This window comes from Escherichia sp. E.sYA108, from assembly GCF_011754335.1.
Taxonomy (GTDB): Bacteria; Pseudomonadota; Gammaproteobacteria; order Enterobacterales; family Enterobacteriaceae; genus Escherichia; species Escherichia coli.
Genome location: NZ_JAAQVZ010000001.1, coordinates 4,251,351 through 4,366,693 on the forward strand (window position 1 = coordinate 4,251,351; position 115,343 = coordinate 4,366,693).

A 115,343-nucleotide genomic window follows, 5' to 3' on the forward strand; every position below is an offset into this window, starting at 1 on the left:
GTCGGTCAGTGTTTGCGCTGGCGCTACAGTAATAGAGTCACCGGTGTGGATACCCATCGCGTCGAAGTTTTCGATAGAGCAAACGATGATGCAGTTGTCGTTTTTATCACGCACCACTTCCATCTCGTACTCTTTCCAGCCGATCAGCGACTCATCAATCAGCAGCTCTTTGGTCGGGGAGAGATCCAAACCGCGGGCGCAAATTTCTTCAAATTCTTCACGGTTATAAGCGATACCGCCACCGCTACCGCCCATGGTAAAGGATGGGCGAATAATGCACGGGAAGCCAACTTCAGCGGCAACCGCCAGCGCTTCTTCCATTGAATGAGCGATACCGGAACGCGCAGTTTCCAGACCGATTTTCTTCATCGCTACGTCGAAACGGCGGCGGTCTTCGGCTTTATCAATCGCATCGGCAGTGGCACCAATCATGGTGACGCCGAACTCTTCCAGCACGCCCTGACGCTCAAGCTCCAGCGCACAGTTCAGCGCCGTCTGCCCCCCCATGGTTGGCAGCACCGCGTCCGGGCGCTCTTTTTCAATAATCTTGCGTACCACTTCCCAGTGAATCGGCTCGATGTAGGTTGCATCAGCCATTTCCGGGTCGGTCATGATAGTCGCCGGGTTGGAGTTCACGAGAATGACGCGGTAACCCTCTTCACGCAGGGCTTTACACGCTTGCGCGCCAGAGTAGTCAAACTCACACGCCTGACCGATAACAATCGGGCCCGCACCCAGAATCAGGATACTTTTTATATCTGTACGTTTTGGCATGGCTCTTTTACTCCTGATTACTTAGCGGTTTTACGGTACTGCTCAATTAACGCGATAAAGTGGTCAAACAACGGCGCGGCGTCGTGTGGACCAGGGCTGGCTTCCGGGTGTCCCTGGAAGCTGAACGCCGGTTTATCGGTACGATGAATGCCCTGTAACGTACCGTCGAACAGGGATTTATGTGTGACACGCAGGTTTGCAGGTAATGTTGCTTCATCCACCGCAAAACCGTGGTTCTGGGCGGTGATCATCACCACATTTTTCTCAACATCTTTAACCGGATGGTTGCCGCCGTGGTGACCAAATTTCATTTTGACAGTCTTCGCACCGCTCGCCAGCGCCAGCAGCTGATGGCCGAGGCAGATGCCGAATACCGGAATATCGGTTTCGAGGAATTTCTGGATGGCGGTAATGGCGTAATCGCACGGGGCCGGGTCGCCAGGACCGTTGGAGAGGAAGATGCCGTCTGGATTCATTTTCAGCACATCTTCCGCAGAAGTTTGCGCCGGAACGATGGTCAGGCGACAGCCTCTATCCACCAGCATACGCAGGATGTTGCGCTTGGCACCGAAATCGTAGGCCACGACGTGGTACGGCAGCTCGTCTTCTTTTTTCGCTTCTGGCAGGCCGCCGGTCAGTGTCCAGCTCCCTTGTGTCCAGCTATAGGGTTCTGCGGTGGTTACTTCTTTTGCCAGATCCATGCCGTTCAGACCTGGGAACGCGCGGGCTTTTTCTAATGCCAGCGCCGCATCCGGGTTATCGCCTGCGATAATGCAGCCATTCTGAGCACCTTTCTCACGCAGTAAACGCGTCAGCTTACGGGTATCGATATCGGCAATCGCCACGATGTTATGGCGCTTCAGGTAAGAAGAGAGGTCTTCGGTATTACGGAAGTTGCTGGCAATCAGCGGCAGGTCGCGAATCACCAGACCTTGGGCATGAACCTGAGAAGATTCTTCATCGGCGTCATTAGTGCCGACATTGCCAATATGGGGATAAGTAAGAGTAACGATTTGACGAGAATAGGAAGGATCAGTGAGGATTTCTTGATAACCGGTCATTGAAGTATTGAAAACGACTTCCCCAACCGCCGAACCTGTTGCCCCTATGGCCCGACCGTGAAACTGGGTTCCGTCTTCCAGAACCAATAGCGCTGACTTAATCAAAACACCCTCCAGAGAATATTCACTCACTTTATTTGCATATTAATTCACAATGATGACGTAAATCAATGCAAATCTGCTTACCGACGAATTTCTGGCAAACGGCGGCATTCTGGAGATATGGGAGCTAAAAGTCAACTTAATGGCGGGATTTTTTATATTATTTTGTGGCTCATGCATGTTTTAAAGGCATTAAGCGACAAAAAGATCATATAACATGTTCTGGAAAACGCTTGCGCAGCAAGAAGATTGCATGAAATCAAAATGAGCAGAAAAAAGTGGACCAAATGGTCAAAATTTACATTAAAACAACAAAAACAGAATACAAAATATGTAATTTTCAGCATTTGCATTAAATTTAAAAGCATAACACTAAAAATAAAAGGGCCAAAAATTAAAGCCCTTTATATTCAATGAATTAAATGTGTTATTTTTGCATCACAATAAATATCTTATGGTTACAGATTATTGAGATCAAGCACATCTCGCATATCAAAAAGACCACTTTCCTTACCACTCAACCACAAAGCCGATCTTACCGCACCGTTAGCAAATGTCATGCGGCTGGATGCCTTATGGGTGATCTCCAGACGCTCGCCAATATCGGCAAACATCGCGGTATGTTCGCCAACGATGTCACCTGCACGCACGGTGGCAAAACCAATGGTGCCAGGCACACGTTCACCGGTATGGCCTTCACGACTGTAGACCGCGCAATCTTTCAGATCTTTATCAAGAGCGTGGGCGATCGCCTCTCCCATTGCCAGTGCGGTGCCTGACGGCGCATCAACTTTATGTCTATGATGTGCTTCAATAATTTCGATATCGGTGTAGTCCCCCATCACTTTGGCTGCTTTCTCCAGCAGTTTAAGCATGACGTTAACGCCAACGCTAAAATTGGCGGCAAAGACAATCGCAATATCGGCGGCGGCGTCACGAATCGCCTGTTTACCGGCTTCGTCAAACCCCGTAGTGCCGATCACCATCCCTTTGCCATGCTGGCGACAAAAAGCGAGATGGTTCAGCGTACCTTCCGGACGGGTAAAATCGATAAACACATCAAAATCATCTTTTATCGCATCAAGACTACTTTGCACAGTAACGCCTGTTTTCCCGGCTCCGGCCAGTTCGCCCGCATCGCTGCCCAGTAAAGAAGATCCTTCGCGCTCCAGCGCCGCGCCCAGCTGCACGCCTTCTAATGCCAGCGCCGCCTGAATCAACTGGCGGCCCATACGGCCCCCGGCTCCCGCGATGGCAACGCGGATGTTTGCATCATGCATAGCTATTCTCTTTTGTTAATTTGCATAGACCGTTTTCAGAGTAACCAGCGCATCGCTACGCCGCCAGCCAAAAACGCTGATAATTAGAAATTAATGATAAACAGGGAGGGATATCAGTGAAAGGCATGACGCAGAAAGTGATGCGTCATACCCTCTGGCATTATGCCTGGTCTTGTGACTTTGACGGCAGGCAGCACAGTATAAGCAGAATTACGCCCGTAACAGGGATCAACACGGCAATGGTAACCCACCACCCTGAATATCCGATATCGTGCATCCTTCTGACGGCTAACGCTATCGCCGGTACGGCAAAAATCAACGTTAAAATAAATGACACGGGCAGCGCAAAAAAAATGAAAACACCATAGTCATTGTTAATTGTTACCGCTAACCACCAACATAAAAGCGGAAGCAGACAGATAACGCCACTACCAATCATAAACGACCAGAACTCGAAGCGATTGGAAACACCTTCATAATTAAAGATGTTTTTCCACCCTTCCAGATACGCTTCTCCATACGTCATAGAACACTTCCTTGTTTTATTATTAGAGCGCCAGGGCCAGCACCTCAGCCACCCACTGCTGGAAGCCTTTCACATCCAGATCCAGCGCCACCTGTACATTGGCTGGTTTGCCCAGGCAACCGTCGATATCAACAACCGTCGTGCCTGAGGTAAATTCACCCTGAGTTTCTACCGCGACAAAACACGGTTTGAGAGTGAACAATTCCGGGCGCACCAGCCAGGCGATAGCGCAAAGATCGTGCATACGTAGTCCACTTTGCATACTGCCGCTACGGTAGTGGCTAAACAGGGCGTGTAGCATTTTTCCGGTGCGATTCAATTCCGGCAAAGTAGCGAGATAGTCAGGGGTTAATATTGCCTGATTGGTGACATCCAGACCGCACATGACGATTTCGATGCCGCTACGGAAGACACAGGCTGCCGCTTCTGGATCGGCAGCGATATTAAACTCGGCGTTTGGTGTGCAGTTGCCGCGACCAGCAGAACCGCCCATGATCACCAGACGGCGAATATACGGCTTACATTCCGGGCATTGTGAAAGTAACAGCGCAATATTGGTTAACGGGCCGATGGCTACCAGGGTAACAGGCTCTGGTGCACGCATCAGGGCATCCCGAATCGCCAGAAACGCCGGTACCTCGAGCGGCTTTCGGTTGTGCTCAACAAAGTCGTAGCCAGCCATTCCCGATTTGCCGTGCACAGATGCCGCATCACGCGGTGCGCGTACCAGCGGCACAGCGGCTCCCTGGGCGAGCGGAATCTCCGCATTCCAGAAATGCAGCAGTTGCAGGGCGTTGCGGGTGGTTTTCTCTACCGAGACATTACCCGCGACGGTAGTCATCAGTTGCAGGTCGAGTTCGGGAGCAAAAATCGCGGCTGCAATGGCGACGGCATCGTCAATGCCGGGGTCTGTATCGAGGAAGATAGGTAAACGCATGTTTTCTCCATAAAAAATGCCGGTAACAAGACCGGCATTTTCGCATAACTTAGGCTGCTAATGACTTAATCGACTTCACGAATATCGACACGCAGCTCTTTCGGCACTTCGAAAACAATGTTTTCTTCACGGCCTTCCAGCGGAATGGCTTCACCACCGCCCAGCTGCTGCAAACGTGCCACCACATTCTGCACCAGAATATCCGGAGCCGATGCGCCCGCAGTCACGCCGACGCATTTAACCTCTTTCACCCACTCTTCCTGGATATCTTTCGCATCGTCAATCAAAAACGCGCGTTTGCCCATGCGCTGGGCCAGTTCCGCCAGACGGTTGGAGTTGGAGGAGTTTTTCGAACCGACCACCAGCACCACTTCCGCCTGCTCTGCCAGGGCACGTACCGCTTCCTGACGGTTAGTCGTGGCGTAGCAGATGTCATCTTTGCGCGGACCGACAATTTTCGGGAAGCGTTTACGCAGCGCGTCGATCACATCAGACGTGTCATCCACCGACAGCGTGGTCTGGGTCATAAAGGAGAGCTTCTCTTCGTTTTTGACCGTCAGTTTCCACACATCGTCTGGCGATTCGACCAGATACATTCCCCCTTCCGGGTTGCTGTACTGGCCCATCGTCCCTTCCACTTCCGGGTGCCCGGCGTGACCGATGAGAATAGATTCTTCACCACGACGGCTGGCGCGGGCGACTTCCATATGCACTTTGGTCACCAGCGGACAGGTGGCATCAAACACCGTCAAATCGCGGCTTTTTGCTTCGTTACGTACCGCCTGAGAAACACCGTGTGCGGAGAAAATCAGGATCGCGCCGTCCGGTACTTCGCTAATCTGCTCAATAAAGATAGCCCCACGCTCACGCAAGCTATCGACCACATAGCGGTTATGTACCACTTCGTGACGGACATATATCGGTGCGCCGTAAATGGCCAGCGCGTTTTCAACAATGCTGATAGCGCGGTCTACCCCGGCACAAAAACCACGCGGGTTGGCCAACAGGATCTGCATGTTACGCCTCCAGTGCCGGATCGATTTCCAGCACTTCAATATCAAAATGAACGGTCTGCCCGGCCAGCGGATGGTTGAAATCAACGGTAATGGAGTCGCCGTTAATTTCGCGGATCACGCCAGGCATCTCACTGCCATCCATTGCGGTAAAAAGCATGATTGCGCCAATTTCTGGCTCGCCTGCATCCATAAATTCACGGCGGGAGAAGTACTGAATCAGGTCCGGTGACGGCACGCCAAACGCCGCATCTGGCTCCAACGAGAAGGTGGTTTTATCGCCCACTTTCAGCCCCAACAGGTGTTGCTCCAGCCCTTCAGAAAGAGAAGCATCACCCAGGCGGAACAGCGCCGGTTTACCGTTGTTGCGGGTAGACTCGGCGGTGGTGCCATCGTCGAGTTTTAGCGTGAAGTGCACCAGGACGGCGCTATTGCTCTGTACAGATTCAGACATGCAGGTTTGCTCTTATATTTGAGGATTTTTGCCGGATGCGGCGTAAACGCCTTATCCGGCCTACGATTTCGCAGCAATCTGTAGGCCGGATAAGATGCGTCAGCATCGCATCCGGCAGGGTTTATTATTGTTTTTTCGCTTTAGAAGGTAAAAACCCTTCCAGCACGATCAACGCCGCACCGACACAAATGGCAGTATCGGCAAGGTTGAAGGTGGCGAAGTGCCAGTCGCCGACGTAGAAGTCGATCATATCGACAACGAAGCCGTGCCACAGGCGGTCGAACAGGTTGCCCAGCGCGCCGCCAATAATCAGCGCATAAGCGATATTGTTTAGCTTCTGCGTGGCCTTCGAGCGATACATCATCACTGCCAGGATCACGCTAATACCAATCGCAATACCGGCAAAGAACCAACGCTGCCAGCCGCCGCTATCGGCAAGGAAACTAAACGCTGCGCCATAGTTACGCGCATAATGCAGATTAAGCGACGGGAACAGCGGGACCGTATCCCCCAGAGCAAAGTTCTGGAGGATCAGGTATTTGCTGCCCAGATCGATAATCAGCACGACTACCACCAGCCACAGCCAGCGTAGCCCTGTTGAACAGATCGATTGACTCATCAGGCAAACTTACGTTTTTCACCGTCACCGGCGACGTTGCTGACACAGCGGCCGCAGATTTCTGCGTGTTCCGCCACCTTGCCGACATCCTGGGTGTAGTGCCAGCAGCGAGGGCACTTCTCACCTTCGGCTTTACTCAACGCGACTTTCAGCCCTTTGAGGACTTCGCTCTGCTGGGCGTCAGCAGGTGCGTCGTTATAGTCTGCAACGGTAGCGCCGGAGGTCAACAGGACAAATCGTAATTCATCGCCCAGCGCGGTCAGTTTCGCCGCCAGTTCCGGTTCTGCATACAAGGTTACTGCCGCTTCCAGCGAGCCGCCCACTTTCTTATCGGCACGCGCTTGCTCAATGACTTTGTTCACTTCGCCACGCACTTTCAACAGCTCGTCCCAGAACGCATCGTTCATTGCTTCACTGTCTGCCAGACCAAACAGGCCTTCGTACCACTCGCCGGTGAAGACGTATTTTTCACGTTCGCCCGGCAGGTAACCCCACACTTCATCAGCGGTGAAGGAGAGGATTGGTGCCATCCAGCGAACCAGCGCTTCTGCGATGTGATACAGCGCAGTCTGGCAGCTACGACGCGCCACGCTGTCCGCTTTGGCGGTATACTGACGGTCTTTGATGATGTCGAGGTAGAAGGAACCCATCTCAACGGAGCAGAAGCGCATCAGACGCTGTACCACTTCGTGGAAATCGTATGCTTCGTACGCCTTGAGGATGTCTTCCTGTGCCGCTTTCGCACAACCTACGGCCCAGCGATCCAGTACCACCATCTCTTCCGGTTTCACCATATCTTTTGCCGGATCAAAACCGTTCAGGTTTGCCAGCAGGAAGCGCGCGGTGTTACGGATACGACGATAGCTGTCGGCAGCACGTTTCAGGATCTCGTCAGAAACGGCCATTTCACCGGTGTAGTCAGTTGATGCCACCCACAGACGCAGAATATCCGCGCCCAGTTTGTTCATCACATCCTGCGGCGAAACGGTGTTGCCGATGGATTTAGACATCTTGCGGCCCTGACCATCCACGGTAAAGCCGTGGGTCAGTACCTGACGATACGGTGCTTTGCCCTTCATCGCGGTAGAGATCATCAGAGAGGACATGAACCAGCCACGGTGCTGGTCAGAACCTTCCAGATACATGTCCGCTGCGTGACCGGCAAATTCCGGACGCACGTCAACAACGGAAGAGTGGGTAGATCCGGAGTCAAACCATACATCCAGCGTATCCGGCACTTTCACGTACTGATCAGCTTCGTCGCCGAGGATCTCTTTCGCATCGAGATCCCACCACGCCTGAATGCCGTCAACTTCAACGCGTTTTGCCACTTCTTCCATCAGTTCGAGAGTACGCGGATGCAGTTCTTCTGTGTCTTTGTGCACGAACAGTGACATCGGCACGCCCCAGGTACGCTGACGAGAGATACACCAGTCAGGACGGTTAGCAACCATCGACTCGATACGCGCCTGGCCCCAGTCAGGGATCCACTGCACGCCTTTGATCTCTTTCAGTGACTGCGCACGCAGACCTTTCTGATCCATGCTGACGAACCACTGCGGCGTCGCGCGGAAGATGATCGGCGTTTTATGACGCCAGCAGCACGGATAGCTGTGTTGCATTTTCTCAACGTGCAACAGTGCGCCTTTTTCCTGCAACAACGCAATGACAATATCGTTCGCTTTGAAGACGTTAACGCCATCCAGAGTCGGGTAAGTACCCGGCAGATAAGTGCCGTCCGGGCCAACCGGGTTAGCGGTTTCCAGACCATATTTTTGACCGATCACATAGTCGTCCGGACCGTGGCCTGGCGCGGTATGAACGGCACCGGTACCGGCATCCAGCGTAACGTGGTCGCCGAGAATTGCCGGAACATCGAAGTCCATAAACGGATGGGTAAAGCGCAACAGTTCCAGCTCGGCACCTTTCACCGTGCCAAGAATGGTGTAATCGCTAACGCCGATACGCTGCATTACGCTTTCAACCAGATCTTTCGCGAGGATCACGGCCTGACCGTCGATTTGCACCAGCGCATAATCAAAATCAGGTGCAATGGAGATTGCGCGGTTAGCAGGCAGCGTCCACGGCGTGGTGGTCCAGATAACCAGCGAAATTGGGCCGTTAACATTGCTTACGCCAAATTTCGTTTTCAGCGCATCCTGATCGACCGCCTGGAAAGCGACGTCGATGGACGGAGAAGTTTTGTCGTAATACTCAACTTCCGCTTCTGCCAGTGCAGAACGGCAGTCAACGCACCAGTGCACCGGCTTCGCGCCTTTGTGCAGGTGACCGTTGCCGATGATTTTGCCCAGCGCGCGGATGATGTTGGCTTCAGTTTTGAAGTCCATGGTCAGGTACGGGTGCGACCAGTCGCCCAGCACGCCCAGACGGATAAAGTCTTTGCGCTGACCGTCAACCTGGGTCGCAGCGTATTCGCGGCACTTGGCGCGGAACTCAGCGGCGGTGAATTTCTCCCCCGGCTTACCGTATTCTTGCTCTACTTTCAGTTCGATTGGCAGACCATGACAGTCCCAGCCAGGCACATACGGCGAGTCATATCCAGAAAGCCCTTTGGACTTAATGATAATGTCTTTCAGAATCTTGTTAACCGAGTGACCAATATGAATGCTGCCATTCGCATAAGGAGGGCCATCATGCAGAATGAAGGTTTTTTTGCCTTTTTTAGCTGCACGAATGATGCCGTACAGATCATCATCAGTCCAACGCGCCAGCATTCCCGGTTCGCGCTTGGCGAGATCGCCACGCATCGGGAACCCTGTTTCCGGCAAATTCAGGGTTGATTTATAGTCACTCATCAGATTCTCGGTTCCGTATTTCGGTTTGATTACATAACAGGCTTAAGCCGGTTTTGTTAGCCCAAAAAATTCGCGGGCGGTTAATTCATCACGCGCAATCTGCGCTTTCAGTTCGTCCAGCGATGCAAATCGCTGCTCATTGCGTATTTTTTTACGCAGCACTACTTGTATATGGCGACCATAAAGGTCCATTGCAACATCTAACAAATGCACTTCCAGTTGCTGGCGAATACCGGCAACCGTTGGGCGTGTTCCGATGTTTGCAACGCCGGGTAACGGCTTTTCGCCAAGGCCCAACACTTCTACCGCATAAACCCCTTTCACCGGGGAAACCTGACGGCGTAGCGGTACATTCGCCGTCGGGAAACCTATAGTGCGCCCTAATTCATCACCGTGGACTACACGCCCGGAGATAGCAAACGGGTGCCCCAGTAAACTTTCTGCCAGAGCCAGATTGTCATCCGCAAGCGCCTGACGCACGGCGGTGCTGCTGATACGCACGCCACCTTCGCAAAAAGTTTGCGTGCTGGTGATATCGAAGCCGTATTCCATGCCCGCTTTCTGTAATAACAAGAAATCGCCTTCACGACCAGCGCCAAAGCGGAAATCGTCACCTACGGCAAGAAATTTTACCCGCAAGTGCTTCACCAGAAGATCACTGATGAAGTTTTGCGCGGTTAACGCCGCAAAACGCCTGTCAAAACGCACGCACAGCACGTAATCAACGCCACACTCTGCAAGATAACGCAGTTTTTCCCGCAGCCGGGTGAGCCGTGCCGGGGCTTTATCAGTAGCAAACAGTTCCAGTGGTTGAGGTTCAAAAAGCATCACCATCACCGGTAAGTTGCGCTTGCGCCCTTCTTCCTGCAAGCCCTGTAACAGCGCGCGATGACCGCGATGCACGCCGTCGAAATTACCAATAGTCAGCACACACCCTTCTTGCGGGGCCTGGCTGAGATTATGTATGCCGCGTATCAGCTTCATGTCTGGCTCAAAACAGTGAAAATCGTCCGAGTATACCTTGTACAGCGGTTAAGGTTAACCGGCGATTGAGTACCGGAATCAGAAAGAAGTGGCTTTTCATTGCCATGGCGCAAATCATGGGAAGAAACTGACCGCCTGCTGCAATTTTTCTCGCGGAAAAGCTGTATTCACACCCCGCAAGCTGGTAGAATCCTGCGCCATCACTACGTAACGAGTGCCGGCACATTAACGGCGCTTATTTGCACAAATCCATTGACAAAAGAAGGCTAAAAGGGCATATTCCTCGGCCTTTGAATTGTCCATATAGAACACATTTGGGAGTTGGACCTTGGCTAATATCAAATCAGCTAAGAAGCGCGCCATTCAGTCTGAAAAGGCTCGTAAGCACAACGCAAGCCGTCGCTCTATGATGCGTACTTTCATCAAGAAAGTATACGCAGCTATCGAAGCTGGCGACAAAGCTGCTGCACAGAAAGCATTTAACGAAATGCAACCAATCGTGGACCGTCAGGCTGCTAAAGGTCTGATCCACAAAAACAAAGCTGCACGTCATAAGGCTAACCTGACTGCACAGATCAACAAACTGGCTTAATTGCCTGTTGTTGTCAGCTTTGTAAAAAAACCCGCTCTGGCGGGTTTTTTTATATCCATCTGCAGGCCAAAATTCGGCCTGCAAAGTACAAATGTTTATTTTGAAGCTGGAGTAAACAGCGCAGAATAGTCTGTATTGCAGATACGCTGTACTGCAGGGTGCTGAATCATCCTTTCGGCAAAAATCGCGTGGTACTCTTCCATCACGTTCTCAACACGGCCTATCTCCACAACCGAGTCATCGTTATAGAAATCATTAGCGTAAAGCGAAGGTGCAACGAAAATAGCGTTATGCGTCGCCCCAAAGGCTTTCATCAACGCAGCATCATCAAACTCACCCAAAATTTCGACGTTCAAGCCCTGGGAGTTAAACCAGTTTAATAGCTTACGCCCCAACATTGAGCGACGCCCCGGAATAAGTAAACGACGCTCTTCAAGACAGGCAGGAAACGGCTTTTCTGGTAGTGGGTTAGTGCACCAGAAACTGACACCACATTCGCCAATTTTCATGGAAAACAGCCCTTCCTGCTGAGTGGAATCGATCGGACAGTCAGAGATGATCATATCCAGTTTATGCTGACTCAACTGCTCTAAAAGCATCTCGTGCGTCGATTCGAAACAGCGTAGATGGATCTGCTCGTCTTCCACAACTGCGGCATCCAGAACACTGCTGACCAGACGTTTGGAAAGTGCATCTGCCACACCAACATCAAACAATAAGTTGGACTCTTTGCGATAGTTGACGATATCCAGCATTTCCTGGCTTAAGGTGAACATTTTATCGGCATAGCGATAGACCAGTTCCCCCAGTTCGCTGGGTTCCAGACCACGTCCTTTACGCTTAAATAGTTTCCCTTGCAGGCGCTCTTCCAGCGCCCGGATCTGCCCGGTAATGGTTTGTGGTGTTAAATAAAGCGCCTCCGCTGCGCCAACCACAGAACCTTCTTTGTAGACATGCCAGAAGTAATACAAGTGGTTGTAATTGATATGAGACATGCTCATTTCTCTCCCTGATAACAATGAAAAGGGAGCCGTTTATGGCTCCCCAGTACATCGTCCTGTCAAACTGATGGACGTAAACGAACGCGTAACCAGCTATATCCAATTACCGCCGAAGAAATTGAACCGACAAGGATACCTAATTTTGCCCAGTTAATCAGTTCTGGATCTACGCTACCAAATGCCAGGCTGGCAATAAAGATAGACATAGTAAAACCGATACCGCACAGGATACCAACCGCCATAATTTGCTGGTAAGTCGTTCCCTCTGGCAGATGTGCCAATTTCAAACGCAGCGCCAACCAGCAGAACAGACTAATACCCAGTGGCTTGCCAATCAGCAAACCAGCGATGATCCCTAATGGCAGGATGGAGGTCAAACCTTCCAGCGTGACACCTTGCAGTGAAACGCCAGCATTAGCAAATGCAAACAGCGGCAAAATCAGATACGCCACCCATGGATGCAAAACATGCTCCAGACGTTTAGCCGGAGAGCGCCCATGCTTCTCTTTCAAAGGAATAAAGAAGCCGACAATGACGCCAGCCAGGGTTGCGTGAACCCCCGATTTCAACACCGCTGTCCACAGCACCACGCCAACCAGAATATAAACGCCCGTGCGGCGTACACCACACAGATTCAATACCACGAGTACCGCAATTGCTACAGCCGCGACGCCAAGAGAGGCCATCGATAAGTCATTAGTGTAGAACAATGCGATGATAATGATGGCCCCAAGATCGTCGATAATAGCCAGAGCCATCAAAAAGATCTTCAGCGCTAACGGAACACGACTTCCCAACAGCGCCAACACACCAAGTGCAAAGGCAATGTCAGTCGCCGCCGGGATTGCCCAGCCTTCGCGGGTAATCGGATCGGCATAGTTAAAAGCCAGATAGAGCAATGCCGGGACAATCATCCCGCCGATTGCGGCAATAACAGGAAATGCCGCCTGGCGCAGACTGGCCAGCGAACCTTGCATCAGCTCGCGTTTAACTTCCAGACCAACCAACAGGAAAAATACCGCCATCAGAGCGTCATTGATCCATAGCAGCATGTTCTTGTTGATCTCAAGTGTCCCAACCCGGAGCTGAACCGGCGTCTCAAGAAAGTCGTGATACCATCCACTGGTTGCACCGCTGTTGGCCATAATCATCGCTAATACAGCGGCAATAATGAGAATAATGCCTCCCGAGGCATCACTGCTAAAGAATCGATGCAGATGTTTCACTTTTTATTTCTCTTCAGGTGAATAGATCGTTTTCACGATTTTACCCCGCACGAATCATCGTTAAAATCAGATTATAGTGTAGGAATAGCTCGCTTTTTACGATCTATTAAAAGAATTGCGCCATCAGCGAGAGATGAGTTTTTGATGCCCGAAAGCGGCGGCTGATGACCTTAAACCCCATTAATCATAGTCTAATGTCAAGATTTCTGAAGAAATTATTCGGAAAAGTAATAATTAAATTGTTCCATGCTCTAGTTTTTTATTCCACAGATGTTTGAGGATATCTAATGTAGAAACGACATTCGCAGGAGACATTCGGTTCAATGATATAAGGAAAGGATGGTTCTCCACAAAGTGGATAAAACGCGTCGCACTGTTCAATGTTGCATGCCGCATCTCGCGGACTTTCTTACTGCCAGTGAGATTGCATACAGCCATTGAATAATTGCGGTTAGAAAATGCACGCCAGACATTATTTCGTACCCCACCACTAAGGAATAATCGCGGTGGAAAATCAATGGTGGCGGGTGCCACACCGCGCTCTTTGACAAAGGAAATATGGCAGCGACCTTGATGAATATGCTGCAAATTAGCCATCAGGCAGCCGCCCAATATAAAGCATTCGTGATCAAGGTAATGCTGAACGTTGTTGGAATGCTCATCGGTCAGTATTCTGACCAGTTCAAAATGACGATATGCCGGAAGAACCGGTTTTACCAACATTCCCGGATCGTTTTGATGTAAAACTGCCGGGCCGTAATCAATATCAAACAAGGTATCCCGCCGCATAGTAAGTAACTCTTTGCGCTGGACATGATGTGCCAGCGTCCCTGGAGACATACGCTCTTCATAGTTCGATGTGTATTGATAATGTTGCTCTACGGCAGATGGGGAGTAATTGGTTGAGATAGCAACCACCCTGCCGCTTTGTTCTTCTGCGGTAACAAGAGCATAAAGAGAGTTATTGCTACCATTATACTTGACGCGAAAAGCGCGGGTACTCAGGGTAATATCAGAAGCTGGGAAACACTGTCGACTTTCTTTATAGTTTGCTTCACGCGCTAATTTTAACAGTTCACGGCTAAGTCCAGTGCTGTTAAGAAGTAATGACTTTCTGATATCCGCAAGTGCCTCCCCTTGCTCAATCATCAATGCTAACTGGGCTCCTCGTGGTGTGGTAATTACGTGTTCCAGAGTGATAAATGTTTTCTCACAATGATGGCAATACATTCTTCTCTGGCCTTGTGCAGAATATCCATATTTTTTGAGGGACGTGCCTCCGCAAGTTGAACATTGGCAAATCAAACCTCTCCAGGAGTGATTCACAATATTACGATAAATATTAAGCGACTGTTCAGATATCACTGGAAACAAGTAACCACATTCACGGCATAAAATATTTTTACCCTGTGCGACATAATCCTGGCTATTCAGCAACCCCAAGTTTTTACATCCTGGTGTTTTGCAACAATCAACATTTACGTTGGTAAACATATCCACTCCCTGCGAATAGCCGTATCTTGATATTGTTCAACGCGAAAAGAACCTGATTCAATGCGTAGCACTGAATCAGGCGGGCATAGCCCTAAATGGCATACATTACATTTATTATGATTATCAGGTTAGCCCCAGGTCACCGCTTCTGGTTTATCACCTCTGGCTTTCATTAGAGAATCATTATCAATATCAGTTTTATATTTTAAAAACTTACCATACATCTGTTTTTCAATATCTGGTTTTTTACCGATCAGATTAAGTGTTTCATAACGATCAGATTTCAGATTGTAGAGATATTTCGGTTTATTATTGCGATCGATAATCATCTTCCAGTCACCATCACGGATCGCCCATTCATCGGTTGGATCATCCTGGAATGGCATATCAATCCCGAAAATTAATGGCTTTTCGCGTTTCAATGCTTTTTGCTCAAGAACAGGAACCAGCGATTCACCATCGAAAGTACGGTCTGTAGGTAATTTGAAGTTCATCATTTTCGCTAAAGTAGGCATCCAGTCCAGACCATAAACGGGTGTATCTGAAACCATTCCCTGTGGTAGATGTTTACCATATTTAATAATGGCTGGAACACGAATTCCGCCTTCCCAAAGGTTATCCTTGCGACCGCGTAATCCATCCGTTTCCCCTGCCAAATTCAGCTCATACACTTTGCGCGCTTCACGCGTTACCGGACCGTTATCACTGGTAAAAATAACGATTGTGTTATCTTCTTCACCCATCGCTTTGATTTTATCCAGCACTTTTCCAACCTGTGCATCCAGATAGCTGATATTGGCATAATATTCCCCCACACCACGCCAGGGTTTGTCTGCCCAGTCGCCATAAAATAAATCAGGATGCTGCTTCTGATACGCGCTCATATATTGTGAGTACATGTCGAGGTATTTTTTGGGCGAAGCCAGGGGGCTATGCACTTCGGTAAAAGCAACATAGAGGAAGAAAGGCTTGCTGTCCTTTTTGTTATCCAGCCAGTTGACGACTTCCGAACTGACATACTCACCGCTCATTTTATCGGCTCGTGGAGTGGGTTGCCCATTACGTAGCCAGCCTGTCGGGTAAACCATGCCATAACGCGGGCGTTCTTTAGCGTTATCCAGCGTGGCGTCGGTAACAAAGCCCGCCGTATTAGCCAGTGAGTAATCAAAGCCCATATCTTGTGCTTGTGGCTGATCGGTGCGATCGCCGCCTGCATTCAGATGCAGCTTACCCATCATTGCCGTGTCGTACCCTTGCGCTTTGAGTAGATTAGCAATCGTGAGTTCGTTACGCCCTAAGGCAACATCTTTGCCTGAAGGAATCCATGAGCGAATTCCAGTACGAAATGGCATCCGGCCGGTTAATAGCCCTGCGCGTGAAGGTGAACTTAAAGGAGCGGGGGCATAGTAGTCAGTAAATTTGACCCCTTCCTGGGCAAGCCTGTCGATATTAGGTGTTTTAACGATCTGATGACCATATGTTGCTAAATCGCCATAACCTAAATCATCCGCCATAATAATGACTAAATTAGGTTGTTTAGCCTCTGCGGCTAAGGCAGGACTAAAAGCATTCCCTGTGCAAACTGCAAGGCCGATCAAACTGGCCATTAACGTTTTCTGCATAATTATTCCCTGATAAAAATTAGAAATCATAACCAAGCATATAAATCATTTGATCGCCAAAGCCATCGTAGCCCAGCTTATTATCGAAATAACGCCACGTCACACTTGCTTTCCAGCGAGGATAGAACTTCCAGGCAATAGTTAAACCGCCATTTAACCCGTTCCGGCCAAATTGCTGCTCCGTGTAAGCATCGTTCCTGTCCAGTTCTATTTCATTCCAGTTAGATAAAACAAATTTTTCGTCAAATAACGTAAATGGTAATACTGCTGTCCAGCCAACAACATAACCATTCCAACCATTCGTTTGACCATATTTAGCTGATACGTAGTCACCAGATTGATTATGCAATCCAATATACGGTTTAAAAAAGCCCCACTCGCCGTTCCAGCCGAGGTAACCGAATCCATAAAACATGTCCAGATCGTCACCCCATGAGTTATCCCATTGGCCATAAATTTTGCCAAAGAATGTCATATCAGAGTCAAAGAGTCTGACATGCGTCATTGCTGAAACCGTATGATTTCTCCCTGCTACAGCATGATTGAGTACATTACTTTCATAAAATGAGTAAAATTCTGCTTCTTTAAAATTTACCCCAAAATCCGCAGTCACTTTCCATACTTCACCACGGTGAGTGTTTACAAATCCACTGTTCCAGTCTGCATAACCCGCATTTATTGAACCAAAGGTTCCTTTATATTCTAATGAAGAATATGCAGGAAAATGATAGATAGCTGTTATCAAGGTACACGCAATAAGAAGTCGTCTTTTGGCAGACATATAATATGTTCTCCATTCATTGTTTTTATGATTCCATAGGAATTAATACACCAGACAATTCATTTTTATTAAGAATGACCAGGCCAGTATATTTAAAGATGACTATCGAAGCGTGATGAAGATCGCAGATTACTTTTGCGAACGGGCGGAGGGATATCGTGTTTCAGAAAATGTGTCTGTTTTAAACATCACCCTTTGATTTATAGGCATTTTTCATGATGAACTTAGCATTAGCTGCTGAACGTATTTCTTTGTCTCTCTATAGTATTACAGTAACCTTTAATAATTAATTTCCTTTAGCCATTCACTTTTGATAGAGGAAAACACCTTTTTTTGTGAATCCCTGGATATATTTAAGTTAAATAAATTGATGTATTGAAATATTATTCCGCAAAAATGCGAGGCGTCTTCAGAAAAAGAATTGATAAAACAGAAGTGAATTAAAAGCGCAGTATAATAGCGGCGGGTGCTTGAGGCTGTCTGTCTCAGGCATTGGCTGAACGGCAGATAGAGAAAAGCCCCGAGTGATATTTTACCATCAACCCGAGGCCCCCTATATGCAGAACACATGTAGAGTGCCTCTTACTGACCGAAAGGTCAAGGAGAAGAGAGCAATGAAGCAGCATAAGGCGATGATTGTCGCCCTGATCGTCATCTGTATCACCGCCGTAGTGGCGGCGCTGGTAACGAGAAAAGACCTCTGTGAGGTTCACATCCGAACTGGCCAGACGGAGGTTGCTGTTTTCACGGCTTACGAATCCGAGTAAGAGCAACGGCGGGGAGTGATCCCCGCCACTTTACAGGTGCTCGCATATCTTCAACGCACCCTGGTTTTTACCCTGGCCTGCCCACGGGCAGGCTTTTGGGGAGGTTAGCGAGTCAGGTCGTCAAAAAACTTCTTCACGCCATCAAAGAAGCTCTTTGAACGCGGGCTGTTGTGCTCGCCGGTTGGGCCACCAAAGCTTTCTTGCAGCTCTTGCAGCAGCTGTTTCTGCTTCTCGTTCAAACCTACCGGTGTTTCGACAACAACGCGGCATAGCAAATCACCCTGTGCGCCACCGCGGACATACTTGACGCCTTTACCGCGCATACGGAACAGCTTACCGGTCTGGGTTTCGCCAGGCACTTTCAGTTTGACGCGACCATCAAGGGTCGGTACTTCGATTTCACCACCCAGCGCCGCCATAGCGAAGTTGATCGGGACTTCGCAATACAGGTTGTTGCCTTCACGCTCGAAAATCGGGTGCTGTTTAACCTGAACCTGAACGTACAGATCGCCTGCCGGTGCGCCGTGTTCACCCGCTTCACCTTCGCCCGCAAGACGGATGCGGTCTCCAGTGTCCACCCCTGCCGGGATTTTAACGGACAGCGTTTTGCTGCGCTCAACACGACCATGACCATGACATTTGTTGCACGGATCTTTGATCAGCGTACCGCGGCCCTGACAGTGTGGACAGGTCTGCTGCACGGCAAAGAAACCCTGGCGCATCTGCACCTGGCCAGAACCATGACAGGTCGGACAGGTCTGCGGCTGTGTACCTGGTTTTGCACCGCTACCGTGGCAAACGTCACACTCTTCCAGAGTCGGAATGCGGATCTCTTTGGTCACGCCACGTACAGCTTCTTCGAGGGTGAGCTCCATGTTATAGCGTAAATCAGCACCGCGCGCCGCACGTTGACGACCACGTCCGCCGCCAAAAATATCGCCGAAAACGTCACCAAAAATATCGCTGAAGTCTGCGCCGCCGCCAAAACCGCCGCCGCCCATGCCGCCTTGCTCAAACGCAGCATGACCATACTGATCGTATGCCGCACGTTTTTGCGAGTCGGTCAGAACTTCATAAGCTTCCTTGATCTCTTTAAATTTCGCCTCGGCCTCTTTGTCACCCTGGTTACGGTCCGGGTGGTATTTCATGGCCAGGCGTTTGTAGGCCTTTTTGATTTCACGCTCTTCCGCTGTTTTGGAAACGCCTAAAATCTCGTAATAATCTTGCTTAGCCATCTTTTTTGATTTGCCCCTAGATGAATGCACGGGCGGAGAGGAAATTCCCCTTCGCCCGTGTCAGTATAATTACCCGTTTATAGGGCGATTATTTTTTGTCTTTGACTTCTTCAAATTCAGCGTCGACAACATCGTCATCTTTCGCGTTGTTTGCAGAAGCATCAGCACCGGCAGTCTGCTGCTGGGCATGTTGCTGCTGGGCGATTTCCATCAGTTTCTGGGAAACCTGTGCCAGTTCCTGCATTTTCGCTTCGATAGCGGCTTTGTCTTCACCTTTCAGAGCAGTTTCCAGTGCAGTCAGCGCAGACTCGATAGCAGTTTTGTCGTCAGCCGGCAGTTTGTCGCCTGCTTCTTCAACCTGCTTACGGGTGCTGTGCAGCAGATGGTCGCCCTGGTTGCGAGTCTGTACCAGCTCTTCAAACTTACGGTCAGCTTCGGCGTTAGCTTCTGCGTCGCGTACCATTTTCTGGATTTCATCTTCGTTCAGACCAGAAGAAGCCTTGATAGTGATCTTCTGCTCTTTACCGCTGTTTTTGTCTTTCGCGGAAACGTGCAGGATACCGTCAGCATCGATATCGAAGGTAACTTCGATCTGCGGCATGCCGCGCGGTGCCGGGTTGATACCATCCAGGTTGAACTGACCCAGAGATTTGTTATCAGCCGCACGTTTACGTTCACCCTGCAGCACATGGATGGTTACCGCAGACTGGTTGTCTTCAGCGGTAGAGAACACCTGGCTGTGCTTGGTCGGGATAGTGGTGTTTTTCGCGATCAGCGTGGTCATCACACCGCCCATGGTTTCGATACCCAGAGACAGCGGGGTAACGTCCAGCAGCAGTACGTCTTTTACGTCACCAGTCAGAACACCACCCTGAACAGCAGCACCGATGGCTACAGCTTCGTCCGGGTTAACATCTTTACGCGGCTCTTTACCAAAGAATTCAGCAACTTTCTTCTGAACCATTGGCATACGAGTCTGACCACCAACGAGGATAACGTCGTCGATATCAGATACGGACAGGCCAGCGTCCTGCAGTGCAACTTTCAGCGGCTCAATGGAACGGTTTACCAGATCTTCAACCAGGCTTTCCAGTTTCGCACGAGTCACTTTGATGTTCATGTGTTTCGGACCGGTCGCGTCTGCAGTGATGTACGGCAGGTTAACGTCGGTCTGCTGAGCGGAAGACAGTTCGATTTTCGCTTTTTCTGCCGCTTCTTTCAGGCGCTGCATTGCCAGCGGATCGTTGCGCAGGTCAATGCCCTGATCTTTCTTGAATTCTTCAACCAGATAGTTGATCAGACGACTGTCGAAGTCTTCACCACCCAGGTGGGTATCACCGTTGGTTGCCAGAACTTCGAAGGTTTTTTCGCCGTCAACTTCGTCGATTTCGATAATGGAAATATCGAAAGTACCACCACCCAGGTCATAAACCGCGATAGTACGGTTGCCAGTACCTTTGTCCAGACCGTAAGCCAGCGCAGCTGCGGTCGGTTCGTTGATGATACGTTTTACTTCCAGACCAGCGATACGGCCTGCGTCTTTGGTTGCCTGACGCTGAGCATCGTTAAAGTATGCCGGTACGGTAATAACAGCTTCAGTTACCGGTTCACCCAGGTAATCTTCAGCGGTTTTCTTCATTTTTTTCAGCACTTCTGCAGAGATCTGCGGCGGTGCCATTTTCTGGCCTTTAACTTCGACCCATGCGTCGCCGTTATCAGCAGCAATAATTTTGAACGGCATGATGGAAACATCACGCTGTACTTCTTCGTCCTGGAAGCGGCGGCCAATCAGGCGTTTAATCGCAAACAGGGTGTTTTGCGGGTTCGTCACTGCCTGACGTTTAGCCGGCTGACCAACCAGAGTTTCACCATCCTGGGTATAGGCAATGATAGAAGGCGTGGTGCGATCGCCTTCGGCGTTCTCCAGTACACGAGGAGTGGTGCCATCCATAATCGCTACACAAGAGTTGGTAGTACCCAGGTCGATACCAATTATTTTACCCATCTAAACGTCTCCACTATATATTCGGTCATCATGTGGTTGTGAGTCTGTAATAGGGGCGAAACGTCTGGTTTCAACTGCCCAATTTCATTTTTTTGCAGACTCACTCACTGCGGTTGACTACTAAATGGGGTCGTAACCCACGTCATCAAGGGGGAGATGCAAAAATTTTTTGTGCTTTTGCGCAGAAATTTCGCGATATGGCAGGACAAGACGTGAAACTGACAACAATTTTATTCATATAAAGAATGAATCGCAGCCAAGGCATTCATCAAAAAATTGTAATAAAAAGAAAATATTACGTACCTGAAACTTCTCTTTATCAGCAGTAAACTAGTTTCATCCCCTTACCCCTCCCCACCAAGAGAATCCTTATGAAATCCGTTATTACGATTTCCGCCAGCCTGGCGATTAGCCTGATGCTGTGCTGCACGGCGCAGGCAAACGACCATAAAATCCTCGGCGTCATTGCAATGCCGCGAAACGAAACCAACGATCTGGCGCTGAAACTTCCTGTTTGTCGCATTGTTAAACGCATACAACTCTCAGCCGACCATGGCGATTTGCAGTTAAGCGGTGCATCGATTTATTTCAAAGCCACCCGAAGCGCCAGTCAGACCCTGAATATTCCTTCAGAAATAAAAGAAGAGCAAACCACTGACTGGATCAACATTAACAGCGATAACGACAACAAACGCTGCGTCTCAAAAATCACCTTTTCCGGTCATACAGTGAACTCATCGGATATGGCCACGCTGAAAATTATCGGCGACGACTAACGCCAGAATATAGAAACCACAAAAAATGAATGTTAATTACCTGAATGATTCAGATCTGGATTTTCTCCAGCATTGTAGTGAGGAACAGTTGGCAAATTTCGCCCGGCTGCTCACCCATAATGAAAAAGGCAAAACTCGCCTCTCCAGCGTACTGATGCGCAACGAACTGTTTAAATCGATGGAAGGACATCCCGAGCGACACCGCCGCAACTGGCAGCTGATTGCCGGAGAATTTCAGCATTTTGGTGGCGATAGTATCGCCAACAAACTGCGCGGACACGGTAAATTGTATCGCGCCATTTTGCTCGATGTTTCAAAGCGATTGAAGCTGAAAGCCGACAAAGAGATGTCTACGTTTGAAATTGAGCAACAGTTACTGGAACAATTTCTGCGTAATACCTGGAAGAAAATGGACGAGGAACATAAGCAGGAGTTTCTGCACGCGGTCGATGCCAGGGTGAATGAGCTGGAAGAGCTGCTGCCGCTGCTGATGAAAGACAAATTATTGGCAAAAGGTGTGTCGCATTTGCTTTCCAGCCAATTGACCCGCATTTTACGCACCCACGCAGCAATGAGCGTGCTTGGGCATGGTTTGCTGCGCGGCGCGGGTCTGGGAGGCCCTGTGGGCGCAGCATTAAATGGGGTTAAAGCGGTCAGCGGCAGTGCCTATCGCGTGACAATTCCAGCCGTACTGCAAATCGCCTGCCTGCGCCGGATGGTTAGCGCCACTCAGGTCTGATACCGGAAACCGGGGAAAATTTTCATTTTCCCCTCAAAAGATCGTAGACACTGCCCCACTGGCTGATTATTATGCCGCGCCCTGAAAACACTACAGTTATTCAGGGAAATTATTTCACCATTCATTCGATGATGATTTTTGAGGAATTATGGGCAACACTAAGTTGGCTAATCCGGCACCGCTGGGCCTGATGGGCTTCGGCATGACCACCATTCTGCTTAACCTGCACAACGTGGGTTATTTTGCTCTGGACGGTATTATTCTTGCCATGGGCATTTTCTACGGCGGCATCGCGCAAATTTTTGCCGGTCTGCTGGAGTACAAAAAAGGCAACACTTTCGGTTTAACCGCATTCACCTCTTACGGTTCTTTCTGGCTGACGCTGGTTGCAATTCTGCTGATGCCGAAACTGGGGCTGACCGATGCGCCAAATGCACAGTTCCTTGGTGTCTACCTGGGTCTGTGGGGCATATTTACGCTGTTTATGTTCTTCGGCACGCTGAAAGGCGCACGCGTTCTGCAATTCGTTTTCTTTAGCCTGACCGTGCTGTTTGCCCTGCTGGCGATCGGTAACATTGCCGGTAACGCCGCGATCATCCACTTTGCCGGCTGGATTGGTCTTATCTGCGGTGCCAGTGCAATCTATCTGGCGATGGGTGAAGTGCTGAACGAGCAGTTTGGTCGCACCGTTCTGCCGATTGGTGAGTCTCACTAATTATTAAGCTCCCCCCGCTCGAAGGGATAAGATTGTTAACAACGTGCGCTTTGTTTATGCCGGATGCGGCGTGAACGCCTTATCCGGCCTACAAAATCGTGCAAATTCAATATATTGCAAGAAGATCGTAGGCCTGATAAGCGTAGCGCATCAGGCAGTTTTGCGTTTGTCATCAGTCTGATCCCCCCGCTTGGGGGGATTTTTTTATTCGCTAACTTCGCGTCTTGCACTCTTCGGTCTGAATGCTGCAACCACTTCCGGTGCCGTTTCAACGTATGGCCCTTCCAGCAACTGAATGCAGTACGGTACGCTGGCAAAAATACCGTGCACCACAACGTTACCCTCAGCGTCCTTCACACCTTCCAGCGTCTCTTTAATAGACTTCGGTTGACCGGGTAAGTTAAGGATCAGCGCCTGTTTGCGAATCACCCCCACCTGACGCGAAAGGATCGCAGTTGGTACAAAATGCAGGCTGATCTGGCGCATCTGTTCACCAAAGCCTGGCATCTCGCGGTCCGCTACTGCCAGCGTCGCATCGGGCGTTACGTCACGACGCGCCGGGCCAGTTCCGCCCGTGGTGAGCACCAGATGGCAACTCATTTCATCCACCAGCTCACACAACGTTTGCTCGATGATCGCCTGCTCATCGGGGATTAAGCGGGTTTCCAGTTCAAACGGCGTGGTTAGCGCCGATGTCAGCCATTCTTCCAGCGCAGGGATGCCTTTATCCTGATAAACGCCGCTGGATGCGCGATCAGAGATGGAAACTAAGCCAATACGTAAAGTATTCATCAAGATTTTTCCGTTTAAACAGTCTCGTTAAACAGAATGATACACTGCGAAGGGAGTGACAGACAGGTTTCAGAAGAGGTAGCGTGACCGACTTCCCGGTCACGCTAAGTATGATTACAGCAGATCGCCGATCATTTTTTCCAGTTTTTCCTGGTCAACAGCAAACTTACGGATACCTTCCGCCAGTTTATCTACTGCCATTGGATCCTGGTTGTGCTGCCACAGGAACTCGGACTCAGTGATACGCGCCGGACGCGCTTTCACTTCACCAGTGTAAGACAGTTTACGTTCGATAGCCCCTTCGCTCTCCGCCAGCTCTTTCAGCAGTGCCGGTGCGATGGTCAGACGGTCGCAGCCTGCCAGTTCCAGAATTTCGCCGATGTTACGGAAGCTTGCGCCCATAACCACGGTTTCATAACCATGCTCTTTGTAGTACTGGTAGATTTCAGATACAGAAACCACGCCCGGATCTTCTGCCGGAGCGTACTCTTTCTTATCGGTATTCGCTTTGTACCAGTCAAGAATACGGCCAACAAACGGCGAGATCAGGAACACGCCCGCTTCCGCACAAGCACGAGCCTGAGCGAAGGAGAACAGCAGGGTCAGGTTACAGTTGATGCCTTCTTTTTCCAGCTGTTCCGCAGCACGGATACCCTGCCAGGTAGAAGCCAGTTTGATCAGAATACGATCGTTGCTAATACCTGCATCGTTGTAGAGTTTGATCAGGCGTTTTGCTTTCGCAATTGACGCTTCGGTGTCATAGGAAAGACGCGCATCAACTTCAGTTGAGATACGGCCCGGAACCAGTTTCAGGATTTCCAGACCAATATTTACGGCCAGTTTGTCGGTCGCGTCCACGATCTGCTGCGCGCGATCGTTGCTCTGCTGTTTCGCCCAGGCGACAGCATCATCAATCAACTTACGGTATTCCGGAATCTGCGCTGCGTTAAGAATGAGAGAAGGGTTGGTTGTGGCATCCTGCGGTTGATACAGCTTCATTGCCGCGATGTCCCCAGTGTCGGCCACTACGGTGGTGTACTGACGAAGGGAGGTCAATTTGTCCGTCATGATAGTATTTCTCTTTAAACAGCTTGTTAGGGGGATGTAACCGGTCTGCCCTGATGATATCACGACGCAACGTCAGCGCAACCGCCGACAAGACGGTTATCGCCAGGCGAGACTGTTTCGGATTTCTGACACTGCGTTGATATCGCCCGCCATTTTTATACAAAACCTCATGTATGCTACGCAGAAGTTATCAAGTACCTCGTAGCGTATATACTTCTTAAACAATTGGTAACGTTTACACAGGAAAGTCATCGCGACCGGCAATAAGAGGGATATGCATGCCAGATTTTTTCTCCTTTATTAACAGCGTCCTTTGGGGATCGGTAATGATTTACCTGCTCTTCGGCGCAGGTTGTTGGTTCACTTTTCGCACCGGATTTGTGCAGTTTCGCTACATCCGCCAGTTTGGCAAAAGTCTTAAAAATAGCATTCATCCACAGCCAGGCGGTTTAACCTCATTTCAGTCATTGTGTACCAGTCTTGCAGCGCGCGTGGGTAGCGGCAACCTGGCCGGCGTTGCGCTGGCAATTACCGCCGGTGGACCTGGAGCCGTCTTCTGGATGTGGGTTGCCGCATTTATCGGCATGGCGACCTCGTTTGCCGAATGTTCCCTCGCACAGCTTTATAAAGAACGTGATGCCAATGGGCAGTTTCGTGGCGGACCGGCATGGTATATGGCGCGCGGGCTGGGGATGCGCTGGATGGGCGTTCTGTTCGCCGTCTTTTTGCTCATCGCCTACGCCATAATTTTCAGCGGAGTTCAGGCGAACGCCGTTGCGCGAGCCCTGAGTTTTTCTTTTGATTTTCCCCCGCTGGTGACAGGTATTATTCTCGCTGTCTTTGCTATGCTGGCGATCACTCGCGGTCTTCATGGCGTCGCCCGGCTCATGCAGGGGTTTGTCCCGTTGATGGCGATAATCTGGGTACTGACCTGCCTGGTGATTTGCGTAATGAATATCGGGCAACTTCCCCACGTCATTTGGTCTATTTTTGAGAGTGCTTTTGGCTGGCAGGAAGCTGCAGGCGGCGCGGCGGGATATACCTTAAGCCAGGCGATTACTAACGGTTTTCAGCGCAGTATGTTTTCCAATGAGGCGGGAATGGGGTCGACGCCAAACGCGGCAGCGGCAGCTGCGTCCTGGCCTCCGCATCCGGCAGCGCAAGGAATTGTCCAGATGATTGGCATTTTTATCGACACCCTGGTCATCTGCACGGCAAGCGCCATGCTGATATTACTGGCGGGTAACGGCACAACCTACATGCCGCTGGAAGGTATTCAGCTTATCCAGAAGGCGATGCGGGTGCTAATGGGTTCCTGGGGTGCGGAGTTTGTTACCCTCGTGGTTATTCTGTTTGCCTTCAGCTCCATCGTTGCCAACTACATTTATGCCGAAAACAATTTCTTCTTTTTACGCCTGAACAACCCTAAAGCGATCTGGTGTCTGCGGATCTGCACCTTCGCAACGGTCATCGGCGGCACCTTGCTAAGTTTTCCGCTGATGTGGCAACTGGCAGATATCATTATGGCCTGCATGGCTATTACCAATTTGACCGCCATATTACTGCTCTCGCCTGTGGTTCATACCATTGCCAGTGATTATCTACGCCAGCGTAAACTCGGCGTGCGCCCGGTGTTTGATCCGTTGCGTTATCCGGAGATCGGTCGCCAGCTTTCTCCAGACGCGTGGGATGATGTTTCGCAGGAGTAATCACAACTATCGATCAACTCATTCTCTTTTTTTGCTAAAGTCGGCATAAATTTCCTGCAAGGACTGGATATGCTGATTCTTATTTCACCTGCGAAAACGCTTGATTACCAAAGCCCGTTGACCACCACGCGCTATACGCTGCCGGAGCTGTTAGACAACTCCCAGCAGCTGATCCATGAAGCGCGGAAACTGACGCCCCCGCAGATTAGCTCCCTGATGCGCATCAGCGACAAACTGGCGGGTATCAACGCCGCTCGCTTTCATGACTGGCAGCCAGATTTCACACCGGAGAATGCCCGCCAGGCAATTCTGGCGTTTAAAGGTGATGTCTACACTGGCTTGCAGGCCGAAACCTTCAGCGAAGACGATTTCGATTTTGCCCAACAGCATTTGCGAATGCTTTCCGGCTTGTATGGCGTACTGCGCCCGCTCGATTTAATGCAGCCTTATCGTCTGGAAATGGGGATACGTCTTGAGAATGCCCGAGGGAAAGATCTGTATCAATTCTGGGGAGATATCATCACCAACAAGCTGAACGAGGCGCTCGCAGCACAAGGCGATAATGTAGTGATAAATCTGGCGTCAGATGAGTATTTTAAATCGGTGAAGCCGAAGAAATTGAATGCCGAGATTATCAAACCAGTGTTCCTCGATGAGAAGAACGGCAAATTTAAGATAATCAGCTTCTACGCTAAGAAAGCACGCGGTCTGATGAGTCGTTTCATTATTGAAAATCGGCTGACCAAACCAGAGCAACTGACTGGTTTTAATAGCGAAGGTTACTTCTTTGATGAAGCTTCCTCCAGCAATGGCGAACTGGTGTTTAAACGCTACGAACAACGTTAAGTTTGTAGTCAATGCCGGATAATGCCGGATAATGCCGGATGGCAATCCGGCATTGATATTTAGCGATGATGTTTGTCAGGCCCCGGACGATGATCGCCACGATGATCATTGTGCTTGTTATGGCGCGGCGATGGCGGCGGTCCATATGGGTGCCAGCGATTGCCTCGCCATTCATAATGTTGTTTCCACCAGCCGTGGTCGCGCCAGTGACCGCCATCCCAGTAATAGCCACGATTATCACGATCGCCTATCTGTAATTTTACTGACGGGACTAGCGTAATTTCCGCAGCCTGCGCTGCCATGGGAGCGACCAGAACCAGGGAAAGTGCGAGTACGATAGATTGCATCTTTTTCACAGGTTACTCCTTTTATCATTGCCCGTTATGGGTCGATATCCGGAGATTACGCGATGAGAACGGCAGTTGTTATTCTCCGCAATCCTAATCTCTAAATTACCGCATTTATTGAGAATTTCTCCTTTTTCCCTGTCATTTTTCTCCATATTTTCTTCATAAAAAAGCCGGGCTGCATAAAAGCAAACCCGGCCTGATTGAGATAATGAATAGATGTTACTGATGATTCATCATCAATTTACGCAACGCAGCAAAATCGGCGGGCAGGTTATGCGAAAGCAAGGGTAAATCAGCACGTTCTGCCAGCTCTTTTGGCAGATCCAACGTTTCACCGAGAATCGCTTCCACGCTCTCTTTAAATTTCGCCGGATGCGCGGTGCCGAGGAACAAGCCATATTCGCCTGGATTCAACTGGTCACGCAGCGCACGATAAGCTACGGCAGCGTGCGGCTCCGAGGTATAGCCCAGTTCTTTTAACTCACGCATTGTCTGTTGCGTGGTTTCATCATCCACGGCTGCATACCCCAGCTCTTTCAGTTGCCAGATTTTGCGGCGGAACAACTCTTCCACACGCGGCCAGTTGTTTGGCTGGCTAACATCCATCGCATTGGATAACGTCGCCTGAGTCGCTTTGGGTGACCACTGACCGTCGTGCAGGAAACGTGGCACGGTATCGTTCACGTTGGTCGCAGCAATAAAACGTTTCACCGGCAGACCGAGTGACTTCGCCAGCAGACCCGCCGTCAAATCGCCGAAGTTTCCGCTTGGCACCGAGACAACCAGCTGGTTGCGCGCTTCCTGCGGCAGCTGCGCAACAGCTTCAAAGTAGTAGCAAATCTGCGCCAGCAAACGGCTGATGTTAATGGAGTTAGCAGAGTTTAGCCCCAGCGCCACTTTCAGTTCTTCATCATCAAACGCCTGCTTCACCAGCGCCTGACAGGCATCGAAATCGCCGTCGATGGCAACAGTTTCGATATTGCCGCCCAATGTACAGAACAGTTTTTCTTGCAGTGGACTGATTTTGCCTCGTGGATAGAGGATAACCACTTTCACATTCGGTAAACCGTAGAAAGCATGAGCCACTGCCGCTCCAGTATCACCGGATGTCGCGGTCAGAATGGTCACTGGCTTATCGCCCGCAATATGGGTCAGTATTTGTGCCATAAAGCGACCGCCGAAATCTTTAAATGCCAGCGTTGGCCCGTGGAACAATTCCAGACAACCGACATCGCTTTCAACATTGGCGACCGGAGCCGGGAAGGCAAACGCCGCGCGTACGCGCTCTTCCAGGATTTCCTGCGGGATTTCATCACCAATAAACGCCGAGAGGATCTTCGCACTGCGGGTGACAAAATCCAGCTTCAGCATCTCATCAATTTCAGTCAGGCTGAATTCCGGCAGGTCGTGCGGGAAAAACAGCCCCTGATTTTTGCCCAACCCCTGGGTTACGGCTTGCGCAAAGCTGACCTGCTCATTGTGATCTTTCAAATTGTAGAGTTTCATTTAGTTTTCCAGTACTCGTGCGCCCGCCGTATCCAGCCGGCAAATATGAACAAAACCTTCCTGATTTTGCAGGTAGTTCTTACCCAACCAGTCGGCAACGCGCTGGGCGGTATCCGGCTTGTCACACAGAGCGAACAAAGTCGGGCCGGAGCCGGAGATACCGCTCGCTACCGCGCCGATTTCCGCGACCGCCTGCCGCGCCTGCCGGAAACCAGGCAGTAACCGTTCACGGTAGGGTTCAGCGATAACATCTTTCATCAGATTCGCGGCAAGCTCAGGCTGACGGGAATAGCAGGCGTGAATGAAGCCTGCCAAATGTCGCCCGTGCGCAATGCAATCCTGGCGGCGATACTGCGCCGGTAAAATAGCCCTGGCTTCTGCCGTCGAGACTTTAATCCCCGGATACGCCAGCACCCACAGCCACTCATCAAACCCAGGCACTTGCTGGCTGATGATGTCGTTTTCTTCGATCATCAACTGCATACCACCAAGAAAACACGGTGCCACGTTGTCGTAATGAATGCTGCCGGAGATTCGTCCTTCCAGCTCGCCCATCAAAGCCAGCAAACGAGTGTCATTAAGCGGCTTGCCACAGTGTTCATTCATCGCCATCAGCGCCGCGACCACCGAACAGGCACTGGAGCCTAAGCCCGAGCCGATTGGCATATTCTTTTCCAGAGTCATCGCCACTGGAATTTGCTTACCCAGCTCCTGGCAAAAACGCTCCCAGCACTGATAAACGATATTTTCCCGAGGTTCTGACGGCAGCTTATCGGCAAAGCGTCCGAGGTTGTTGAGACTGAATGTCTCTGCCGCCTCAACCGTGACTACATCTCCGAGCAATGCACCATCAACAGGTGTCACCGCCGCCCCGAGCACATCAAACCCGACGCTCATATTGGCACTGGAAGCCGGGGCATAAACTTTAACCATGTCAGACTCCTAACTTCCATGAGAGGGTACGTAGCAGATCAGCAAAGACACCGGCAGCTGTAACGTCATTGCCCGCACCATATCCGCGCAGTACCAACGGCAGCGGCTGATAATAGTGGCTATAGAAGGCCAGGGCGTTTTCGCCATTTTTCACTTTGAACAGCGGATCATTACTATCCACTTCGGCAATCTTCACGCGGCAGACGCCATCTTCATCAATATTGCCAACATAGCGCAAAACTTTTCCTTCATCACGGGCCTTCGCCACACGCGCGGCAAAGAGATTGTCGAGCTGTGACAGATTCGCCATAAAAGCGGCGACATCACCCTCGGCGTTAAACTCTGCGGGCAGCACAGGTTCAATTTCAATATCCGCCAGCTCCAGTTCACGTCCCGTTTCACGAGCGAGAATCAATAGCTTACGCGCCACATCCATACCAGAAAGATCATCTCGCGGGTCCGGTTCGGTATAACCCATTTCCCGCGCCAGTGTGGTCGCCTCGGAGAAACTCATGCCTTCGTCTAACTTGCCGAAGATATAAGAAAGCGAACCTGAAAGAATGCCGGAGAACTTCATCAATTCATCACCAGCATTGAGCAGATTTTGCAGGTTCTCGATAACCGGTAATCCAGCCCCAACGTTGGTGTCATAGAGGAATTTACGCCGCGATTTTTCCGCCGCATAACGCAACTGATGGTAGTAATCCATCGACGAGGTGTTGGCCTTTTTGTTCGGCGTAACAACGTGGAAACCTTCGCGCAGGAAGTCGGCATATTGATCCGCCACTGCCTGGCTGGAAGTACAGTCAACAATGACCGGGTTCAGCAGATGATATTCTTTCACGAGGCGAATTAAGCGCCCGAGATTAAACGGCTCTTTGGCTTGCGCCAGTTCTTCCTGCCAGTTTTCCAGATTAAGGCCATGTACATTGGTGAGGAGTGCCTTCGAGTTAGCAACACCGCAGACACGTAAGTCGATATGTTTATTCTTCAACCAGCTTTGCTGACGCTTCAGTTGCTCCAGCAGCGCACCGCCAACGCCACCGACGCCAATCACAAACACTTCGATAACCTGATCGGTATTGAACAGCATCTGATGAGTAACGCGCACGCCAGTGGTCGCATCATCGTTATTGACCACGACAGAGATTGAGCGTTCAGAAGATCCCTGAGCAATGGCGACAATGTTGATATTGGCGCGGGCCAGCGCGGCAAAGAATTTCGCCGAGATCCCACGTAAGGTGCGCATACCATCACCTACCACCGAGATAATGGCCAGCCGTTCCGTCACCGCCAACGGCTCCAGTAAACCTTCTTTCAGTTCCAGGTAGAACTCTTCCTGCATTGCCCGTTCAGCTCGCACACAGTCGCTTTGCGGAACGCAGAAACTGATACTGTATTCGGAAGATGATTGCGTAATCAGCACCACGGAAATACGGGCGCGTGACATCGCTGCAAAGACGCGCGCCGCCATGCCAACCATCCCTTTCATCCCCGGGCCGGAAACGCTGAACATTGCCATGTTATTCAGATTGGAAATGCCCTTGACCGGTAATTCGTCTTCATCACGGCTGGCACCAATGAGCGTACCTGGTGCTTGAGGATTTCCGGTATTTTTAATCAGGCAAGGGATCTGAAACTGGGCGATGGGGGTGATGGTGCGGGGGTGAAGAACTTTAGCGCCGAAGTAAGAAAGCTCCATCGCTTCCTGATAGGACATCGACTTCAACAACCTCGCATCGGGCACCTGACGCGGATCGCAGGTATAAACACCGTCAACATCCGTCCAGATCTCGCAACAATCGGCGCGTAAACAGGCCGCCAGCACCGCAGCGGAGTAGTCGGAACCGTTGCGTCCCAGAACCACCAGCTCGCCTTTTTCATTACCGGCAGTGAAACCAGCCATCAGCACCATGTGGTCAGCCGGAATGCGGCTTGCCGCAATACGGCGGGTGGATTCAGCAATATCAACGGTAGATTCGAGGTAATGACCCACTGCCAGCAGTTTTTCGACCGGATCGATAACGGTAACGTTGTGACCACGCGCTTCTAACACGCCGGCCATAATGGCGATCGACATTTTCTCGCCACGGCAAATCAGCGCAGCGTTGATGCTATCCGGGCACTGCCCCAACAAACTGATGCCATGCAGGACATGTTTTATTTGGGCAAATTCCTGGTCGACGAAAGTTTTCAATTGTGCCAGCGGAAATCCCGGCTGGGCGGCGGCGAGTCCCGTCAGAAGTTCGGCAAAAATACGTTCGGCATCGCTGATATTGGGTAAAGCATCCTGGCCGCTAATGGTTTTTTCAATCATCGCTACCAGATGGTTGGTGATTTTGGCGGGGGCAGAGAGGACGGTGGCCACCTGCCCCTGCCTGGCATTGCTTTCCAGAATATCGGCAACCCGCAGAAAACGTTCTGCATTTGCCACTGATGTACCGCCGAACTTCAACACTCGCATGGTTGTTACCTCGTTACCTTTGGTCGAAAAAAAAGCCCGCACTGTCAGGTGCGGGCTTTTTTCTGTGTTTCCTGTACGCGTCAGCCCGCACCGTTACCTGTGGTAATGGTGATGGTGGTGGTAATGGTGGTGCTAATGCGTTTCATGGATGTTGTGTACTCTGTAATTTTTATCTGTCTGTGCGCTATGCCTATATTGGTTAAAGTATTTAGTGACCTAAGTCAATAAAATTTTAATTTACTCACGGCAGGTAACCAGTTCAGAAGCTGCTATCAGACACTCTTTTTTTAATCCACACAGAGACATATTGCCCGTTGCAGTCAGAATGAAAAGCTGAAAATCACTTACTAAGGCGTTTTTTATTTGGTGATATTTTTTTCAATATCATGCAGCAAACGGTGCAACATTGCCGTGTCTCGTTGCTCTAAAAGCCCCAGGCGTTGTTGTAACCAGTCGACCAGTTTTATGTCATCTGCCACTGCCAGAGTCGTCAGCAATGTCATGGCTCGTTCGCGTAAAGCTTGCAGTTGATGTTGGTCTGCCGTTGTGTCACTTTTCGCCGGTTGTTGTATTAATGTTGCTAATTGATAGCAATAGACCATCACTGCCTGCCCCAGATTGAGCGAAGGATAATCCGCCACCATCGGCACACCAGTAAGAACGTCAGCCAACGCTAACTCTTCGTTAGTCAGCCCGGAATCTTCGCGACCAAACACCAGAGCGGCATGGCTCATCCATGAAGATTTTTCCTCTAACAGCGGCACCAGTTCTACTGGCGTAGCGTAGTAATGATATTTCGCCCGACTGCGCGCAGTGGTGGCAACAGTGAAATCGACATCGTGTAACGATTCAGCTAGTGTCTTGAAAACTTTAATATTATCAATAATATCACCAGATCCATGTGCGACCCAACGGGCGGCTGGCTCCAGGTGTGCCTGACTATCAACAATCCGCAGTTCGCTAAAACCCATCGTTTTCATTGCCCGCGCCGCTGCCCCAATATTTTCTGCTCTGGCGGGTGCAACCAGAATAATCGTTATACGCATATTGCCACTCTTCTTGACCAAATAACCGCGAACAGGGTGATCATTGTCAACTTATTACGCGTTGCGAATTTACAAATTCTTAACGTAAGTCGCAGGAAAAGCCCTTTGCTTAGCTTAAAAAAGGCTAAACTATTTCCTGACTGTACTAACGATTGAATTGTTAAAAAATGCTACATATCCTTCTGTTTACTTAGGATAATTTTATAAAAAATAAATCTCGATAATTGGATTCACCAGGTTTATTAGTTGTATGATGCAACTAGTTGGATTATTAAAATAATGTGACGAAAGCTAGCATTTAGATACGATCATTTCATCAAACTGTTAACGTGCTACAATTGAACTTGATATATGTCAACGAAGCGTAGTTTTATTGGGTGTCCTGCCCCTCTTAGCCTGTTATATTGCTGTTAAAATGGTTAGGATGACAGCCGTTTTTGACACTGTCGGGTCCTGAGGGAAAGTACCCACGACCAAGCTAATGATGTTGTTGACGTTGATGGAAAGTGCATCAAGAACGCAATTACGTACTTTAGTCATGTTACGCCGATCATGTTAATTTGCAGCATGCATCAGGCAGGTCAGGGACTTTTGTACTTCCTGTTTCGATTTAGTTGGCAATTTAGGTAGCAAACATGCAGACCCCGCACATTCTTATCGTTGAAGACGAGTTGGTAACACGCAACACGTTGAAAAGTATTTTCGAAGCGGAAGGCTATGATGTTTTCGAAGCGACAGATGGCGCGGAAATGCATCAGATCCTCTCTGAATATGACATCAACCTGGTGATCATGGATATCAATCTGCCGGGTAAAAACGGTCTTCTGTTAGCGCGTGAACTGCGCGAGCAGGCGAATGTTGCGTTGATGTTCCTGACTGGCCGTGACAACGAAGTCGATAAAATTCTCGGCCTCGAAATCGGTGCAGATGACTACATCACCAAACCGTTCAACCCGCGTGAACTGACTATTCGTGCACGCAACCTGCTGTCCCGTACCATGAATCTGGGTACTGTCAGCGAAGAACGTCGTAGCGTTGAAAGCTACAAGTTCAATGGTTGGGAACTGGACATCAACAGCCGTTCGTTGATTGGCCCTGATGGCGAGCAGTACAAGCTGCCGCGCAGCGAGTTCCGCGCCATGCTTCACTTCTGTGAAAACCCAGGCAAAATTCAGTCCCGTGCTGAACTGCTGAAGAAAATGACTGGCCGTGAGCTGAAACCGCACGACCGTACTGTAGACGTGACGATCCGCCGTATTCGTAAACATTTCGAATCTACGCCGGATACGCCGGAAATCATCGCCACCATTCACGGTGAAGGTTATCGCTTCTGCGGTGATCTGGAAGATTAATCGGCTTTACCACCGTCAATAAAAACGGCGCTTTTTAGCGCCGTTTTTATTTTTCTATCTTATTTCCAGATACGTAATTCATCGTCCGTTGTAACTTCTTTACTGGCTTTCATTTTCGGCAGTGAAAACGCATACCAGTCGATATTACGGGTCACAAACATCATGCCGGCCAGCGCCACCACCAGTACACTGGTTCCCAACAACAGCGCGCTATCGGCAGAGTTGAGCAGTCCCCACATCACACCATCCAGCAACAACAGCGCGAGGGTAAACAACATGCTATTACGCCAGCCTTTCAATACCGCCTGCAAATAAATACCGTTCATTAACGCCCCAATCAGACTGGCGATTATCCATGCCACAGTAAAACCGGTATGTTCAGAAAGCGCCAGCAAGAGCAAATAAAACATCACCAATGACAGCCCCACCAGCAAATATTGCATTGGGTGTAAACGTTGCGCGGTGAGCGTTTCAAAAACAAAGAATGCCATAAAAGTCAGCGCAATCAGCAGAATGGCGTACTTAGTCGCCCGGTCCGTTAATTGGTATTGATCGGCTGGCGTCGTCACTGCGACGCTAAACGCGGGGAAGTTTTCCCAGCCGGTATCATTGCCTGAAGCAAAACGCTCACCGAGATTATTAGCAAACCAGCTACTTTGCCATTGCGCCTGAAAACCTGACTCGCTAACTTCCCGTTTGGCTGGTAGAAAATCACCTAAAAAACTGGGATGCGGCCAGTTGCTGGTTAAGGTCATTTCGCTATAACGCCCGCCAGGCACCACAGAAAGATCGCCGGTACCGCTTAAATTCAGCGCCACATTCAGCTTCAGGTTCTGCTTGCGCCAGTCCCCTTCGGGTAAAGGGATATGCACGCCCTGCCCGCCTTGCTCTAACCCGGTGCCGGGTTCAATGGTCAGCGCCGTACCGTTAACTTCAGGCGCTTTCACCACACCAATACCACGCGCATCCCCGACGCTAATCACAATAAATGGCTTGCCTAAGGTGATATTTGGCGCGTCGAGTTCGCTAAGACGCGAAACATCGAAATCGGCTTTTAGCGTTAAATCACTGTGCCAGACCTGACCGGTATAGATGCCTATCTTGCGTTCTTCCACGTTCTGATTGCCATCAACCATCAATGACTCAGGTAACCAAAAATGAATAAAACTTCTTTTCCGCTCCACGGTTTTATCGTCTTCCTGCACCGTATAAAGCTCGGTCACAGGAATAGCGATGAGCGGCCCAACGAGTTTTTGCGGCCCGCTGGTACTTTGGCGAATCACATCTTCCACATCGCTACGGTAATCGGCACGTTCGACAATCACCTGCCGAATCAGCATTATCGGAATCAACAACAGCAATACTGCACCAAACAAGGTGGTCATTTTCCAGAACAGGGGGGATTTCAACATAGTCTTCTCCTTTGCAATGGCAGCAGGATACGAAGGCTATGTGGGAAGAATTTGAAGCTATGTGAAGTGACGGTGAAGTCGAAGCGAGGCCAGCACGCCACCTTCCTGCACGTTGCGCAGCGTGACTTCGCCGTTAAACAAACGGGCGACCTCACTGACAAACGCCAACCCCAGACCGCTGCTTTTTTGCCCATTTGCACGCGGCAAAGAGTAAAAGCGTTCAAAAATACGTGACAGCGCGTAGTCAGGAATCCCACTACCGGTATCCAGCACCTTAAGGGTGACGTATTCCTGATCCACTTCGGCGCTTAGCGTTATGCAACCGCTCTCGGGAGTAAAATCGATGGCGTTATCCAGTAAATTCCCCAGCGCCTGCTCCAGTAACGCCGGTTCAGAAGCAACGTTAACCTCAGTAGGCATAACATGCAAAGTGATGTTTTTTTCTGCCAACTGCACGGTGCGCGCTTCGCTGACGCGGCGAAATAATGCCGCCACATCAACAGCAGTCAGAACGACTTCCTGACGATTCTCCAGTCTTGCCTGGCGTAGTAACGTTTCCACCAGTGCCTGCATTCGCGCATTTTGCGTCAGAATGTTGTCGGTAAAACGAGCCACCACTTCCGGCGGCGGACCTTCGCGTAAAATTTCCGCCGCGCCACGAATCGCCGCCAGTGGGCTTTTTAGCTCATGAGTTAACGCATAAACATACTGCTCAATATAGTTTTTCCCTTCCAGCTTCACGCGCATACTTTCCAGCGCCTGCGCGAGTTTACGCAACTCGCTACTACCGAGATCGGGGAGAGGAACGGGCTTATTGTCAGTGACGGAATCAGCATAGCGAGTGAGCCTGGCAATAGAGCGGTTGATCCACCAAACCATGCCTGCGCCAATCACCAGTGCAATCCCCAACAAAATGGCGCTGGCCCATAAAATTCGCCGCTCGCTACGCTTAATGACCGGAGCCATCGCTGCGTTCGGTTTGCCTACGCTCAAAACGCCAATAAGCCGCGAGCCGTCCATAATCGGTGCGGCAACATACATCACCGAACTTTCGGGATCGGCAGGATTTTGCAACGTGCTGCGCGCACCATACTGACCACGCAACGTTAGCCAGACGTCATTCCAGCGCGAATAATCCTGTCCAACGGCTTTATTTGCCGAATCGAACAATACTTTGCCCTGCGCATCGGTCATATAGACATGATATTCATTGCGCACTTTGTTAATGCCACCGATATTGGCGCGAAACGGGCGATGTTGTAGCTGATTAAACGCCTGCGCCAGTTGCCCATGCGTTGTGTCCCCAGAGAGCAAATCGGGACGCGCCAGCTCCGCCAGCAACGTTGCGGTGTCGATCAACGTCCCCTCCGTTGCTCTTCGCACGCCCGGTTTAACTTCTTTGACAAAAATAGCCAGTACGAACCAGGCCGCCACCGCCACCAGTAAAAAATAGCCCAGCAGCAACCGCATGCCGATACGCATTACAGGCCCCTCAGGCTATATCCCATGCCGCGATGAGTATTAATCGGTGAAAGATCGGGGTTGATGGTGCGCAGCTTGGCACGCAACGTTTTAATGTGGGTATCGACGGTGCGATCGTAGGTGTCCTGCGCATCTTCCCACACGCTATCCATCAGTTGCTGGCGGGACCAGACGCGGCCTGGCGACTTGAGTAACGTCTTCAGCAATAAAAACTCATACCGCGTCAGCGTTAATGGCGTGTCAAACCAGCTGATCTGCGCCGCGGGTTCATTCAATTCAAAATGACCAATACGGATGACGGGAGACGGCGTCGAGAACTTCTTCACCCGACGCAGTAAGGTGCGCACCCTGGCGCACACTTCGCGGGGTGAAAACGGTTTAGCCACATAGTCGTCAGCGCCAATTTCCAGCCCAAGCAGGCGATCGACCTCTTCACTTCGGGCCGTCAGGAACAGTACAGGTAACGCCGGATGGAGCGCCAGTAACTGGCGGCACAATTCAAAGCCGCTGATATCAGGCAAACCAACATCGAGAATCATGACGTCGGGAACCTGCTGGCGAGCTTTATCCAGCACCGGCAAGCCTCGCTCAAAGACCTCGACGGCAAAACCTTCCTGCTGCAACATGTAGACCAGCGTGTCGGCTATCCCTTGCTCATCTTCCACTAACCAGACCGTTTCCCGTTGCATAAATCGCCTCTGTTATTGCCGCCACGGCATGACAGGAACCGCGCTAATCGCGTTTTTCGGCGAACCTTCTACAACTTTGTCGGAGTAAGCCAGATAAGCGAGCGCGTTGCGTTTGGCGTCATAAAAGCGCACGACCTGTAACGACTTAAAGACCAGGGACGTGCGTTTTTTGAATACTACCTCGCCCTGAGCTTTGCCGTTTTTAATACGATCCGACAGTTCAATCGGCCCGACTTGCTGACAAGAAATGGCCGCATCGGAGGTATCTTCTGCCAGGCCCAATCCCCCTTTAATACCACCGGTTTTCGCCCGGCTCACATAACAGGTGACATTTTTCACATCGGGATCGTCAAAGGCTTCCACAACAATTTTGTGATCCGGGCCGATCATTTTAAATACGGTGTCGACCGAACCAATCTCCTCTGCATGAGCCAATGGCCCCAGCATTATCAGGCTTAAAGACAGGATCAAATGCTTGTATTTCATATTGTTACCATTTTTATCTATTACACGAGCAATTAGTTCGTCACGGTAAATAACATATTGATTAAGAACAAAATCTCAATACTTTTATTTCCGTCAAGCCCTAAAACATACTCTACTAAGAAAAAAACACTGAATGCTAAAACAGCAAAAAATGCTATTATCCAATTACCTGATGTCAGGTGCTCGTTGTTGAAAGGATGAGGATATTTTATGGATCAGGCCGGCATTATTCGCGACCTTTTAATCTGGCTGGAAGGTCATCTGGATCAGCCCCTGTCGCTCGACAATGTAGCGGCGAAAGCAGGTTATTCCAAGTGGCACTTACAGAGAATGTTTAAAGATGTCACTGGCCATGCTATTGGCGCGTATATTCGTGCTCGTCGTTTGTCGAAATCGGCGGTCGCACTACGCCTGACTGCGCGTCCGATTCTGGACATCGCGCTGCAATACCGCTTCGACTCTCAACAGACATTTACCCGCGCATTCAAGAAGCAGTTTGCCCAGACTCCTGCACTTTACCGCCGTTCTCCTGAATGGAGCGCCTTTGGTATTCGCCCGCCGCTACGTCTGGGTGAATTCACTATGCCAGAGCACAAATTTGTCACCCTGGAAGATACGCCGCTGATTGGTGTTACCCAGAGCTACTCCTGTTCGCTGGAGCAAATCTCTGATTTCCGCCATGAAATGCGTTATCAGTTCTGGCACGATTTTCTCGGCAACGCGCCGACCATTCCGCCGGTGCTCTACGGCCTGAATGAAACGCGTCCGAGTCAGGATAAAGACGACGAACAAGAAGTATTCTATACCACCGCGTTAGCCCAGGATCAGGCAGATGGCTATGTACTGACGGGGCATCCGGTGATGCTGCAGGGCGGCGAATATGTGATGTTTACCTATGAAGGTCTGGGAACCGGCGTGCAGGAGTTTATCCTGACGGTATATGGAACATGCATGCCAATGCTTAACCTGACGCGCCGTAAAGGTCAGGATATTGAGCGATACTACCCGGCAGAAGATGCCAAAGCAGGAGATCGCCCAATTAATCTGCGCTGTGAACTGCTGATTCCGATCCGTCGTTAACGCTGCAACTCATCTAATGCAGGGGCGTCCAGATGCGAGATGTCCCCTGCGGTTTCAACAACCCAGCCAGACGCCAGCCACAGGCTTTCCTGATAATCCACGCGCGAAATAGAACAGTTACGCAGACGTAAGCGGCGCTCTGCCCATGCTGGTAATCCGAGAATCGTACTCACCAGGCATCCCAGTGCAATACCATGACTCACCAGCAGCGGTCGGCTTCCCTGCGGTAAGTCCCGGCAAGATTCCAGTGCCGCATTGACGCGATCGCTGAGCTCCTGCATTGACTCGCCTTCAGGAATACGCCCGTCAACGGTGCCATTGACCAGCTGCCGACGCCAGTTCTCTTCTTCTTCGGTCAGAGAATCGATATGTCTTTTTTCCAGCACACCCATGTTTAATTCACGCAGGCGAGAATCAAAGATGATGTCACAGCCGCAGGCCTGGGCGATGATTTCCGCCGTACGCCGGGTGCGTCCTAAATCGCTACTGATGATATGCGTAATGCCAAGCTCTTTGGCACGGGTTGCCACCTGCATCGCCTGTTGCTCACCTTTGGCGGTCAGCGGGCTGTCAGACTGGCCCTGAATACGTCGCTCGGCGTTCCACTGCGTTTCACCGTGGCGGACTAGGTATACCTGTAACATGCTTTTTTTCCGTATACTGCTGTAACGTTAATTTTCTGAGTAATGCTGATTATGCACCAAGTTGTCTGTGCGACCACCAATCCCGCTAAAATTCAGGCCATTCTGCAGGCATTTCACGAGATCTTCGGCGAAGGATCCTGCCATATTGCATCCGTTGCCGTCGAGAGCGGTGTACCGGAACAACCCTTTGGCAGTGAGGAAACGCGCGCTGGCGCACGAAATCGGGTAGCAAATGCCCGCCGTTTACTTCCAGAGGCTGATTTTTGGGTGGCGATTGAAGCTGGCATCGATGGTGACAGCACTTTCAGTTGGGTGGTGATTGAAAACGCCAGCCAGCGCGGCGAGGCGCGTTCGGCTACTTTGCCGTTGCCTGCGGTGATTCTGGAAAAAGTGCGTGAAGGCGAGGCGCTCGGCCCCGTGATGTCGCGTTATACCGGTATTGATGAGATTGGTCGTAAGGAAGGGGCGATCGGCGTGTTTACCGCCGGGAAACTCACCCGCGCCAGCGTCTATCACCAGGCGGTGATCCTGGCGCTGAGTCCGTTTCATAATGCCGTGTATCAGGCATTGTAGGACGGATAAGGCGTTCACGCCGCATCCGGCATTCGGTGCACGATGCCTGATGCGACGCTGCCGCGTCTTATCAGGCCTACAAAATCAATCGCTTTTCAGCAACACCTCTTCCAGCCACTGGCGCAGCTCAACGGGCGCGGCTTTCAGGCTGTTAGATCCACGCGTAATCGTCGCGATGCCCGCGCCGAGTTCATTTTTTAACTCACGCTGGCTCATTTCGCCGCGCAACAGCTCTTCGACAATACGCACGCGAGTCCCCAACGCTTCGCGCTCATCTGGCGTCAGCATCAGGTTTAACAACGGTAAATGGAGATCGTTTTGGTAGGCATTCTTAAGCAGGTCGACAAAACGTAACCACTCCTGGTGACGCTGTTCTGCCATCGCTGCTGAATAGGGTGATTGTTGGGCCATAATATGTCGCCATTGTTAGCGGGGGAAGCAAAATGCCTCCCCCGGTTGTACTCGCTAAAGAGTACGATAGCATATCATAAACGTGCGGATCAGTAACGACGTCCCCATTCCGTGGCGCTCATCAACGTCGGTTTATCCCCCATGAAATAGCGGTAGTAAGCGTCATAAGCCAGCACGTTCTTCACATAACCGCGCGTCTCGGAGAACGGAATACTCTCGACAAATGCCACAGCGTCGATACGCCCGGCGCTGTTGCCAAGCCAGGTTCGCACCCGTCCAGGTCCGGCGTTATAAGCTGCTGAGGAGAAAATACGGTTATTGCCAAACTGCTGATAAACATATTGCAGGTAACTGGTGCCAATGTTGATATTCGTTTCCGGATCCAGCAATTGCCCAGGGCTGCTATAACCAGGAATAGAGAACATCTTCACCGTATGGGTCGCTGTACCAGGCATAATCTGCATCAGGCCGCTGGCCCCTACCGGTGATTTCACTTTCGGATTCCAGGCGCTCTCCTGACGGGCAATCGCCATCGCATAGCTTTGCGGGATCTCTTTCCCACTGGTGTAACGTTTGAAAAGATCGTTGTAAGCCAGCGGGAATCGCTCTTCCAGATGATCCCAAAGCTTCCCGGCGATCGTTGCCTGAACGCTAAGATCCCACCATTGGTTATTGAAAGCATACCGAGCCAGTTGAGCCTGCTCTGTTTTTGACTTGCTCTTCACCAGATTGGCCCACTCGCTACGCGCGGTGTTATCGAGATTCCAGTACATCAACTCGCGCACGCGCGCCATCTCCGGCCCCTGAGTCAGGGCGCTGTCAACATTCTGCGGCGCTTTATCAATCTTCAGCTCATACTCTTCTCCGATGCGTTGTGCTGCAACCATCGGGTAGAAACCACGCTGTTGCATGAGTTGATGCAAAATCTCTTTCGCTTCAGCTTCACGTCCGCGTTCCAGCAATAAATCCGCCTGCCAGTAACGCCATTCATCTTTCTCTTTTGCTTCCATCGGCAGACGCGCCAGCCAGGTATTCAGGCCGCGACGATCGCCGGTGCCAAGTGCCATTCGCACACGGCGTTCAATCAACGACGTGGATTGCGAGCGCATAATGGCGTCATCGCGCCATTTCGCCTGCTCGTCGGTGACATCGTTGCCCATCAAACGCCAGGCGACGATATCGCGCAGCTCCTGAATATGATCTTCATTAAGCTGCTGCGCCTGGGCAAGCGACGGGATCATCAGCCGTGCATTTTCAGCATCCTGCCGCGCCACACTGGCAAACGCCACCGCCGCCATTTGACGGGTAAAATCGGTCGCTCCGGTTGTACGCGCGAAGGTCAGTACCGTATTAGGGTTGTTCGCCAGTGAAATGATTGCCGAGGCGATAGTCTGGTAATCGGCAGGCATCTGCCCTGCCAGCACTGTTACCAGGCCAGTGTTACCCGCTTTCATCGCCAGACGGATACGCTCTAAATAAGCCAGCGGATCTTGTTTACCTGACGCACGCCAGACGCTAAATAACTTGTCACAGGCGTTAGGCTGGCTCTTGCCGGTTAGCCACAGCTCTTTCGCCCCTTGCCAGGCTTCTTCACTCTGCCCGGTGTTCCATTTCGCATAGTAGTAATTACATTGCGCTTCGGTAGTTCCGGGCTTTTCCGGGCTAAAGGCTAACAAGCCACGCCAGTCTTCACGCCGCGCCAGTTCATTGACGAAACGAGATTGCAGCGTGCGAGCGGGAGGAAGCGTGGGGTTAGCGCGAACAAAGTTAGTGACCGTCACCGCCGGTTGATTCATCAGATCATCGGTGATCTGGCGGTATTCCAGGTAGGGATAAAGCGGATAATCCTTCAGTCCAGGCATCATTTGTTCGACCACATCCATTTGTCGATTATCCCAGGCCTGCTTGATTTGCGCGTAACGGCTACGCTGCTCATCCAGTGAGTCGGCTCGCGCCACGCTGCTGACCGTCAGCAGACAGACACCGGCAGCCAACAGCCGCCAGGTAACTTGTTTGGCTTTTTCCACAAGCGCATCCTCTAAGTGTAAATACATCAATGCAGCGTCATGCCGCGTAATAGATTTATGCTAACCAGTCATTGCCGTTTACGCCACGTTACGGACACTTTTTTACTTTTACTGCGAAGGTGATCGACCAACTGGGATTAGGCGGGGAAAAAGGCTACACTTCGCCTTTGAAAACTCATCATCACGATAAACATAGAGGCGAAGTCCAACGTGGCTCAATTCGTTTATACCATGCATCGTGTCGGCAAAGTTGTTCCGCCGAAACGTCATATTTTGAAAAACATCTCTCTGAGTTTCTTCCCTGGGGCAAAAATTGGTGTCCTGGGTCTGAACGGCGCGGGTAAGTCTACCCTGCTGCGCATTATGGCGGGCATTGATAAAGACATCGAAGGTGAAGCGCGTCCGCAGCCAGACATCAAGATTGGTTACCTGCCGCAGGAACCGCAGCTGAACCCGGAACACACCGTGCGTGAGTCCATTGAAGAAGCGGTTTCTGAAGTGGTTAACGCCCTGAAACGCCTGGATGAAGTGTATGCGCTGTACGCCGATCCGGATGCCGATTTTGACAAGCTGGCCGCTGAACAAGGCCGTCTGGAAGAGATCATTCAGGCTCACGACGGTCATAACCTGAACGTACAGCTGGAGCGTGCGGCGGATGCGCTACGTCTGCCGGACTGGGACGCGAAAATCGCTAACCTCTCCGGTGGTGAGCGTCGTCGCGTAGCGTTGTGCCGCCTGCTGCTGGAAAAACCAGACATGCTGCTGCTCGACGAACCGACCAACCACCTGGATGCCGAATCCGTGGCCTGGCTGGAACGCTTCCTGCACGACTTCGAGGGCACCGTGGTGGCGATTACCCACGACCGTTACTTCCTCGATAACGTTGCAGGCTGGATCCTCGAACTTGACCGCGGTGAAGGTATTCCGTGGGAAGGCAACTACTCCTCCTGGCTGGAGCAGAAAGATCAGCGCCTGGCGCAGGAAGCTTCACAAGAAGCGGCGCGTCGTAAGTCGATCGAGAAAGAGCTGGAGTGGGTACGTCAGGGAACTAAAGGCCGCCAGTCGAAAGGTAAAGCACGTCTGGCACGCTTTGAAGAGCTGAACAGCACCGAATATCAGAAACGTAACGAAACCAACGAACTGTTTATTCCACCTGGACCGCGTCTGGGCGATAAAGTGCTGGAAGTCAGCAACCTGCGTAAATCCTACGGTGATCGCCTGCTGATTGATGACCTGAGCTTCTCGATCCCGAAAGGGGCAATCGTCGGGATCATCGGTCCGAACGGCGCGGGTAAATCGACCCTGTTCCGTATGATCTCTGGTCAGGAACAGCCGGACAGCGGCACCATCACTTTAGGTGAAACGGTGAAACTGGCATCGGTTGATCAGTTCCGTGACTCAATGGATAACAGCAAAACCGTTTGGGAAGAAGTTTCCGGCGGGCTGGATATTATGAAGATCGGCAACACCGAGATGCCAAGCCGCGCCTACGTTGGCCGCTTTAACTTTAAAGGGGTTGATCAGGGTAAACGCGTTGGTGAACTTTCCGGTGGTGAGCGCGGTCGTCTGCATCTGGCGAAGCTGCTGCAGGTTGGCGGCAACATGCTGCTGCTCGACGAACCAACCAACGACCTGGATATCGAAACCCTGCGCGCGCTGGAAAACGCCCTGCTGGAGTTCCCGGGCTGTGCGATGGTTATCTCGCACGACCGTTGGTTCCTCGACCGTATCGCCACGCACATCCTGGACTACCAGGATGAAGGTAAAGTTGAGTTCTTCGAAGGTAACTTTACTGAGTACGAAGAGTACAAGAAACGCACGCTGGGCGCAGACGCACTGGAGCCGAAGCGTATCAAGTACAAGCGTATTGCGAAGTAATGCGTAAAATGCCGGATGCGGCGTGAACGCCTTATCCGGCCTACAAACCAAGAAATTTCAATACGTTGTGAATCTCCAGGCCTGATAAGACGCGGTAAGCGTCGCATCAGGCATTGAGCACCGAATGCCGGATACGGCGTGAACGCCTTTTCCGGCCTACAACAGCCTTAGTATCCGCAATTTCGTAGCGGGTCACCCGTGCAGGTTTTTTCAAACCTTGTTTAATCTCGACAGCCTCTTCCAGAAAGGTTTTCAACTCATCAAAAAACTTATTTTATACCTCGCCTTTGAGCCGTTTCATCGCGGTTATCTCTGCTCCCCCATCATCTCCCGCACCAGCTCCACGCAGCGCAGGAAACGGCTGTCATAATCGTCCTCTTCAACCCGCACGAATTCGATATTGTTCTCTTCCAGCATCTCCACCAGCAAGTTCTGGAACTCTTTGCGATCCACCGAACTGCCGAGGCTGCGTAAACCATCCGCCACCCACGGCGTGTTGTTCTCCAGCAGGATCACCAGATCGAAACGGTATTCATCAATCAACGCCTGCACGAACGGATGCTCACGCCCTTCGTACTTTTTGCAGAACGCCTGGGTAGTGACAAAATCAGTGTCAATAAACGCCACTTTATTGGCGTATTTCACTGCAAAATCAATGTATTGTGCGTGGCCCAGCGCGATTTTATCGTAGTCGGAATACTGCAATGCGATCTCATCACCGCCGAGGTGTGAAAAGACATAATCGCGACCATATTCCCACGCACTGGTGGTATTGAAGATATTGGCAAGTTTGTTTACCAGGGTGGATTTACCGCTCGACTCGCCGCCAAGGATCGCCACGGTACGCACAAAGAACGGCTTCACTTCCGTAGGAATATATTCCCAGTAGCGGAACGGGTTTTCGCGGATCTGCGCACCGCTGATACTCATAAAGGTACGTTTCGGATCGACCAGTACCGTCTCGATCCCCAGATGTTCCATATACTGTGGCGCATCGGCTTCTTCCGAGGTGTAGATCAGGTCCGGCTGGATCCCCTTTTCAGCCATAAACTTTTTGATGCCGTTGCTCCACACATCCCAGCCATGCGGATACGGCTCCATGCCCTCTTCGTTGAAAGCATGAATGCGAATATTTTTCTGATATTTAAAAGTTTGCAATAACCAGCGCAGACGATCCGGCACCGTGGGCTGCTGCGACATGGCGCTGTCTTCAAACAACGCGCGGTCGCGGGTATCGTCAAAACCCATAATGATATGCAGCTCGTCAACCTGGCTACAGGCGCGCTGGATAAGGTAGATATGTCCGGTATGCAGCGGGTAGAACTTACCGAATACGACACCAATGGTTTTCTTCTGCCGGGGAAATTCAAGCCCCAAAAAACGGTGCAACGCCTCCAGCTTTTGCGCGCTGGGGCTTTTAATTTTGGCATTCAGTAACTGGCTTAAATACCCTTTGGTCATACCGCTGGCATCAGCTACCTGCTGTAACGTGCAGCCCTGTTGCTTGATGGCAGTTTTCAGGTAATCAAATGACGACATATCTCCCTCCGTATCTCTCATTATAAGTCGTCGAACACGCTAAGCGCGTCGGAGAGTTTTTTAACGCCAAAAATCTGCATCCCTTCCGGCGCTTTTTTCGGCACGTTAGCCGCCGGAACAATCGCCCGGCGAAAACCGTGTTTCGCCGCTTCAGAGATTCGCTCCTGACCGCTGGGCACCGGGCGGATCTCCCCTGCCAGCCCGACTTCACCAAACACCACCAGATCCTGCGGTAGCGGTCTGTCACGCAGGCTGGAAACCATCGCCAGCAGTAACGCTAAGTCGGCACTGGTTTCGGTTACCTTCACACCACCGACCACGTTCACAAATACATCCTGATCGGCCATTTGCAGACCACCGTGACGGTGCAAGACAGCCAGCAGGATTGCCAGACGGTTTTGCTCCAGACCTACCGCCACGCGGCGCGGATTCGCCATCATCGAGTGATCGACCAGCGCCTGAATCTCCACCAGCAACGGACGCGTTCCTTCCCACACCACCATCACGGAGCTGCCGGAGGTCACTTCATCTCCGCGACTTAAGAAAATTGCCGAAGGGTTGCTGACTTCACGCAGCCCCTGTTCGGTCATCGCGAAGACGCCCAGCTCATTCACCGCGCCGAAGCGGTTTTTATGGCTGCGCAAGGTGCGAAAACGGGAGTCGGCATCGCCATCCAAAAGCACCGAACAGTCGATACAGTGTTCCAGCACTTTAGGGCCCGCCAGCGAGCCATCTTTGGTTACGTGTCCAACCATGACAATCGCCACACCGCGCGTTTTGGCGAAGCGTGTCAAATAAGCCGCCGTTTCACGCACCTGCGCCACGCTACCAGGCGATGACTGTACATCCGCCATATGCATCACCTGGATGGAGTCAATTACCATCAGCTTCGGTTGCTCTTCTTCAGCAATCAGGCAGATCTGCTCGATGCTGGTTTCCGACAACATATTGAGATTGTCAGTCGGCAGGCCAAGGCGATGAGCGCGCATTGCCACCTGTTGCAGCGACTCTTCGCCGGTGACATACAGCGTTTTCATCTGCTGGGCCAGTTTGCACAGCGTTTGCAGCAACAGCGTGGATTTCCCCGCGCCTGGGTTACCGCCAATCAGAATGGCACTTCCCGGTACCACGCCGCCGCCTAATACGCGGTCGAACTCTTTAAATCCGGTGGAAAAACGCGGCAGCTCTTCAAGGCTGATGTCGGAGAGTTTCTGGACTTTTGCCACCCCGGCGCTACCGGCATAGCCACTGAGACGCTCGTTACGCGCCACCGTTGGCGACGCAGCAAGACGCACCTCGGTGATGGTGTTCCAGGCATGACAGGCACTGCACTGCCCCTGCCAGCGCGGATAATCGGCCCCGCATTCATTACAAACAAAGGCGCGTTTTGGAGCTTTTGCCACGGTGTACCTCGTTAATGCTGTGCCGCCCGCAGGATGACGGGCAGGCAATTACTTCTGATTCAGGCTGCCAGAGAGGATGCAGAATACCCCCATCAGGTCAGCGTGACGGATGGTGACTTCCGTCTTTTCATTCACTTTTGGCTTGGCATGGTAGGCAATCCCCAGCCCTGCCGCTTTGATCATCGGCAGGTCATTGGCTCCATCGCCAATCGCCACGGTCTGCGCCAGCGGGATTTCATACTCCTGCGCGAGGCGGGTCAGAGTTTTCGCTTTGTACTGCGCGTCAACGATGTCGCCGATCACATTGCCGGTAAATTTACCGTCCATGATCTCCAGTTCATTGGCTACCACGGCGGTCAGGCGCAGCTTGTCGCGCAGGTATTCAGCAAAGAAAGTAAAGCCGCCGGAGGCAATCGCCACTTTCCAGCCCAGCGTTTCCAGCTTGAGCACCAGCTGCGTTAAGCCTGGCATCAGCGGCAGATTTTCACGCACCTGTTGCAGAATATTGGCATCAGCGCCTTTCAGCGTCGCCACGCGGCTGCGCAGGCTGGCGGTAAAATCGAGTTCGCCGCGCATCGCCCGTTCGGTTACCTCCGCCACCATCTCGCCCGTTCCGGCCAGTTTGGCAATTTCATCAATACATTCAATCTGGATGGCGGTGGAATCCATGTCCATCACCAGCAAACCCGGCGTGCGCAGGTGCGGGATTTTCCCCAGCGGCGCGACATCCAGTTGCGCTTCATGGGCCAGGCGCGTAGCGCGCGCGGTGAGTGAACCTGCCAGACGAATCACCTGATAATCTTCCACGCACCAGGCGGCAACAATCACCATCGCCGCGCCCAGTTTGCTCTGGTATTGGGTCAGGCGTTGTTTATCCAGCCCACGACCATACAGCAGCCAGCCGCTACGACCTGCGTGGTAATCCAGTGGCATCACTTCATCACCACTTAATGAAAGAGGCAGACCCGGCCATAAAGAGACATCTTCAGGCAGGTCGCACCAGGTAATGTTAGGCATTAAGGCTCCTGTAAAATCGTTCGAAGCAGGGAAAATAACGCATGAGGCTACCTTGTATCCATTGCTTCTGGCAACATTAAGTCTCAAATTTTCAAAGGGTGGAAGATGGCTCGCACAAAACTGAAATTCCGGCTGCATCGGGCAGTGATTGTCCTGTTCTGTCTTGCCTTGTTAGTGGCGCTGATGCAGGGAGCGTCATGGTTTAGTCAAAACCACCAGCGACAACGTAATCCACAGCTGGAAGAACTGGCCCGCACCCTGGCGCGTCAGGTAACGCTGAACGTTGCACCGCTGATGCGTACCGACTCACCAGATGAAAAACGCATTCAGGCGATCCTCGATCAGTTAACGGATGAAAGCCGCATCCTCGACGCGGGTGTGTATGACGAACAAGGCGATCTTATCGCCCGTTCAGGCGAAAGCGTCGAAGTGCGCGACCGGCTGGCGCTCGACGGTAAAAAAGCAGGCGGCTATTTTAACCAGCAGATTGTCGAGCCAATTGCGGGTAAAAACGGACCGCTCGGCTATCTGCGCCTGACACTCGACACCCATACGCTCGCCACCGAAGCCCAACAGGTGGATAACACCACTAACATTTTACGCCTGATGTTGCTGCTCTCACTGGCAATCGGCGTAGTGCTGACCCGCACGCTGCTACAGGGTAAACGCACCCGCTGGCAGCAATCGCCCTTCCTGTTAACCGCCAGCAAACCGGTGCCGGAAGAGGAAGAAAGCGAGAAAAAAGAGTGACCCATTACTACAAGAAAGGAAATCGTTATGTCCACATTACGCCTGCTCATCTCTGACTCTTACGACCCGTGGTTTAACCTGGCGGTGGAAGAGTGTATTTTTCGCCAAATGCCCGCCACGCAGCGCGTTCTGTTTCTCTGGCGCAATGCCGACACGGTAGTGATTGGTCGCGCGCAGAACCCGTGGAAAGAGTGTAATACCCGGCGGATGGAAGAAGATAACGTCCGCCTGGCGCGGCGCAGTAGCGGTGGCGGCGCGGTGTTCCACGATCTCGGCAATACCTGCTTTACCTTTATGGCTGGCAAGCCGGAGTACGATAAAACCATCTCTACGTCGATTGTGCTCAATGCGCTGAACGCGCTCGGCGTCAGCGCCGAAGCGTCCGGGCGTAACGATCTGGTGGTGAAAACAGTCGAAGGCGACCGCAAAGTCTCAGGCTCGGCCTATCGCGAAACCAAAGATCGTGGCTTCCACCACGGCACTTTGCTGCTCAATGCCGACCTTAGCCGCCTGGCAAACTATCTCAATCCGGATAAAAAGAAACTGGCGGCGAAAGGCATTACCTCAGTGCGTTCCCGCGTGACCAACCTCACCGAGCTGCTGCCGGGGATCACCCATGAGCAGGTTTGCGAGGTCATAACCAAGGCCTTTTTCGCCCATTATGGCGAGCGTGTAGAAGCGGAAATCATCTCCCCGGACAAAACGCCAGACTTGCCAAACTTCGCCGAAACCTTTGCCCGTCAGAGTAGCTGGGAATGGAACTTCGGTCAGGCTCCGGCATTCTCGCATCTGCTGGATGAACGCTTTAGCTGGGGCGGCGTGGAACTGCATTTCGACGTTGAAAAAGGCCATATCACCCGCGCCCAGGTGTTTACCGACAGCCTCAACCCCGCGCCGCTGGAAGCCCTCGCCGGGCGACTGCAAGGCTGCCTGTACCGCGCGGATATGCTGCAACAAGAGTGCGAAGCGCTGTTGGTTGACTTCCCGGACCAGGAAAAAGAGCTACGGGAGTTGTCGACGTGGATAGCGGGGGCGGTAAGGTAACTCGCTGATTAAAATACCAAAGGAAGGGAATATGATCGATCTGGAAAACCAGGAGCGGGAGATTATCAATTTAATGTTAAGCCAGCGTATTTCCTGGCTAGCCGCCGTGCGTATCAGGCATAAATTATCGCTTGCTGAAGTAAGTAAAATGTTAGGTATCTCGATTAATTCTCTAAAACAGATCGAAAAGACGGAACGGCTTAGCTCAAACATCAAAAGCAAAATGGCAGAAATTTATGGTTGTCCACCAGAGTTGCTGATATGCCCTTCCTGGATGACGGCTGAACATAAATGAATAGATTCGTGAATAGATACTTGAATGGATTTTATTTTCTATCCATATGAAAAATAATAGTAAATCTATAAATCAGTTGCTATTGATGAATAGATACTAAAAAGCCGGAGCAGTCTCCTGCTCCGGCTTAACACGACGTTCGCCTTTCAGCGAAACACAATTACTCTTTATCGCCCAGCAGAACGGATTCCAGTGCGATTTTGATCATGTCGTTGAAGGTGGTCTGACGCTCAGCGGCAGTGGTCTGCTCGTGAGTGCGGATGTGGTCAGACACGGTGCAGATGGTCAGGGCTTTCGCGCCAAATTCTGCAGCGACGCCGTAGATACCAGCCGCTTCCATTTCCACGCCGAGGATGCCGTATTTTTCCATCACGTCGAACATTTCGCCGTCCGGAGAGTAGAACAGGTCAGCGGAGAACAGGTTACCCACGCGAGCATCAACGCCCAGTGCTTTAGCCGCGTCTACCGCGTTACGCACCATGTCAAAGTCAGCGATAGCGGCAAAGTCATGGTCTTTAAAACGGATGCGGTTAACTTTGGAATCGGTGCAGGCACCCATACCGATAACGACGTCGCGTAGTTTTACGTGCGGCAGAACTGCGCCACAGGAACCCACGCGGATAATTTTCTTCACGCCGAAATCGGTGATCAGTTCTTTGGTGTAGATGGAGCAGGACGGGATACCCATACCGTGACCCATTACGGAAATTTTGCGGCCTTTGTAAGTACCGGTGAAGCCCAGCATACCGCGAACGTTGTTCACTTCACGGGCATCTTCAAGGAAAGTTTCAGCAATATACTTCGCACGCAGCGGGTCGCCTGGCATCAAAACTACGTCAGCGAAATCGCCCATTTCTGCATTAATGTGTGGGGTAGCCATTGTTTTATCCTTTTTGTGACATAACAAAGGCGGAGTCAACGCTCCGCCCAAATCCATCAGAACATGGCTTTGCCATATTCCATATCAGAAGTACCAAAATATTTTGCCAGAGTCTGGCCGATATCCGCGAAGGTTTCACGGTGACCCAGTGAACCCGGTTTTACTTTCGGGCCGTAAACCAGTACCGGAATGTGTTCACGCGTGTGGTCAGTACCGGTCCAGGTCGGATCACAACCGTGGTCAGCAGTGAGGATCAGGATGTCGTCATCGCGCAGCAAAGACATCAGCTCCGGCAGACGGCGGTCGAACAGCTCCAGACCCGCAGCATAACCGGCGACGTCGCGACGGTGGCCCCAGGAAGAGTCGAAGTCAACGAAGTTGGTGAAGACGATGGTGTTATCACCCGCTTCTTTCATCTCTTTGATGGTGGCGTCAAACAGCGCGTCCAGGCCAGTTGCTTTCACTTTCTTGGTGATACCGCAGTTGGCGTAGATGTCTGCAATTTTACCGACAGAAACCACCTGACCGTGTTTTTCATCAACCAGTTTCTGCAGCACGGTCGGTGCTGGCGGCTCAACAGCCAGGTCGTGACGGTTACCGGTACGCTGGAAGTTACCGGCTTTGTCACCGATAAACGGACGAGCGATAACACGACCGATGTTGTAGCCGCCGTTGGTCAGCTCTTCACGGGCGATTTCGCACAGTTCGTAGAGTTTATCCAGGCCAAAGGTTTCTTCGTGGCAGGCAATCTGGAACACAGAGTCAGCGGAGGTATAGAAAATCGGCTTGCCGGTTTTCATGTGCTCTTCGCCCAGCTGATCCAGAATGACCGTACCGGAAGAGTGGCAGTTACCGAGGTAACCCGGCAGATTAGCGCGTTCAACCAGTTTATCCAGCAGCTCTTGCGGGAAGCTGTTTTCGTGATCGGAGAAATATCCCCACTCAAACAGAACCGGGACACCGGCGATTTCCCAGTGACCAGACGGGGTATCTTTACCGGATGACATTTCGTGCGCCCATGCGTACGCGCCGATAACTTCAGCGTTGCCGTCCATTCCCGCCGGAATGAAACCGGTAGAACCTTCGTGTGCTTTCGCCAGCCCCAGACGGGTCAGATTTGGCAGATTGAGCGGGCCTTTACGACCGTTATCAGCTTCGCCTTTGGCACAGGCTTCTGCGATATGACCCAGGGTGTCAGCCCCGACGTCACCAAAGCGTTCTGCATCTTCTGTAGCGCCGATGCCGAATGAGTCCAGCACCATAATAAATGCACGTTTCATATGTTCTCCGTACTCAGTGCTTCAAATTTAAATGATCAGATCAGTATACCGTTATTCGCTGATACGGCGATAGACAGTTGGTGTGCTTTCCGGTGCTTTATCGGCAAGTTTAATTGCCGCTTTCACCGCTTTCGCCGCTTCCTGCCAGCTGTTTTCGTCTTTCGCGTGGATAACCGCCAGCGGACGCTGACCGTCTACCTGGTCGCCCAAACGCGCCATATCAGTAAAGCCGACGCTGTAATCAATGGTGTCAGATGCCTGACGACGACCGCCGCCCATTGCAACCACTGCCATCCCCAGCGCGCGGGTATCCATTTCACTGACAAAACCTTCGGTATCAGCATAGACTGCTTTCGTCAGCATCGCTGTCGGCAGATACTTCGCGTAGTTCTCAACGAAGTCGGTCGGGCCTTTTTGTGCCGCTACCATACGACCAAAGACTTCTGCCGCTTTACCGTTGTCCAGCACCGCCTGCAATTTCGCGCGCGCTTCGGCGTCATCTTTCGCCAGTTTGCCGGAGATCAGCATCTCCACGCACAGCGCCATCGTGACATCAAACAGACGCGGGTTACGATATTCACCCGTCAGGAACTGCACCGCTTCACGAACTTCAACCGCGTTACCTGCACTGGAGGCCAGTACCTGATTCATGTCGGTGAGCAGCGCGGTGGTGCGCACGCCAGCGCCGTTAGCCACGCCAACAATCGCTTCGGCAAGGGCTTCAGAGAGTTCGTAGGTCGGCATAAACGCGCCGCTACCCACTTTCACGTCCATCACCAGCGCATCCAGACCTTCCGCCAGTTTCTTCGCCAGGATCGAGGCAGTGATCAGCGGGATGGAGTCCACGGTTGCGGTAATATCGCGGGTCGCGTAGAAACGTTTATCTGCCGGAGCCAGTGAGCTGGTCTGGCCGATAATCGCCACGCCGACGTCTTTAATAATTTCGCGGAAACGGTTGTCATCCGGGAAAATGTCGAAGCCAGGGATGGATTCCAGTTTGTCGAGCGTACCGCCAGTATGACCGAGGCCGCGACCAGAGATCATCGGAATATAGCCGCCGCAGGCTGCGACCATCGGCCCCAACATCAGCGAAGTCACATCGCCGACGCCGCCGGTGGAGTGTTTATCAACAATCGGGCCATTCAGATGCAGGCTTTTCCAGTCGAGAACGGTTCCTGAATCTCGCATCGCCATGGTCAGCGAGACACGCTCAGGCATTGTCATATCGTGGAAGAAAATGGTCATCGCGAGGGCGGCAATCTGCCCTTCGGAGATAGTGTTGTCGCGAATACCGTTGATAAAGAAACGAATTTCTTCATCGCTTAGCGCATGACCATCACGTTTTTTACGAATAATTTCTTGTGCGAGAAACAAGGTAACCTCCCGAGGAAAAGAGTATGAGGCGGCTTTTGCCGGATGCGTCTACGCCTTATCCGGCCTACGGGTAGATACGTCTCGTAGGCCTGATAAGCGCAGCGCATCAGGCGTAAAGCATCTTACTTAGTAGCTGCTGGCGCTCTTACCGTCGCCGTGGCCCAGCGCTTTCAGCAGGCTTGCCAGCAGGCTGGAAGCACCAAAGCGGTAGTGACGCGCATCAGCCCAGTCAGCACCGAACAGTTCATCTGCGATGGCGAGATATTTCTGCGCATCTTCCGCAGTACGCACGCCGCCCGCCGGTTTGAAACCAACGGTTTTTTCTACGCCCATATCACGGATCACTTCCATCATGATGCGCGCGCTTTCCGGCGTCGCGTTCACAGCCACTTTACCGGTAGAGGTTTTGATGAAGTCCGCACCCGCTTTGATGGAGATTTCAGACGCTTTACGGATCAGCGCTTCGTCTTTCAGTTCGCCGGTTTCGATGATCACTTTCAGCAGTACATTCGCTGCCGCGCAAGCCTCTTTACAGGCTTTCACCAGGTCAAAACCAACCTGCTCGTTACCCGCCATCAGCGCGCGGTACGGGAACACAACGTCAACTTCATCTGCACCGTAGGCGATTGCCGCACGGGTTTCTGCCAGCGCGATTTCGATGTCATCGTTACCGTGTGGGAAGTTGGTTACCGTAGCGATTCGGATTTCCGGGGTGCCCTGCTCTTTCAGCGTTTTGCGAGCAATCGGGATAAAGCGAGGATAGATACAGATAGCGGCGGTATTGCCGACCGGGGTTTTGGCCTGATGACACAGAGCAATTACTTTCTCGTCGGTGTCGTCGTCATTCAGGGTGGTCAGGTCCATCAATTTCAGTGCACGCAGGCTGCTTGCTTTCAGATCAGTCATTTCATTCTCCTGGCTTGTCGCCAATAAAATTCACCTTGCGAGTTTGTTAGTATTCTAACATCTACTCCGCAACACACTTCGATATACATCACAATTAAGGAAATCTACTTACAAGTTTGCATCACTGTAATGCGATCTGGTTCAAATAATTCACTTTCAAATGAATGCGTCAGTGGTGGCAAACGCATCAGGATCAAAGTGAACATCACGAAACTTCTTACAATGGCGCATCACCTTCGGCATAAAAGGAAAAGAAGATGCCCACTTCTGATGAAAATGCACTGCAACAACGTTGCCAGCAAATTGTCACCAGCCCAGTGCTTAGCCCGGAGCAGAAGCGCCATTTTCTGGCACTGGAAGCAGAAAACAATCTGCCTTATCCGCAGCTGCCTGCCGAGGCCCGCCGCGCGCTGGATGAGGGTGTAATCTGCGATATGTTTGAAGGTCATGCGCCGTACAAACCGCGCTATGTCTTACCCGATTACGCCCGTTTTCTGGCGAACGGTTCCGAATGGCTGGAGCTGGAAGGCGCGAAAGATCTTGATGACGCACTCTCTCTGCTGACCATTCTTTACCACCACGTACCGTCGGTCACATCGATGCCGGTCTACCTGGGGCAACTGGATGCGTTGTTGCAACCGTATGTTAGAATTCTAACACAAGACGAGATCGATATTCGAATAAAACGTTTCTGGCGTTACCTCGACAGAACCCTGCCAGACGCCTTTATGCACGCCAATATCGGCCCGTCTGATTCGCCCATCACCCGTGCGATATTACGTGCAGATGCAGAGTTGAAGCAGGTTTCACCGAACCTGACCTTTATCTACGATCCAGAAATCACCCCTGATGACCTGCTGCTGGAAGTGGCGAAGAACATCTGTGAATGTAGCAAACCGCACATCGCCAACGGTCCGGTGCATGATAAAATTTTCACAAAAGGGGGCTACGGGATTGTGAGCTGTTACAACTCACTGCCGCTGGCGGGTGGTGGCAGCACGCTGGTACGCCTTAACCTGAAAGCCATTGCCGAGCGCAGCGAATCGCTGGATGACTTCTTTACGCGCACTCTACCGCACTACTGCCAGCAGCAGATCGCCATCATCGATGCGCGGTGTGAATTCCTCTATCAACAATCACACTTCTTTGAGAATAGCTTCCTGGTGAAAGAAGGGCTGATTAACCCTGAACGTTTTGTGCCAATGTTTGGCATGTATGGGCTGGCGGAAGCGGTTAACTTGCTGTGTGAGAAAGAAGGGATTGCCGCGCGCTACGGTAAAGAAGCCGCCGCAAATGAAGTGGGTTATCGCATCAGCGCGCAACTGGCGGAGTTTGTCGCCAATACCCCCGTGAAATATGGCTGGCAAAAACGCGCCATGTTACACGCACAGTCGGGGATCAGTTCCGATATCGGCACCACGCCGGGCGCGCGTTTGCCGTATGGCGATGAGCCAGATCCGATCACCCATCTGCAAACTGTCGCCCCGCATCATGCTTATTATTATTCCGGCATCAGCGACATTCTGACCCTCGACGAAACCATCAAACGTAACCCGCAGGCACTGGTACAGCTTTGCCTCGGTGCCTTTAAAGCCGGAATGCGTGAATTTACCGCCAATGTCAGCGGTAACGATCTGGTTCGCGTTACCGGTTATATGGTGCGTTTGTCGGATTTAGAAAAATATCGCGCCGAAGGTTCACGCACCAACACCACCTGGCTGGGCGAAGAAGCCGCACGCAACACTCGTATTCTGGAACGCCAGCCGCGCGTGATAAGCCATGAACAGCAGATGCGCTTTAGTCAGTAAGATTATCCCCTTCTCCTGCGTTGACGGGCCAGGCAGTCGTCTGGCTCTGTTTTTGCAGGGCTGCAATCTGCGCTGCAAAAACTGTCACAATCCGTGGACGATGGGACGCTGCAATGATTGCGGAGAGTGCGTGCCACAGTGTCCGCATCAGGCGTTGCAGATTGTTGACGGCAAAGTGCTGTGGAACGCTGTGGTCTGCGAGCAGTGTGATACCTGCCTGAAGATGTGTCCGCAACATGCCACGCCAATGGCGCAATCCATGAGCGTGGATGAGGTGCTTAGCCATATCCGCAAAGCGGTGCTGTTTATCGAAGGGATAACGGTAAGCGGCGGCGAAGCCACGACCCAGCTGCCGTTTGTGGTGGCGCTGTTTACAGCCATCAAAAACGATCCGCAACTGCGCCACCTCACCTGCCTCGTGGACAGTAACGGTATGTTGAGCGAAACCGGCTGGGAAAAATTACTCCCGGTGTGTGACGGCGCAATGCTCGATCTCAAAGCGTGGGGGAGCGAATGTCATCAACAATTAACCGGACGCGATAATCAGCAGATTAAGCGCAGCATCTGTTTGCTGGCAGAGCGCGGTAAGCTGGCGGAACTGCGTTTGCTGGTAATCCCTGGCCAGGTGGATTATTTGCAACACATCGAAGAACTGGCGGTGTTTATCAAGGGACTTGGCGATGTTCCGGTACGCCTGAACGCGTTTCATGCCCACGGCGTGTATGGCGAGGCGCAAAGCTGGGCGAGCGCCACGCCGGAAGACGTTGAGCCGTTGGCTGATGCGTTAAAGGTGCGCGGGGTGAGCCGGTTGATATTTCCGGCGCTCTATTTGTGACATGCCGGATACGGCCTACGGTTCGGCACAGACTTGTAGGCATGATAAGACGCGACAAGCGTCGCATCAGGCATTATGCGCCGACTGCCGGATGCTGCCTACGAAGGGTAAACTACCCACTAACGCTAAACAACGCATACGTATTATTAAGCAACACTTCGGCAATCTCATCTTCTGGTTCCGGGCGCAACTCGCAAAGCACGTCAAACACCCGCACAGCCTGTTCCGGTCGGTTAGGCTGCCCCTGAAAGCCGTTGAGCGGCATATCCGGCGCGTCGGTTTCCAGCAACAACGATGCCAGCGGTAATTTTGCGATGACATCGCGGGTTTTACTGGCGCGTGGATAGGTGATAGTACCGCCTACGCCGATTTTGTAGCCCAGCTGTACAAACCGCTCGGCCTGTTGCAGGCTGCCGGAAAAACCGTGAACCACGCCAGTGCACGGTAAATCGTGACGTTTAAGATGCATCGCCAGTTTGTCGTGTGTACGCCGGGAATGAAGGATCACCGGCAGATCGTAGCGTTTCGCCAGTTTCAGCTGTTCGTCGAGTAACCACTGCTGCCTCTCAAATTGCGGATCGTCGCCGAAGAGATCCAGACCGATCTCCCCCACCGCCACCACCTTCGCCGGACGCCTTTCCAGCGCCTGCTGTAGCTGATCAAGAGACACATCGCTATGTTTTTCCAACATCCCCGGATGCAACCCCAATGCGGCATACAGCGGTTGATATTTTTCCGCTAACGCCTGCACGCGGGCAAAATTTTCCGCCTCTGTCGCCGGAACAATGATCTTGCCTACGCCCGCTTGTGCCGCGCGTTGCAGGCTGGCCTCTTCATCGCCACTAAACGGCGGGAAATCAAAATGGCAGTGGGTATCGATAAAACGGCAAATCAAGCCAGATCCTCATTGTTAAATGTCGGGTCGTTCGCCTGCGGAGCATCGCTCACTTCGGCAACCAGCGTATCGTTGGCGACTGGCGCAGGCGGAATAACGATCGATTCCGGCGTCACCACTGGCACCAGATGGCGGGTAAGCGGCGCTTTTTCAGTTAATAGCTTGCCAACCGTGGCGAGGAAATAACGACCGCATAAACGCCCAAGTTTATAGTCTTCACGCAGCGCCGGAATCCGACTGCCAAGCGCGATACTATGTAATGGTTTCGGTGGATAAATTTCGAATATCCGCAGCTTGCCCGGTGGTTTCTCAATAAATTGCTGAATGTCACGATAGCTGGTTTCATGATGCTGCACCAGATTGACCAGCGGCTGCAGGCTACTGTCACCCAGCCAGCGTTCCATGCGTTTGAACCACTGCGGCGTGTAGTACATTTGTGACGGCACAGTGCGGATGACGACCAACGTTTTAGCGCCCTGCCTTGCCGCCTCTTTAACCGGAATCGCATCACTGATCCCGCCATCCAGGTAGTTAATGCCTTCCAGCGACACTCCGCTACGATAAAAGCCAGGTATCGCACTGGAGGCGCGAATCACATCCAGCCAGTTTTGTTTGGTTGGTAAAAAGTAATTAGGCGCGTAGTCATCCTGACGACAGGCGCACATATAAAACGATTTGCCGCTGTCAAACAACCGCGCGGCGGTATCCATTTGCAACGGCATCTGGCTTGCGGTGGCCTCCACCAGCCAGTCGAGATCGATAAGATTTCCTCCACGGACAAAGCGCAATGGATCGAAAAATTCGCGTTTTGTGGTATAGCGCATGATGACTTTGCGCGCGTAACCGGGCTGATTGCAGATAAACGCCGAGAGGTTCTGCGCCCCGGCAGATGTGCCGAGATAAAGATCGAAAGGATTAAACTGCGCGCGCATAAACTCATCCAGCACGCCAGCCGTGAAAATTCCACGCTGTCCGCCGCCTTCGCACACCAGAGCTATTCGTCCAGGCTGGAACGGCCTTAGCGACAACGGCGCAATATTACCAAGCGTTACAGGTATTCGCTGCCCCACCTCTGCCTTCCTGTTTTTGTTGTGAAAGAATGACAAAGTAACGCAATTTATTATTCGCTAAAACCGCAAAAGCCAGTCCGCTGGACTGGCTTTGGATAAAATTTTCTTAATGGTCTGAAATCTAGGGTCGTTTTCGGCCCATGAACAAACTCACCAGGAACAGAATAATCCCGACGACAAAGACAATTTTAGCTGCGCCTGCAGCGGTACCGGCCAGACCACCAAACCCAAGTGCGGCGGCGATTAACGCGATAACCAGAAATATGATGCCCCAACGAAACATAAGCGTCTCCTTTACCATAGTTAATGTCACCGCTTGATATGAGCGTGAAAATCACTCAATGCGATATTTTTAGTGTGGTGCACATCGCGCCTCCCGACAAAGTTCGGGAGGACGAATTACGACGAATTACTTAGTTTTCAGATCATTTTTAACGCTTTTCACACCATCTACCGCTTTGGCGATACTTTCAGCACGGTCGCTCTGTGCCTGGGAATCGACGGTACCGGAGAGCTGAACCACGCCGTCGGTGGTTTCAACTTTCACATGACGGGAAGGGACGATATCGTCCGCCAGCAGTTTGGCTTTGATTTCACTGGTGGTGGCGGTGTCACCCGCGTAGCCCTTCACAGAGCCTTCTTTAGCGTCGCGAACGTGCAGTTTGTCGCTGACAGAGGTCACCCCTTCAACGCCTTTCGCCACTTTCACTGCCTCTTCGGCCTGAGCCTGGCTTTCAACGAAACCGCTCAGGGTCACGACTTTTTGATCGGTTTTGACAGAGATATCGGTGCTCTTGATGTTGTCATGATCCACCAGGGCCGCCTTCACTTTCGCGGTGATGGCGCTGTCATCCATGAAATTACCGACTTTATTCATAGAGCTATCGACTTTTTGCCCTGCGCTTTCATTGGTAGTCTGCGCGTTGTTTTCCGCGTAGGCAGAGCCTGTCGCGACGGCAGAGGTCAACATTACAGCCAGCAGAGTTTTCGAAATCTTCAGTCTTGTCATAGTCATCGATTTATTCCTGTAAGTTTGCTCGTAATTTGAGCCTGGCAACACGAGGTTGCATTGCTGAATAGGGAGAGACTTCACCCTCTACAGAAGTCAATGGTCGCCATCACAAAAGCGATGGGTGATGAATAACGACCATTACAGCCTCTGAATCAGTTATTAATATCGGTAGAATGACAATCTACGGCTTTAGATACTGATATCTACGCATTGAACGGTATTTAACGCCGTCAGAAATGTCATTACTTTGTTAAATATAGATCACAATTTTGAAACCGCTCGGAATATCATCGAAAACATAAGCAAAAGTGAATGTTTTAAGAACATTCCGTAAGCGGCTAATAAGGAAGGGAAATTGACAGGGCGCAGCGGCTACCGCGCCCTGGAGGCAAGAATTAATGCTCGCGGGTCTGGTGGAACTGAACGTCCGGATAACGTTCCTGCGCCAGGCGCAGGTTGACCATGCTGGTAGCGATGTAAGCGAGGTTATCGCCGCCATCAAGCGCCAGTTGGCTTTCGTTCTTACGCTTGAACTCTTCGAATTTCTTCGCGTCTGCACATTCTACCCAGCGGGCGGTGGCAACGTTGACTGATTCATATACTGCTTCAACGTTGTATTCGCTCTTCAGGCGCGATACCACCACATCAAACTGCAGCACACCAACCGCACCAACGATCAGATCGTTGTTGGAGATTGGACGGAACACCTGCACCGCGCCCTCTTCGGAAAGCTGTACCAGCCCTTTGAGCAGCTGTTTTTGCTTCAGCGGATCTTTCAGGCGGATGCGACGGAACAGTTCTGGCGCGAAGTTCGGAATACCGGTGAACTTCATCATCTCACCCTGGGTAAAGGTGTCGCCAATCTGAATGGTGCCGTGGTTGTGCAGGCCGAGGATATCGCCCGGATATGCTTCTTCAACGTGCGAACGGTCACCTGCCATAAAGGTCAGCGCGTCGGAGATCACCACATCTTTCGCAGTGCGCACCTGGCGCAGCTTCATGCCTTTTTCATATTTACCGGATACCACGCGCATAAACGCCACGCGGTCGCGGTGTTTCGGGTCCATGTTGGCCTGAATTTTAAATACGAAGCCGGTAAATTTGTCTTCGCTCGCCTCTACGGTACGGGTATCAGTCTGACGCGGCATCGGCGCAGGAGCCCACTCCACCAGGCCATCCAGCATATGATCGACACCGAAGTTACCCAGCGCAGTACCGAAGAATACCGGAGTGATTTCGCCCGCAAGGAACAGCTCTTTGTCGAACTCATTAGACGCGCCTTTCACCAGTTCCAGTTCGTCACGCAGCTGCTGTGCCAGATCTTCACCGACCGCTGCATCGAGATCCGGGTTATTCAGCCCTTTAACAATGCGGACTTCCTGAATGGTGTGGCCTTTACCGCTCTGATAGAGATAGGTTTCGTCTTTATAAAGGTGGTAAACGCCTTTAAACAGCTTGCCGCAGCCGATCGGCCAGGTGATCGGTGCGCAGCCGATTTTCAGCTCGTTCTCAACTTCATCGAGCAGTTCCATCGGGTCGCGGATATCACGGTCAAGTTTGTTCATAAAGGTGAGGATCGGCGTGTCGCGCAGACGGGTAACTTCCATCAGCTTGCGGGTACGATCTTCAACACCTTTTGCGGCGTCGATAACCATCAGACAGCAGTCCACCGCCGTCAGGGTACGATAGGTATCTTCCGAGAAGTCTTCGTGCCCCGGGGTGTCGAGCAGGTTAACCAGGCAATCGTGATACGGAAACTGCATCACAGACGTAGTAATGGAGATCCCACGCTGCTTTTCCATCTCCATCCAGTCCGACTTAGCGTGCTGGTTGGAACCACGGCCTTTTACTGTACCGGCGGTCTGAATGGCCTGTCCGAACAGCAGCACCTTCTCGGTGATGGTAGTCTTACCGGCGTCCGGGTGAGAAATAATGGCAAAAGTGCGGCGCTTCGCCACCTCTTGCAAATAAGGAGACAACGTCATAATTCTTTCTTCTTGAGTAAGCGGCATCGCGCCGCGCTTGTTGAAAACGAAAAATTGCGGCTATTTTACCCATCAACGGGGGGGAGGCAATCAGTGTTTACACAGGAGCTGCTCCAGTTCGTGCAACGAAGAAACGGTCCAGGTGGGCGCGATGCCTTCTGGTTGCTCGCGATGGTGCGCATTCAGCCAGCAGGTCGCAAGCCCGGCGTTGATGCCACCGAGAATATCGGACTCGGCAGTGTCGCCAACCATCAGCACGCGTGAACGGTCAGGATTGCCCGCCTGTTCCAGCGCATAATCGAAAATTTTCTTATTCGGTTTGGCAACGCCAACTTCTTCGGAAATCACCAGCAAATCGAAGTAATCACGCAGGCCCGTGCGTTCCAGACGCACTTGCTGCAAGGCGCTAAAGCCGTTGGTGATGATGCCGATTTTAGCGTTGCCACGAATGGCGTTAAGCAGGGAAACCGCCCCCGGAAGCGGCGTGCAGATTTCCGCCATCGCATTAATAAAGGCATCGTTAAGCAAGCCTGCTTCAACTTTCAGCCGTTCGGCCCAGCTCTCAAAACGCCCGTGCTGAAGCTGTAATGAAGTGATCGCGCCGTTTTGATAATCCACCCACAGTGGCTTGTTAACGGCCTGATAGTCCTGAAAATCTTCAGCGGTAAAGGTGACGCTGTAATCAAGAAACATCCGCTGCAGGCCGGTGAATGAGTCAAATGTAAACAGCGTTTCATCGGCATCAAAGAAAATCCAGTCCCACTTCATTATTCCACCTTGTCTTACATACTGATTGGCAACGCCATGATGATGGCGTCTTCGCGACCGTCCGTGGTGGGGTAGTAATTGCGGCGAATCGTCGCCTCGTTAAAGCCTAAACTTTCGTACAGGGCAATGGCGGCAGCGTTTGAAGCACGGACTTCCAGCCATAGTGTCGCCACGCCGCGTTTTTCCAGTTCGTCGATCAGATGTTCCAGCAGCGCCCTTCCCAATCCCTGACGCTGATAGTCAGGATCGACCGCAATATTGAACAATGTAGCTTCATCCAGCACCACTTGCGTAATCGCAAACGCCGCCATTTTGCCGTTTTGCGTTAACTGAAAGTTGAGATAACGCTCGCCCTGGTTGCTGGCAAAGGTTTTTTCACTCCACGGAAAGGCGTGGGCGCGTTGTTCAATGTGGTAAGCCGCTGGTAAATCAGTCGTTTCGAGGGAAGAAATCGTGTTCATATGTGCAAATTTGTTGCCATAACGCGGCGCGTGCCGTTGGGTTTGCCCGTAATTCGGTGAGCGCCGGTGATGCCACCTGAGCGCCTTCCAGTGATAGCGGTTCGTCAGTACCCAACCGCCAGCTGTTGCAGCGACTGCCTTGCGGCAGCATCGCGATTTTTTCTGGCGTCAGTTGCAGCACTTGATCGGGGCTGACGGTTAATGCGCGCAGAACATCGCTCACTAAAGGATCAGTCAGGGCGGGAAGATCGTTTGCCACCATCACCAGACGGACGTGTGCCGGGATCGCAATGGCAATCTCCCCCTGCAACGCGCCAGGGCGACGCAGCGACCACTGGGTAATGCCCAGTTGCTGTAACTGCCAGTCTCGTCGGGATGTCATAGCGAATCGCTCCTGTTGTCAGGGGCGCAAATATAGCAAATTCGTCGATACCGCGCCAACATATGGCTATAATCGCCGCCAGTATCAATTGAGGAGCATTCCATGTCTGCATTTACCCCGGCAAGTGAAGTCTTGCTGCGTCACAGTGATGATTTCGAACAAAGCCGTATTCTGTTTGCCGGAGACTTACAGGATGACCTGCCCGCGCGTTTAGATACCGCGGCCAGCCGTGCTCATACCCAGCAATTCCACCACTGGCAGGTATTAAGCCGCCAGATGGGGGATAACGCCCGTTTCAGTCTGGTCGCCACGGCGGATGACGTCGCAGATTGCGATACGCTGATTTACTACTGGCCGAAGAACAAACCGGAAGCCCAGTTCCAGTTGATGAATTTACTTTCTCTGCTGCCGGTGGGGACGGATATTTTTGTCGTTGGCGAGAACCGCAGCGGCGTGCGCAGCGCCGAGCAGATGCTGGCAGATTATGCGCCGTTGAATAAAGTCGACAGCGCTCGTCGCTGTGGCCTCTATTTTGGTCGTCTGGAAAAACAGCCGGTATTTGATGCCGATAAATTCTGGGGCGAATACAGCGTCGATGGCCTGACGGTCAAAACGCTGCCTGGCGTGTTTAGCCGCGACGGTCTGGATGTCGGTAGCCAGTTGCTACTCTCGACGTTAACCCCGCACACGAAAGGTAAAGTGCTGGATGTCGGCTGTGGCGCGGGTGTGCTTTCAGTTGCCTTTGCGCGCCATTCACCGAAAATTCGTCTCACCTTGTGCGATGTCTCTGCCCCGGCGGTAGAAGCCAGCCGTGCGACGCTTGCGGCCAACGGTGTTGAAGGTGAAGTCTTTGCCAGCAACGTCTTTTCCGAGGTGAAAGGTCGTTTTGATATGATCATCTCCAACCCGCCGTTCCACGATGGGATGCAAACCAGCCTGGATGCGGCGCAAACGCTGATTCGCGGCGCGGTGCGTCATCTTAATAGCGGCGGCGAGCTGCGAATTGTAGCGAACGCCTTCCTGCCTTACCCGGACGTGCTGGATGAGACATTTGGCTTCCATGAAGTTATCGCGCAAACCGGGCGCTTCAAGGTGTATCGCGCCATTATGACCCGCCAGGCGAAGAAAGGTTGAGTATCCCGCCGCAAGCCTTGTCGGATGCGGCGTGCTCGCCTTATACAACTGCACATTAATCCTTCGTAGGCCAGATAAGACGCGCCAGCGTGGCATCTGGCATCTGCCCCCGAATACCGTGTCGGATGCGGCGTGAACGCCTTATCCGACCTACAAAACCTGCTCGTTAGTCTCCTGATGGACATTTTTCCAGCAATTACACATCTGCCGATAATTAACTATTGACGAAAAGCTGAAAACCACTAGAATGCGCCTCCGTGGTAGCAATTCTTTTTAAGAATTGATGGTATGCGAAGGTGGCGGAATTGGTAGACGCGCTAGCTTCAGGTGTTAGTGTCCTTACGGACGTGGGGGTTCAAGTCCCCCCCCTCGCACCAAAAACCACGTTGATATTGCTCGCACTGGGCGAAGGTGGCGGAATTGGTAGACGCGCTAGCTTCAGGTGTTAGTGTTCTTACGGACGTGGGGGTTCAAGTCCCCCCCCTCGCACCAAACGAGGCGATATCAAAAAAAGTAAGATGACTGTGCGAAGGTGGCGGAATTGGTAGACGCGCTAGCTTCAGGTGTTAGTGTTCTTACGGACGTGGGGGTTCAAGTCCCCCCCCTCGCACCAATTATCTTTACTTCCTTTCTTGTTTCTTCCTTGATTTTTCATCCCTGATTCAAATTCATTATCATCAGCATGATGCCAGCAATAAGCGCCAGGCACGATGGTAGCAAAACGTAATGCCGTAACTGTTTGTGATACAGCATCACCGGCGTCAATACTAATCCCATCAGAATGACAATCCGCCATTGATCAGGCGATAAATCCGCATACATCAGCCCTGCAATCAGCAATCCTGGCAGCAACACTCCCCAGCCACTGCCCAGCGTACGTTGCAACATGGTTTCATCTCTTTCATTGATAATGATAACCAATATCATATGATAATTTTTATCATTTGCAAGCCAGAGAAATCCCTTGCTATCGGATAAACCTATCGCTAGGATTAGCAATCATTATCATTTAGATTACTATCCCGATTATGGCCTATCGTTCCGCACCGCTCTATGAAGATGTTATCTGGCGAACGCATCTCCAGCCACAGGATGCTGGGCTTGCACAAGCCGTACGTGCGACGATCGCCAAACATCGTGAACATTTGCTCGAGTTTATCCGCCTGGATGAACCCGCTCCGCTTAACGCCATGACGCTGGCGCAATGGTCATCACCGAATGCGCTAAGTTCTCTACTCGCGGTCTATTCCGATCATATCTATCGCAACCAACCAACGATGATCCGCGAGAACAAACCGCTGATCTCACTATGGGCACAATGGTATATCGGCCTGATGGTGCCACCATTAATGCTGGCGCTACTGACGCAGGAAAAAGCATTAGATGTGTCGCCGGAACATTTCCATGCTGAGTTTCACGAAACCGGCCGTGCCGCCTGTTTCTGGGTCGATGTGTGTGACGATAAAAACGCAACACCACATTCGCCGCAGCAGCGAATGGAAACGTTAATCAGCCAGGCGCTGGTTCCGGTTGTGCAGGCACTAGAAGCGACCGGAGAGATCAACGGCAAACTTATCTGGAGTAATACCGGTTATTTGATCAACTGGTATCTCACTGAGATGAAGCAACTGCTCGGCGAGGCGACGGTTGAATCGCTGCGCCATGCCATCTTTTTTGAGAAAACGCTCACGAACGGTGAAGATAATCCACTCTGGCGTACCGTGGTACTGCGCGACGGCCTGCTGGTGCGCCGCACTTGCTGCCAGCGTTATCGCTTACCGGATGTGCAGCAATGTGGCGATTGTACGCTGAAATGAAAGCACTGCCGGGGAAGTAAACCCGGCATCATGCGGATTAATAGGGATGCAACACATTACTTGCTTCGCAATGCCGCATACATAACAGAATATCTGCGGCCTCCAACAATCCTGCATCAGAACTGACGCCCAGTTTCGACATCACATTAAATTTATGCGCGCGGATCGTTTTGATATTGCGTTTAAGCTGCTCGGCAATTTGTGTCATTGAGTAGCCACGCGACATAAAGCGCAATATTTCTCTCTCCGTCGGGCTTAGCGTCCGGCTTTGGTTAATGTACCACTGATTGTTCAGTCGGTCGGTCGCCTGACGTACACCATTTAATGACAAAAAGAGTTCCTGATGAAAAATCTCCAGCGTTGACGCTTTACTTAATACACCGTCCAGCGGTGATGGCGACAATGAACCAATCAGCTGAGCTTCAATATCATCATCCGCAATAACTAAACGCCGGGTACGCGGAAACTTAATCGCCAGTTCAGTCAGGCAAGATAATCCCTCTCTGCGCTCACTTCTCATGGCAGAAAAAGAAAAAATGACCGCCGCAAACGAGATCCGCGACATGGCATCCTGAAATGACTCCTGACTGGTATAGGTATGGAGCTTATAAGGGTTGCCCGCAAACTTTCTGAATAAACTCTCAATACCGATACTACTCATGACGCATTTTTCTATGAGTGCGACATTTCTCTTCTTAATTCGGCTGTGTTCCATTCTGCGGCATCTCCATAAACAGAAGGCAAGTTAAGTTCTCTTGCACCCTGCGCGCTATTTATCCATGCATACATTTCAGCGTTGCTGTGAATTGCCAGTCGACGCATCGCACTGTTTTTTTGGGCGCTGATAGTTTTATTACTTTTCTTAAGCAATGAAGCTATCTGGTTGATGCCCCATCCTTTACCTAATAGCCGCAGTACCTTGCGCTCTGAAAGAGTGAGAATGACGGAGCGATAGCTAAAATCATGAGTTTCAGTCATTGCCGGAGAGGTCAGCATGGCGCTGATACGCTCTGCGTGCGTATTGCCGGAACGTACGGTCTTGACCAGATTCTCAATGGGTTCAACATCAGACAATAACGTCGCCGTAGGGCACATGAGCAGTTCTACTGCCTGGGAATACCAGGAGCGTGACACCATGAAAACCCAGTGAATTTCCCGATATTGTGAGATTAAAGAATAATAATGTTCACAAACAGAACGTGGATCTTCACTTTCACCGGCTAAATCAGCAATGACTAATCCGGAACGACGTAATTGTAATAAGGTAAGGTCCTCCGCAGAGGCGCTGGATATTATTTCATATTCAGGGAAGTGAGTCCTCATGACCTCTTTTAACCCTGCTTGCATAACAGGTATTTTACTGATAACAATTCCATTTTTGCAGCATCCTGGCAACATATTTCCTCCACATCCACTGTCTAAAAATTATGATGGTTTATTCAGGATATTCATTCCTTAAATGTTTCCAGCAAATTAATAGATTAAGCGAATAAATTATCCTTAGCATTCACTTTCATATCAGCATACTCCTGCTGCACAACAACTCCACTGCATGTGTCAGAAGGTTAGCATCAAATGATAACCTGGTGAAATAGCCTGGAGACATTTAAAATATCTACATTAAGTTGTTAGGAATACTTAATGAAAAACAGAAATCACATTCATTTAATTATAAATTAAATGATATCCCTTCCCGCAGAATGCGGGAATCACACAATCAATATTTATTCAATAAAATCTGATGATTTTAACTTGTTAACACTAAAAAACGCGCCCAGCTATCTATTATCCTGACCCGTAAAGGCTAAAACAATAAATTCATTATAGTGATAATATTCATGTGATAGTTTGTTTGCGGCGAGAGATAATTCGCTTTTTATCACCGAGCTTGTCCCGATAACCAGGATTAATCAGCGCAATTTTGATCTTAACCTACCTCAAAACAACCGTGCTTCATGATACAAATGGATTCTCATTATCTGAACAATACGCAGCACGTCTATGACAAAGGGCGAGTTATGCAAACTGAGCAACAGCGAGCCGTAACGCGGCTTTGTATCCAGTGTGGATTATTTCTTTTGCAACATGGTGCGGAAAGCGCGTTGGTTGATGAGCTTTCCTCACGACTGGGTCGGGCGTTGGGAATGGACAGCGTCGAAAGTTCTATCTCTTCGAACGCCATAGTGCTGACAACTATTAAAGATGGGCAATGCCTGACATCGACACGAAAAAATCACGATCGCGGCATTAATATGCATGTGGTGACTGAAGTCCAGCACATTGTGATTCTTGCGGAGCATCATCTGCTGGATTACAAAGGCGTAGAGAAACGATTTAGCCAAATTCAGCCATTACGTTACCCAAGATGGCTGGTAGCCTTAATGGTTGGCCTTTCTTGCGCCTGTTTCTGTAAACTCAATAACGGTGGCTGGGATGGTGCCGTCATCACCTTCTTTGCCAGTACGACCGCGATGTATATCCGCCAGCTGCTGGCACAACGTCATCTTCATCCACAGATCAACTTTTGCCTTACCGCTTTCGCCGCCACCACCATTTCCGGATTGCTTTTGCAACTCCCCACTTTCAGCGATACACCCACCATTGCGATGGCCGCCAGCGTTCTGCTGCTGGTGCCGGGCTTTCCGTTGATTAATGCCGTCGCCGATATGTTTAAAGGCCACATCAATACCGGACTGGCACGCTGGGCGATCGCCAGTCTGCTGACGCTGGCTACCTGCGTCGGCGTGGTGATGGCACTGACGATTTGGGGGCTACGCGGATGGGTGTGATCGAGTTTCTGTTTGCATTGGCGCAGGATATGATCCTCGCCGCCATTCCAGCGGTCGGCTTTGCGATGGTGTTCAACGTTCCCGTGCGGGCGTTACGCTGGTGTGCGCTGCTTGGCGCGATTGGCCATGGTTCACGAATGATCTTAATGACCAGCGGGCTGAATATTGAGTGGTCAACTTTTATGGCTTCTATGCTGGTCGGCACCATTGGTATTCAATGGTCGCGCTGGTATCTGGCGCATCCGAAAGTGTTTACCGTGGCGGCCGTTATCCCTATGTTCCCGGGCATATCGGCTTATACCGCAATGATTTCGGCGGTAAAAATCAGCCAGTTAGGTTACAGCGAACCGTTGATGATTACCCTGTTAACCAACTTTCTTACAGCTTCATCGATTGTTGGTGCGTTATCCATCGGTCTTTCCATTCCTGGATTATGGTTGTACCGCAAGCGCCCTCGCGTATAAAATTGCCTCGCTTAAGCACACGGATGAGAGACAGCCTCCTCTCCTCCGTGTGTTACTATAAAAGTTATCTCCCTTCTCGTTCATCGTTCCATATTTGAGAAACAGTATGTCTTCCAGAGTTTTGACCCCGGACGTCGTTGGTATTGACGCCCTGGTACACGATCACCAAACCGTTCTGGCAAAAGCTGAAGGCGGTGTGGTTGCCGTATTTGCTAACAATGCCCCGGCGTTTTATGCCGTCACGCCTGCACGCCTGGCTGAACTGCTGGCGCTGGAAGAAAAGCTGGCGCGTCCGGGAAGCGATGTCGCTCTGGACGATCAACTCTATCAGGAACCGCAAGCCGCTCCCGTTGCTGTCCCCATGGGGAAATTCGCCATGTATCCGGACTGGCAACCCGATGCCGACTTTATCCGCCTGGCGGCGCTATGGGGCGTGGCGCTAAGAGAGCCGGTGACCACCGAAGAACTGGCCTCATTCATTGCCTACTGGCAGGCGGAAGGTAAAGTCTTTCACCATGTGCAGTGGCAACAAAAACTGGCGCGCAGCCTGCAAATCGGTCGTGCCAGCAACGGCGGACTGCCGAAACGAGATGTGAATACGGTCAGCGAACCTGACAGCCAAATTCCACCAGGATTCAGAGGGTAACGATGAAAAACGTTGGCGACCTGATGCAACGCCTGCAAAAAATGATGCCTGCCCATATCAAACCTGCATTCAAAACGGGTGAAGAGCTACTGGCCTGGCAGAAAGAACAAGGGGCGATCCGCTCCGCCGCTCTCGAACGTGAAAATCGGGCGATGAAAATGCAGCGCACCTTTAACCGCTCCGGTATTCGTCCACTGCATCAGAACTGCTCCTTTGAGAACTATCGCGTTGAGTGTGAAGGGCAGATGAATGCGTTAAGCAAAGCGCGCCAGTATGTCGAAGAGTTTGACGGCAACATCGCCAGCTTCATCTTTTCTGGTAAGCCAGGAACCGGCAAAAACCATCTGGCGGCGGCAATCTGCAACGAGCTGCTGCTACGCGGTAAATCCGTATTGATCATCACCGTGGCCGATATTATGTCGGCGATGAAAGATACCTTCAGGAATAGCGGTACCAGCGAAGAACAACTGCTTAACGATCTGAGCAACGTTGATCTGCTGGTGATCGATGAGATCGGCGTGCAGACCGAATCGAAATACGAAAAAGTGATCATCAACCAGATCGTCGATCGCCGCTCTTCTTCCAAACGCCCAACCGGGATGCTGACCAACAGTAATATGGAAGAGATGACCAAGTTGCTGGGCGAACGCGTGATGGACCGTATGCGCCTGGGTAACAGTTTGTGGGTGATCTTCAACTGGGATAGCTACCGTAGCCGTGTAACAGGTAAAGAGTATTAATCCCCGTTTCTGGCGGTATACTGCGACACAATTCCACCTTGAGTAATGATGATGAAAACTGTTAAACATCTTCTGTGCTGTGCCATTGCCGCCAGCGCATTAATTTCCACCGGGGTGCATGCTGCGTCCTGGAAAGATGCGCTCTCCAGCTCCGCCAGCGAACTTGGCAACCAAAACAGCACGACACAGGAAGGCGGTTGGTCGCTCGCGTCATTAACTAACTTGCTTAGCAGCGGGAACCAGGCCTTAAGCGCAGATAACATGAACAACGCCGCAGGCATTCTGCAATACTGCGCGAAGCAAAAGCTGGCTTCGGTAACCGATGCCGAAAACATCAAGAACCAGGTGCTGGAAAAGCTGGGCCTGAACAGTGAAGAGCAAAAAGAAGACACCAACTATCTGGATGGCATTCAGGGTTTGCTGAAAACCAAAGATGGTCAGCAACTCAATCTGGATAACATCGGAACGACTCCGCTGGCAGAAAAGGTGAAAACCAAAGCCTGCGATCTGGTGTTAAAGCAGGGGCTGAACTTCATTTCCTGAACCGCGAAACGCCGCGTTTTAGCTGTTACCCGGCTGACGCGGCTCTCTCCTGCCCTTTTCCCTGCTCCTGGACGGTTTTCCCCCTGTTACACGGGAAGCGACCGCGATCAAAAAAGTCTGTTTATAAACTAATTCCTAACAACATCGCATTTTTTTGACACTAGAATTGCAGCAATATGGCGACGCCATTACATTGTGCTTCTCAAAAAGCTTAAACGTTGGCTAAACGGCCCGGTTTAGTGAGGATCGCCCGTTGTCAGAACTACTCTCTTTCGCCCTTTTTCTCGCCTCTGTGCTGATTTACGCATGGAAAGCGGGACGTAACACCTGGTGGTTTGCAGCCACATTAACAGTGCTGGGGCTATTTGTCGTTTTAAATATCACCCTGTTTGCCAGCGACTATTTTACTGGCGATGGTATTAACGACGCGGTTCTCTATACCTTAACCAACAGCCTGACCGGTGCTGGCGTCAGCAAATACATCCTGCCGGGTATCGGCATTGTGCTGGGGCTGACAGCGGTGTTCGGTGCGCTGGGCTGGATCCTGCGCCGTCGTCGCCATCATCCGCACCATTTTGGTTACAGCCTGCTGGCGCTCTTACTGGCGCTGGGTTCGGTGGACGCCAGCCCGGCATTTCGTCAGATAACGGAACTGGTGAAATCCCAGTCACGCGATGGCGACCCGGACTTTGCGGCTTATTATAAAGAGCCGTCGAAAACTATCCCTGACCCGAAACTCAACCTGGTTTATATCTATGGCGAAAGTCTCGAGCGAACCTATTTTGATAACGAGGCTTTCCCGGATCTCACGCCTGAACTGGGCGCGTTGAAAAATGAAGGCCTGGATTTCAGCCACACGCAGCAGCTGCCAGGAACGGATTACACGATTGCGGGCATGGTGGCTTCTCAGTGCGGCATACCGCTGTTTGCCCCCTTTGAAGGCAACGCCTCCGCCTCTGTCTCCAGCTTCTTCCCGCAGAACATCTGTCTGGGCGATATCCTGAAAAACTCGGGTTATCAGAACTATTTCGTGCAGGGCGCAAATCTGCGTTTTGCCGGTAAAGATGTGTTCCTGAAATCGCACGGCTTCGACCACTTATACGGCTCAGAAGAGCTGAAAAGCGTGGTAGCCGACCCGCACTATCGCAACGACTGGGGATTCTACGACGATACCGTTCTCGATGAAGCGTGGAAAAAGTTTGAAGAGCTTTCCCGCTCAGGTCAGCGATTCTCACTGTTTACCCTGACAGTCGATACCCATCACCCGGATGGTTTTATTTCTCGTACCTGTAACCGCAAAAAATATGATTTTGACGGTAAACCGAATCAGTCATTCAGCGCGGTAAGTTGCAGCCAGGAGAATATCGCGACGTTTATCAACAAAATCAAAGCGTCACCGTGGTTTAAAGATACTGTCATCGTCGTCTCTTCTGACCATTTAGCGATGAACAACACGGCGTGGAAATACCTCAATAAGCAGGATCGCAATAACCTGTTTTTTGTCATTCGTGGCGACAAGCCGCAGCAAGAGACGCTGGCAGTGAAGCGTAACACGATGGATAACGGCGCGACGGTGCTGGACATTCTCGGTGGCGATAACTATCTCGGACTTGGTCGTAGCAGTTTATCCGGGCAGTCGATGTCGGAAATCTTCCTCAATATCAAAGAGAAAACATTGACGTGGAAGCCAGATATCATCCGCCTGTGGAAATTCCCTAAAGAGATGAAAGAGTTCACCATCGACCAGCAGAAAAACATGATTGCCTTCTCGGGTAGCCATTTCCGTTTGCCGCTGCTGTTGCGGGTTTCAGACAAACGCGTGGAACCGCTGCCGGAAAGCGAATACTCAGCACCGCTGCGTTTCCAGCTGGCCGATTTCGCTCCACGCGACAATTTCGTCTGGGTTGACCGTTGCTATAAGATGGCACAACTCTGGGCTCCGGAACTGGCACTTTCCACCGACTGGTGTGTCTCGCAGGGGCAGCTTGGCGGTCAGCAAATTGTCCAGCATGTTGACAAAACAACATGGAAGAGCAAGACGGCATTTAAAGATACGGTCATCGACATGGCGCGTTACAAAGGCAATGTCGATACGCTGAAGATTGTTGATAACGATATTCGCTACAAAGCCGACAGTTTCATCTTTAACGTCGCCGGTGCGCCAGAAGAGGTGAAACAGTTTAGCGGGATTTCCCGTCCGGAGTCGTGGGGCCGCTGGTCCAACGCGCAGCTGGGCGATGAAGTAAAAATCGAGTACAAGCATCCGCTGCCGAAGAAATTTGACCTGGTGATTACCGCCAAAGCATACGGCAATAACGCCAGCCGTCCTATTCCGGTACGCGTAGGCAATGAAGAACAAACTCTTGTGCTGGGCAATGAAGTGACCACCACCACACTGCATTTCGATAACCCAACCGATGCCGACACACTGGTAATTGTGCCGCCGGAACCTGTCTCAACCAACGAAGGGAATATCCTCGGACACTCGCCGCGTAAGCTCGGGATCGGCATGGTGGAAATTAAAGTTGTGGAACGTGAAGGGTAATTCCTGACTGATGTGTAGGTCGCATAAGGTGCGACCTACACACCTTCTCCGGCCTACAAAACATCATTGAGAAACAGAAAAAAAACAGCGCCCAACACTTCCCCGGACGCTGCATGGCAACTTTAATAATCTCGCCTTATCAGAAAGTAATTACGCCTTTAATTAACTCACGATTGTTAATCACATCGCGCTCGTAGGTTTCTGCCAGCGTGGCGAACGGATAGCGATGGGTTAACATCATGTCGGCAGTGATTTTCCCTTCCGCCATAAGTCGACCGACTTTAGCGAAATCTTCCGGCGTGGCGTTGCGGCTGCCCATCATCGTCGTTTCTTTTTTATGGAATTCCGGATCGGAGAACTGCAACTCACCTTTAAACAGGCCGACAAATACCACCGTGCCGCCGTGACGAATCAGATTCACGGTGTTATTCATCGCATGTTGATTACCTGTCGCGTCGATCACTTTCTGCGCCAGCGAACCACCAAACTGCGCCCGCAGCTGCGCGTCAAAATCTTCGGCTGACGGGTCCAGCACGGGCAACTCCAGACGCGTTGCCACATGTTCACGGCGCGCCGGACTGGTATCCGCCACCACCACCTGTGCGCCATCGGCTTTAGCGATTGCCGCCGCGCCCAGACCGATTGGCCCCGCTCCGACCACCAGCACCTGCTCGCCGGGAGCAATGGCTGCGCGACGCACCGCATGAGCGCTAATAGCGAAAGGTTCAATCAATGCGGCCGCCTGCGGGTCAATACCGTCTGCGGGCAAAATGTTCGCCACCGGCACGCTCAAATACTCACTAAAACCGCCATCCTGATGCACGCCAATGACTGAAATTTTTTCACAGCAATTGGTACGCCCGCTTTTACACGCCGGGCATTGCTGACAGGCAACATAAGGGATCACAGCAACTTGCTGACCATTTTTAAGATCAGCAACATTTTTACCCAGCCCAACAACCTCCCCACATATTTCATGGCCTAAAACCCGTGGATAACTAAAAAATGGTTGATTTCCACCCCAGGCATGAATATCGGTACCGCAAATCCCGACAGACTTAATTTTTATTAATGCTTCATTGTCACCCGGAATAGGAATCTCGCGTTGTTTCCAGACTAATTCTTTCGGCTGCTGGCAAATTAAAACATTCATCGTAGACATGATTCGGCTCTCCATTTTTTGTTGCCTTAGATATCAATGAAAATGAAAAATGGCAGCGGAACGGAAAATCTGTTTTGTGAAAACACGCGCATAAAAATGTTTTAAATCGGGTTTTAATGGACTCACAAGGAGGAAAATATGAGTCGTTCACAAAATTTACGCCACAATGTGATTAACCAGGTCATTGATGATATGGCGCGGGGTCATATCCCTTCCCCACTTCCATCGCAAAGTGCGCTGGCGGAAATGTACAACATCAGCCGCACTACAGTGCGTCATATTCTCAGCCACTTACGCGAATGCGGCGTCTTAACGCAGGTTGGAAACGACTATGTTATTGCGCGTAAACCTGACCATGATGACGGTTTCGCCTGTACTACCGCTTCAATGAGTGAACAAAACAAAGTGTTTGAGCAGGCTTTTTTCACGATGATAAACCAGCGCCAGTTACGCCCAGGGGAAACTTTTTCTGAACTGCAACTGGCTCGGGCCGCGGGTGTCAGCCCGGTGGTTGTAAGAGAATATCTTTTAAAATTCGGCCGTTATAATCTTATTCAAAGCGAAAAGCGCGGCCAGTGGAGCATGAAGCAATTCGATCAATCCTACGCCGAGCAGCTGTTTGAGCTACGCGAAATGCTCGAAACACATTCACTTCAGCACTTTCTCAACCTGCCTGATCATGATCCCCGCTGGCTGCAGGCGAAAACCATGCTCGAACGTCACAGGCTACTGCGTGACAACATCGGCAATAGCTTTCGCATGTTCTCGCAACTTGACAGAGATTTTCACTCCTTACTGCTTTCAGCTGCCGACAATATCTTTTTTGAACAATCGCTTGAGATCATATCAGTCATCTTTCATTTTCACTATCAATGGGACGAAAGCGATCTTAAACAGCGCAATATCATTGCCGTCGATGAGCATATGACCATTCTCAGCGCTCTGATTTGCCGCAGTGACCTTGATGCCACCCTTGCGCTCCGTAACCATTTGAATTCAGCTAAACAATCAATGATTCGATCCATTAATGAGAACATGCGTTATGCTCATTAAGTACGGATTAAAAACAGCAAACTATTAGCGGGTGCACGGTTTTATCAAAAGATAAATACCGGAAAATTCCCGCTTACCTATGCTCACAATCAGTCGACTAAAAATGTTTTTTTGTGAGCGGTAGTAAAGTCCTAAAACTTTAACCTGCCGTTAATGTCAACCTTGCGTAATGCACAATTACGTAAACAATTAAAATTATAAATACAGGAGTCCGGCGTGGAAAAAGAAAATATCACCCTCGATCCGCGTTCTTCATTTACTCCATCTTCGTCGGCAGATATTCCCGTGCCACCAGATGGATTAGTTCAACGCAGTACCCGAATTAAACGCATTCAAACCACCGCCATGTTGTTATTATTTTTTGCGGCGGTAATCAATTATCTCGACCGCAGTTCGCTGTCGGTAGCAAATTTAACGATTCGTGAAGAATTGGGATTAAGTGCCACCGAAATCGGCGCTTTGCTCTCCGTGTTTTCACTCGCTTACGGGATTGCGCAACTTCCTTGCGGCCCACTATTGGATCGTAAAGGCCCGCGCCTGATGTTGGGACTGGGGATGTTCTTCTGGTCACTGTTCCAGGCAATGTCTGGCATGGTGCACAGCTTTACGCAGTTCGTGTTGGTGCGTATCGGTATGGGAATTGGTGAAGCGCCGATGAACCCATGCGGTGTAAAAGTCATTAACGACTGGTTCAACATCAAAGAGCGCGGACGCCCGATGGGCTTCTTCAACGCAGCTTCTACCATTGGCGTTGCCGTAAGCCCACCGATTCTGGCGGCGATGATGCTGGTGATGGGCTGGCGCGGGATGTTTATTACCATTGGTGTACTGGGGATTTTTCTCGCCATCGGCTGGTATATGCTCTATCGCAACCGCGAGCACGTAGAACTGACTGCCGTTGAACAAGCTTATCTCAATGCAGGTAGCGTCAATGCCCGCCGAGATCCGCTCAGTTTTGCCGAATGGCGCAGCTTGTTCCGTAACCGCACAATGTGGGGAATGATGCTCGGATTCAGTGGCATCAACTACACTGCGTGGCTGTATCTGGCCTGGCTTCCTGGTTACCTGCAAACAGCCTATAACCTGGATTTAAAAAGCACAGGGTTGATGGCGGCTATCCCTTTCCTGTTTGGGGCTGCCGGGATGCTGGTCAACGGTTACGTTACTGACTGGCTGGTCAAAGGGGGAATGGCTCCGATTAAAAGCCGTAAGATCTGCATTATTGCCGGGATGTTCTGTTCTGCCGCCTTTACGCTGGTCGTACCGCAAGCGACAACATCCATGACAGCGGTTCTGCTGATTGGTATGGCACTGTTCTGTATTCACTTTGCCGGAACATCCTGCTGGGGCTTGATCCACGTCGCAGTTGCTTCTCGCATGACTGCGTCGGTGGGCAGTATCCAGAACTTTGCCAGCTTCATCTGCGCCTCTTTTGCGCCGATCATTACTGGTTTTATTGTTGATACCACCCACTCATTCCGTCTGGCACTAATCATCTGCGGTTGCGTCACCGCAGCGGGGGCACTGGCGTACATCTTCCTGGTTCGTCAGCCGATCAACGACCCACGGAAAGATTAATCTCCCTATGCCCGATAACATTTTGCTTATCGGGCATTTTTATGGCGATTAAAACGTTTCCCAGTTCTCACCGCTATCTGCCACGGCCATTTTACGCGGCGCAGCTGGCATCACGGTTTTTACCACAGCCGATGTTTCACGCTGCTGTTGCTGCTGTTGCTGAATCCGGAACACTGCCACTGCTTCGGTCAGGCGACTGGCCTGCTCTTCCAGCGCGGCGGCGGCGGCGGCAGATTCTTCCACCAGCGCGGCGTTCTGTTGAGTTACCCGGTCCATCTCAGCAACCGCTAAGCCAACCTGATCGATACCACGGCTCTGCTCATCAGAAGCAGAAGCAATTTCGCCCATAATGTCCGTCACGCGGGTCACAGCACTGACAATCTCCGCCATTGTTTCCCCGGCGCTTTCGACCAGCGTAGAGCCAACATCCACTTTCCCCACCGAGTCTTCAATCAGGCTTTTAATTTCACGAGCCGCCTGGGCGCTACGCTGGGCCAGATTACGCACTTCTCCCGCAACCACCGCAAAACCACGTCCTTGCTCACCCGCACGCGCTGCTTCAACCGCCGCGTTCAAAGCCAGAATATTGGTCTGGAAGGCAATGCCGTCAATTACGCTGATAATATCGGCGATTTTCTGCGAACTGGTGGAGATATCACGCATAGTCTGCACCACGTTATCTACCACTTTGCCGCCGCGTTGCGCCGTTTCAGAAGCACTTAACGCCAGGTGGCTGGCCTGGCGCGCATTCTCGGCGTTCTGTTTCACCGTTGCGGTCAGTTGCTCCATGCTGGCTGCCGTCTCTTCCAGCGAAGCAGCCTGTTGCTCGGTGCGCGAAGAGAGATCGTTATTGCCGGTAGCGATTTCGCTGGCACCGCTATAGATGGCATTGGCCCCGTTGCGCACATCACCGACGGTACGCATCAGCTCTCCCTGCATATGGCGCAAACTCTCTGCCAGTTGCCCCATCTCATTAGAGCCATCCACCTCAATCGGTTTCACCAGATCGCCGCCTGCAATATGACGAATGCTGTCAATCAGGCGATTCATTGGCGCTACCAGCGAGGCTTTAATACCGAACCAGACGGCGAAGATGACCGCCAGTACGACGATCATCACGCCCACCAGAATCCACATCGCCTGGCTGTAGGAGGCATTGTTATCGCTGACGGCGATATCATGGAGCCGATCGTTTTGTTCCATGTAAGCCACATACTGCTTCTCGAAACCGTCCTGATATCCCTGAGTCGGCTGATCAAAGAACTCGTTGATTTTGCCTGCACCTAACAGTTGGATCAGCTCCGCCAGCGCATTGTGATAAATATCGTAATTACGTTTGATCTCTGCCGCTGCGGCGGTGCTCTGACGCGGGTCACGCGGCAACGCTTCGTAATCCGCCCAGTTTTTTTCCGCCTGTTTCAGCGAAATACTGGCACTCTGCATCAGCTCAGCAACGGTTGAACCGCTACCAATATTATTCTGATCCATCATGTAGCGGATACCCGCGCGGTTGAGGGTGTTACGCGTCTGCAACAACGCGACCCAGCTGCCATTCAGCGTGGATTGCTGCTGGCGAATGGTTTGTAAAACAGTGAAATTTTCTTTGTCATTCTTTAAGGCATTAAAGAACAGACCGCCTGATGTCAGTTGTAAAAGGCCAAAAACGGCCAAAACCAGCAGTAAGCTGGTCACAATTTTGATACGTTTTAACATGGTTTCTCTTTCCTGTGGACCGATGCAAGATTTTCGGCCTGGAAAGGAAAAACTTTATGAATATCCCGCGGAGATTACGCCGAGTAATTTTATTCACACTCTGAATTTAAAAAGCCATTATTTACATAAATTATTCACAATATAAATATGTGATATGAATCACATATTTATCGTCACTTAAACGACGCCTTTGCCGCTCAACCGCAAAACTGACCGCTTACATCCCTAAAATAACCACTCAGTTATTTACCTTACTTTACGCGCGCGTAACTCTGGCAACATCACTACAGGATAGCGGTCAATTTACCTCCTCAAACGCAACGCAAACCTAGAACGGCTTCGGCCAACTATTAATCAATACATGCCAGGTTTTACTATGGATACTAAAAAGATATTCAAGCACATACCCTGGGTGATTCTCGGAATCATCGGTGCATTCTGCCTCGCGGTAGTTGCATTACGTCGGGGGGAGCACGTCAGCGCCCTGTGGATCGTGGTCGCCTCTGTATCGGTGTATCTGGTGGCGTATCGCTACTACAGTCTGTACATCGCCCAGAAGGTGATGAAACTCGACCCCACGCGCGCGACGCCTGCGGTTATTAACAACGACGGTCTGAACTACGTTCCGACCAACCGTTACGTGTTGTTTGGTCACCACTTCGCCGCTATCGCCGGTGCTGGTCCGCTGGTGGGTCCGGTTCTCGCCGCGCAGATGGGCTACCTGCCTGGCACGCTGTGGCTGCTGGCGGGGGTCGTGCTGGCCGGTGCGGTTCAGGACTTTATGGTGCTGTTTATCTCCTCTCGCCGTAATGGCGCATCTCTTGGTGAGATGATCAAAGAAGAGATGGGACCAGTACCGGGGACTATCGCGCTGTTTGGCTGTTTCTTAATCATGATCATCATCCTCGCCGTCCTGGCGCTGATTGTGGTTAAAGCCCTGGCCGAAAGTCCGTGGGGTGTCTTCACCGTTTGCTCAACCGTACCGATTGCGCTGTTTATGGGTATCTACATGCGCTTTATTCGTCCGGGGCGTGTGGGTGAAGTCTCTGTCATTGGTATCGTGCTGCTGGTTGCCTCTATCTACTTCGGTGGCGTGATTGCTCACGATCCGTACTGGGGTCCGGCACTGACCTTTAAAGACACCACCATTACCTTCGCGCTGATTGGCTATGCGTTTGTTTCCGCACTGCTGCCGGTGTGGCTGATCCTCGCACCGCGCGACTATCTGGCAACCTTCCTGAAAATCGGCGTTATCGTCGGCCTGGCGCTGGGTATCGTGGTGCTGAACCCGGAACTGAAAATGCCTGCCATGACCCAGTACATTGACGGTACTGGCCCGCTGTGGAAAGGCGCTCTGTTCCCGTTCCTGTTCATCACCATCGCCTGTGGTGCGGTATCTGGCTTCCACGCGCTGATCTCTTCCGGTACGACGCCAAAACTGCTGGCTAATGAAACCGACGCGCGTTTCATCGGCTACGGCGCAATGCTGATGGAGTCCTTCGTGGCGATTATGGCGCTGGTTGCTGCGTCCATCATCGAACCGGGTCTTTACTTCGCGATGAACACCCCGCCTGCTGGCCTTGGCATCACCATGCCTAACCTGCATGAAATGGGTGGCGAGAACGCGCCGATCATCATGGCGCAGCTGAAAGACGTTACCGCACACGCGGCAGCGACCGTCAGCTCCTGGGGCTTCGTGATTTCGCCAGAGCAGATCCTGCAAACCGCGAAAGACATTGGTGAGCCTTCTGTCCTGAACCGTGCAGGTGGTGCGCCGACGCTGGCGGTAGGTATCGCTCACGTGTTCCACAAAGTGCTGCCGATGGCTGACATGGGCTTCTGGTATCACTTCGGTATTCTGTTCGAAGCACTGTTCATCCTGACCGCGCTGGATGCGGGTACCCGTTCTGGCCGCTTTATGCTGCAAGACCTGCTGGGTAACTTCATCCCGTTCCTGAAAAAAACCGACTCTCTGGTTGCCGGTATCATCGGTACTGCGGGCTGTGTGGGTCTGTGGGGCTACCTGCTGTATCAGGGCGTGGTCGATCCGCTGGGCGGCGTTAAGAGCCTGTGGCCGCTGTTCGGTATTTCCAACCAGATGCTGGCAGCCGTAGCGCTGGTACTGGGCACCGTTGTGCTGATTAAGATGAAGCGCACCCAATACATCTGGGTAACTGTTGTTCCGGCTGTATGGCTGCTTATCTGCACCACCTGGGCGCTGGGCCTGAAACTGTTCAGCACCAACCCGCAGATGGAAGGCTTCTTCTACATGGCAAGCCAGTACAAAGAGAAGATTGCTAACGGTACTGACCTGACGGCGCAGCAGATTGCCAACATGAACCACATCGTTGTGAACAACTACACCAACGCGGGCCTGAGTATTCTGTTCCTGATTGTGGTGTACAGCATCATCTTCTACGGTTTCAAAACGTGGCTTGCGGTGCGTAACAGCGACAAACGTACTGACAAAGAAACACCGTACGTTCCAATCCCGGAAGGCGGCGTGAAGATCTCTTCGCACCACTAACCGTGTTTAGCCCCGCTTCGGCGGGGCTTTGTTCTTATCAGAGTGAACTATGTTTGGTAACTTAGGACAGGCAAAAAAATATCTCGGCCAGGCGGCGAAGATGTTGATTGGCATTCCAGACTACGACAACTACGTCGAGCATATGAAGACCAACCATCCCGACAAGCCGTACATGAGCTATGAAGAATTCTTCCGCGAACGCCAGAATGCGCGCTACGGCGGCGATGGTAAAGGCGGTATGCGCTGTTGTTAATGGAGAGAGCATGAACCCGATTGCAGTTACCCTACTCACCGGTTTTTTAGGCGCAGGCAAAACCACCCTGCTGCGCCATATTCTTAACGAACAACACGGCTACAAGATTGCCGTGATTGAAAACGAATTCGGCGAAGTCTCCGTTGATGATCAACTGATTGGCGACCGCGCCACGCAGATCAAAACGCTGACCAACGGCTGCATCTGCTGTTCGCGCTCCAACGAGCTGGAAGACGCACTACTCGACCTGCTGGATAATCTCGACAAGGGCAATATTCAGTTCGACCGTCTGGTCATTGAATGCACCGGCATGGCCGATCCCGGCCCGATTATTCAGACCTTTTTCTCCCATGAGATTTTATGCCAGCGTTACCTGCTGGACGGCGTGATTGCGCTGGTGGATGCGGTACATGCCGATGAGCAGATGAACCAGTTCACCATCGCCCAGTCACAAGTGGGCTACGCCGACCGTATTCTGCTGACTAAAACCGACGTCGCAGGCGAAGCAGAAAAACTGCGTGAACGCCTGGCGCGCATCAACGCCCGTGCACCGGTCTACACCGTCACCCACGGCGACATCGACCTGGGCCTGCTGTTCAACACCAACGGTTTTATGCTGGAAGAGAACGTCATCAGCACCAAACCGCGTTTCCACTTTATCGCGGATAAACAAAACGATATTTCGTCGATTGTGGTGGAACTGGATTACCCGGTAGATATCAGCGAAGTTTCCCGGGTGATGGAAAACCTGCTGCTGGAATCGGCGGATAAACTGCTGCGTTACAAAGGGATGCTGTGGATTGACGGCGAACCTAACCGCCTGCTGTTCCAGGGCGTCCAGCGCCTCTACAGCGCCGACTGGGACCGCCCGTGGGGCGATGAAAAACCGCATAGCACGATGGTGTTTATCGGGATTCAGTTGCCGGAGGAAGAGATTCGGGCGGCGTTTGCGGGGTTGAGGAAGTAATTATGGATGATGGCCGCCATGTGGCGGCCTGAATTATTTTTTGTTCTGATCGCGCAGCATCGCTTCACGTAAAATTGCGTTCAGGCGAGTTTGATAGCCTTTACCAGGTCGCTTCAGCCATTCCATCACATCAGCATCAATACGCACCGAAGCCTGGGTTTTCAATGGCCGATAAAACTTACCGCGTTCTGCGTTAGACCATTGCTCATCGCTGGAAGGCGGGATATCACTGTAATCAATATCTTCGTCGAATTTATTCGCCAGTGCCTTCAGTTCGGCCTCATGCTGCACATCGAGTGTAGAGGGTGTCCCTCGTTTATGTTTAACCATGCTCATAGCGGCTCCTCTCTTTACGATCTGCTTTTCGTGCACTGATGATTCGAATAATTTCATTTCCGCTTTCGAAACGGATGGTATGCGCAACCAGAATAACCACGATACCGTGAACCAGGCCGATAGTCTGCCAGCGATACTCACCGTTTTCTATGCGATCTTGCTGTGACAAATGTTGTGGATCATCAAACACTAACACCGCATCTTCAAAGCGGATGCCATGTTTCACCCGATTACTTTTGGCCTTGTTTGCATCCCATTCAAACTCCATTGGCATAGTTGCCATCCCTAATTGTATATACAAAAATGTATCTACAATTATTCTGCAATTATAGCGTTGATGTTGGAAATAGCATCACGTTTTGGATAATCAACCATGAAATTGACAATGAGTAAGTTGGACTTGATTCATCCAATAGAATTTCTCGCCTGACATGGCACACTAAACACCTCGCTGTCGTTAAGGGATTACCGTGAAAAACTATAAAGTTATTACCCCGCTTTTTCCTACCTATGCACAGGTTAAAGCTATGATGAAAGCCGTCTCAGGCTATTCCCTGAAAGCGGTACGCAATATGATTACCGCCATTCGCGATCAAACCGGTACGCCGCAAAAACCCGTTGACTGGTCGGAACCTGACCTGTGGATCAGCGAACGCTTAACGGGCGAAGATGCCGACATCGCCCGTCGTATTTGGGATACAGATAATCACATATTGAACCCGCGCCACAGCTACGGCTGCTACTTATTCCTCAACTATCCCCAGTTTGAGCTGATGGAAAGCACGCCAGATGATACCTGGCAGCCCACCTCGCGCGGGCAAAAATTCCTGCAAGATGACGAAAAAACGCTGCGTTCACTGGATGACCAGGAAGGCATTCTGCAACTGCTTGAGCTGCTGGCTGGCCGAGAAATGTCGCGCCGCGCCGATTTATTGCCGGAATGGCAGGCCTTTTTGCATCAGCATTCGAAATTCGCGTCTGCAAGTTCAGTGAAAAGCACGCTCTACTCCCGTCTCTATAACCTTATTGACCGTGGCATGGTTACTCGCGAAGGTATGAGCTATTGCATCACCGATACCGGACGCGCCTGGCTTGGAAAAGCGTTGCCAGCACGAAAAAGCGATCCGCGTAAAGAGCTGCTGGAAGCGGTGAAACGCTACAACGAGCAGCAAAAAGAGCTGCTGCGCGAACAAATCAGCACAATGAACCCGTACAAATTTGAACAACTGGTCGGTCAATTACTGGAAGCAATGGGCTACGAGCAGGTCGAAGTGACCAAAGCCTCAGGCGATAAAGGTGTGGACGTGATTGGTCAGGTGCAGGTCGGCATCACCACTATTACCGAAGTGGTGCAGGTCAAAAGAATGCAGAACACCATCACTCGACCGTATATCGACCAGTTGCGCGGAGCGTTGCCTTACCACAAGGCCATTCGCGGTACGCTCATCACCACCGGGAAATTTGCAGCGAAATGTGCAGAAGCGGCGCTCTTTCCGGGGGCCGCGCCCATTACGCTTATCGACGGCGATCGCTTACTGGAACTGTTAATCGAAAATAACGTCGGCATTCGCCGCAGCAATGCAGTGGAATTGCTGGATGTGGATTTGCAGTTGTTTGATGAGCTGGAGATGGATTAAAGGGCGAAATCCGCCGCCTCAACCATTACAATAGCGACCCAATTTATCTGAACAGAGTTCATCATGGCCAAAGCACCAACTAAAAAAGCCAAAGCAAAAAAAGGCTTTGAAGAAACATTATGGGATACCGCAAACCAACTTCGCGGTAGCGTTGAGTCCTCCGAATACAAGCACGTGGTGTTAAGCCTCGTGTTCCTGAAATTCATCAGCGATAAGTTTGAAGCACGCCGCAAAAAAATGATTGCCGATGGGCAAGCTGACTTCCTTGAGATGGAAGTGTTCTACCAGCAGGACAACATTTTCTACCTGCCGGAAGAGGCGCGCTGGTCGTTTATCAAACAAAATGCCAAACAGGACGATATTGCGGTTCGTATTGACACCGCCCTCTCGACAATTGAGAAACGTAACCCAACCCTGAAAGGCGCGCTGCCAGACAACTACTTCAGCCGTCAGAATCTGGAAACCAAAAAACTGGCGTCACTGATTGATACCATCGACAACATCGAAACGCTGGCACACGAAACTGACGTTGAAACGTTGTCGAAAGAAGACCTGGTCGGACGCGTTTACGAATACTTCCTCGGTAAGTTTGCCGCAACCGAAGGCAAAGGCGGTGGAGAGTTCTACACGCCCAAATGTGTGGTCACGCTGTTAACTGAAATGCTCGAACCCTTCCAGGGCAAAATTTATGACCCGTGCTGCGGCTCGGCAGGGATGTTCGTGCAGTCGGTGAAGTTCGTCGAGAGCCATCAGGGTAAAAGCCGTGATATCGCGCTGTATGGTCAGGAACTGACAGCCACGACGTATAAACTGGCAAAAATGAACCTCGCCATTCGCGGTCTTTCAGCTAACCTCGGCGAACGCCCGGCAAACACTTTCTTTAGCGACCAGCACCCGGACCTGAAAGCCGACTACATTCTGGCGAACCCGCCGTTCAACCTGAAAGACTGGCGCAATGAAGCCGAATTAACCGAAGATCCACGCTTTGCCGGTTATCGTATGCCGCCAACCGGTAACGCCAACTACGGCTGGATTTTGCATATGCTCTCCAAGCTGTCGGCTAACGGCACAGCAGGTTTTGTGCTGGCAAACGGTTCGATGAGTTCTAACACCAGCGGTGAAGGCGAGATCCGTGCACAGATGATCGAAAATGATCTGATTGACTGCATGATCGCCCTACCTGGACAGTTGTTCTACACCACGCAGATCCCGGTGTGTTTATGGTTTATGACCAAATCGAAGGCTGCCGACCCGGCCAAAGGTTATCGTGATCGTCAGGGCGAGACGCTGTTTATTGATGCGCGTAACCTCGGCACCATGATTAGCCGCACAACTAAAGAGTTAACGGCGGAAGATATTGCCACAATCGCCGATACCTACCATGCCTGGCGCAGCACGCCGGAAGAACTGGCTGCACGGATTGCGCGTGGTGACAGCAAGCTGGAAAAATATGAAGACCAGGCAGGCTTCTGCAAAGTTGCGACCCTGCAAGATATTAAAGATAACGACTACGTTCTGACACCGGGCCGCTATGTGGGTGCAGCCGAGCAGGAAGAAGACGGCGTGGCATTTGAGACCAAAATGCGTGAATTGTCGAAGACGTTGTTTGAGCAGATGAAGCAGGCGGAAGAACTGGATCGTGCGATTCGCCAGAATCTGGAGGCGCTGGGTTATGGGGAGTAAGTGGTGTATATATCGCTTAGGTGATATAGCTGAATTTTCATACGGAAAAATGCCTAAAAAGGAGTTTGTTGGTACAGGTGACTATGTCATTTTTTCAGGATATAAATACACAGAAAGCTACCCTGAAAAAAATACTTCGGCAGGTGAGTTAATTGTTGTTGCCCGAGGTGTTGGTGGAACTGGCGATGTTAAAATAACGACTAGAGATTGTTATTTAACAAATTTGTCCATTAAAATAAATTTGGATGAAACAAAAGTAAGAAAAGAATATTTTTATTATCTGTTTCTACAGAGTAATTTACGATATCTTGATAGCGGTTCTGCTCAAAGCCAAATAACCATCAATGATCTAGCGAATGTAGAAATATCTGCTCCTTCGCTAAATGTTCAAGATTTAATAGTCAAGAGTCTCAAAGCTTTTGATGACAAAATCACAACACTTTCATCCATGAACCAAACCTTGGAACAAATGTCCCAAACCCTGTTCAAATCCTGGTTTGTGGATTTTGATCCAGTGATTGATAACGCTCTGGATGCAGGAAATCCAATCCCGGAAGCCCTGCAAACTCGCGCCAAATTGCGTCAAAAAGTACGTAATAGTGCAGATTTTAAACCGCTTCCGGCGGAAATTCGCTCGCTTTTCCCAAGTGAATTTGAAGAAACGGAGTTGGGTTGGGTGCCAAAGGGGTGGAAAGAAGGGACGCTTCCAGAGATAGCTTTTATAAACTCCACATCGTGGACTAATAAAAATCAACCAGATTATATCAATTATGTAGATCTCTCTAATGCGAAAGATGGCAGAATATACTCAATTGAAAAATTATCATTTAATGATGCTCCAAGTCGAGCTCGAAGAATATTAAAAAAAGATGATCTGATTTTTGGCCTTGTCAGACCTGCTAACAGATCATTTGCATATGTACATGTTGATGGTCTAACGGGTAGCACAGGCTTTGCCGTTATTAGAGCCCAAAAGACGATATATAAAAATTTCATTTATTACTTTGTGACCTATGATAAAAATATAGAAGAACTAGCGAGAATTGCTGATGGTGGAGCATATCCTGCTATAAAACCTGATGATATTTGTACATTACCTCTAATTATTCCATCAATAAATATAATTGAGAAATTTGATGAATTAACAAGCAATTTCAGAGAGATGATGAATAACTCATTAATTCAAAACGAATATCTCACCAACCTCCGAGGCACCTTGCTCCCGAAACTCATCTCCGGCGAGCTATCCCTGGAAGATCTTCCGGATCTCACCACCGATACAGAAGCCGCATAACGCATTTTGCCCCTGTAAAATCAGGGGCTTTCTGGTAAGGTTTTCTACTGATACGGGAATGCTTACCAGAAATTAGCCAGGGTTGGAGCGCGATATGAGTCTCTCTTTCAGTGAAGCAAAATTAGAACAAGCGATCATTGAACTGTTACAGGATCAGGGATATCAACACCTGATCGGCGATAATGTCCCACGTTCGAGCCTCGATCAGGTCATTATCGAAGACGATCTCCGTCATTATTTAGCGGCACGCTACCAGCCTGATGGCATTACTGAAGAAGAGATTCAGCGACTGATCAAACAGTTCACCACGCTTCCGGCCTCCGATCTTTATGAAAGCAACAAAACATTTTGTCGCTGGCTGGCAAATGGTTTTCTGTTCAAACGCGACGATCGGCAACAAAAAGATCTCTATATTGAATTGCTCGACACCCGGCATCTACCTGCCGCACTGCGCCAGATATTTGACGCCGAAGATGTCCCGTTGCAACAGGCGGCGGAACTCCCGCCTTCCTATATGAATCCGCCGCTTAACCGGATTAAGATTGTTAACCAGCTTAAAATCTCCGGCAAAGATAATCAGACTCGTATTCCTGACGGCATTCTCTATATCAATGGTCTGCCATTGGTCGTCTTTGAATTTAAAAGTGCGGTGCGCGAGCAGGAAGCCAGTATTGGCGATGCCTGGAAGCAGCTCTGTAAACGCTATCGCCGGGATATTCCGCAACTGTTTATCTACAACGCGCTCTGCATTATTAGCGATGGCGTAAATAACCGGATGGGCAACCTGTTTGCGCCCTATGAATACTTTTACTCATGGCGCAAAGTCACCGGTAATGAAAACCGTGAACAGGACGGAATTCCATCATTGCACTCAATGATTCAGGGGCTGTTTCATCCGGTACGTCTGCTGGATGTGATTAAAAACTTTATCTGCTTCCCGGATAAAGCCAAGCACGAAGTAAAAATTTGCTGCCGATATCCGCAGTACTATGCCGCCCGCAAACTCTATTACAGCATCAAGCAAGCGCGTAAACCTTTCGGTAGCGGTAAAGGCGGCACTTACTTTGGCGCAACGGGCTGTGGTAAAAGTTACACCATGCAATTTTTAACGCGTCTTTTGATGAAGAGCGTGGAGTTTGCCAGCCCGACCATTGTTTTGATCACCGACCGCACCGATCTGGACGATCAGCTTTCTGCGCAAATGTGCAACGCCAAAAATTACATTGGCGACGACACCATCGTTCCCGTTACCAGCCGTGAAGATTTGCGTAATCAACTGGCAGGACGCAATAGTGGCGGAGTCTTTCTGACAACGATCCATAAATTCACCGAAGACACCGAACTCCTTTCTGAACGCAACAATATCATTTGCATCTCGGACGAAGCACATCGTAGCCAGGTTAACCTCGACCAGAAAGTCATCGTTGATAAAGAAAGCGGAAAAGTGCGCAAAACGTATGGCTTTGCGAAATACCTGCACGATTCACTGCCAAACGCCACCTATGTTGGCTTTACCGGCACACCGATTGACGCGACGCTCGATGTCTTCGGTGAGGTGATCGACAGTTACACCATGACCGAATCCGTTCAGGATGAAATCACTGTACGCATCGTGTACGAAGGCCGTGCGGCTAAAGTGATCCTGGACTCCAGCAAACTGGAAGAAGTCGAAAAGTATTACGAAGAGTGCGCAAACGCAGGCACCAATGAGTGGCAAATCGACGAAAGCAAAAAAGCCACCGCCACCATGAATGCGGTTCTGGGTGATGAAGATCGGTTAAAAGCCCTCGCAGAAGATTTTGCCAAACATTATGAAAAACGCGTAGCCGAAGGTTCCACCGTAAAAGGCAAAGCCATGTTTGTTTGTGCCAGCCGTGAAATTGCCTGGGATTTCTACCGTCAGCTTAAAGCTATTCGCCCTGCCTGGTTTGAAGTGAAGCAAGCACCCGATGGCGTCGTCCTGACGGAACAGGAGCAGAAAGAGTTACCGCCTTCAGAAATGGTGAAGATGGTCATGACGCGCGGTAAAGATGACGACGAGGCGCTTTATGATTTACTGGGCACAAAAGAATATCGCAAAGAGCTGGATAAGCAGTTCAAAAACGCTAAATCGAATTTCAAAATTGCCATTGTTGTTGATATGTGGCTGACCGGTTTCGACGTCCCGGAACTGGATACCATCTATATTGATAAACCCTTACAAAAACATAATCTTATCCAGACTATTTCTCGCGTTAACCGTAAACTGGAAGGCAAAAGTAAAGGGTTAGTGGTGGACTACATCGGCATTAAAAGTCAGATGAACCAGGCACTGGCAATGTATTCCCGCATTGATGCCACCAACTTTGAAGATATTCAGCAATCGGTAATAGAAGTTAAAAACCATCTCGATTTGTTGGGGCAAGTCTTTTACGAATTTGACAGTCGGGATTATTTTAGTGGTGAGCCACAAGCGCAATTATCCTGCCTCAACCGCGCGGCGGAATTTGTTCTGCGTACCCAGAAAGTTGAACGTCGTTTTATGGGACTGGTTAAACGCATGAAAGCCGCCTACGACGTCTGCTGCGGCAGCGAAGCATTATCACAGACAGAACGTGACTATATTCACTATTATCTTGCTGTTCGTTCAATTGTTTTCAAACTGACGAAAGGTGACGCACCGGATGTTACCCAGATGAATGCACGCGTTCGTGAAATGATTGCAGAAGCGTTAAAAGCTGATGGCGTAGAAGAAATTTATTTTCTTGGCGATAAAAAAGCGGAATCCATCGATATTTTTGACGAAGATTATCTGGCGCGAATTAACAAGATCAAACTTCCGGCAACGAAGATCCAGTTATTACAAAAATTACTGGAAAAAGCGATCAGCGACTTCAAGAAAGTGAACCAGTTGCAAGGGATTAACTTCACCCGCCGCTTCCAGGCGATTATAGATCGTTATAATGAGCGGCGAGAAGATGATGTACTCAACGGTGAAGAATTCGATACATTCAGTCAGGAAATGACCGATATTATCTATGATATTAAAACCGAAATGGGCACCTGGGCCGATTTAGGCATTGATATTGAAGAAAAAGCCTTTTTCGACATTCTTGCTCATATGCGCGATAAATATCAGTTCACCTATGACGATGAAAAAATGCTGTCACTGGCAAAAGAGATGAAAAGCGTGGTTGACAACACATCTAAATATCCTGACTGGAGTAAACGCGATGATATTAAAGCGAAACTGAAAGTTGAACTTATTCTGCTTCTACACAAGCATAAGTTCCCGCCAGTAGCGAATGATGATGTTTATATGGGTGTGCTGGCACAGGCAGAGAATTTTAAAGAACACCATATGAGTTCTTTAAATTAATTATGAAGGCCGGATACACTTTGTTATCCGGCCATTCTGAATTAACGTTAATTTCCCTTCCAGATCTTTCCAGTAATGCTTTTATTATTTTCTATTTTTAGCTGGACTTTTCCCATATTTACTGATGATATATCCAGGTATTTAGCGCGATGCGGATGTGTTGGCGCACACCCGCACCGCTCATCACAATCACTATTTATAGGGAATAGCAGTTATGACTGACACGCATTCTATTGCACTACCGTTTGAAGCAGAAGTCTCCCCGGCAAATAACCGTCAATTAACCGTGAGTTATGCGAGCCGCTACCCGGATTACAGCCGTATTCCCGCCATCACCCTGAAAGGTCAGTGGCTGGAAACCGCCGGTTTTGCCACCGGCACGGCGGTAGATGTCAAAGTGATGGAAGGCTGTATTGTCCTCACCGCCCAACCACCCGCCATCGAAGAGAGCGAACTGATGCAGTCACTGCGCCAGGTGTGCAAACTGTCGGTGCGTAAACAAAGGCAGGTGCAGGAGTTTATTGGGGTGATTAGTAGCAAAACGCCACGCTAAGTTTCTCTCCCCTTCCCCACACGGGAAGGGGAATTTTCCCCCTCACTCCACATCCTCCCTGCGTAACCCAATATCCCTCAACCGCTCATCACTCATCTGCTGTAACACTCGTCGGGTCTGCATTTGCCGCCGCCAACGCCTCACCGCCTGCCAGAGTTGCACAAGTCTGATAAACGGCGTTTTGGCTTTGTTTTCGTAAAATTCCATCTGCTGCCTCCTCATCTTTCAGAGGCTTCATCATCCGTCTTCTGGCAGTTCACAATACAGATGCAAATATTAGTTTTATTTAACATACAGACAGATTAAAACAGCATCTGCATCCGGTTTTTTAGCCTCATCTGTACCGGTTTTTCTCTCTGTATGGTCCAAATAAGGAATACAGCATGACGCGTTATCAACATCTGGCGACTCTACTTGCCGAGCGGATTGAGCAGGGGCTGTATCGTCACGGGGAGAAATTGCCGTCGGTGCGCAGCTTAAGTCAGGAGCACGGCGTCAGCATCAGCACCGTGCAGCAGGCGTACCAGACGCTGGAAACGATGAAGCTCATCACTCCGCAGCCGCGTTCGGGGTATTTTGTCGCACAACGTAAAGCCCAGCCGCCAGTGCCGCCGATGACGCGTCCGGTGCAGCGCCCGGTGGAAATTACCCAGTGGGATCAGGTACTGGATATGCTGGAGGCGCATAGCGACAGTTCCATTGTTCCGTTAAGCAAAAGCACGCCGGATGTCGAAACGCCCAGCCTGAAACCGCTGTGGCGGGAGCTAAGCCGGGTGGTGCAGCATAATCTGCAAACCGTTCTCGGTTATGACTTGTTAGCCGGTCAGCGAGTGTTGCGAGAGCAGATTGCCCGCCTGATGCTCGACAGCGGCTCGGTAGTCACCGCCGATGACATCATCATTACCAGCGGCTGCCATAACTCGATGTCGCTGGCGTTAATGGCGGTGTGTAAACCGGGCGATATTGTCGCGGTCGAATCCCCCTGTTATTACGGTTCGATGCAGATGCTGCGTGGCATGGGCGTGAAAGTGATTGAAATCCCAACCGATCCAGAAACAGGCATCAGCGTTGAAGCGCTGGAACTGGCGCTGGAGCAGTGGCCGATTAAAGGCATCATTCTGGTGCCAAACTGTAATAATCCGCTGGGATTTATTATGCCGGACGCGCGCAAACGGGCCGTTCTCTCTCTCGCTCAGCGTCATGATATTGTGATTTTTGAAGATGATGTCTACGGTGAACTGGCAACGGAGTATCCGCGCCCGCGGACCATTCATTCCTGGGATATCGACGGGCGAGTGCTGCTGTGCGGCTCGTTCAGTAAAAGTATTGCACCTGGCCTGCGCGTGGGCTGGGTCGCACCGGGGCGCTATCACGATAAACTGCTGCATATGAAATATGCCATCAGCAGCTTTAATGTGCCGTCCACGCAAATGGCGGCGGCAACGTTTGTGCTGGAAGGTCACTATCATCGCCATATCCGGCGGATGCGGCAGATCTATCAGCGCAATCTGGCACTTTATACCTGCTGGATACGGGAATATTTTCCCTGCGAAATCTGTATTACGCGCCCGAAAGGCGGATTTTTACTGTGGATAGAATTGCCTGAACAGGTCGATATGGTCTGCGTCGCGCGGCAGCTGTGCCGCATGAAAATCCAGGTGGCGGCAGGCTCGATTTTCTCGGCTTCCGGCAAATACCGTAATTGTCTGCGCACCAACTGCGCTTTGCCGCTCAGCGAAACCTATCGCGAAGCACTGAAGCAAATTGGCGAGGCCGTGTATCGGGCAATGGAATAAATTCGACATAGTGGCGAAGCGCCTGATTTACTCTCACGAATAGAGTGTGACTCGTTTTATCTTTGCAGGGTAATCGCCACGTTCCAGCATGGCTTAGGCAAAGTGCGCTTTGTTCATACCGGATGCGATGTGAACGCCTTACCAGGTCTACAAAATCTTTAAAGTTAAATATATTTAATGGGTTATGTAGACCTGATAAGCGTAGCGCATCAGGCTGCTTTGCGTTTGTCATCAGTCTCTGATTAGTACTCGATCCATGGATCGCGCTTGCTTTCAGGCAAGGGCTGATCTAATGCCTGCATTTGCTCTGCCGAAAGTCCGGTATATCGTTGTATCCATTCAGGATCCGCCCCATTCTGCAACAACAATCGGAGGAGGCTCTTTTCCCCTTCTTCTTTCCCTTCTTTCCTCCCCCTCTCCCTTCCCAACAGCCATCCATCATTATGAATTCGCTCTGCAATCGTCATTATTCGCTCCCTGTGTTGTGGCATTCGACGGATAAGTTCGCTGATAAACTCATTAAAACGCGCTTCATCGCCAGTCAGTAAAATGTAATTTAACAGCGCGGTTATCTGGCTGTCATTAGCGCACCCTGTAACCAGTAATACTGCCAGTTGATCAATAAGCCCCATTAGATCGCGCTGGCGAATATGCTTTTGGATCAACTCCAGCAGGGCGACTCTGCGATGCTGCACAATCTCGTCGTCTGGCACGACAGTGACATCCACCAGCGGGAACGCTGCGGTATAAAGCTTCCGTGCGGTAGCCGGGTCGGCAAATTCATCCAGCCAGCACAAAGACCAGGGGTAAGGACTACGGCTACCGTGATAAAACAGCATCGGGATGACCAGCGGTAGCGGCCGGCGTTTATCATGCTCGATATGGCGCTGCATCACCGCCATGGAATATCGCATCAGGCGAAAGGCCATATGGATATCCTCGCGGCTCTGATGTTCAATCACCACATAAATATAGCCATCTCCTTCGCGGGTCTTTACCGACCACAGAATATCGGAATGTAGCGCCCGCAATTTTTCATCGACAAAGCTGGCGTATTCCAGTTTTAAGCTGTCGAGATCGCACAGTTCACGTAAATCTTTGGGTAAGTGGATCTCCATAAAATCCCGCGCGGTGTCAGGGTGGGTGAGAAAAGATTTAAATAATGCGTCATGCGGCGTGCTGGTCGTGAAGTTTGTCATGGCGATCCGTCACCTGTAGATAAGATGGCCCGACTGTAGCGACTAACAAAACCATTCTCACCCGGCAATTTCTCGTTCCCCGAGGTGCTTTCCAGGCTATTTTTGTTCCTCTGCAAACGATACATTTTTCCGGAAACAGGCTCGCATTTTACATTTCCTGTACCCGGCAGATATTCCCCTTTCCACCGCACTCTTTTGATTAACCGCAAATTTTAATTACACTTAAGGTGTATATTTTCTATGCAACCCATCAATTCAAGAGGTGTAATGTGCTGATGACTATTTGTAATCGTTATACATTCTGACCTGGAGTCAGAAGGTATTTCTCTGTCTGTATGTTCACAGGCAGTGTGGTTGATTACATGAAATTCAGTACATTTGCCCGTCTCGCCTGCCTTTCGTCATTACCGACGGTATTGAATTTCGTTTTCCCCATTGGGATTCTCCGGACAAGGAGTTGTTTGTTATGCCACGTTTTTTTGCCCGCCATGCCGCCACGCTGTTTTTCCCGATGGCGTTGATTTTGTATGACTTTGCTGCGTATCTGTCGACGGACCTGATCCAGCCAGGGATCATTAATGTGGTCCGTGATTTTAATGCCGATGTCAGTCTGGCCCCGGCTGCCGTCAGTCTCTATCTCGCTGGAGGCATGGCATTGCAGTGGCTGCTGGGGCCGCTTTCCGACAGGATTGGCCGCAGGCCGGTGCTGATTACCGGGGCGTTAATTTTTACCCTTGCCTGCGCCGCGACAATGTTCACCACGTCAATGACACAATTTCTTATCGCGCGTGCAATTCAGGGCACCAGTATCTGTTTTATTGCCACCGTTGGTTATGTCACGGTGCAGGAGGCGTTCGGACAGACAAAAGGGATCAAGTTGATGGCGATTATCACCTCCATCGTACTGATTGCGCCGATTATTGGCCCGCTTTCCGGCGCAGCTCTGATGCACTTTGTGCACTGGAAAGTCCTTTTTGCCATCATTGCGGTTATGGGTTTTATCTCATTTGTCGGCTTGCTGCTGGCGATGCCAGAGACGGTGAAGCGCGGCGCGGTTCCGTTTAGCGCCAAAAGCGTCTTGCGCGATTTTCGCAATGTCTTTTGCAACCGGCTGTTCCTCTTTGGCGCGGCAACCATCGCCCTCAGCTATATCCCAATGATGAGCTGGGTGGCTGTCTCGCCGGTGATCCTGATCGATGCGGGCGGCTTAACAACTTCGCAGTTCGCCTGGACGCAGGTTCCGGTATTCGGCGCGGTGATTGTCGCCAACACCATCGTGGCGCGATTTATCAAAGATCCGACCGAACCGCGGTTTATCTGGCGTGCCGTGCCCATTCAACTGGCCGGCCTCGCACTGTTGATTGTCGGCAATTTGCTGTCGCCACACGTCTGGCAGTGGTCGGTGCTCGGCACCAGTCTGTATGCTTTCGGGATTGGTTTAATCTTCCCGACCTTATTCCGCTTTACGCTGTTTTCCAATAACTTACCGAAAGGGACCGTCTCCGCATCACTGAATATGGTGATCCTGATGGTGATGTCTGTCTCGGTCGAAATCGGCCGCTGGCTGTGGTTTAACGGCGGTCGCTTGCCGTTTCATCTGTTAGCCGTCGTAGCGGGCGTTATCGTCGTTTTCACCCTGGCGGGATTGCTCAATCGCGTGCGCCAGCATCAGGCTGCCGAGCTGGCGGAGGAGCGGTGATTTTTGCGCGATCCTGCCGTCAGGCTCTATTCTTAACGTTATGAATAAACTCATTGAACTCAGACGCGCCAAAATGTTGGCGCTCTCTTTACTGCTTATCGCCGCTGCTACCTTTGTCGTTACGCTGTTTTTGCCACCCAATTTTTGGGTGAGCGGCGTGAAGGCGATTGCTGAAGCGGCGATGGTCGGCGCGCTGGCGGACTGGTTTGCGGTGGTGGCGCTGTTTCGCCGCGTGCCGATTCCGATCATTTCTCGTCATACGGCGATTATCCCGCGTAATAAAGACCGGATTGGCGAAAATCTCGGTCAGTTCGTGCAGGAAAAATTTCTCGATACCCAATCGCTGGTGGCATTGATTCGACGTCACGAACCGGCGTTGTTGATTGGCAACTGGTTTAGTCAGCCAGAAAACGCCCGCCGCGTTGGTCAGCATCTGTTGCAGATCATGAGTGGTTTTCTTGAACTGACCGATGATGCGCGTATTCAGCGCCTGCTTAAGCGCGCAGTCCATCGGGCGATTGATAAGGTCGATCTTTCCGGCACCAGTGCGTTGATGCTGGAGAGTATGACCAAAAACGATCGTCATCAGGTGCTGCTGGATACGCTGATCGCACAGTTGATCGCCCTTCTCCAGCGCGATAAATCGCGCAAGTTTATCGCCCAGCAGATTGTTCGCTGGCTGGAGAGTGAGCATCCACTGAAAGCCAAAATTTTGCCCACTGAATGGCTGGGCGAACATAGCGCGGAGTTGGTTTCTGACGCGGTGAATTCTTTGCTTGATGATATTAGTCGCGATCGTGCGCATCAGATCCGCCATGCGTTTGATCGCGCCACCTTTGCCCTGATCGACAAGCTGAAAAACGATCCTGAAATGGCAGCGCGAACCGATGCCGTAAAAAGCTATCTGAAAGAAGATGAAGCTTTTAACCGCTATCTCAGTGAATTGTGGGGGGATTTACGGGAATGGCTGAAAGCGGATATCAACAGTGAAGATTCTCGTGTGAAAGAACGCATCGCACGAGCGGGTCAATGGTTTGGCGAAACGTTAATTGCCGATGATGCCTTGCGGGCGTCGTTAAATGGTCATCTTGAACAAGCCGCGCACCACGTCGCGCCTGAGTTTTCCGCATTCCTGACGCGCCACATCAGCGATACGGTAAAAAGCTGGGATGCGCGGGATATGTCGCGGCAAATAGAATTAAATATCGGCAAAGATCTGCAGTTTATTCGTGTTAACGGTACGCTGGTTGGCGGATGTATTGGGCTGATTTTGTATTTGCTGTCGCAGCTCCCGGCTTTGTTCCCCCTCGGCAATTTTTAGAAATCCATGAAAAACTAAGTGGCTAACCGCGAGAGAGATCAAATAAACCGCACTAAAAGAATGGTAATAATGTGGCTTCTTTTCATTATCTCCCGTGGTACGGGGAAGGAAAATCATGTCACTTGTCACCGATCTACCCGCCATTTTCGATCAGTTCTCTGAAGCTCGCCAGAAAGGCTTTCTCACCGTCATGGATCTCAAGGAGCGCGGCATTCCGCTGGTTGGTACCTACTGTACTTTTATGCCGCAAGAGATCCCAATGGCAGCCGGTGCGGTTGTGGTTTCACTCTGTTCCACCTCTGATGAAACCATTGAAGAAGCGGAAAAAGACCTGCCGCGCAATCTCTGCCCGCTGATTAAAAGCAGCTACGGCTTCGGCAAAACCGATAAATGCCCCTACTTCTACTTTTCTGATCTGGTGGTCGGTGAAACCACCTGCGACGGCAAAAAGAAAATGTATGAATACATGGCGGAATTTAAGCCCGTTCATGTGATGCAACTGCCAAACAGCGTTAAGGACGATGCCTCACGCGCGTTATGGAAAGCCGAGATGCTGCGCTTGCATAAAACGGTAGAAGAACGTTTTGGGCACGAGATTAGCGAAGATGCTCTACGCGATGCCATTGTGCTGAAAAACCGCGAACGTCGCGCACTGGCCAACTTTTATCATTTGGGGCAGTTAAATCCTCCGGCGCTTAGCGGCAGCGACATTCTGAAAGTAGTCTACGGCGCAACCTTCCGGTTCGATAAAGAGGCGTTGATCAATGAACTGGATGCAATGACCGCCCGCGTTCGTCAGCAGTGGGAAGAAGGCCAGCGACTGGACCCGCGTCCGCGCATTTTAATCACCGGCTGCCCAATTGGCGGCGCAGCAGAGAAAGTGGTGCGCGCAATTGAAGAGAATGGCGGCTGGGTTGTCGGTTATGAAAACTGCACCGGGGCGAAAGCGACCGAGCAATGCGTGGCAGAAACGGGCGATGTCTACGACGCGCTGGCGGATAAATATCTGGCGATTGGCTGCTCCTGTGTTTCGCCGAACGATCAGCGCCTGCAAATGCTCAGCCAGATGGTTGAAGAATATCAGGTCGATGGCGTAGTTGATGTGATTTTGCAGGCGTGCCATACCTACGCGGTGGAATCGCTGGCGATTAAACGTCATGTGCGTCATCAGCACAACATTCCTTATATCGCTATTGAAACAGACTACTCCACCTCAGATATCGGGCAGCTCAGCACCCGTGTCGCGGCCTTTATTGAGATGCTGTAAGGAGTGGCAGTGGCATATTCGATTGGCATTGATTCCGGCTCAACCGCCACCAAAGGGATCTTACTGGCAGACGGCGTGATTACGCGCCGTTTCCTCGTTCCAACACCCTTTCGCCCGGCAACAGCAATTACTGAAGCCTGGGAAACTCTGCGCGAAGGGTTAGAAACAACGCCGTTTCTGACGCTCACCGGCTACGGACGGCAACTGGTGGATTTTGCCGATAAACAGGTGACGGAAATCTCCTGTCACGGGCTGGGCGCACGGTTTCTTGCGCCAGCAACGCGCGCAGTAATCGACATCGGTGGTCAGGACAGCAAAGTGATTCAGCTTGATGATGACGGTAACCTGTGCGATTTCCTGATGAATGACAAATGCGCGGCGGGCACCGGGCGTTTCCTGGAGGTGATCTCGCGCACGCTTGGCACCAGCGTCGAGCAACTCGACAGCATTACCGAAAATGTCATACCGCACGCCATCACGAGTATGTGCACAGTGTTTGCTGAATCAGAAGTGATCAGCCTGCGCTCTGCGGGCGTAGCGCCAGAAGCGATTCTCGCCGGAGTGATTAACGCGATGGCGCGGCGGAGCGCCAATTTCATTGCTCGTCTCTCCTGTGAAGCGCCGATTCTGTTTACTGGTGGCGTTAGCCACTGTCAAAGGTTTACCCACATGCTGGAAAGCCATCTGGGAATGCCGGTACAAACTCACCCTGATGCGCAATTCGCTGGTGCAATTGGCGCGGCGGTGATCGGTCAGCGGCAGAGAAAACGCGCATGAAAGAGTATCTGTTTTTATTTCACTCCACGGTCGGCGTCATACAAACCCGCAAGGCGTTGCAGGCAGCGGGCATGACTTTTCGCGTCAGCGATATTCCCCGTGATTTACGCGGCGGCTGCGGGTTATGCATTTGGCTGACCTGTCCGCCTGGCGAGGAAATTCAATGGGTGATCCCTGGGCATACGGAATCAGTTTATTGTCAGCAGGATGGTGGCTGGCGCTGCATTGCACATTACGGGATTTCTCCGCGTTAAGGATTCATTAAGATCGCTACGTATACTTCTCGATATCTTATTGATTTGCCTTAAAGGGATTACCGTGACAAAAAGTATTTCGTTAAGTAAACGCATCTTCGTTATTGTGATTCTTTTTGTCATTGTGGCAGTGTGTACTTTCTTCGTGCAATCTTGCGCCCGTAAAAGCAATCATGCAGCATCATTTCAGAATTACCACGCCACCATTGACGGCAAAGAAATTGCAGGCATAACGAATAATATCTCTTCGCTGACCTGGTCGGCACAAAGCAATACTCTTTTTAGCACTATCAACAAACCTGCCGCCATTGTTGAAATGACCACCAATGGCGATTTGATCCGCACAATTCCTCTGGATTTTGTTAAGGATCTCGAGACGATCGAATACATTGGCGATAATCAGTTTGTCATTAGCGATGAGCGCGATTATGCCATTTATGTGATTTCACTGACCCCAAACTCGGAAGTAAAAATCCTCAAAAAAATAAAAATCCCGCTGCAGGAATCCCCAACCAATTGCGGTTTTGAAGGATTGGCCTATTCTCGCCAGGATCACACTTTCTGGTTTTTTAAAGAGAAAAACCCGATTGAGGTCTACAAAGTTAACGGGCTGTTAAGTAGCAATGAATTGCACATCAGCAAAGACAAGGCACTACAACGGCAATTTACTTTAGATGATGTGTCCGGCGCAGAATTTAACCAACAAAAAAATACGCTTCTGGTGCTGTCTCATGAATCTCGCGCACTCCAGGAAGTAACGCTGGCTGGCGAGGTTATAGGTGAAATGTCACTAACCAAAGGCAGTAGAGGTTTGTCGCATAACATCAAACAGGCCGAAGGGGTTGCGATGGATGCCTCAGGTAATATTTATATCGTTAGCGAACCAAATCGTTTTTATCGCTTTACCCCTCAATCATCGCATTAACAGGCTGGCATGTTTCACCTTTTTGTTATTAACTTGTTAACAACAAAAATGACAAACAAGGTTAAACATGCCTTCGCCCTCGCATCCCGTAGAACGCTTTTCTTTCAGCACCGCGCTTTTCGGGATGCTGGTTCTGACCTTAGGTATGGGTTTAGGCCGCTTCCTTTATACGCCTATGTTGCCCGTCATGATGGCGGAAGGATCGTTTTCATTTAGCCAGCTCTCGTGGATTGCCAGCGGCAACTATGCGGGGTATCTGGCTGGCAGTCTGCTATTTTCGTTTGGCGCATTTCACCAGCTATCGCGCCTGCGCCCATTTCTGTTGGCTTCTGCCCTGGCGAGCGGGTTGTTGATCCTCGCAATGGCATGGTTGCTGCCATTTATTCTGGTGTTATTGATTCGCGTCCTGGCGGGTGTCGCCAGCGCCGGTATGCTGATTTTTGGTTCGATGCTGATTATGCAGCACACGCGCCATCCTTTTGTGCTGGCAGCTTTGTTTTCTGGCGTTGGCATTGGCATCGCACTGGGCAATGAATATGTTCTGGCAGGCCTGCATTTTGACCTCTCCTCGCAAACGTTATGGCAAGGCGCCGGGGCGCTTTCTGGCATGATGCTGATTGCACTTACGCTTTTAATGCCCTCGAAAAAACACGCCATCACACCAATGCCATTGGCAAAAACGGAGCAACAGATAATGAGCTGGTGGTTACTGGCTATTCTGTACGGCCTGGCGGGATTTGGTTATATCATCGTCGCGACTTACCTGCCGCTCATGGCGAAAGATGCAGGCTCACCATTGTTAACCGCCCATCTCTGGACGTTAGTCGGCTTATCAATTGTGCCTGGTTGCTTTGGCTGGCTATGGGCAGCAAAACGTTGGGGGGCTTTGCCCTGCCTGACGGCGAATTTGCTGGTGCAGGCTATCTGTGTGCTGCTTACTCTCGCCAGCGACTCGCCTCTCTTGCTTATCATCAGCAGTCTTGGTTTTGGCGGTACCTTTATGGGCACGACATCTCTGGTGATGACTATCGCCCGCCAACTGAGCGTACCGGGAAATCTCAATCTTTTAGGCTTTGTGACGCTCATTTACGGCATTGGACAAATCCTCGGCCCGGCGCTGACCAGTATGCTCGGCAATGGAACATCGGCGCTTGCCGGCGCCACTCTCTGCGGCGCGGCGGCGTTGTTTATTGCTGCGCTTATCAGCACAGTACAATTATTTAAGCTGCAAGTGGTCACTTCATGAGGAGTGTTTCCCTTACCACTCAAGAAATTCGACCGCAACCGTTGATGTCAGCCAGACCCCGTTTTCCGCTTGCCAGAAAGGGAGGCCTCGTTTCGCCATTTCCTGTGCTTTGACGGTTAAAATAACCGGCGATCCGTGTCTTGCTCCCACTTTGCGTGCCGTTGCTTCATCAGCAGAGAGATGTACGTAGTGACGCTCACCTGCAATCAGCCCCTGTTTTTTTATCTCGTCAAGGAAACGGCTTGCCGTACCGTGGTAGAGAAACTGTGGCGGTGTTTTTTCGGCAAAGGAAATAGCGACCTGCGAAGTCGAATGCCCCTGAACCGCGCGGATGCACCTACCATCACTGGAATAACTAAAACGCTTTTTATCGCTGGTGGCAACCACGGTATCCAGCAATGCACGGGTTAACCGCTTGCCCGCTTTTTGGGCACAAAGTATGAGCTTATCGATATCCGCCCATCCTTCACGGTCCAGTACGATACCAATCGCCTCCGGTTTGTGTCGGAGGACAAAACTTAAAAACTTGCTCGTATCCGCCAGCTCTTTTTCGTTGTACTTTGCCATCGCGTTTTCGTCCCTGGATTATCTGTTTTTTATTTACTATGTCATTGTCACTGGGTTTATGAATTTTCTGCAACTCAATCCTGCGTAGAACCTTTTCCACACAGCGTAATTTTACCGCTATGCAAAAAACGCATAGTCAGAAACATACTTGCATTTTCCCCATACCCACATGGCTGATAAGGTTTTTCAGCTCCAGGAATTTTCCTGGCTCAAGCAACACACAAACACAAAAAAACAATGGGGATTGTTATGACACAACAAGGGGATGCTGTAGCCGGGGAGCTGGCGACAGAAAAAGTGGGCATTAAAGGGTATCTGGCTTTTTTTCTCACCATAATCTTTTTTTCCGGTGTTTTTTCCGGGACAGACAGTTGGTGGCGCGTTTTTGATTTTTCCGTTCTGAACGGATCGTTTGGGCAACTGCCTGGTGCGAACGGAGCCACCACCTCGTTTCGCGGCGCGGGTGGCGCGGGGGCTAAAGATGGCTTTCTCTTTGCGCTGGAGCTGGCACCGTCAGTCATTCTCTCTCTGGGGATTATTTCAATTACCGATGGTCTTGGCGGATTACGCGCCGCGCAGCAGTTAATGACGCCAGTGCTAAAACCGTTGTTGGGCATTCCAGGGATCTGCTCGCTGGCGCTGATCGCTAACCTGCAAAACACCGATGCCGCCGCAGGTATGACCAAAGAGCTGGCGCAGGAAGGTGAAATTACCGAACGCGATAAAGTGATTTTCGCCGCATATCAAACCAGCGGTAGCGCCATTATCACCAACTACTTCTCTTCCGGCGTCGCGGTGTTTGCCTTTCTGGGCACGTCCGTAATCGTACCTTTAGCAGTCATCCTGGTGTTTAAATTTGTCGGAGCCAACATTTTGCGCGTCTGGCTTAACTTCGAAGAACGTCGCAACCCAACGCAAGGAGCGCAAGCATGACAACTCAGGTCCGCAAAAACGTCATGGATATGTTTATCGATGGTGCGCGCCGTGGCTTTACTATCGCCACGACCAACCTGCTGCCAAACGTGGTGATGGCGTTTGTCATCATTCAGGCGCTGAAAATTACCGGCCTGCTCGACTGGGTGGGGCATATCTGTGAACCCGTAATGGCGCTGTGGGGATTACCCGGTGAAGCGGCAACCGTCCTTTTAGCCGCATTAATGAGTATGGGTGGCGCAGTCGGTGTTGCCGCCAGTCTGGCAACCGCTGGCGCATTAACCGGTCACGATGTCACCGTTTTACTGCCCGCGATGTATTTAATGGGCAACCCGGTGCAAAATGTCGGTCGCTGCCTGGGGACAGCCGAAGTGAATGCCAAATATTACCCGCATATCATTACGGTCTGCGTGATTAACGCATTGCTGTCGATCTGGGTTATGCAGCTTATTGTTTAACAAGGAGTTACCATGATTGATTATACCGCAGCCGGTTTTACCCTGCTGCAGGGAGCGCATTTGTATGCGCCGGAAGATCGGGGAATTTGCGATGTCCTCGTCGCTAACGGCAAAATTATCGCCGTTGCCAGTAATATCCCTTCTGACATTGTACCGGACTGCACGGTTGTCGATCTCAGCGGGCAGATCCTCTGCCCAGGTTTTATTGATCAACACGTCCATTTGATTGGCGGTGGCGGCGAAGCAGGTCCCACGACGCGCACGCCGGAAGTGGCGTTAAGTCGTCTGACGGAAGCAGGCGTCACGTCAGTGGTTGGTCTGCTGGGCACCGACTCTATCTCTCGCCACCCGGAATCCCTGCTCGCCAAGACCCGTGCGCTCAATGAAGAAGGCATCAGCGCCTGGATGCTGACCGGCGCTTATCATGTCCCTTCCCGCACTATTACGGGTTCCGTGGAAAAAGACGTGGCGATTATCGATCGCGTGATTGGCGTGAAATGCGCCATCTCTGATCACCGTTCTGCCGCACCGGACGTTTATCACCTGGCTAATATGGCGGCGGAATCCCGCGTTGGCGGTTTGCTCGGCGGTAAACCTGGCGTCACCGTGTTCCACATGGGCGACAGCAAAAAGGCGTTACAGCCTGTCTATGACCTGCTGGAAAACTGCGATGTGCCGATTAGCAAGTTGCTGCCGACCCACGTTAACCGCAACGTTCCGTTGTTTGAGCAGGCGCTGGAGTTCGCGCGCAAAGGCGGCACCATCGATATCACCAGCAGCATTGACGAACCAGTCGCCCCTGCCGAAGGTATTGCCCGCGCCGTTCAGGCGGGTATTCCGCTGGCACGCGTCACCCTCAGCTCCGACGGCAACGGTAGCCAGCCGTTCTTCGATGACGAAGGGAATTTAACCCATATCGGTGTTGCCGGTTTTGAAACGTTGCTGGAAACCGTGCAGGTGCTGGTCAAAGATTATGATTTCAGTATCAGCGATGCCCTGCGCCCGCTCACCAGTAGCGTAGCCGGTTTCCTTAACCTGAGCGGGAAAGGCGAAATTCTGCCAGGCAATGACGCAGACTTACTGGTCATGACGCCAGAATTACGCATTGAGCAGGTATACGCTCGCGGCAAGCTGATGGTCAAAGACGGCAAAGCCTGCGTGAAAGGAACGTTTGAAACGGCATAAACGGTTGTCAGCCGCCCGAATGGACGTAGAATGCCCGCAAGGGCGGCTGACAGAGTAAAACGTAATGGATGACTGTGGTGCGGTTTTGCATAATATTGAAACTAAATGGCTTTATGATTTTCTGACCCTGGAAAAATGCCGCAATTTTTCCCAGGCAGCAGTCAGTCGCAACGTCTCGCAACCGGCATTCAGCCGCCGCATCCGTGCGCTGGAACAGGCGATTGGCGTTGAATTGTTTAACCGCCAGGTGACGCCGCTGCAACTCTCGGAACAAGGTAAAATATTCCATTCGCAGATCCGCCATCTGTTGCAACAGTTAGAGAGCAACCTTGCAGAACTCCGTGGTGGCAGCGATTACGCGCAACGCAAAATTAAAATAGCCGCTGCACACTCTCTTTCCCTCGGGCTGTTACCGTCCATTATCAGCCAGATGCCGCCGCTCTTTACCTGGGCAATTGAAGCTATTGATGTCGATGAAGCGGTCGATAAACTGCGTGAAGGGCAAAGTGACTGTATTTTTTCCTTTCACGACGAAGATTTGCTGGAAGCGCCGTTTGACCACATTCGCTTATTTGAATCTCAATTGTTCCCCGTTTGCGCCAGTGACGAACACGGAGAAGCACTTTTTAACCTCGCGCAGCCACACTTTCCGTTACTGAATTACAGCCGCAACTCCTACATGGGGCGATTGATTAATCGCACCCTGACGCGCCACAGTGAGTTAAGTTTCAGCACCTTTTTTGTCTCTTCGATGAGCGAGCTTTTAAAGCAGGTTGCCCTCGACGGCTGTGGGATTGCCTGGCTACCGGAATACGCCATCCAACAAGAAATTCGCAGCGGGCAGCTCGTTGTACTGAATCGGGACGAACTGGTGATCCCGATTCAGGCCTATGCATACCGGATGAATACCCGCATGAATCCAGTTGCCGAACGCTTCTGGCGTGAACTGCGCGAGCTGGAGATTGTGCTTAGCTGACATTCTCCAGCGTCGCACTGCGCCAACCGCCATTATCCCAGACCAGATCAAACGTTAGCGATTCATCGTCGTGATACAGCATTATCTCAAGGCTGATCGCCAGAGTGTGGCAGTACGCTTCTTTCAAATTAACCTGCAACGCCGCAATCCGTGGCTCATGAAATAACAGTGCAGAACGCAGCTGACGGCAATACCAGCTCTGGAGATGTTTGTCGCTCGGGTTATGCACTTGCCACTCGGGCATGCCTGAAACAAGTAATGACGGTAATGCCGAATGAGGAGAATTAAAAAGAGTGAGGAGATCGCTGCATACTGATTTACGCAGCGGTGACGTTTTATTGCCTGAAATTTCAGGTAAAACAGCCTGAAGTGATTGGCGCATCATTTTGCGCACTCCTGACGTTTAGCAACATATGCGGCTTGCCCTGAACACCGGGCACCACTGTATTGATGCTCATTTTCCATAGCCATTCCCTTTTGTTCATTACATCCATGTCAGTCTGAGACAGGCCTGAATCCTGTCAGCAAAGTATAAAACCTTACTTGCCTATGAATATCTACTGACTTTTCAGGAAAAAAGTCATGATTTGATAAAAATCATCAAACTCAAAAAAAAACCGCTAGTATATTCTGAATATTCCGAATAGTTACGTAGATGAAAATACTTGTCACCACCGCTACTTAATTCCGGTGGGAAATTATTTATTTCCGCATAATCAGCTATGTATTATTTAAAACAATTAGTTTGTAAATAATATAAATTGATAACATATCAAATACATCAAAAATACCATTCACAGGCATTATTAATATAGACATCAATATAGCAACATCAAATTCCAATTAGTAATAAGATATGCTTTTAAATTGCATGCAAATAATTTTAAATGAGCGTTTTTTGATACTTTAGAGTGTTTCCCACCATTTAATATCACTGTGTAGAGTTGATATCACTACAACAGAAACATGCATGTCATTTGTTTACTTCTCTTTTTACTACAGAAAAATTTATCTATTTTTCTAAGCATCAGTGAAATACTCATAAAGGTAACTATTATGTCTATGCCATTAAGCAATGCCCTTCAGAGTTAAATTATTACAGATAATCACTTCCTTCATCATCCAAAAGTCGACAGTGAGTTAACACGTAAACATGAACGTGCACGCATGGATACGGAAAATATCTATCTTCCGCCTCTTGCTCGTGGCAATAACCATAATTACGATGGAAAAAGCGTTGTCGAAATTAGAAAACTTGATATTAGTAAAGAGTCCTGGCCATTTAATTATGTGACAGAAACATGCAGAGAATTCAATGGTATTACAACAACAGGACGTATGCTCTATCGAAACTTGAAAATCACCTCAGCTTTAGACGAAATATATGGTGGTATATGTAAAAAGGCGCATGCTGCCACAGAGTTAGCAAAAGGATTACGGCTAAATTTATTTATGAAAGGCCCTTTCGATCCTGTTGAGGACTATACAGTTCATGAAATAACATTAGGCCCTGGTTGCAATGTTCCTGGTTATGCCGGAACCACGATAGGATATATTTCAACCCTTCCAGCTTCTCAGGCAAAAAGATGGACCAATGAGCAGCCAAGGATTGATATCTATATTGATCAGATAATGACGGTAACAGGGGTAGCAAATTCTTCCGGATTCGCCCTTGCCGCATTACTTAATGCTAATATTGAGTTGGGTAATGACCCAATAATTGGTATAGAAGCCTATCCCGGGTGATGAAAATGCACCACTCAAACGTATGACTCTGCAACCGTCATCTCTTCCAGAACTGTTTGAATTAAAAAATGGTGAATGGAATTATATTGGTAAATAACTACCAGGAAGAATGAGTACTAACATTCAGGTTATACAGATAGCTAAACAATCCCCTGCAATTTACAAAGTAATACTCATTGCGACTTCTTAATTTAAGAAAGCGCAAGGAACGTTTACCCTTGCGCTTATTATAATAAGTCAGGCGTCGACTTTATCCAGCGGCCATGAATCAAACAGATAGCCATCAAAATAAATATCGTCAACGTTCGAGAATTCCAGCAGACGTTGCTTAACGTTTTCCAGATGCTGCCACATTGCCAGCTTCGCCGCTCGGGCATCTTTTTTGATTAACGCGGCGAGGATCTGTTTGTGATCGCCCAACCACTCTTTGCGATACAGGCTGTCATCCAGATGGCTGTGCAACTGGATCCACATTGGATTGTTTTCCCGCCACTGCCAGGACTGACGGAACAGCTCCACCAGCATGCTGTTATGCGTTGCTTCGGCAATAGCGAGATGGAACTGCATGTCACCGCTTTCGCTGCTGCCCGGCGCACTGGAAGCCAGTTCACGCTCTTCCAGTTGCAATGCCTGACGCATTTTGACGATATCTTCGCGGGTAGCCTGCAGGGCGGCAAACTCGGCGATGTTGCTCTCAAGAAGCTGTCGCGCCTGCAACAGCTCAAAAGGACCCGCATCATTGCAAACGTTGGCATCCGGACTGTCTGTGTTGTGGCTGCCTGAGCTATCAAGAACATAGATACCGGCACCCCGGCGCACTTCCACCAGCCCTTTGATCTCCAGCATGATCAGCGCTTCACGTACCACCGTCCGCGTGACATCAAGCATTTCTGCAATTTCACGCTCCGGCGGCAACCGTTCGCCAGGATTGTACGGCGTCTTTATGATCAGATCGCGGATCATCGCCCCGACTTCCTGGTAAGGTCTTTGCGCAGAGGTGGCAGATTTCATGGTGTTGTGTCCGTTAGGTGCGGTTAATCAAATTTTTGCCGGATGCGGCGTGAACGCCTTATCCGGCCTACAACGGGCAATTTTACGGCACCCGTTAATCTCAAACTATACCATTAGCACTGGAAGTTGGCACGTACAGGTGGGCAAAAAAACGAAAACTGGTCAACCAAATATCAGTTTGATTGACCAGTAAGTCTGTAGGGTAATCAGTTAGTTACAGCGCAGCCACACACTCGCGCGCACCGCGTTCGCACAGCTGCTGATATGCCGCCGTCACCGCGCCAACAAAGTCGGCATTCTGCGGCAGATCATCGGCAAAAATACCGCTCAGGCCCAGCAGCGCTTTCACGCGGTCTGCGCCCTGATACTGCGCGTTAATCTTCTGGAACTCGGCCAGCATCGGGTCGACCACGTCAATGGCATTACCCTGCTCATCCACGCCCTGGGTGTAACGCATCCAGCCAGCCACGCCCAGCGCCAGGTGACGCCAGCTGCCGCCGTTTTGCAGGTGCAGACGCACCGGATCCAGCAGACGCTGCGGTAACTTCTGGCTGCCGTCCATCGCAATCTGCCAGGTACGGTGACGCAGAGACGGGTTGCTGAAACGCTCGATCAGCAGCGTCGCATAGGCGTTCAGGTCCGTACCTTCCGGCATCGACAGCGTTGGCGCTTGTTCCTGCATCATCAGGGCAAAGGCCGCTTTGCGATAATCCGGGTTAGTCATGGTGTCGGCAATAGTTTCATAGCCGCCGAGGTAACCGAGGTATGCCAGGAAAGAGTGGCTGCCGTTCAGCATACGCAGCTTCATCATTTCGAACGGCACAACGTCTGCAACGAACTGTGCGCCTACTTTATCCCAGTCCGGACGACCATTAACGAAGTTATCTTCAATCACCCACTGACGGAACGGTTCGCAGGCAATGGCGCACGGGTCATAAACACCCAGCTGGTCAGCAATTTCCTGTAAGGTTTCTGGCGTCGCCGCCGGAACGATGCGGTCAACCATGGTGCACGGGAAGGTGACGTTCTCTTCAATCCATGCCGCCAGCTGCGGGTCACGCGCCTGAGCCAGCCCCAGTACCGCGACCTTCGCCACATGACCGTTTTCACGCACGTTATCGCAGGACATCACCGTAAACGCTTTCAGCCCTTTTTCACGACGCAGACGCAGGGCTTCGACGATGTAACCAATCGCGGACTTCGGCGCAGTCGGGTTTTCCAGATCGTGCTTGATCAGCGGGTTATTGAGATCCAGTTGACCGCTTGCCGCATCAGCGCAGTAGCCTTTTTCCGTGACCGTCAGAGAGACAATCGCCGTTTGCGGACGCGCCATCGCGTTGAGAATACCTTCGCAGCCGTCGATTTCCGGGTGCAGCGCTTCTTTCATCGAACCGATAATTTTCAGCTCGGTGCTTTCCGCGCCTTTTTCCGCCACGGTGTACAGCAGTTGCTGTTTTTTCAGGTTTTCGATCAGCACGCGGTCGTTGCCTGGCATCAGGTTAACTTCGCAGATACCCCAGTCGCTGTCGGTGCTTTCCAGCAGATGATGGGTGTACAGCGCCTGGTGCGCACGGTGAAACGCCCCGCAACCGAGATGCACAATGCGTGATTCCAGACGAGAATGATCCCATGACGGGCGGGCAACCGGCAGATTGCTGTCAACAATAGTAGTCATCGTAAACTCCAGAATCCGTCTTCAGAGAGTGACGGCAAGGAAGAAGGAACCGGCACGGCGCGCAGCCATGCCGGTGGATATTAACGGCTAAAGAAAGCGCGCTGGATCGCCAGTTCGACACCGCGAACTTCGGCCAGGCCTTTCAGACGACCAATTGCGGAGTAACCTGGGTTGGTTTTCTTCTTCAGGTCGTCCAGCATCTGATGACCGTGGTCCGGACGCATCGGGATCAGGTCTTCTTTGCCTTCCGCTTTACGACGGTGTTCTTCTTCAACAATCGCTTTCACCACTTCGTACATATCAACGTCACCGTTCAGGTGCGCCGCTTCGTGGAAGGTTTTCGGGTTATCTTCACGCATGGTGGAGCGCAGATGGGTGAAGTAAATACGCGGACCGAACTGCTTGATCATATCAACCAGATCGTTGTCAGCACGCACGCCGTAGGAACCGGTGCACATGGTGAAACCGTTCGCCATGCTATTTACGGTATCAACCATCCACTGCATATCTTCAATGGTAGAAACAATGCGCGGCAGGCCGAGGATTGGGCGCGGCGGATCGTCCGGGTGAACAGCCATACGCACGCCAACTTCTTCGGCAACCGGAATAATCGCCTTCAGGAAGACGGCAAAGTTTTCGCGCAGTTTGGCTTTGTCGATATCTTTGTACAGCTCCAGGTGCTTACGGAACTGGTCGAGGGTGTACCCTTCTTCCGCGCCCGGCAGACCGGCAATGATGTTACGGGTCAGACGCGCTTTGTCTTCGTCGCTCATAGTGGCGAAGCGTTCAGCTGCCTGAGCAATTTCTTCTTCGGTGTAATCCGCTTCCGCACCTGGGCGTTTCAGGATATGCATTTCGAATGCAGCGAATTCGATCTGGTCGAAGCGCAGAGCTTTGGAGCCGTCTGGCAGCACGTATTCGAGGTCAGTACGGGTCCAGTCGAGCACCGGCATGAAGTTGTAGCACACGGTGCGAATACCGCACTGCGCCAGGTTGCGCAGAGTCTGCTGATAGTTAGCGATCCACTGCTCATAGTTGCCAGTGTGGGTTTTGATATCTTCGTGAATTGGCACGCTTTCTACGACAGACCACACCAGGCCTGCATCTTCAACGATAGCCTTGCGTTTGAGGATCTCTTCAACGGACCATACTTCGCCGTTCGGGATATGGTGCAGCGCGGTAACCACGCCAGTTGCGCCCGCCTGACGGACATCAGCTAAAGAAACCGGATCGTTTGGGCCGTACCAGCGCCAGGTCTGTTCCATGATTTTTCCTCTTTCACATAGTGGGTTCCACAGCAAAGAGACGCGGAACCCTGGAGTTGTTTAGGTATCCGGATGAACAACCAGACCGCAGCCGTGGCGTTGCATCGGATGAGATGGCGTATAAGTTCTACCTTTTGGTAATACATGTCAACCCGAATTCTAAAATTGGTTAACCACATCACAAGAATTTCACTCTCCTGGTTGTTGCTGCAAATTGCAGCAAAGGGTAATCGATGGTTATTGATCAGAGGATGTGACATTCATCGCAACAATGGTTGAC

General features: G+C 50.9%; 111 protein-coding genes, 3 tRNA genes, 1 pseudogene and 1 other annotated feature (1 of these 116 only partly in view). Of the genes and pseudogenes, 50 read left to right on the plus strand and 65 right to left on the minus strand.

Annotated features, from left to right (window positions below):
• From carB to HBM92_RS20400, 11 genes are all read right to left on the minus strand, one after another.
• Positions 1-774, minus strand: partial view of a carbamoyl-phosphate synthase large subunit gene (gene carB / locus HBM92_RS20350; protein ID WP_001126335.1) — the beginning only. The gene continues 2,448 nt to the left of window position 1, outside the view; the window shows 774 of its 3,222 coding nt (coding positions 1-774); it begins with the start codon at positions 772-774; the stop codon falls past the left edge of the window.
• Positions 775-791: 17 nt separating this feature from the next.
• A complete protein-coding gene (gene carA / locus HBM92_RS20355) occupies positions 792-1,940 on the minus strand; it encodes a glutamine-hydrolyzing carbamoyl-phosphate synthase small subunit (RefSeq protein WP_001295757.1) in 1,149 nt (382 codons plus the stop codon).
• A gap of 455 nt (positions 1,941-2,395) precedes the next feature.
• Positions 2,396-3,217 carry a 4-hydroxy-tetrahydrodipicolinate reductase gene (dapB, locus tag HBM92_RS20360; protein WP_000543585.1) on the minus strand — a complete coding sequence of 274 codons (822 nt, stop codon included), beginning with the start codon at positions 3,215-3,217 and terminating at the stop codon, positions 2,396-2,398.
• A gap of 160 nt (positions 3,218-3,377) precedes the next feature.
• A complete protein-coding gene (locus HBM92_RS20365) occupies positions 3,378-3,743 on the minus strand; it encodes a DUF805 domain-containing protein (RefSeq protein ID WP_000220882.1) in 366 nt (121 codons plus the stop codon).
• Between the two features lie 22 nt (positions 3,744-3,765).
• Positions 3,766-4,680 (minus strand): ribonucleoside hydrolase RihC, encoded by a 915-nt coding sequence (gene rihC / locus HBM92_RS20370; protein ID WP_001239157.1) that lies wholly within the window; start codon positions 4,678-4,680, stop codon positions 3,766-3,768.
• Between the two features lie 65 nt (positions 4,681-4,745).
• A complete protein-coding gene (gene ispH / locus HBM92_RS20375; RefSeq protein ID WP_001166395.1) occupies positions 4,746-5,696 on the minus strand; it encodes a 4-hydroxy-3-methylbut-2-enyl diphosphate reductase in 951 nt (316 codons plus the stop codon).
• Between the two features lies 1 nt (position 5,697).
• The gene (gene fkpB / locus HBM92_RS20380; protein WP_000004655.1) at positions 5,698-6,147 is read right to left on the minus strand and encodes an FKBP-type peptidyl-prolyl cis-trans isomerase; all 450 of its coding nucleotides are present in this window, start codon (positions 6,145-6,147) and stop codon (positions 5,698-5,700) included.
• Between the two features lie 124 nt (positions 6,148-6,271).
• Positions 6,272-6,766, minus strand: coding sequence for a signal peptidase II (gene lspA / locus HBM92_RS20385; protein ID WP_000083369.1), 495 nt, complete (start codon positions 6,764-6,766; stop codon positions 6,272-6,274).
• Positions 6,766-9,582, minus strand: a complete 2,817-nt coding sequence (gene ileS, locus HBM92_RS20390) for an isoleucine--tRNA ligase (protein WP_001286823.1) — start codon at positions 9,580-9,582, stop codon at positions 6,766-6,768. Before ileS ends, lspA begins: the two co-directional genes overlap by 1 nt.
• Before the next feature lie 42 nt (positions 9,583-9,624).
• Positions 9,625-10,566 carry a bifunctional riboflavin kinase/FAD synthetase gene (ribF, locus tag HBM92_RS20395; RefSeq protein WP_000767329.1) on the minus strand — a complete coding sequence of 314 codons (942 nt, stop codon included), beginning with the start codon at positions 10,564-10,566 and terminating at the stop codon, positions 9,625-9,627.
• 7 nt (positions 10,567-10,573) lie between these two features.
• Positions 10,574-10,792, minus strand: a complete 219-nt coding sequence (locus tag HBM92_RS20400; RefSeq protein ID WP_001332590.1) for a DUF2575 family protein — start codon at positions 10,790-10,792, stop codon at positions 10,574-10,576.
• Between the two features lie 102 nt (positions 10,793-10,894).
• Here HBM92_RS20400 and rpsT point away from each other — a divergent pair, with 102 nt between their 5' ends.
• Positions 10,895-11,158, plus strand: a complete 264-nt coding sequence (gene rpsT / locus HBM92_RS20405; protein ID WP_001274021.1) for a 30S ribosomal protein S20 — start codon at positions 10,895-10,897, stop codon at positions 11,156-11,158.
• A 95-nt stretch (positions 11,159-11,253) separates the two neighbouring features.
• Here rpsT and nhaR read toward each other — a convergent pair whose 3' ends face one another.
• The 5 genes from nhaR to HBM92_RS20430 form a co-directional block, all read right to left on the minus strand.
• On the minus strand, positions 11,254-12,159 hold the full coding sequence (nhaR, locus tag HBM92_RS20410) for a transcriptional activator NhaR (RefSeq protein ID WP_000062878.1): 906 nt from the start codon (positions 12,157-12,159) through the stop codon (positions 11,254-11,256).
• Positions 12,160-12,218: 59 nt separating this feature from the next.
• On the minus strand, positions 12,219-13,385 hold the full coding sequence (nhaA, locus tag HBM92_RS20415; protein WP_000681386.1) for a Na+/H+ antiporter NhaA: 1,167 nt from the start codon (positions 13,383-13,385) through the stop codon (positions 12,219-12,221).
• A gap of 234 nt (positions 13,386-13,619) precedes the next feature.
• A complete protein-coding gene (locus HBM92_RS20420) occupies positions 13,620-14,879 on the minus strand; it encodes a hypothetical protein (protein ID WP_000494928.1) in 1,260 nt (419 codons plus the stop codon).
• A gap of 128 nt (positions 14,880-15,007) precedes the next feature.
• Positions 15,008-16,501, minus strand: coding sequence for a sulfatase (locus HBM92_RS20425; protein WP_001443162.1), 1,494 nt, complete (start codon positions 16,499-16,501; stop codon positions 15,008-15,010).
• A gap of 19 nt (positions 16,502-16,520) precedes the next feature.
• Positions 16,521-17,282, minus strand: a complete 762-nt coding sequence (locus tag HBM92_RS20430; protein WP_001274832.1) for an outer membrane protein OmpK — start codon at positions 17,280-17,282, stop codon at positions 16,521-16,523.
• Positions 17,283-17,896: 614 nt separating this feature from the next.
• Here HBM92_RS20430 and mokC point away from each other — a divergent pair.
• Positions 17,897-18,049 (plus strand): type I toxin-antitoxin system toxin MokC, encoded by a 153-nt coding sequence (gene mokC / locus HBM92_RS20435; protein ID WP_000809168.1) that lies wholly within the window; start codon positions 17,897-17,899, stop codon positions 18,047-18,049.
• Between the two features lie 104 nt (positions 18,050-18,153).
• Here the strand turns inward: mokC and dnaJ are convergent, their stop codons facing one another.
• Complete coding sequence (dnaJ, locus tag HBM92_RS20440; protein ID WP_001118465.1) at positions 18,154-19,284, minus strand: molecular chaperone DnaJ; 1,131 nt, start codon at positions 19,282-19,284, stop codon at positions 18,154-18,156.
• A gap of 88 nt (positions 19,285-19,372) precedes the next feature.
• Positions 19,373-21,289, minus strand: a complete 1,917-nt coding sequence (gene dnaK / locus HBM92_RS20445; protein ID WP_000516135.1) for a molecular chaperone DnaK — start codon at positions 21,287-21,289, stop codon at positions 19,373-19,375.
• Positions 21,290-21,660: 371 nt separating this feature from the next.
• Here dnaK and HBM92_RS20450 point away from each other — a divergent pair, with 371 nt between their 5' ends.
• The 3 genes from HBM92_RS20450 (at position 21,661) to satP (ending at position 23,519) form a co-directional block, all read left to right on the plus strand.
• Complete coding sequence (locus tag HBM92_RS20450) at positions 21,661-22,065, plus strand: DUF2541 family protein (RefSeq protein WP_000843687.1); 405 nt, start codon at positions 21,661-21,663, stop codon at positions 22,063-22,065.
• Between the two features lie 25 nt (positions 22,066-22,090).
• A complete protein-coding gene (gene msyB, locus HBM92_RS20455; RefSeq protein ID WP_001102391.1) occupies positions 22,091-22,804 on the plus strand; it encodes an acidic protein MsyB in 714 nt (237 codons plus the stop codon).
• Between the two features lie 148 nt (positions 22,805-22,952).
• Positions 22,953-23,519, plus strand: a complete 567-nt coding sequence (satP, locus tag HBM92_RS20460) for an acetate uptake transporter (RefSeq protein WP_000528533.1) — start codon at positions 22,953-22,955, stop codon at positions 23,517-23,519.
• Positions 23,520-23,723: 204 nt separating this feature from the next.
• On the opposite strand, the gene mog is transcribed toward satP, so the two are convergent.
• Complete coding sequence (gene mog, locus HBM92_RS20465; protein ID WP_001094685.1) at positions 23,724-24,311, minus strand: molybdopterin adenylyltransferase; 588 nt, start codon at positions 24,309-24,311, stop codon at positions 23,724-23,726.
• A 114-nt stretch (positions 24,312-24,425) separates the two neighbouring features.
• Positions 24,426-25,379: a transaldolase gene (tal, locus tag HBM92_RS20470; protein ID WP_000130187.1), complete on the minus strand. Its 954-nt coding sequence runs from the start codon at positions 25,377-25,379 to the stop codon at positions 24,426-24,428.
• 278 nt (positions 25,380-25,657) lie between these two features.
• On the opposite strand from tal, the gene HBM92_RS20475 reads away from it, so the two are divergent.
• The gene (locus HBM92_RS20475) at positions 25,658-27,088 is read left to right on the plus strand and encodes an alanine/glycine:cation symporter family protein (protein WP_001112560.1); all 1,431 of its coding nucleotides are present in this window, start codon (positions 25,658-25,660) and stop codon (positions 27,086-27,088) included.
• Positions 27,089-27,157: 69 nt separating this feature from the next.
• Positions 27,158-27,934: a peroxide stress protein YaaA gene (gene yaaA, locus HBM92_RS20480; RefSeq protein WP_000906193.1), complete on the plus strand. Its 777-nt coding sequence runs from the start codon at positions 27,158-27,160 to the stop codon at positions 27,932-27,934.
• Between the two features lie 59 nt (positions 27,935-27,993).
• Here the strand turns inward: yaaA and HBM92_RS20485 are convergent, their stop codons facing one another.
• From HBM92_RS20485 to yjjY, 7 genes are all read right to left on the minus strand, one after another.
• Positions 27,994-28,290, minus strand: a complete 297-nt coding sequence (locus HBM92_RS20485; RefSeq protein WP_000738734.1) for a DUF2502 domain-containing protein — start codon at positions 28,288-28,290, stop codon at positions 27,994-27,996.
• A gap of 213 nt (positions 28,291-28,503) precedes the next feature.
• Complete coding sequence (thrC, locus tag HBM92_RS20490; protein WP_000781042.1) at positions 28,504-29,790, minus strand: threonine synthase; 1,287 nt, start codon at positions 29,788-29,790, stop codon at positions 28,504-28,506.
• On the minus strand, positions 29,791-30,723 hold the full coding sequence (gene thrB / locus HBM92_RS20495) for a homoserine kinase (RefSeq protein ID WP_000241663.1): 933 nt from the start codon (positions 30,721-30,723) through the stop codon (positions 29,791-29,793).
• A 1-nt stretch (position 30,724) separates the two neighbouring features.
• On the minus strand, positions 30,725-33,187 hold the full coding sequence (gene thrA / locus HBM92_RS20500; protein WP_001264710.1) for a bifunctional aspartate kinase/homoserine dehydrogenase I: 2,463 nt from the start codon (positions 33,185-33,187) through the stop codon (positions 30,725-30,727).
• A gap of 25 nt (positions 33,188-33,212) precedes the next feature.
• Positions 33,213-33,332: a sequence feature (Thr leader region), on the minus strand.
• Positions 33,268-33,333, minus strand: a complete 66-nt coding sequence (gene thrL / locus HBM92_RS20505) for a thr operon leader peptide (RefSeq protein ID WP_001386572.1) — start codon at positions 33,331-33,333, stop codon at positions 33,268-33,270. (Overlaps the previous feature by 65 nt.)
• Positions 33,334-33,546: 213 nt before the next feature.
• Entirely contained in the window at positions 33,547-34,233 is a 687-nt protein-coding gene (locus HBM92_RS20510) for a tRNA/rRNA methyltransferase (protein WP_001223137.1), read from the minus strand.
• A 399-nt stretch (positions 34,234-34,632) separates the two neighbouring features.
• Entirely contained in the window at positions 34,633-34,773 is a 141-nt protein-coding gene (yjjY, locus tag HBM92_RS20515; RefSeq protein WP_001295754.1) for a protein YjjY, read from the minus strand.
• 95 nt (positions 34,774-34,868) lie between these two features.
• Between yjjY and arcA the strand changes: the two genes are divergently transcribed.
• Entirely contained in the window at positions 34,869-35,585 is a 717-nt protein-coding gene (arcA, locus tag HBM92_RS20520; RefSeq protein WP_001194358.1) for a two-component system response regulator ArcA, read from the plus strand.
• 59 nt (positions 35,586-35,644) lie between these two features.
• Here arcA and creD read toward each other — a convergent pair whose 3' ends face one another.
• From creD to creA, 4 genes are read right to left on the minus strand one after another with little or no spacing between them, the layout of a single operon-like run.
• Positions 35,645-36,997, minus strand: coding sequence for a cell envelope integrity protein CreD (gene creD / locus HBM92_RS20525; RefSeq protein WP_000920364.1), 1,353 nt, complete (start codon positions 36,995-36,997; stop codon positions 35,645-35,647).
• 57 nt (positions 36,998-37,054) lie between these two features.
• Complete coding sequence (gene creC, locus HBM92_RS20530; protein ID WP_001219625.1) at positions 37,055-38,479, minus strand: two-component system sensor histidine kinase CreC; 1,425 nt, start codon at positions 38,477-38,479, stop codon at positions 37,055-37,057.
• Entirely contained in the window at positions 38,479-39,168 is a 690-nt protein-coding gene (gene creB / locus HBM92_RS20535; protein ID WP_001188681.1) for a two-component system response regulator CreB, read from the minus strand. The genes creC and creB overlap by 1 nt, the downstream gene beginning before the upstream one ends.
• 12 nt (positions 39,169-39,180) lie before the next feature.
• Entirely contained in the window at positions 39,181-39,654 is a 474-nt protein-coding gene (gene creA, locus HBM92_RS20540) for a protein CreA (protein ID WP_000875487.1), read from the minus strand.
• A gap of 210 nt (positions 39,655-39,864) precedes the next feature.
• Here creA and robA point away from each other — a divergent pair, with 210 nt between their 5' ends.
• Positions 39,865-40,734, plus strand: a complete 870-nt coding sequence (gene robA, locus HBM92_RS20545) for an MDR efflux pump AcrAB transcriptional activator RobA (protein ID WP_000371666.1) — start codon at positions 39,865-39,867, stop codon at positions 40,732-40,734.
• Here robA and gpmB read toward each other — a convergent pair.
• Complete coding sequence (gene gpmB / locus HBM92_RS20550) at positions 40,731-41,378, minus strand: 2,3-diphosphoglycerate-dependent phosphoglycerate mutase GpmB (protein ID WP_000942344.1); 648 nt, start codon at positions 41,376-41,378, stop codon at positions 40,731-40,733. The two genes, robA and gpmB, sit on opposite strands and share 4 nt — an antisense overlap.
• A gap of 51 nt (positions 41,379-41,429) precedes the next feature.
• On the opposite strand from gpmB, the gene yjjX reads away from it, so the two are divergent.
• Positions 41,430-41,951, plus strand: coding sequence for an inosine/xanthosine triphosphatase (yjjX, locus tag HBM92_RS20555; protein WP_001341279.1), 522 nt, complete (start codon positions 41,430-41,432; stop codon positions 41,949-41,951).
• 84 nt (positions 41,952-42,035) lie between these two features.
• Here the strand turns inward: yjjX and trpR are convergent, their stop codons facing one another.
• Both trpR and sltY read right to left on the minus strand, forming a co-directional pair.
• Positions 42,036-42,362, minus strand: coding sequence for a trp operon repressor (gene trpR, locus HBM92_RS20560; RefSeq protein ID WP_000068679.1), 327 nt, complete (start codon positions 42,360-42,362; stop codon positions 42,036-42,038).
• Positions 42,363-42,451: 89 nt separating this feature from the next.
• Positions 42,452-44,389 carry a murein transglycosylase gene (gene sltY / locus HBM92_RS20565; protein ID WP_000409442.1) on the minus strand — a complete coding sequence of 646 codons (1,938 nt, stop codon included), beginning with the start codon at positions 44,387-44,389 and terminating at the stop codon, positions 42,452-42,454.
• A gap of 210 nt (positions 44,390-44,599) precedes the next feature.
• On the opposite strand from sltY, the gene ettA reads away from it, so the two are divergent.
• Complete coding sequence (ettA, locus tag HBM92_RS20570) at positions 44,600-46,267, plus strand: energy-dependent translational throttle protein EttA (protein ID WP_000046749.1); 1,668 nt, start codon at positions 44,600-44,602, stop codon at positions 46,265-46,267.
• A gap of 306 nt (positions 46,268-46,573) precedes the next feature.
• Here ettA and nadR read toward each other — a convergent pair whose 3' ends face one another.
• From nadR to serB, 3 genes are read right to left on the minus strand one after another with little or no spacing between them, the layout of a single operon-like run.
• Complete coding sequence (gene nadR / locus HBM92_RS20575) at positions 46,574-47,806, minus strand: multifunctional transcriptional regulator/nicotinamide-nucleotide adenylyltransferase/ribosylnicotinamide kinase NadR (protein WP_000093813.1); 1,233 nt, start codon at positions 47,804-47,806, stop codon at positions 46,574-46,576.
• 20 nt (positions 47,807-47,826) lie between these two features.
• Positions 47,827-49,209 carry a DNA repair protein RadA gene (radA, locus tag HBM92_RS20580; RefSeq protein ID WP_001029698.1) on the minus strand — a complete coding sequence of 461 codons (1,383 nt, stop codon included), beginning with the start codon at positions 49,207-49,209 and terminating at the stop codon, positions 47,827-47,829.
• A gap of 48 nt (positions 49,210-49,257) precedes the next feature.
• The gene (gene serB, locus HBM92_RS20585; RefSeq protein WP_001132956.1) at positions 49,258-50,226 is read right to left on the minus strand and encodes a phosphoserine phosphatase; all 969 of its coding nucleotides are present in this window, start codon (positions 50,224-50,226) and stop codon (positions 49,258-49,260) included.
• A 105-nt stretch (positions 50,227-50,331) separates the two neighbouring features.
• Here serB and HBM92_RS20590 point away from each other — a divergent pair, with 105 nt between their 5' ends.
• The 3 genes from HBM92_RS20590 to HBM92_RS20600 are packed head-to-tail and all read left to right on the plus strand — an operon-like array spanning position 50,332 to position 52,315.
• On the plus strand, positions 50,332-50,976 hold the full coding sequence (locus HBM92_RS20590) for a YtjB family periplasmic protein (protein ID WP_000124615.1): 645 nt from the start codon (positions 50,332-50,334) through the stop codon (positions 50,974-50,976).
• A gap of 27 nt (positions 50,977-51,003) precedes the next feature.
• Positions 51,004-52,020, plus strand: a complete 1,017-nt coding sequence (gene lplA / locus HBM92_RS20595; RefSeq protein WP_000105890.1) for a lipoate--protein ligase LplA — start codon at positions 51,004-51,006, stop codon at positions 52,018-52,020.
• A gap of 31 nt (positions 52,021-52,051) precedes the next feature.
• Complete coding sequence (locus tag HBM92_RS20600) at positions 52,052-52,315, plus strand: helix-turn-helix domain-containing protein (protein ID WP_000566155.1); 264 nt, start codon at positions 52,052-52,054, stop codon at positions 52,313-52,315.
• A gap of 160 nt (positions 52,316-52,475) precedes the next feature.
• On the opposite strand, the gene deoD is transcribed toward HBM92_RS20600, so the two are convergent.
• The 4 genes from deoD to deoC all read right to left on the minus strand — a co-directional run bounded on the left by deoD (position 52,476) and on the right by deoC (position 56,755).
• Positions 52,476-53,195: a purine-nucleoside phosphorylase gene (deoD, locus tag HBM92_RS20605; RefSeq protein WP_000224879.1), complete on the minus strand. Its 720-nt coding sequence runs from the start codon at positions 53,193-53,195 to the stop codon at positions 52,476-52,478.
• Between the two features lie 56 nt (positions 53,196-53,251).
• A complete protein-coding gene (gene deoB, locus HBM92_RS20610; protein WP_000816471.1) occupies positions 53,252-54,475 on the minus strand; it encodes a phosphopentomutase in 1,224 nt (407 codons plus the stop codon).
• Between the two features lie 51 nt (positions 54,476-54,526).
• Complete coding sequence (gene deoA / locus HBM92_RS20615; RefSeq protein ID WP_000477811.1) at positions 54,527-55,849, minus strand: thymidine phosphorylase; 1,323 nt, start codon at positions 55,847-55,849, stop codon at positions 54,527-54,529.
• Positions 55,850-55,975: 126 nt separating this feature from the next.
• The gene (gene deoC / locus HBM92_RS20620) at positions 55,976-56,755 is read right to left on the minus strand and encodes a deoxyribose-phosphate aldolase (protein ID WP_001295412.1); all 780 of its coding nucleotides are present in this window, start codon (positions 56,753-56,755) and stop codon (positions 55,976-55,978) included.
• A 257-nt stretch (positions 56,756-57,012) separates the two neighbouring features.
• Here deoC and HBM92_RS20625 point away from each other — a divergent pair, with 257 nt between their 5' ends.
• Entirely contained in the window at positions 57,013-58,563 is a 1,551-nt protein-coding gene (locus HBM92_RS20625) for a YjjI family glycine radical enzyme (protein ID WP_001143194.1), read from the plus strand.
• Positions 58,535-59,398: a YjjW family glycine radical enzyme activase gene (locus tag HBM92_RS20630; protein WP_001088378.1), complete on the plus strand. Its 864-nt coding sequence runs from the start codon at positions 58,535-58,537 to the stop codon at positions 59,396-59,398. The genes HBM92_RS20625 and HBM92_RS20630 overlap by 29 nt, the downstream gene beginning before the upstream one ends.
• Before the next feature lie 112 nt (positions 59,399-59,510).
• On the opposite strand, the gene HBM92_RS20635 is transcribed toward HBM92_RS20630, so the two are convergent.
• From HBM92_RS20635 to holD, 8 genes are all read right to left on the minus strand, one after another.
• Positions 59,511-60,293: a metal-dependent hydrolase gene (locus tag HBM92_RS20635; protein WP_000563058.1), complete on the minus strand. Its 783-nt coding sequence runs from the start codon at positions 60,291-60,293 to the stop codon at positions 59,511-59,513.
• Entirely contained in the window at positions 60,290-61,363 is a 1,074-nt protein-coding gene (locus tag HBM92_RS20640) for a patatin family protein (protein WP_001299799.1), read from the minus strand. Before HBM92_RS20640 ends, HBM92_RS20635 begins: the two co-directional genes overlap by 4 nt.
• 121 nt (positions 61,364-61,484) lie before the next feature.
• Positions 61,485-61,646: a DUF1328 domain-containing protein gene (locus HBM92_RS20645; RefSeq protein ID WP_000490275.1), complete on the minus strand. Its 162-nt coding sequence runs from the start codon at positions 61,644-61,646 to the stop codon at positions 61,485-61,487.
• A gap of 126 nt (positions 61,647-61,772) precedes the next feature.
• Complete coding sequence (gene osmY, locus HBM92_RS20650; protein WP_001295748.1) at positions 61,773-62,378, minus strand: molecular chaperone OsmY; 606 nt, start codon at positions 62,376-62,378, stop codon at positions 61,773-61,775.
• A gap of 392 nt (positions 62,379-62,770) precedes the next feature.
• Positions 62,771-64,360, minus strand: a complete 1,590-nt coding sequence (gene prfC, locus HBM92_RS20655) for a peptide chain release factor 3 (RefSeq protein ID WP_000175943.1) — start codon at positions 64,358-64,360, stop codon at positions 62,771-62,773.
• A gap of 90 nt (positions 64,361-64,450) precedes the next feature.
• Complete coding sequence (gene yjjG, locus HBM92_RS20660; RefSeq protein WP_000870700.1) at positions 64,451-65,128, minus strand: pyrimidine 5'-nucleotidase; 678 nt, start codon at positions 65,126-65,128, stop codon at positions 64,451-64,453.
• 14 nt (positions 65,129-65,142) lie between these two features.
• A complete protein-coding gene (gene rimI, locus HBM92_RS20665; RefSeq protein WP_001092461.1) occupies positions 65,143-65,589 on the minus strand; it encodes a ribosomal protein S18-alanine N-acetyltransferase in 447 nt (148 codons plus the stop codon).
• Positions 65,558-65,971, minus strand: a complete 414-nt coding sequence (gene holD / locus HBM92_RS20670; protein ID WP_000204018.1) for a DNA polymerase III subunit psi — start codon at positions 65,969-65,971, stop codon at positions 65,558-65,560. The genes rimI and holD overlap by 32 nt, the downstream gene beginning before the upstream one ends.
• A 102-nt stretch (positions 65,972-66,073) precedes the next feature.
• Here holD and rsmC point away from each other — a divergent pair, with 102 nt between their 5' ends.
• From rsmC to HBM92_RS20690, 4 genes are all read left to right on the plus strand, one after another.
• On the plus strand, positions 66,074-67,105 hold the full coding sequence (gene rsmC, locus HBM92_RS20675; protein WP_001272323.1) for a 16S rRNA (guanine(1207)-N(2))-methyltransferase RsmC: 1,032 nt from the start codon (positions 66,074-66,076) through the stop codon (positions 67,103-67,105).
• 290 nt (positions 67,106-67,395) lie between these two features.
• A tRNA-Leu gene (locus tag HBM92_RS20680) sits at positions 67,396-67,482 on the plus strand.
• 28 nt (positions 67,483-67,510) lie between these two features.
• Positions 67,511-67,597 (plus strand) — tRNA-Leu (locus HBM92_RS20685).
• A 34-nt stretch (positions 67,598-67,631) separates the two neighbouring features.
• A tRNA-Leu gene (locus tag HBM92_RS20690) sits at positions 67,632-67,718 on the plus strand.
• A gap of 38 nt (positions 67,719-67,756) precedes the next feature.
• Here the strand turns inward: HBM92_RS20690 and HBM92_RS20695 are convergent.
• Positions 67,757-67,993, minus strand: a complete 237-nt coding sequence (locus HBM92_RS20695) for a DUF1435 domain-containing protein (protein ID WP_001350368.1) — start codon at positions 67,991-67,993, stop codon at positions 67,757-67,759.
• 140 nt (positions 67,994-68,133) lie between these two features.
• On the opposite strand from HBM92_RS20695, the gene fhuF reads away from it, so the two are divergent.
• Entirely contained in the window at positions 68,134-68,922 is a 789-nt protein-coding gene (gene fhuF / locus HBM92_RS20700) for a siderophore-iron reductase FhuF (RefSeq protein ID WP_000331613.1), read from the plus strand.
• Between the two features lie 37 nt (positions 68,923-68,959).
• Here the strand turns inward: fhuF and bglJ are convergent, their stop codons facing one another.
• Both bglJ and HBM92_RS20710 read right to left on the minus strand, forming a co-directional pair.
• Positions 68,960-69,637: a DNA-binding transcriptional activator BglJ gene (bglJ, locus tag HBM92_RS20705; protein WP_001546345.1), complete on the minus strand. Its 678-nt coding sequence runs from the start codon at positions 69,635-69,637 to the stop codon at positions 68,960-68,962.
• On the minus strand, positions 69,595-70,320 hold the full coding sequence (locus HBM92_RS20710) for a helix-turn-helix domain-containing protein (protein ID WP_000936635.1): 726 nt from the start codon (positions 70,318-70,320) through the stop codon (positions 69,595-69,597). The genes bglJ and HBM92_RS20710 overlap by 43 nt, the downstream gene beginning before the upstream one ends.
• A 620-nt stretch (positions 70,321-70,940) precedes the next feature.
• On the opposite strand from HBM92_RS20710, the gene HBM92_RS20715 reads away from it, so the two are divergent.
• The 6 genes from HBM92_RS20715 to opgB all read left to right on the plus strand — a co-directional run bounded on the left by HBM92_RS20715 (position 70,941) and on the right by opgB (position 76,649).
• Positions 70,941-71,711: a threonine/serine exporter ThrE family protein gene (locus HBM92_RS20715; protein ID WP_001341281.1), complete on the plus strand. Its 771-nt coding sequence runs from the start codon at positions 70,941-70,943 to the stop codon at positions 71,709-71,711.
• Positions 71,702-72,175 carry a threonine/serine exporter gene (locus tag HBM92_RS20720; RefSeq protein WP_000538176.1) on the plus strand — a complete coding sequence of 158 codons (474 nt, stop codon included), beginning with the start codon at positions 71,702-71,704 and terminating at the stop codon, positions 72,173-72,175. The genes HBM92_RS20715 and HBM92_RS20720 overlap by 10 nt, the downstream gene beginning before the upstream one ends.
• A 106-nt stretch (positions 72,176-72,281) precedes the next feature.
• On the plus strand, positions 72,282-72,821 hold the full coding sequence (dnaT, locus tag HBM92_RS20725) for a primosomal protein DnaT (protein WP_000098818.1): 540 nt from the start codon (positions 72,282-72,284) through the stop codon (positions 72,819-72,821).
• Positions 72,822-72,823: 2 nt separating this feature from the next.
• Positions 72,824-73,561, plus strand: coding sequence for a DNA replication protein DnaC (dnaC, locus tag HBM92_RS20730; protein ID WP_000799911.1), 738 nt, complete (start codon positions 72,824-72,826; stop codon positions 73,559-73,561).
• A 48-nt stretch (positions 73,562-73,609) separates the two neighbouring features.
• A complete protein-coding gene (gene yjjA, locus HBM92_RS20735; protein ID WP_001546344.1) occupies positions 73,610-74,104 on the plus strand; it encodes a DUF2501 domain-containing protein YjjA in 495 nt (164 codons plus the stop codon).
• 253 nt (positions 74,105-74,357) lie between these two features.
• Complete coding sequence (gene opgB, locus HBM92_RS20740; RefSeq protein ID WP_001292681.1) at positions 74,358-76,649, plus strand: phosphatidylglycerol--membrane-oligosaccharide glycerophosphotransferase; 2,292 nt, start codon at positions 74,358-74,360, stop codon at positions 76,647-76,649.
• Between the two features lie 139 nt (positions 76,650-76,788).
• On the opposite strand, the gene lgoD is transcribed toward opgB, so the two are convergent.
• Positions 76,789-77,811 carry an L-galactonate oxidoreductase gene (gene lgoD / locus HBM92_RS20745; RefSeq protein WP_000106049.1) on the minus strand — a complete coding sequence of 341 codons (1,023 nt, stop codon included), beginning with the start codon at positions 77,809-77,811 and terminating at the stop codon, positions 76,789-76,791.
• A 138-nt stretch (positions 77,812-77,949) separates the two neighbouring features.
• On the opposite strand from lgoD, the gene HBM92_RS20750 reads away from it, so the two are divergent.
• Both HBM92_RS20750 and HBM92_RS20755 read left to right on the plus strand, forming a co-directional pair.
• Complete coding sequence (locus tag HBM92_RS20750; RefSeq protein WP_000091573.1) at positions 77,950-78,864, plus strand: GntR family transcriptional regulator; 915 nt, start codon at positions 77,950-77,952, stop codon at positions 78,862-78,864.
• 216 nt (positions 78,865-79,080) lie between these two features.
• Positions 79,081-80,442: an MFS transporter gene (locus tag HBM92_RS20755; RefSeq protein ID WP_000410144.1), complete on the plus strand. Its 1,362-nt coding sequence runs from the start codon at positions 79,081-79,083 to the stop codon at positions 80,440-80,442.
• A gap of 48 nt (positions 80,443-80,490) precedes the next feature.
• Here HBM92_RS20755 and tsr read toward each other — a convergent pair whose 3' ends face one another.
• Complete coding sequence (gene tsr / locus HBM92_RS20760; protein WP_000919544.1) at positions 80,491-82,155, minus strand: methyl-accepting chemotaxis protein; 1,665 nt, start codon at positions 82,153-82,155, stop codon at positions 80,491-80,493.
• Positions 82,156-82,531: 376 nt separating this feature from the next.
• Between tsr and btsT the strand changes: the two genes are divergently transcribed.
• Genes btsT through yjiA form a run of 3 tightly spaced genes read left to right on the plus strand, consistent with a single transcriptional unit; the run spans position 82,532 to position 85,902 of the window.
• Positions 82,532-84,682, plus strand: a complete 2,151-nt coding sequence (gene btsT, locus HBM92_RS20765) for a pyruvate/proton symporter BtsT (protein ID WP_001295524.1) — start codon at positions 82,532-82,534, stop codon at positions 84,680-84,682.
• Positions 84,683-84,731: 49 nt separating this feature from the next.
• Positions 84,732-84,935: a YbdD/YjiX family protein gene (locus HBM92_RS20770; RefSeq protein WP_000467859.1), complete on the plus strand. Its 204-nt coding sequence runs from the start codon at positions 84,732-84,734 to the stop codon at positions 84,933-84,935.
• Between the two features lie 10 nt (positions 84,936-84,945).
• Positions 84,946-85,902, plus strand: a complete 957-nt coding sequence (yjiA, locus tag HBM92_RS20775) for a GTPase (protein ID WP_001295745.1) — start codon at positions 84,946-84,948, stop codon at positions 85,900-85,902.
• A 33-nt stretch (positions 85,903-85,935) separates the two neighbouring features.
• On the opposite strand, the gene HBM92_RS20780 is transcribed toward yjiA, so the two are convergent.
• Positions 85,936-86,238: a BrnA antitoxin family protein gene (locus tag HBM92_RS20780; protein ID WP_000063148.1), complete on the minus strand. Its 303-nt coding sequence runs from the start codon at positions 86,236-86,238 to the stop codon at positions 85,936-85,938.
• Positions 86,225-86,512 (minus strand): BrnT family toxin, encoded by a 288-nt coding sequence (locus tag HBM92_RS20785; RefSeq protein ID WP_001295743.1) that lies wholly within the window; start codon positions 86,510-86,512, stop codon positions 86,225-86,227. Before HBM92_RS20785 ends, HBM92_RS20780 begins: the two co-directional genes overlap by 14 nt.
• Positions 86,513-86,708: 196 nt before the next feature.
• On the opposite strand from HBM92_RS20785, the gene HBM92_RS20790 reads away from it, so the two are divergent.
• The 5 genes from HBM92_RS20790 to symE all read left to right on the plus strand — a co-directional run bounded on the left by HBM92_RS20790 (position 86,709) and on the right by symE (position 94,763).
• Entirely contained in the window at positions 86,709-87,875 is a 1,167-nt protein-coding gene (locus tag HBM92_RS20790) for a restriction endonuclease (RefSeq protein WP_000800831.1), read from the plus strand.
• Between the two features lie 63 nt (positions 87,876-87,938).
• The gene (locus HBM92_RS20795) at positions 87,939-89,558 is read left to right on the plus strand and encodes a type I restriction-modification system subunit M (RefSeq protein WP_001029745.1); all 1,620 of its coding nucleotides are present in this window, start codon (positions 87,939-87,941) and stop codon (positions 89,556-89,558) included.
• Positions 89,548-90,852 carry a restriction endonuclease subunit S gene (locus HBM92_RS20800; protein WP_000535012.1) on the plus strand — a complete coding sequence of 435 codons (1,305 nt, stop codon included), beginning with the start codon at positions 89,548-89,550 and terminating at the stop codon, positions 90,850-90,852. Before HBM92_RS20795 ends, HBM92_RS20800 begins: the two co-directional genes overlap by 11 nt.
• A 94-nt stretch (positions 90,853-90,946) precedes the next feature.
• Positions 90,947-94,210 carry a type I restriction endonuclease subunit R gene (locus HBM92_RS20805; protein WP_000058884.1) on the plus strand — a complete coding sequence of 1,088 codons (3,264 nt, stop codon included), beginning with the start codon at positions 90,947-90,949 and terminating at the stop codon, positions 94,208-94,210.
• Between the two features lie 214 nt (positions 94,211-94,424).
• Positions 94,425-94,763, plus strand: a complete 339-nt coding sequence (symE, locus tag HBM92_RS20810) for an endoribonuclease SymE (protein ID WP_000132599.1) — start codon at positions 94,425-94,427, stop codon at positions 94,761-94,763.
• Positions 94,764-94,805: 42 nt separating this feature from the next.
• Here the strand turns inward: symE and HBM92_RS20815 are convergent, their stop codons facing one another.
• On the minus strand, positions 94,806-94,970 hold the full coding sequence (locus tag HBM92_RS20815) for a DUF1127 domain-containing protein (RefSeq protein ID WP_000397910.1): 165 nt from the start codon (positions 94,968-94,970) through the stop codon (positions 94,806-94,808).
• Positions 94,971-95,146: 176 nt separating this feature from the next.
• Here HBM92_RS20815 and HBM92_RS20820 point away from each other — a divergent pair, with 176 nt between their 5' ends.
• Complete coding sequence (locus HBM92_RS20820) at positions 95,147-96,559, plus strand: PLP-dependent aminotransferase family protein (RefSeq protein WP_000199304.1); 1,413 nt, start codon at positions 95,147-95,149, stop codon at positions 96,557-96,559.
• Between the two features lie 242 nt (positions 96,560-96,801).
• Here HBM92_RS20820 and HBM92_RS20825 read toward each other — a convergent pair whose 3' ends face one another.
• A complete protein-coding gene (locus HBM92_RS20825) occupies positions 96,802-97,758 on the minus strand; it encodes an Rpn family recombination-promoting nuclease/putative transposase (RefSeq protein WP_000181180.1) in 957 nt (318 codons plus the stop codon).
• A gap of 466 nt (positions 97,759-98,224) precedes the next feature.
• On the opposite strand from HBM92_RS20825, the gene mdtM reads away from it, so the two are divergent.
• The 7 genes from mdtM to HBM92_RS20865 all read left to right on the plus strand — a co-directional run bounded on the left by mdtM (position 98,225) and on the right by HBM92_RS20865 (position 105,247).
• Positions 98,225-99,457 carry a multidrug efflux MFS transporter MdtM gene (gene mdtM / locus HBM92_RS20835; protein WP_001137009.1) on the plus strand — a complete coding sequence of 411 codons (1,233 nt, stop codon included), beginning with the start codon at positions 98,225-98,227 and terminating at the stop codon, positions 99,455-99,457.
• A gap of 40 nt (positions 99,458-99,497) precedes the next feature.
• Positions 99,498-100,778, plus strand: a complete 1,281-nt coding sequence (locus HBM92_RS20840; protein WP_001037384.1) for a DUF445 domain-containing protein — start codon at positions 99,498-99,500, stop codon at positions 100,776-100,778.
• Between the two features lie 115 nt (positions 100,779-100,893).
• Entirely contained in the window at positions 100,894-102,045 is a 1,152-nt protein-coding gene (locus HBM92_RS20845) for a double-cubane-cluster-containing anaerobic reductase (RefSeq protein WP_001295741.1), read from the plus strand.
• A 9-nt stretch (positions 102,046-102,054) separates the two neighbouring features.
• The gene (yjiL, locus tag HBM92_RS20850) at positions 102,055-102,822 is read left to right on the plus strand and encodes a putative 2-hydroxyacyl-CoA dehydratase activator YjiL (protein ID WP_001295740.1); all 768 of its coding nucleotides are present in this window, start codon (positions 102,055-102,057) and stop codon (positions 102,820-102,822) included.
• Positions 102,819-103,076, plus strand: coding sequence for a DUF3343 domain-containing protein (locus HBM92_RS20855; RefSeq protein ID WP_000666413.1), 258 nt, complete (start codon positions 102,819-102,821; stop codon positions 103,074-103,076). Before yjiL ends, HBM92_RS20855 begins: the two co-directional genes overlap by 4 nt.
• Positions 103,077-103,140: 64 nt before the next feature.
• Positions 103,141-104,001, plus strand: coding sequence for an SdiA-regulated domain-containing protein (locus tag HBM92_RS20860; RefSeq protein WP_001317601.1), 861 nt, complete (start codon positions 103,141-103,143; stop codon positions 103,999-104,001).
• Between the two features lie 67 nt (positions 104,002-104,068).
• Positions 104,069-105,247 (plus strand): MFS transporter, encoded by a 1,179-nt coding sequence (locus HBM92_RS20865; protein WP_001139959.1) that lies wholly within the window; start codon positions 104,069-104,071, stop codon positions 105,245-105,247.
• 12 nt (positions 105,248-105,259) lie between these two features.
• Here the strand turns inward: HBM92_RS20865 and kptA are convergent, their stop codons facing one another.
• Positions 105,260-105,814 (minus strand): RNA 2'-phosphotransferase, encoded by a 555-nt coding sequence (kptA, locus tag HBM92_RS20870; RefSeq protein ID WP_001151855.1) that lies wholly within the window; start codon positions 105,812-105,814, stop codon positions 105,260-105,262.
• A gap of 249 nt (positions 105,815-106,063) precedes the next feature.
• On the opposite strand from kptA, the gene HBM92_RS20875 reads away from it, so the two are divergent.
• From HBM92_RS20875 to hypT, 4 genes are all read left to right on the plus strand, one after another.
• On the plus strand, positions 106,064-106,747 hold the full coding sequence (locus HBM92_RS20875) for a nucleoside recognition domain-containing protein (protein ID WP_001295597.1): 684 nt from the start codon (positions 106,064-106,066) through the stop codon (positions 106,745-106,747).
• A complete protein-coding gene (locus tag HBM92_RS20880) occupies positions 106,744-107,205 on the plus strand; it encodes a YjiG family protein (RefSeq protein WP_000211971.1) in 462 nt (153 codons plus the stop codon). The genes HBM92_RS20875 and HBM92_RS20880 overlap by 4 nt, the downstream gene beginning before the upstream one ends.
• A gap of 12 nt (positions 107,206-107,217) precedes the next feature.
• Positions 107,218-108,390 (plus strand): beta-aspartyl-peptidase, encoded by a 1,173-nt coding sequence (gene iadA / locus HBM92_RS20885; RefSeq protein ID WP_000568416.1) that lies wholly within the window; start codon positions 107,218-107,220, stop codon positions 108,388-108,390.
• Positions 108,391-108,454: 64 nt separating this feature from the next.
• A complete protein-coding gene (hypT, locus tag HBM92_RS20890) occupies positions 108,455-109,366 on the plus strand; it encodes a hypochlorite stress DNA-binding transcriptional regulator HypT (RefSeq protein WP_000340758.1) in 912 nt (303 codons plus the stop codon).
• Here the strand turns inward: hypT and iraD are convergent.
• From iraD to ytiD, 3 genes are all read right to left on the minus strand, one after another.
• Entirely contained in the window at positions 109,359-109,751 is a 393-nt protein-coding gene (iraD, locus tag HBM92_RS20895; RefSeq protein WP_000986215.1) for an anti-adapter protein IraD, read from the minus strand. The two genes, hypT and iraD, sit on opposite strands and share 8 nt — an antisense overlap.
• Complete coding sequence (idlP, locus tag HBM92_RS20900) at positions 109,748-109,831, minus strand: iraD leader peptide IdlP (protein ID WP_120795393.1); 84 nt, start codon at positions 109,829-109,831, stop codon at positions 109,748-109,750. The genes iraD and idlP overlap by 4 nt, the downstream gene beginning before the upstream one ends.
• A gap of 115 nt (positions 109,832-109,946) precedes the next feature.
• Positions 109,947-110,090, minus strand: a complete 144-nt coding sequence (gene ytiD / locus HBM92_RS25635; RefSeq protein ID WP_001329085.1) for a protein YtiD — start codon at positions 110,088-110,090, stop codon at positions 109,947-109,949.
• 368 nt (positions 110,091-110,458) lie between these two features.
• Here ytiD and HBM92_RS25140 point away from each other — a divergent pair.
• Positions 110,459-111,209 (plus strand): annotated as a pseudogene (locus HBM92_RS25140) (DUF2686 family protein).
• Positions 111,210-111,349: 140 nt separating this feature from the next.
• Here the strand turns inward: HBM92_RS25140 and uxuR are convergent.
• The 3 genes from uxuR to uxuA form a co-directional block, all read right to left on the minus strand.
• Positions 111,350-112,123 (minus strand): Uxu operon transcriptional regulator, encoded by a 774-nt coding sequence (gene uxuR, locus HBM92_RS20910; RefSeq protein WP_000833686.1) that lies wholly within the window; start codon positions 112,121-112,123, stop codon positions 111,350-111,352.
• Positions 112,124-112,337: 214 nt separating this feature from the next.
• Positions 112,338-113,798 (minus strand): fructuronate reductase, encoded by a 1,461-nt coding sequence (locus tag HBM92_RS20915; protein ID WP_000208194.1) that lies wholly within the window; start codon positions 113,796-113,798, stop codon positions 112,338-112,340.
• An 80-nt stretch (positions 113,799-113,878) separates the two neighbouring features.
• On the minus strand, positions 113,879-115,063 hold the full coding sequence (gene uxuA / locus HBM92_RS20920; RefSeq protein WP_000438582.1) for a mannonate dehydratase: 1,185 nt from the start codon (positions 115,061-115,063) through the stop codon (positions 113,879-113,881).
• Positions 115,064-115,343 lie beyond the last annotated feature (280 nt).

Coding starts and splice junctions, on each gene's coding strand:
- HBM92_RS20715 (WP_001341281.1), top strand. CDS start 70,941: ATGCAAACTGAGCAACAGCGAGCCGTAACGCGGCTTTGTATCCAGTGT.
- dnaT (WP_000098818.1), top strand. CDS start 72,282: ATGTCTTCCAGAGTTTTGACCCCGGACGTCGTTGGTATTGACGCCCTG.
- idlP (WP_120795393.1), bottom strand. CDS start 109,831: ATGGAAAATGAGCATCAATACAGTGGTGCCCGGTGTTCAGGGCAAGCC.
- HBM92_RS20510 (WP_001223137.1), bottom strand. CDS start 34,233: ATGCGTATAACGATTATTCTGGTTGCACCCGCCAGAGCAGAAAATATT.
- dnaC (WP_000799911.1), top strand. CDS start 72,824: ATGAAAAACGTTGGCGACCTGATGCAACGCCTGCAAAAAATGATGCCT.
- HBM92_RS20590 (WP_000124615.1), top strand. CDS start 50,332: ATGGCTCGCACAAAACTGAAATTCCGGCTGCATCGGGCAGTGATTGTC.
- HBM92_RS20750 (WP_000091573.1), top strand. CDS start 77,950: ATGAGTCGTTCACAAAATTTACGCCACAATGTGATTAACCAGGTCATT.
- osmY (WP_001295748.1), bottom strand. CDS start 62,378: ATGACTATGACAAGACTGAAGATTTCGAAAACTCTGCTGGCTGTAATG.
- HBM92_RS20845 (WP_001295741.1), top strand. CDS start 100,894: ATGTCACTTGTCACCGATCTACCCGCCATTTTCGATCAGTTCTCTGAA.
- nadR (WP_000093813.1), bottom strand. CDS start 47,806: ATGTCGTCATTTGATTACCTGAAAACTGCCATCAAGCAACAGGGCTGC.
- yjjY (WP_001295754.1), bottom strand. CDS start 34,773: ATGACTAAAGTACGTAATTGCGTTCTTGATGCACTTTCCATCAACGTC.
- HBM92_RS20875 (WP_001295597.1), top strand. CDS start 106,064: ATGACACAACAAGGGGATGCTGTAGCCGGGGAGCTGGCGACAGAAAAA.
- HBM92_RS20475 (WP_001112560.1), top strand. CDS start 25,658: ATGCCAGATTTTTTCTCCTTTATTAACAGCGTCCTTTGGGGATCGGTA.
- HBM92_RS20430 (WP_001274832.1), bottom strand. CDS start 17,282: ATGTCTGCCAAAAGACGACTTCTTATTGCGTGTACCTTGATAACAGCT.
- yjiA (WP_001295745.1), top strand. CDS start 84,946: ATGAACCCGATTGCAGTTACCCTACTCACCGGTTTTTTAGGCGCAGGC.
- HBM92_RS20880 (WP_000211971.1), top strand. CDS start 106,744: ATGACAACTCAGGTCCGCAAAAACGTCATGGATATGTTTATCGATGGT.
- yaaA (WP_000906193.1), top strand. CDS start 27,158: ATGCTGATTCTTATTTCACCTGCGAAAACGCTTGATTACCAAAGCCCG.
- creC (WP_001219625.1), bottom strand. CDS start 38,479: ATGCGTATCGGCATGCGGTTGCTGCTGGGCTATTTTTTACTGGTGGCG.
- HBM92_RS20855 (WP_000666413.1), top strand. CDS start 102,819: ATGAAAGAGTATCTGTTTTTATTTCACTCCACGGTCGGCGTCATACAA.
- thrA (WP_001264710.1), bottom strand. CDS start 33,187: ATGCGAGTGTTGAAGTTCGGCGGTACATCAGTGGCAAATGCAGAACGT.
- HBM92_RS20815 (WP_000397910.1), bottom strand. CDS start 94,970: ATGGAATTTTACGAAAACAAAGCCAAAACGCCGTTTATCAGACTTGTG.
- HBM92_RS20450 (WP_000843687.1), top strand. CDS start 21,661: ATGAAATCCGTTATTACGATTTCCGCCAGCCTGGCGATTAGCCTGATG.
- rimI (WP_001092461.1), bottom strand. CDS start 65,589: ATGAACACGATTTCTTCCCTCGAAACGACTGATTTACCAGCGGCTTAC.
- uxuR (WP_000833686.1), bottom strand. CDS start 112,123: ATGAAATCTGCCACCTCTGCGCAAAGACCTTACCAGGAAGTCGGGGCG.
- dnaJ (WP_001118465.1), bottom strand. CDS start 19,284: ATGGCTAAGCAAGATTATTACGAGATTTTAGGCGTTTCCAAAACAGCG.
- lspA (WP_000083369.1), bottom strand. CDS start 6,766: ATGAGTCAATCGATCTGTTCAACAGGGCTACGCTGGCTGTGGCTGGTG.
- HBM92_RS20915 (WP_000208194.1), bottom strand. CDS start 113,798: ATGACTACTATTGTTGACAGCAATCTGCCGGTTGCCCGCCCGTCATGG.
- hypT (WP_000340758.1), top strand. CDS start 108,455: ATGGATGACTGTGGTGCGGTTTTGCATAATATTGAAACTAAATGGCTT.
- tsr (WP_000919544.1), bottom strand. CDS start 82,155: ATGTTAAAACGTATCAAAATTGTGACCAGCTTACTGCTGGTTTTGGCC.
- yjjA (WP_001546344.1), top strand. CDS start 73,610: ATGATGAAAACTGTTAAACATCTTCTGTGCTGTGCCATTGCCGCCAGC.
- HBM92_RS20800 (WP_000535012.1), top strand. CDS start 89,548: ATGGGGAGTAAGTGGTGTATATATCGCTTAGGTGATATAGCTGAATTT.
- HBM92_RS20720 (WP_000538176.1), top strand. CDS start 71,702: ATGGGTGTGATCGAGTTTCTGTTTGCATTGGCGCAGGATATGATCCTC.
- symE (WP_000132599.1), top strand. CDS start 94,425: ATGACTGACACGCATTCTATTGCACTACCGTTTGAAGCAGAAGTCTCC.
- iadA (WP_000568416.1), top strand. CDS start 107,218: ATGATTGATTATACCGCAGCCGGTTTTACCCTGCTGCAGGGAGCGCAT.
- HBM92_RS20645 (WP_000490275.1), bottom strand. CDS start 61,646: ATGTTTCGTTGGGGCATCATATTTCTGGTTATCGCGTTAATCGCCGCC.
- HBM92_RS20365 (WP_000220882.1), bottom strand. CDS start 3,743: ATGACGTATGGAGAAGCGTATCTGGAAGGGTGGAAAAACATCTTTAAT.
- HBM92_RS20780 (WP_000063148.1), bottom strand. CDS start 86,238: ATGAGCATGGTTAAACATAAACGAGGGACACCCTCTACACTCGATGTG.
- lgoD (WP_000106049.1), bottom strand. CDS start 77,811: ATGTCTACGATGAATGTTTTAATTTGCCAGCAGCCGAAAGAATTAGTC.
- rsmC (WP_001272323.1), top strand. CDS start 66,074: ATGTCTGCATTTACCCCGGCAAGTGAAGTCTTGCTGCGTCACAGTGAT.
- HBM92_RS20420 (WP_000494928.1), bottom strand. CDS start 14,879: ATGTTTACCAACGTAAATGTTGATTGTTGCAAAACACCAGGATGTAAA.
- tal (WP_000130187.1), bottom strand. CDS start 25,379: ATGACGGACAAATTGACCTCCCTTCGTCAGTACACCACCGTAGTGGCC.
- deoD (WP_000224879.1), bottom strand. CDS start 53,195: ATGGCTACCCCACACATTAATGCAGAAATGGGCGATTTCGCTGACGTA.
- HBM92_RS20425 (WP_001443162.1), bottom strand. CDS start 16,501: ATGCAGAAAACGTTAATGGCCAGTTTGATCGGCCTTGCAGTTTGCACA.
- lplA (WP_000105890.1), top strand. CDS start 51,004: ATGTCCACATTACGCCTGCTCATCTCTGACTCTTACGACCCGTGGTTT.
- yjjG (WP_000870700.1), bottom strand. CDS start 65,128: ATGAAGTGGGACTGGATTTTCTTTGATGCCGATGAAACGCTGTTTACA.
- creD (WP_000920364.1), bottom strand. CDS start 36,997: ATGTTGAAATCCCCCCTGTTCTGGAAAATGACCACCTTGTTTGGTGCA.
- nhaR (WP_000062878.1), bottom strand. CDS start 12,159: ATGAGCATGTCTCATATCAATTACAACCACTTGTATTACTTCTGGCAT.
- bglJ (WP_001546345.1), bottom strand. CDS start 69,637: ATGGAACACAGCCGAATTAAGAAGAGAAATGTCGCACTCATAGAAAAA.
- ispH (WP_001166395.1), bottom strand. CDS start 5,696: ATGCAGATCCTGTTGGCCAACCCGCGTGGTTTTTGTGCCGGGGTAGAC.
- HBM92_RS20805 (WP_000058884.1), top strand. CDS start 90,947: ATGAGTCTCTCTTTCAGTGAAGCAAAATTAGAACAAGCGATCATTGAA.
- HBM92_RS20710 (WP_000936635.1), bottom strand. CDS start 70,320: ATGTTGCCAGGATGCTGCAAAAATGGAATTGTTATCAGTAAAATACCT.
- HBM92_RS20840 (WP_001037384.1), top strand. CDS start 99,498: ATGAATAAACTCATTGAACTCAGACGCGCCAAAATGTTGGCGCTCTCT.
- HBM92_RS20785 (WP_001295743.1), bottom strand. CDS start 86,512: ATGCCAATGGAGTTTGAATGGGATGCAAACAAGGCCAAAAGTAATCGG.
- iraD (WP_000986215.1), bottom strand. CDS start 109,751: ATGATGCGCCAATCACTTCAGGCTGTTTTACCTGAAATTTCAGGCAAT.
- prfC (WP_000175943.1), bottom strand. CDS start 64,360: ATGACGTTGTCTCCTTATTTGCAAGAGGTGGCGAAGCGCCGCACTTTT.
- HBM92_RS20795 (WP_001029745.1), top strand. CDS start 87,939: ATGGCCAAAGCACCAACTAAAAAAGCCAAAGCAAAAAAAGGCTTTGAA.
- HBM92_RS20400 (WP_001332590.1), bottom strand. CDS start 10,792: ATGTGCCGGCACTCGTTACGTAGTGATGGCGCAGGATTCTACCAGCTT.
- creB (WP_001188681.1), bottom strand. CDS start 39,168: ATGCAACGGGAAACGGTCTGGTTAGTGGAAGATGAGCAAGGGATAGCC.
- mog (WP_001094685.1), bottom strand. CDS start 24,311: ATGAATACTTTACGTATTGGCTTAGTTTCCATCTCTGATCGCGCATCC.
- HBM92_RS20695 (WP_001350368.1), bottom strand. CDS start 67,993: ATGTTGCAACGTACGCTGGGCAGTGGCTGGGGAGTGTTGCTGCCAGGA.
- ribF (WP_000767329.1), bottom strand. CDS start 10,566: ATGAAGCTGATACGCGGCATACATAATCTCAGCCAGGCCCCGCAAGAA.
- uxuA (WP_000438582.1), bottom strand. CDS start 115,063: ATGGAACAGACCTGGCGCTGGTACGGCCCAAACGATCCGGTTTCTTTA.
- mdtM (WP_001137009.1), top strand. CDS start 98,225: ATGCCACGTTTTTTTGCCCGCCATGCCGCCACGCTGTTTTTCCCGATG.
- yjjX (WP_001341279.1), top strand. CDS start 41,430: ATGCACCAAGTTGTCTGTGCGACCACCAATCCCGCTAAAATTCAGGCC.
- rihC (WP_001239157.1), bottom strand. CDS start 4,680: ATGCGTTTACCTATCTTCCTCGATACAGACCCCGGCATTGACGATGCC.
- dnaK (WP_000516135.1), bottom strand. CDS start 21,289: ATGGGTAAAATAATTGGTATCGACCTGGGTACTACCAACTCTTGTGTA.
- msyB (WP_001102391.1), top strand. CDS start 22,091: ATGAATGTTAATTACCTGAATGATTCAGATCTGGATTTTCTCCAGCAT.
- HBM92_RS20600 (WP_000566155.1), top strand. CDS start 52,052: ATGATCGATCTGGAAAACCAGGAGCGGGAGATTATCAATTTAATGTTA.
- fhuF (WP_000331613.1), top strand. CDS start 68,134: ATGGCCTATCGTTCCGCACCGCTCTATGAAGATGTTATCTGGCGAACG.
- HBM92_RS20630 (WP_001088378.1), top strand. CDS start 58,535: ATGAACAGCAGATGCGCTTTAGTCAGTAAGATTATCCCCTTCTCCTGC.
- HBM92_RS20820 (WP_000199304.1), top strand. CDS start 95,147: ATGACGCGTTATCAACATCTGGCGACTCTACTTGCCGAGCGGATTGAG.
- robA (WP_000371666.1), top strand. CDS start 39,865: ATGGATCAGGCCGGCATTATTCGCGACCTTTTAATCTGGCTGGAAGGT.
- HBM92_RS20625 (WP_001143194.1), top strand. CDS start 57,013: ATGCCCACTTCTGATGAAAATGCACTGCAACAACGTTGCCAGCAAATT.
- HBM92_RS20770 (WP_000467859.1), top strand. CDS start 84,732: ATGTTTGGTAACTTAGGACAGGCAAAAAAATATCTCGGCCAGGCGGCG.
- thrC (WP_000781042.1), bottom strand. CDS start 29,790: ATGAAACTCTACAATTTGAAAGATCACAATGAGCAGGTCAGCTTTGCG.
- arcA (WP_001194358.1), top strand. CDS start 34,869: ATGCAGACCCCGCACATTCTTATCGTTGAAGACGAGTTGGTAACACGC.
- satP (WP_000528533.1), top strand. CDS start 22,953: ATGGGCAACACTAAGTTGGCTAATCCGGCACCGCTGGGCCTGATGGGC.
- btsT (WP_001295524.1), top strand. CDS start 82,532: ATGGATACTAAAAAGATATTCAAGCACATACCCTGGGTGATTCTCGGA.
- HBM92_RS20825 (WP_000181180.1), bottom strand. CDS start 97,758: ATGACAAACTTCACGACCAGCACGCCGCATGACGCATTATTTAAATCT.
- mokC (WP_000809168.1), top strand. CDS start 17,897: ATGAAGCAGCATAAGGCGATGATTGTCGCCCTGATCGTCATCTGTATC.
- fkpB (WP_000004655.1), bottom strand. CDS start 6,147: ATGTCTGAATCTGTACAGAGCAATAGCGCCGTCCTGGTGCACTTCACG.
- creA (WP_000875487.1), bottom strand. CDS start 39,654: ATGAAATACAAGCATTTGATCCTGTCTTTAAGCCTGATAATGCTGGGG.
- gpmB (WP_000942344.1), bottom strand. CDS start 41,378: ATGTTACAGGTATACCTAGTCCGCCACGGTGAAACGCAGTGGAACGCC.
- serB (WP_001132956.1), bottom strand. CDS start 50,226: ATGCCTAACATTACCTGGTGCGACCTGCCTGAAGATGTCTCTTTATGG.
- deoC (WP_001295412.1), bottom strand. CDS start 56,755: ATGACTGATCTGAAAGCAAGCAGCCTGCGTGCACTGAAATTGATGGAC.
- trpR (WP_000068679.1), bottom strand. CDS start 42,362: ATGGCCCAACAATCACCCTATTCAGCAGCGATGGCAGAACAGCGTCAC.
- kptA (WP_001151855.1), bottom strand. CDS start 105,814: ATGGCAAAGTACAACGAAAAAGAGCTGGCGGATACGAGCAAGTTTTTA.
- dapB (WP_000543585.1), bottom strand. CDS start 3,217: ATGCATGATGCAAACATCCGCGTTGCCATCGCGGGAGCCGGGGGCCGT.
- thrB (WP_000241663.1), bottom strand. CDS start 30,723: ATGGTTAAAGTTTATGCCCCGGCTTCCAGTGCCAATATGAGCGTCGGG.
- ileS (WP_001286823.1), bottom strand. CDS start 9,582: ATGAGTGACTATAAATCAACCCTGAATTTGCCGGAAACAGGGTTCCCG.
- HBM92_RS20865 (WP_001139959.1), top strand. CDS start 104,069: ATGCCTTCGCCCTCGCATCCCGTAGAACGCTTTTCTTTCAGCACCGCG.
- holD (WP_000204018.1), bottom strand. CDS start 65,971: ATGACATCCCGACGAGACTGGCAGTTACAGCAACTGGGCATTACCCAG.
- deoB (WP_000816471.1), bottom strand. CDS start 54,475: ATGAAACGTGCATTTATTATGGTGCTGGACTCATTCGGCATCGGCGCT.